At 29.5% G+C, this 115,343-nt stretch carries 115 protein-coding genes, 2 riboswitches and 1 other annotated feature (2 of these 118 only partly in view); of the genes, 65 read left to right on the top strand and 50 right to left on the bottom strand.

What is annotated here, in order from left to right; all coding sequences use genetic code 11:
• A protein-coding gene (locus B3086_RS07935; RefSeq protein ID WP_346848094.1) for a PLP-dependent aminotransferase family protein crosses the window boundary here: on the bottom strand, positions 1 to 936 show its 5' portion. The gene continues 258 nt to the left of window position 1, outside the view; only the first 936 of its 1,194 coding nucleotides appear in the window; the start codon lies at positions 934 to 936; the stop codon falls past the left edge of the window.
• A gap of 389 nt (positions 937 to 1,325) precedes the next feature.
• On the opposite strand from B3086_RS07935, the gene B3086_RS07930 reads away from it, so the two are divergent.
• The 6 genes from B3086_RS07930 (at position 1,326) to B3086_RS07905 (ending at position 7,351) form a co-directional block, all read left to right on the top strand.
• Positions 1,326 to 2,621 (top strand): uracil-xanthine permease family protein, encoded by a 1,296-nt coding sequence (locus B3086_RS07930; protein ID WP_346848095.1) that lies wholly within the window; start codon positions 1,326 to 1,328, stop codon positions 2,619 to 2,621.
• A 105-nt stretch (positions 2,622 to 2,726) separates the two neighbouring features.
• Positions 2,727 to 3,746, top strand: a complete 1,020-nt coding sequence (locus B3086_RS07925) for a molybdopterin-binding protein (protein ID WP_346848096.1) — start codon at positions 2,727 to 2,729, stop codon at positions 3,744 to 3,746.
• A 13-nt stretch (positions 3,747 to 3,759) separates the two neighbouring features.
• Positions 3,760 to 4,557 carry an XdhC family protein gene (locus B3086_RS07920; RefSeq protein WP_346848097.1) on the top strand — a complete coding sequence of 266 codons (798 nt, stop codon included), beginning with the start codon at positions 3,760 to 3,762 and terminating at the stop codon, positions 4,555 to 4,557.
• Positions 4,558 to 4,722: 165 nt separating this feature from the next.
• The gene (locus B3086_RS07915) at positions 4,723 to 5,562 is read left to right on the top strand and encodes a DUF975 family protein (RefSeq protein WP_346848098.1); all 840 of its coding nucleotides are present in this window, start codon (positions 4,723 to 4,725) and stop codon (positions 5,560 to 5,562) included.
• Between the two features lie 379 nt (positions 5,563 to 5,941).
• Positions 5,942 to 6,976 carry a pyruvate kinase gene (locus tag B3086_RS07910; protein ID WP_346848099.1) on the top strand — a complete coding sequence of 345 codons (1,035 nt, stop codon included), beginning with the start codon at positions 5,942 to 5,944 and terminating at the stop codon, positions 6,974 to 6,976.
• Between the two features lie 183 nt (positions 6,977 to 7,159).
• Positions 7,160 to 7,351: a hypothetical protein gene (locus B3086_RS07905; protein ID WP_150844223.1), complete on the top strand. Its 192-nt coding sequence runs from the start codon at positions 7,160 to 7,162 to the stop codon at positions 7,349 to 7,351.
• A gap of 94 nt (positions 7,352 to 7,445) precedes the next feature.
• Here the strand turns inward: B3086_RS07905 and carB are convergent, their stop codons facing one another.
• Positions 7,446 to 10,652 carry a carbamoyl-phosphate synthase large subunit gene (carB, locus tag B3086_RS07900; RefSeq protein WP_346876185.1) on the bottom strand — a complete coding sequence of 1,069 codons (3,207 nt, stop codon included), beginning with the start codon at positions 10,650 to 10,652 and terminating at the stop codon, positions 7,446 to 7,448.
• A 46-nt stretch (positions 10,653 to 10,698) separates the two neighbouring features.
• Complete coding sequence (locus B3086_RS07895; RefSeq protein ID WP_346848220.1) at positions 10,699 to 11,748, bottom strand: carbamoyl phosphate synthase small subunit; 1,050 nt, start codon at positions 11,746 to 11,748, stop codon at positions 10,699 to 10,701.
• 337 nt (positions 11,749 to 12,085) lie between these two features.
• Between B3086_RS07895 and B3086_RS07890 the strand changes: the two genes are divergently transcribed.
• From B3086_RS07890 to argS, 5 genes are all read left to right on the top strand, one after another.
• Positions 12,086 to 12,259 carry a hypothetical protein gene (locus B3086_RS07890; RefSeq protein ID WP_346848101.1) on the top strand — a complete coding sequence of 58 codons (174 nt, stop codon included), beginning with the start codon at positions 12,086 to 12,088 and terminating at the stop codon, positions 12,257 to 12,259.
• A 133-nt stretch (positions 12,260 to 12,392) separates the two neighbouring features.
• On the top strand, positions 12,393 to 12,755 hold the full coding sequence (locus B3086_RS07885; protein ID WP_346848102.1) for a YccF domain-containing protein: 363 nt from the start codon (positions 12,393 to 12,395) through the stop codon (positions 12,753 to 12,755).
• 64 nt (positions 12,756 to 12,819) lie between these two features.
• Positions 12,820 to 13,071 (top strand): DUF1653 domain-containing protein, encoded by a 252-nt coding sequence (locus B3086_RS07880; RefSeq protein WP_035132998.1) that lies wholly within the window; start codon positions 12,820 to 12,822, stop codon positions 13,069 to 13,071.
• A gap of 120 nt (positions 13,072 to 13,191) precedes the next feature.
• On the top strand, positions 13,192 to 14,772 hold the full coding sequence (locus B3086_RS07875; protein ID WP_346876246.1) for an ABC-F family ATP-binding cassette domain-containing protein: 1,581 nt from the start codon (positions 13,192 to 13,194) through the stop codon (positions 14,770 to 14,772).
• A gap of 143 nt (positions 14,773 to 14,915) precedes the next feature.
• Positions 14,916 to 15,174: a binding site (T-box leader), on the top strand.
• Between the two features lie 80 nt (positions 15,175 to 15,254).
• Positions 15,255 to 16,949 (top strand): arginine--tRNA ligase, encoded by a 1,695-nt coding sequence (gene argS, locus B3086_RS07870; protein ID WP_346848103.1) that lies wholly within the window; start codon positions 15,255 to 15,257, stop codon positions 16,947 to 16,949.
• A gap of 56 nt (positions 16,950 to 17,005) precedes the next feature.
• On the opposite strand, the gene B3086_RS07865 is transcribed toward argS, so the two are convergent.
• Genes B3086_RS07865 through B3086_RS07855 form a run of 3 tightly spaced genes read right to left on the bottom strand, consistent with a single transcriptional unit; the run spans position 17,006 to position 19,196 of the window.
• A complete protein-coding gene (locus tag B3086_RS07865; protein ID WP_346880268.1) occupies positions 17,006 to 17,173 on the bottom strand; it encodes a FeoB-associated Cys-rich membrane protein in 168 nt (55 codons plus the stop codon).
• 15 nt (positions 17,174 to 17,188) lie between these two features.
• Complete coding sequence (feoB, locus tag B3086_RS07860; RefSeq protein ID WP_346848105.1) at positions 17,189 to 18,967, bottom strand: ferrous iron transport protein B; 1,779 nt, start codon at positions 18,965 to 18,967, stop codon at positions 17,189 to 17,191.
• Between the two features lies 1 nt (position 18,968).
• A complete protein-coding gene (locus B3086_RS07855; RefSeq protein WP_035133006.1) occupies positions 18,969 to 19,196 on the bottom strand; it encodes a FeoA family protein in 228 nt (75 codons plus the stop codon).
• Positions 19,197 to 19,414: 218 nt separating this feature from the next.
• Here B3086_RS07855 and B3086_RS07850 point away from each other — a divergent pair, with 218 nt between their 5' ends.
• The 3 genes from B3086_RS07850 to B3086_RS07840 all read left to right on the top strand — a co-directional run bounded on the left by B3086_RS07850 (position 19,415) and on the right by B3086_RS07840 (position 22,642).
• A complete protein-coding gene (locus tag B3086_RS07850; RefSeq protein ID WP_150845565.1) occupies positions 19,415 to 20,080 on the top strand; it encodes a ribonuclease H-like domain-containing protein in 666 nt (221 codons plus the stop codon).
• 202 nt (positions 20,081 to 20,282) lie between these two features.
• Positions 20,283 to 21,980, top strand: a complete 1,698-nt coding sequence (gene ade, locus B3086_RS07845) for an adenine deaminase (RefSeq protein WP_346848106.1) — start codon at positions 20,283 to 20,285, stop codon at positions 21,978 to 21,980.
• Between the two features lie 89 nt (positions 21,981 to 22,069).
• Complete coding sequence (locus B3086_RS07840; protein ID WP_346848107.1) at positions 22,070 to 22,642, top strand: FUSC family protein; 573 nt, start codon at positions 22,070 to 22,072, stop codon at positions 22,640 to 22,642.
• A 74-nt stretch (positions 22,643 to 22,716) separates the two neighbouring features.
• Here the strand turns inward: B3086_RS07840 and trhA are convergent, their stop codons facing one another.
• Positions 22,717 to 23,373 (bottom strand): PAQR family membrane homeostasis protein TrhA, encoded by a 657-nt coding sequence (gene trhA / locus B3086_RS07835; protein WP_346848108.1) that lies wholly within the window; start codon positions 23,371 to 23,373, stop codon positions 22,717 to 22,719.
• A gap of 242 nt (positions 23,374 to 23,615) precedes the next feature.
• Between trhA and B3086_RS07830 the strand changes: the two genes are divergently transcribed.
• The 3 genes from B3086_RS07830 to B3086_RS07820 all read left to right on the top strand — a co-directional run bounded on the left by B3086_RS07830 (position 23,616) and on the right by B3086_RS07820 (position 27,034).
• The gene (locus B3086_RS07830; protein WP_035135888.1) at positions 23,616 to 24,206 is read left to right on the top strand and encodes a DUF1836 domain-containing protein; all 591 of its coding nucleotides are present in this window, start codon (positions 23,616 to 23,618) and stop codon (positions 24,204 to 24,206) included.
• A gap of 203 nt (positions 24,207 to 24,409) precedes the next feature.
• Positions 24,410 to 24,763: an ArsR/SmtB family transcription factor gene (locus B3086_RS07825; protein ID WP_035135755.1), complete on the top strand. Its 354-nt coding sequence runs from the start codon at positions 24,410 to 24,412 to the stop codon at positions 24,761 to 24,763.
• A 24-nt stretch (positions 24,764 to 24,787) separates the two neighbouring features.
• Positions 24,788 to 27,034: a heavy metal translocating P-type ATPase gene (locus tag B3086_RS07820; protein ID WP_346848109.1), complete on the top strand. Its 2,247-nt coding sequence runs from the start codon at positions 24,788 to 24,790 to the stop codon at positions 27,032 to 27,034.
• A 101-nt stretch (positions 27,035 to 27,135) separates the two neighbouring features.
• On the opposite strand, the gene B3086_RS07815 is transcribed toward B3086_RS07820, so the two are convergent.
• Positions 27,136 to 27,591, bottom strand: a complete 456-nt coding sequence (locus B3086_RS07815; protein ID WP_035135753.1) for a CBS domain-containing protein — start codon at positions 27,589 to 27,591, stop codon at positions 27,136 to 27,138.
• A 121-nt stretch (positions 27,592 to 27,712) separates the two neighbouring features.
• Positions 27,713 to 28,954, bottom strand: coding sequence for a patatin-like phospholipase family protein (locus B3086_RS07810; RefSeq protein ID WP_346848110.1), 1,242 nt, complete (start codon positions 28,952 to 28,954; stop codon positions 27,713 to 27,715).
• A gap of 271 nt (positions 28,955 to 29,225) precedes the next feature.
• On the opposite strand from B3086_RS07810, the gene B3086_RS07805 reads away from it, so the two are divergent.
• The gene (locus B3086_RS07805) at positions 29,226 to 29,684 is read left to right on the top strand and encodes a hypothetical protein (protein ID WP_035132239.1); all 459 of its coding nucleotides are present in this window, start codon (positions 29,226 to 29,228) and stop codon (positions 29,682 to 29,684) included.
• A gap of 100 nt (positions 29,685 to 29,784) precedes the next feature.
• Here B3086_RS07805 and B3086_RS07800 read toward each other — a convergent pair whose 3' ends face one another.
• The 4 genes from B3086_RS07800 to hemA form a co-directional block, all read right to left on the bottom strand.
• On the bottom strand, positions 29,785 to 30,228 hold the full coding sequence (locus B3086_RS07800; protein WP_346848111.1) for a ferritin-like domain-containing protein: 444 nt from the start codon (positions 30,226 to 30,228) through the stop codon (positions 29,785 to 29,787).
• Between the two features lie 124 nt (positions 30,229 to 30,352).
• Complete coding sequence (gene nhaC / locus B3086_RS07795) at positions 30,353 to 31,798, bottom strand: Na+/H+ antiporter NhaC (protein WP_346848112.1); 1,446 nt, start codon at positions 31,796 to 31,798, stop codon at positions 30,353 to 30,355.
• 268 nt (positions 31,799 to 32,066) lie between these two features.
• The gene (gene hemL, locus B3086_RS07790; RefSeq protein WP_346848113.1) at positions 32,067 to 33,341 is read right to left on the bottom strand and encodes a glutamate-1-semialdehyde 2,1-aminomutase; all 1,275 of its coding nucleotides are present in this window, start codon (positions 33,339 to 33,341) and stop codon (positions 32,067 to 32,069) included.
• A gap of 13 nt (positions 33,342 to 33,354) precedes the next feature.
• Entirely contained in the window at positions 33,355 to 34,596 is a 1,242-nt protein-coding gene (gene hemA / locus B3086_RS07785) for a glutamyl-tRNA reductase (RefSeq protein ID WP_346848114.1), read from the bottom strand.
• Positions 34,597 to 34,795: 199 nt separating this feature from the next.
• Between hemA and B3086_RS07780 the strand changes: the two genes are divergently transcribed.
• Entirely contained in the window at positions 34,796 to 35,443 is a 648-nt protein-coding gene (locus B3086_RS07780; protein WP_346848115.1) for a TIGR01906 family membrane protein, read from the top strand.
• Positions 35,444 to 35,467: 24 nt separating this feature from the next.
• On the opposite strand, the gene B3086_RS07775 is transcribed toward B3086_RS07780, so the two are convergent.
• From B3086_RS07775 to B3086_RS07765, 3 genes are read right to left on the bottom strand one after another with little or no spacing between them, the layout of a single operon-like run.
• Positions 35,468 to 36,643 (bottom strand): SpoIIE family protein phosphatase, encoded by a 1,176-nt coding sequence (locus B3086_RS07775; protein ID WP_346848116.1) that lies wholly within the window; start codon positions 36,641 to 36,643, stop codon positions 35,468 to 35,470.
• 1 nt (position 36,644) lies between these two features.
• The gene (locus tag B3086_RS07770) at positions 36,645 to 38,351 is read right to left on the bottom strand and encodes a [Fe-Fe] hydrogenase large subunit C-terminal domain-containing protein (protein WP_346876188.1); all 1,707 of its coding nucleotides are present in this window, start codon (positions 38,349 to 38,351) and stop codon (positions 36,645 to 36,647) included.
• Positions 38,342 to 38,593 carry an NAD(P)H-dependent oxidoreductase subunit E gene (locus tag B3086_RS07765; protein ID WP_346848118.1) on the bottom strand — a complete coding sequence of 84 codons (252 nt, stop codon included), beginning with the start codon at positions 38,591 to 38,593 and terminating at the stop codon, positions 38,342 to 38,344. Before B3086_RS07765 ends, B3086_RS07770 begins: the two co-directional genes overlap by 10 nt.
• A gap of 150 nt (positions 38,594 to 38,743) precedes the next feature.
• Here B3086_RS07765 and yfcE point away from each other — a divergent pair, with 150 nt between their 5' ends.
• Positions 38,744 to 39,289, top strand: coding sequence for a phosphodiesterase (gene yfcE, locus B3086_RS07760; protein WP_346876189.1), 546 nt, complete (start codon positions 38,744 to 38,746; stop codon positions 39,287 to 39,289).
• Between the two features lie 36 nt (positions 39,290 to 39,325).
• Here the strand turns inward: yfcE and B3086_RS07755 are convergent, their stop codons facing one another.
• Positions 39,326 to 39,508, bottom strand: a complete 183-nt coding sequence (locus B3086_RS07755; protein ID WP_150845548.1) for a hypothetical protein — start codon at positions 39,506 to 39,508, stop codon at positions 39,326 to 39,328.
• Between the two features lie 379 nt (positions 39,509 to 39,887).
• On the opposite strand from B3086_RS07755, the gene glyA reads away from it, so the two are divergent.
• The 12 genes from glyA (at position 39,888) to B3086_RS07695 (ending at position 53,786) form a co-directional block, all read left to right on the top strand.
• Positions 39,888 to 41,120 (top strand): serine hydroxymethyltransferase, encoded by a 1,233-nt coding sequence (gene glyA / locus B3086_RS07750; protein ID WP_346848120.1) that lies wholly within the window; start codon positions 39,888 to 39,890, stop codon positions 41,118 to 41,120.
• Between the two features lie 135 nt (positions 41,121 to 41,255).
• Positions 41,256 to 41,428, top strand: a riboswitch (cobalamin riboswitch).
• Positions 41,429 to 41,688: 260 nt separating this feature from the next.
• Positions 41,689 to 43,185 (top strand): cobyric acid synthase, encoded by a 1,497-nt coding sequence (locus B3086_RS07745; RefSeq protein ID WP_346848121.1) that lies wholly within the window; start codon positions 41,689 to 41,691, stop codon positions 43,183 to 43,185.
• Between the two features lie 14 nt (positions 43,186 to 43,199).
• On the top strand, positions 43,200 to 44,165 hold the full coding sequence (cbiB, locus tag B3086_RS07740; protein WP_414632278.1) for an adenosylcobinamide-phosphate synthase CbiB: 966 nt from the start codon (positions 43,200 to 43,202) through the stop codon (positions 44,163 to 44,165).
• Positions 44,166 to 44,203: 38 nt separating this feature from the next.
• Positions 44,204 to 45,328, top strand: a complete 1,125-nt coding sequence (locus tag B3086_RS07735; protein ID WP_414632277.1) for a pyridoxal phosphate-dependent aminotransferase — start codon at positions 44,204 to 44,206, stop codon at positions 45,326 to 45,328.
• A 30-nt stretch (positions 45,329 to 45,358) separates the two neighbouring features.
• On the top strand, positions 45,359 to 45,997 hold the full coding sequence (locus B3086_RS07730; RefSeq protein ID WP_346876191.1) for an NAD(P)-dependent oxidoreductase: 639 nt from the start codon (positions 45,359 to 45,361) through the stop codon (positions 45,995 to 45,997).
• A 32-nt stretch (positions 45,998 to 46,029) separates the two neighbouring features.
• Positions 46,030 to 46,902: a hydroxymethylbilane synthase gene (gene hemC / locus B3086_RS07725; protein ID WP_035132259.1), complete on the top strand. Its 873-nt coding sequence runs from the start codon at positions 46,030 to 46,032 to the stop codon at positions 46,900 to 46,902.
• Between the two features lie 19 nt (positions 46,903 to 46,921).
• Positions 46,922 to 48,376 carry a uroporphyrinogen-III C-methyltransferase gene (gene cobA / locus B3086_RS07720; protein WP_346876192.1) on the top strand — a complete coding sequence of 485 codons (1,455 nt, stop codon included), beginning with the start codon at positions 46,922 to 46,924 and terminating at the stop codon, positions 48,374 to 48,376.
• A 61-nt stretch (positions 48,377 to 48,437) separates the two neighbouring features.
• Entirely contained in the window at positions 48,438 to 49,403 is a 966-nt protein-coding gene (gene hemB, locus B3086_RS07715; RefSeq protein ID WP_346876193.1) for a porphobilinogen synthase, read from the top strand.
• A 202-nt stretch (positions 49,404 to 49,605) separates the two neighbouring features.
• A complete protein-coding gene (locus B3086_RS07710; protein WP_346848127.1) occupies positions 49,606 to 51,384 on the top strand; it encodes an aminopeptidase P family protein in 1,779 nt (592 codons plus the stop codon).
• 366 nt (positions 51,385 to 51,750) lie between these two features.
• Positions 51,751 to 52,182, top strand: coding sequence for an NfeD family protein (locus B3086_RS07705; RefSeq protein WP_346876195.1), 432 nt, complete (start codon positions 51,751 to 51,753; stop codon positions 52,180 to 52,182).
• The gene (locus B3086_RS07700; RefSeq protein ID WP_035132267.1) at positions 52,183 to 53,124 is read left to right on the top strand and encodes an SPFH domain-containing protein; all 942 of its coding nucleotides are present in this window, start codon (positions 52,183 to 52,185) and stop codon (positions 53,122 to 53,124) included.
• 188 nt (positions 53,125 to 53,312) lie between these two features.
• On the top strand, positions 53,313 to 53,786 hold the full coding sequence (locus B3086_RS07695) for a hypothetical protein (RefSeq protein ID WP_346848128.1): 474 nt from the start codon (positions 53,313 to 53,315) through the stop codon (positions 53,784 to 53,786).
• Positions 53,787 to 53,843: 57 nt separating this feature from the next.
• Here B3086_RS07695 and asnB read toward each other — a convergent pair whose 3' ends face one another.
• Entirely contained in the window at positions 53,844 to 55,709 is a 1,866-nt protein-coding gene (asnB, locus tag B3086_RS07690; protein WP_035132270.1) for an asparagine synthase (glutamine-hydrolyzing), read from the bottom strand.
• 310 nt (positions 55,710 to 56,019) lie between these two features.
• On the opposite strand from asnB, the gene B3086_RS07685 reads away from it, so the two are divergent.
• The 14 genes from B3086_RS07685 to B3086_RS07620 all read left to right on the top strand — a co-directional run bounded on the left by B3086_RS07685 (position 56,020) and on the right by B3086_RS07620 (position 61,958).
• Positions 56,020 to 56,586 carry an MEDS domain-containing protein gene (locus B3086_RS07685; protein WP_035132272.1) on the top strand — a complete coding sequence of 189 codons (567 nt, stop codon included), beginning with the start codon at positions 56,020 to 56,022 and terminating at the stop codon, positions 56,584 to 56,586.
• A 195-nt stretch (positions 56,587 to 56,781) separates the two neighbouring features.
• Complete coding sequence (locus B3086_RS07680) at positions 56,782 to 57,111, top strand: HesB-like protein (protein ID WP_035132274.1); 330 nt, start codon at positions 56,782 to 56,784, stop codon at positions 57,109 to 57,111.
• A 717-nt stretch (positions 57,112 to 57,828) separates the two neighbouring features.
• Positions 57,829 to 57,999 (top strand): hypothetical protein, encoded by a 171-nt coding sequence (locus B3086_RS07675; RefSeq protein WP_167403110.1) that lies wholly within the window; start codon positions 57,829 to 57,831, stop codon positions 57,997 to 57,999.
• 101 nt (positions 58,000 to 58,100) lie between these two features.
• Positions 58,101 to 58,361: a hypothetical protein gene (locus B3086_RS07670; protein WP_346893168.1), complete on the top strand. Its 261-nt coding sequence runs from the start codon at positions 58,101 to 58,103 to the stop codon at positions 58,359 to 58,361.
• A gap of 72 nt (positions 58,362 to 58,433) precedes the next feature.
• Positions 58,434 to 58,835 (top strand): hypothetical protein, encoded by a 402-nt coding sequence (locus tag B3086_RS07665; RefSeq protein WP_346893166.1) that lies wholly within the window; start codon positions 58,434 to 58,436, stop codon positions 58,833 to 58,835.
• 53 nt (positions 58,836 to 58,888) lie between these two features.
• Positions 58,889 to 59,011: a hypothetical protein gene (locus B3086_RS07660; RefSeq protein ID WP_346848130.1), complete on the top strand. Its 123-nt coding sequence runs from the start codon at positions 58,889 to 58,891 to the stop codon at positions 59,009 to 59,011.
• A 165-nt stretch (positions 59,012 to 59,176) separates the two neighbouring features.
• A complete protein-coding gene (locus B3086_RS07655) occupies positions 59,177 to 59,299 on the top strand; it encodes a hypothetical protein (RefSeq protein ID WP_346880278.1) in 123 nt (40 codons plus the stop codon).
• A 150-nt stretch (positions 59,300 to 59,449) separates the two neighbouring features.
• Positions 59,450 to 59,926 (top strand): hypothetical protein, encoded by a 477-nt coding sequence (locus tag B3086_RS07650; protein WP_346880279.1) that lies wholly within the window; start codon positions 59,450 to 59,452, stop codon positions 59,924 to 59,926.
• 191 nt (positions 59,927 to 60,117) lie between these two features.
• Positions 60,118 to 60,657, top strand: coding sequence for a hypothetical protein (locus B3086_RS07645; RefSeq protein ID WP_346848133.1), 540 nt, complete (start codon positions 60,118 to 60,120; stop codon positions 60,655 to 60,657).
• 72 nt (positions 60,658 to 60,729) lie between these two features.
• Positions 60,730 to 60,933 (top strand): BhlA/UviB family holin-like peptide, encoded by a 204-nt coding sequence (locus B3086_RS07640; protein WP_346848134.1) that lies wholly within the window; start codon positions 60,730 to 60,732, stop codon positions 60,931 to 60,933.
• 9 nt (positions 60,934 to 60,942) lie between these two features.
• The gene (locus B3086_RS07635; RefSeq protein WP_346848135.1) at positions 60,943 to 61,140 is read left to right on the top strand and encodes a hypothetical protein; all 198 of its coding nucleotides are present in this window, start codon (positions 60,943 to 60,945) and stop codon (positions 61,138 to 61,140) included.
• A 39-nt stretch (positions 61,141 to 61,179) separates the two neighbouring features.
• Entirely contained in the window at positions 61,180 to 61,329 is a 150-nt protein-coding gene (locus B3086_RS07630) for a hypothetical protein (protein ID WP_346848136.1), read from the top strand.
• 11 nt (positions 61,330 to 61,340) lie between these two features.
• Positions 61,341 to 61,712, top strand: a complete 372-nt coding sequence (locus tag B3086_RS07625; protein ID WP_346848137.1) for a hypothetical protein — start codon at positions 61,341 to 61,343, stop codon at positions 61,710 to 61,712.
• A gap of 72 nt (positions 61,713 to 61,784) precedes the next feature.
• Positions 61,785 to 61,958 carry a hypothetical protein gene (locus B3086_RS07620; protein ID WP_346848138.1) on the top strand — a complete coding sequence of 58 codons (174 nt, stop codon included), beginning with the start codon at positions 61,785 to 61,787 and terminating at the stop codon, positions 61,956 to 61,958.
• 720 nt (positions 61,959 to 62,678) lie between these two features.
• On the opposite strand, the gene B3086_RS07615 is transcribed toward B3086_RS07620, so the two are convergent.
• The gene (locus B3086_RS07615; RefSeq protein WP_346848139.1) at positions 62,679 to 62,978 is read right to left on the bottom strand and encodes a hypothetical protein; all 300 of its coding nucleotides are present in this window, start codon (positions 62,976 to 62,978) and stop codon (positions 62,679 to 62,681) included.
• A gap of 149 nt (positions 62,979 to 63,127) precedes the next feature.
• On the opposite strand from B3086_RS07615, the gene B3086_RS07610 reads away from it, so the two are divergent.
• The 7 genes from B3086_RS07610 (at position 63,128) to B3086_RS07580 (ending at position 73,060) form a co-directional block, all read left to right on the top strand.
• On the top strand, positions 63,128 to 64,054 hold the full coding sequence (locus B3086_RS07610; RefSeq protein WP_346848140.1) for a C39 family peptidase: 927 nt from the start codon (positions 63,128 to 63,130) through the stop codon (positions 64,052 to 64,054).
• 269 nt (positions 64,055 to 64,323) lie between these two features.
• On the top strand, positions 64,324 to 64,446 hold the full coding sequence (locus tag B3086_RS07605; protein WP_346848141.1) for a hypothetical protein: 123 nt from the start codon (positions 64,324 to 64,326) through the stop codon (positions 64,444 to 64,446).
• 339 nt (positions 64,447 to 64,785) lie between these two features.
• Positions 64,786 to 66,141 (top strand): tRNA (N6-isopentenyl adenosine(37)-C2)-methylthiotransferase MiaB, encoded by a 1,356-nt coding sequence (gene miaB / locus B3086_RS07600; RefSeq protein WP_346848142.1) that lies wholly within the window; start codon positions 64,786 to 64,788, stop codon positions 66,139 to 66,141.
• 47 nt (positions 66,142 to 66,188) lie between these two features.
• Positions 66,189 to 68,813 (top strand): DNA mismatch repair protein MutS, encoded by a 2,625-nt coding sequence (gene mutS, locus B3086_RS07595; RefSeq protein ID WP_346893164.1) that lies wholly within the window; start codon positions 66,189 to 66,191, stop codon positions 68,811 to 68,813.
• Positions 68,814 to 68,842: 29 nt separating this feature from the next.
• On the top strand, positions 68,843 to 70,696 hold the full coding sequence (mutL, locus tag B3086_RS07590; RefSeq protein ID WP_346848144.1) for a DNA mismatch repair endonuclease MutL: 1,854 nt from the start codon (positions 68,843 to 68,845) through the stop codon (positions 70,694 to 70,696).
• Positions 70,697 to 70,714: 18 nt separating this feature from the next.
• Positions 70,715 to 71,656: a tRNA (adenosine(37)-N6)-dimethylallyltransferase MiaA gene (gene miaA / locus B3086_RS07585; protein WP_346848145.1), complete on the top strand. Its 942-nt coding sequence runs from the start codon at positions 70,715 to 70,717 to the stop codon at positions 71,654 to 71,656.
• Between the two features lie 120 nt (positions 71,657 to 71,776).
• Entirely contained in the window at positions 71,777 to 73,060 is a 1,284-nt protein-coding gene (locus tag B3086_RS07580) for a methionine gamma-lyase family protein (RefSeq protein WP_346893162.1), read from the top strand.
• 75 nt (positions 73,061 to 73,135) lie between these two features.
• Here B3086_RS07580 and lexA read toward each other — a convergent pair whose 3' ends face one another.
• Positions 73,136 to 73,744 (bottom strand): transcriptional repressor LexA, encoded by a 609-nt coding sequence (lexA, locus tag B3086_RS07575; protein ID WP_035132284.1) that lies wholly within the window; start codon positions 73,742 to 73,744, stop codon positions 73,136 to 73,138.
• A gap of 114 nt (positions 73,745 to 73,858) precedes the next feature.
• On the opposite strand from lexA, the gene B3086_RS07570 reads away from it, so the two are divergent.
• The 4 genes from B3086_RS07570 (at position 73,859) to B3086_RS07555 (ending at position 77,925) form a co-directional block, all read left to right on the top strand.
• Positions 73,859 to 75,115 (top strand): DEAD/DEAH box helicase, encoded by a 1,257-nt coding sequence (locus B3086_RS07570; protein ID WP_346893160.1) that lies wholly within the window; start codon positions 73,859 to 73,861, stop codon positions 75,113 to 75,115.
• A 66-nt stretch (positions 75,116 to 75,181) separates the two neighbouring features.
• On the top strand, positions 75,182 to 75,784 hold the full coding sequence (locus B3086_RS07565; RefSeq protein ID WP_035132286.1) for a protein kinase: 603 nt from the start codon (positions 75,182 to 75,184) through the stop codon (positions 75,782 to 75,784).
• Positions 75,785 to 75,921: 137 nt separating this feature from the next.
• On the top strand, positions 75,922 to 76,608 hold the full coding sequence (locus B3086_RS07560; protein WP_346893158.1) for a peptidylprolyl isomerase: 687 nt from the start codon (positions 75,922 to 75,924) through the stop codon (positions 76,606 to 76,608).
• Positions 76,609 to 77,061: 453 nt separating this feature from the next.
• On the top strand, positions 77,062 to 77,925 hold the full coding sequence (locus B3086_RS07555) for a hypothetical protein (protein WP_346893156.1): 864 nt from the start codon (positions 77,062 to 77,064) through the stop codon (positions 77,923 to 77,925).
• Between the two features lie 65 nt (positions 77,926 to 77,990).
• On the opposite strand, the gene B3086_RS07550 is transcribed toward B3086_RS07555, so the two are convergent.
• From B3086_RS07550 to B3086_RS07540, 3 genes are all read right to left on the bottom strand, one after another.
• Positions 77,991 to 78,434, bottom strand: coding sequence for a MarR family winged helix-turn-helix transcriptional regulator (locus tag B3086_RS07550; RefSeq protein ID WP_035135877.1), 444 nt, complete (start codon positions 78,432 to 78,434; stop codon positions 77,991 to 77,993).
• 184 nt (positions 78,435 to 78,618) lie between these two features.
• Positions 78,619 to 78,867 carry an AbrB/MazE/SpoVT family DNA-binding domain-containing protein gene (locus B3086_RS07545; protein ID WP_035135880.1) on the bottom strand — a complete coding sequence of 83 codons (249 nt, stop codon included), beginning with the start codon at positions 78,865 to 78,867 and terminating at the stop codon, positions 78,619 to 78,621.
• Between the two features lie 217 nt (positions 78,868 to 79,084).
• A complete protein-coding gene (locus B3086_RS07540; protein ID WP_346893154.1) occupies positions 79,085 to 79,576 on the bottom strand; it encodes a YajQ family cyclic di-GMP-binding protein in 492 nt (163 codons plus the stop codon).
• Positions 79,577 to 79,756: 180 nt separating this feature from the next.
• On the opposite strand from B3086_RS07540, the gene B3086_RS07535 reads away from it, so the two are divergent.
• Together B3086_RS07535 and B3086_RS07530 are read left to right on the top strand one after the other, a co-directional pair.
• Positions 79,757 to 80,176 (top strand): hypothetical protein, encoded by a 420-nt coding sequence (locus tag B3086_RS07535; protein WP_346893152.1) that lies wholly within the window; start codon positions 79,757 to 79,759, stop codon positions 80,174 to 80,176.
• Positions 80,177 to 80,593: 417 nt separating this feature from the next.
• Entirely contained in the window at positions 80,594 to 82,195 is a 1,602-nt protein-coding gene (locus tag B3086_RS07530) for an ABC-F family ATP-binding cassette domain-containing protein (RefSeq protein WP_346893150.1), read from the top strand.
• 49 nt (positions 82,196 to 82,244) lie between these two features.
• On the opposite strand, the gene B3086_RS07525 is transcribed toward B3086_RS07530, so the two are convergent.
• The 3 genes from B3086_RS07525 to thiW form a co-directional block, all read right to left on the bottom strand.
• On the bottom strand, positions 82,245 to 83,243 hold the full coding sequence (locus B3086_RS07525) for a tyrosine recombinase XerC (protein WP_346867246.1): 999 nt from the start codon (positions 83,241 to 83,243) through the stop codon (positions 82,245 to 82,247).
• Between the two features lie 96 nt (positions 83,244 to 83,339).
• Positions 83,340 to 84,167, bottom strand: coding sequence for a hydroxyethylthiazole kinase (gene thiM, locus B3086_RS07520; RefSeq protein WP_346893148.1), 828 nt, complete (start codon positions 84,165 to 84,167; stop codon positions 83,340 to 83,342).
• Between the two features lie 49 nt (positions 84,168 to 84,216).
• The gene (thiW, locus tag B3086_RS07515) at positions 84,217 to 84,720 is read right to left on the bottom strand and encodes an energy coupling factor transporter S component ThiW (RefSeq protein WP_346893146.1); all 504 of its coding nucleotides are present in this window, start codon (positions 84,718 to 84,720) and stop codon (positions 84,217 to 84,219) included.
• Between the two features lie 94 nt (positions 84,721 to 84,814).
• Positions 84,815 to 84,916, bottom strand: a riboswitch (TPP riboswitch).
• 141 nt (positions 84,917 to 85,057) lie between these two features.
• On the opposite strand from thiW, the gene B3086_RS07510 reads away from it, so the two are divergent.
• Complete coding sequence (locus B3086_RS07510; RefSeq protein WP_346893144.1) at positions 85,058 to 85,744, top strand: type II CAAX endopeptidase family protein; 687 nt, start codon at positions 85,058 to 85,060, stop codon at positions 85,742 to 85,744.
• 30 nt (positions 85,745 to 85,774) lie between these two features.
• Here B3086_RS07510 and purB read toward each other — a convergent pair whose 3' ends face one another.
• Positions 85,775 to 87,205 carry an adenylosuccinate lyase gene (gene purB / locus B3086_RS07505; RefSeq protein ID WP_346893142.1) on the bottom strand — a complete coding sequence of 477 codons (1,431 nt, stop codon included), beginning with the start codon at positions 87,203 to 87,205 and terminating at the stop codon, positions 85,775 to 85,777.
• 212 nt (positions 87,206 to 87,417) lie between these two features.
• Between purB and B3086_RS07500 the strand changes: the two genes are divergently transcribed.
• The gene (locus B3086_RS07500; RefSeq protein WP_035135773.1) at positions 87,418 to 87,624 is read left to right on the top strand and encodes a DUF378 domain-containing protein; all 207 of its coding nucleotides are present in this window, start codon (positions 87,418 to 87,420) and stop codon (positions 87,622 to 87,624) included.
• A gap of 240 nt (positions 87,625 to 87,864) precedes the next feature.
• Entirely contained in the window at positions 87,865 to 88,359 is a 495-nt protein-coding gene (locus B3086_RS07495; protein WP_346893140.1) for a metallophosphoesterase, read from the top strand.
• Between the two features lie 48 nt (positions 88,360 to 88,407).
• On the opposite strand, the gene B3086_RS07490 is transcribed toward B3086_RS07495, so the two are convergent.
• Genes B3086_RS07490 through B3086_RS07480 form a run of 3 tightly spaced genes read right to left on the bottom strand, consistent with a single transcriptional unit; the run spans position 88,408 to position 91,630 of the window.
• Entirely contained in the window at positions 88,408 to 88,923 is a 516-nt protein-coding gene (locus B3086_RS07490; RefSeq protein WP_346893138.1) for a GNAT family N-acetyltransferase, read from the bottom strand.
• Positions 88,924 to 88,967: 44 nt separating this feature from the next.
• The gene (locus B3086_RS07485; protein ID WP_346893136.1) at positions 88,968 to 90,320 is read right to left on the bottom strand and encodes an aminoglycoside adenylyltransferase domain-containing protein; all 1,353 of its coding nucleotides are present in this window, start codon (positions 90,318 to 90,320) and stop codon (positions 88,968 to 88,970) included.
• 17 nt (positions 90,321 to 90,337) lie between these two features.
• A complete protein-coding gene (locus B3086_RS07480) occupies positions 90,338 to 91,630 on the bottom strand; it encodes a GNAT family N-acetyltransferase (protein ID WP_346893134.1) in 1,293 nt (430 codons plus the stop codon).
• Between the two features lie 421 nt (positions 91,631 to 92,051).
• Between B3086_RS07480 and B3086_RS07475 the strand changes: the two genes are divergently transcribed.
• The gene (locus B3086_RS07475; RefSeq protein WP_346893132.1) at positions 92,052 to 92,495 is read left to right on the top strand and encodes a bis(5'-nucleosyl)-tetraphosphatase; all 444 of its coding nucleotides are present in this window, start codon (positions 92,052 to 92,054) and stop codon (positions 92,493 to 92,495) included.
• A 50-nt stretch (positions 92,496 to 92,545) separates the two neighbouring features.
• Here B3086_RS07475 and B3086_RS07470 read toward each other — a convergent pair whose 3' ends face one another.
• The 13 genes from B3086_RS07470 to B3086_RS07410 form a co-directional block, all read right to left on the bottom strand.
• On the bottom strand, positions 92,546 to 93,205 hold the full coding sequence (locus tag B3086_RS07470) for a V-type ATP synthase subunit D (protein WP_346893130.1): 660 nt from the start codon (positions 93,203 to 93,205) through the stop codon (positions 92,546 to 92,548).
• 3 nt (positions 93,206 to 93,208) lie between these two features.
• Positions 93,209 to 94,591: a V-type ATP synthase subunit B gene (locus tag B3086_RS07465; protein WP_035131359.1), complete on the bottom strand. Its 1,383-nt coding sequence runs from the start codon at positions 94,589 to 94,591 to the stop codon at positions 93,209 to 93,211.
• On the bottom strand, positions 94,584 to 96,359 hold the full coding sequence (locus B3086_RS07460; protein WP_346893128.1) for a V-type ATP synthase subunit A: 1,776 nt from the start codon (positions 96,357 to 96,359) through the stop codon (positions 94,584 to 94,586). The genes B3086_RS07465 and B3086_RS07460 overlap by 8 nt, the downstream gene beginning before the upstream one ends.
• A gap of 17 nt (positions 96,360 to 96,376) precedes the next feature.
• Positions 96,377 to 96,685, bottom strand: a complete 309-nt coding sequence (locus B3086_RS07455) for a V-type ATP synthase subunit F (protein ID WP_035131363.1) — start codon at positions 96,683 to 96,685, stop codon at positions 96,377 to 96,379.
• Positions 96,678 to 97,679 (bottom strand): V-type ATP synthase subunit C, encoded by a 1,002-nt coding sequence (locus B3086_RS07450; protein WP_346848167.1) that lies wholly within the window; start codon positions 97,677 to 97,679, stop codon positions 96,678 to 96,680. Before B3086_RS07450 ends, B3086_RS07455 begins: the two co-directional genes overlap by 8 nt.
• A 15-nt stretch (positions 97,680 to 97,694) precedes the next feature.
• Positions 97,695 to 98,297: a V-type ATP synthase subunit E gene (locus B3086_RS07445; protein ID WP_346880288.1), complete on the bottom strand. Its 603-nt coding sequence runs from the start codon at positions 98,295 to 98,297 to the stop codon at positions 97,695 to 97,697.
• A gap of 17 nt (positions 98,298 to 98,314) precedes the next feature.
• Positions 98,315 to 98,788, bottom strand: coding sequence for a V-type ATP synthase subunit K (locus B3086_RS07440; RefSeq protein ID WP_156964299.1), 474 nt, complete (start codon positions 98,786 to 98,788; stop codon positions 98,315 to 98,317).
• A gap of 23 nt (positions 98,789 to 98,811) precedes the next feature.
• Positions 98,812 to 100,773 carry a V-type ATP synthase subunit I gene (locus B3086_RS07435; protein WP_346848169.1) on the bottom strand — a complete coding sequence of 654 codons (1,962 nt, stop codon included), beginning with the start codon at positions 100,771 to 100,773 and terminating at the stop codon, positions 98,812 to 98,814.
• Entirely contained in the window at positions 100,760 to 101,086 is a 327-nt protein-coding gene (locus tag B3086_RS07430; RefSeq protein WP_346848170.1) for an ATPase, read from the bottom strand. Before B3086_RS07430 ends, B3086_RS07435 begins: the two co-directional genes overlap by 14 nt.
• A gap of 238 nt (positions 101,087 to 101,324) precedes the next feature.
• The gene (locus B3086_RS07425) at positions 101,325 to 103,043 is read right to left on the bottom strand and encodes a B12-binding domain-containing radical SAM protein (RefSeq protein WP_346848171.1); all 1,719 of its coding nucleotides are present in this window, start codon (positions 103,041 to 103,043) and stop codon (positions 101,325 to 101,327) included.
• Positions 103,044 to 103,048: 5 nt separating this feature from the next.
• Positions 103,049 to 103,552: a hypothetical protein gene (locus B3086_RS07420; RefSeq protein ID WP_150845503.1), complete on the bottom strand. Its 504-nt coding sequence runs from the start codon at positions 103,550 to 103,552 to the stop codon at positions 103,049 to 103,051.
• Between the two features lie 173 nt (positions 103,553 to 103,725).
• A complete protein-coding gene (locus tag B3086_RS07415) occupies positions 103,726 to 104,442 on the bottom strand; it encodes a zinc dependent phospholipase C family protein (RefSeq protein WP_346848172.1) in 717 nt (238 codons plus the stop codon).
• A gap of 134 nt (positions 104,443 to 104,576) precedes the next feature.
• Positions 104,577 to 105,761 (bottom strand): hypothetical protein, encoded by a 1,185-nt coding sequence (locus tag B3086_RS07410; protein WP_346876224.1) that lies wholly within the window; start codon positions 105,759 to 105,761, stop codon positions 104,577 to 104,579.
• 287 nt (positions 105,762 to 106,048) lie between these two features.
• On the opposite strand from B3086_RS07410, the gene spoVB reads away from it, so the two are divergent.
• The gene (gene spoVB / locus B3086_RS07405) at positions 106,049 to 107,551 is read left to right on the top strand and encodes a stage V sporulation protein B (RefSeq protein ID WP_346867233.1); all 1,503 of its coding nucleotides are present in this window, start codon (positions 106,049 to 106,051) and stop codon (positions 107,549 to 107,551) included.
• A 69-nt stretch (positions 107,552 to 107,620) separates the two neighbouring features.
• Here spoVB and B3086_RS07400 read toward each other — a convergent pair whose 3' ends face one another.
• The 7 genes from B3086_RS07400 to B3086_RS07370 all read right to left on the bottom strand — a co-directional run bounded on the left by B3086_RS07400 (position 107,621) and on the right by B3086_RS07370 (position 114,364).
• The gene (locus B3086_RS07400; RefSeq protein ID WP_346848175.1) at positions 107,621 to 109,246 is read right to left on the bottom strand and encodes a polysaccharide biosynthesis protein; all 1,626 of its coding nucleotides are present in this window, start codon (positions 109,244 to 109,246) and stop codon (positions 107,621 to 107,623) included.
• 12 nt (positions 109,247 to 109,258) lie between these two features.
• Entirely contained in the window at positions 109,259 to 110,215 is a 957-nt protein-coding gene (locus B3086_RS07395) for an RluA family pseudouridine synthase (RefSeq protein WP_346848176.1), read from the bottom strand.
• Positions 110,216 to 110,237: 22 nt separating this feature from the next.
• Positions 110,238 to 111,422, bottom strand: a complete 1,185-nt coding sequence (locus B3086_RS07390) for a M20 family metallopeptidase (protein ID WP_346880289.1) — start codon at positions 111,420 to 111,422, stop codon at positions 110,238 to 110,240.
• A gap of 380 nt (positions 111,423 to 111,802) precedes the next feature.
• Positions 111,803 to 112,312, bottom strand: coding sequence for a signal peptidase I (gene lepB / locus B3086_RS07385; RefSeq protein WP_346848178.1), 510 nt, complete (start codon positions 112,310 to 112,312; stop codon positions 111,803 to 111,805).
• Positions 112,313 to 112,439: 127 nt separating this feature from the next.
• The gene (locus B3086_RS07380) at positions 112,440 to 112,901 is read right to left on the bottom strand and encodes a GNAT family N-acetyltransferase (RefSeq protein ID WP_346848179.1); all 462 of its coding nucleotides are present in this window, start codon (positions 112,899 to 112,901) and stop codon (positions 112,440 to 112,442) included.
• Between the two features lie 158 nt (positions 112,902 to 113,059).
• Complete coding sequence (locus tag B3086_RS07375; RefSeq protein WP_346848180.1) at positions 113,060 to 113,509, bottom strand: hypothetical protein; 450 nt, start codon at positions 113,507 to 113,509, stop codon at positions 113,060 to 113,062.
• A gap of 432 nt (positions 113,510 to 113,941) precedes the next feature.
• Complete coding sequence (locus tag B3086_RS07370) at positions 113,942 to 114,364, bottom strand: VOC family protein (RefSeq protein ID WP_346848181.1); 423 nt, start codon at positions 114,362 to 114,364, stop codon at positions 113,942 to 113,944.
• Between the two features lie 725 nt (positions 114,365 to 115,089).
• Here B3086_RS07370 and B3086_RS07365 point away from each other — a divergent pair.
• Positions 115,090 to 115,343: the 5' end (the start) of a hypothetical protein gene (locus B3086_RS07365; protein ID WP_346848182.1), read on the top strand. It continues 289 nt past the right edge of the window; the window shows 254 of its 543 coding nt (coding positions 1-254); it begins with the start codon at positions 115,090 to 115,092; its stop codon lies beyond the right edge, outside the window.

Genomic DNA, 115,343 nt, shown 5'->3' with positions numbered 1-115,343 from the left:
ATATTTTTTCATGCTATCTATCATTAAGTCACGTCTAACTCTATAAACTTCAATTATGCTCTTTATATGATCATCTAAACTGTAAATTTTCATGTATTCTCCTGCGATAACTTGAGCAAAAGTATTACATTGTAAGTCTGCGCCTTGCTTAATTAAAATATACTTTTTAATTATTTCTTCTTCTGCTAATATCCATCCAAGTCTTAGTCCAGGACAGAAAGTTTTAGAGAAAGTACCTAGATTAATTACATAACCAGCTTTATCAAAGGATTTAATTGAAGGAAGACTTTCTCCATCAAATCTTAAATCTCCATAGGGACTATCTTCAATTAAAGGTATTTCATACTTAGCAGCTAGTTCAGATAAGCGTTTTCTTCTTTCGATATTCATTGTAATTCCACTTGGATTTTGAAAATCTGGAATAGTATAAATCATTTTTATATTGTGGTTTTCGTTTTCTAATGCTTTTTCTAATTCCTCTACAATCATACCATTTTCATCCATTGGTATTTCTAAGAATTTAGGACCATAAGCCATAAATGCATTTAAAGCGCCAAGATAGCTTGGACTTTCACATGCAATAGTGTCTCCTTCATTTATGAAAAGCTTTGCAGAAAACTCTAAACCTTGCTGAGAACCATTAGTTAGCATAACATTTGAAGTATCGCATTTTACTCCTGTAGGCGCTATTCTTTCTTTTACAATTATTTCTCTCAAAGGCATGTAACCATCAGTAGAAGCATATTGTAGAGCTATTTGGCCTTTTTCTTTTATAACCTTTGATGCTACTTCGTTTAGTTTATCTAAAGGAAATAATTCAGGTGCTGGTAATCCACCTGCAAAAGAAATGATTTCTGGCTTTTCAGTCAATTTCAAAAGTTCTCTTATTTCAGACGCTTTTAAATTTGAAGTCCTATTCGCATAACGTATATTCATATATACACCCCCCCATAATTATGTTTTAAAATTAATTATACTATTCATCTTATGTACCATGATTTTATTATAACTTATTTGCATGTTTTTTCAAGATATTTTAATATAGTGGAAAGAGTAATAAAATAAATCTTAAAAATACTTGTTATTTGAGTGAAGAAGTAGTATAATGACTTAAAGAATAAATTAAATAATTAAATATTTCTTTAAATCAGTCCAGAGAGGCTGGCAAGAAGGTAGATATAATTACAGGACACACTATATTTATGTATATAACTTCTTGCGAAAGTAAGAAGTTTTTTTATTTATATACCTTTTAATCAGTACTGAGATACTGAAAGGGGAGAAAGAAATTTCTCCTAATATTAAAAATATTAAGGAGGCTTTATATGTCAGAAATAACATTAAAAAAAGAAGCAGAAGAAACATTGGCAAAGAGATCTATTAAGGAAGAGACTAAAAGAATGGTACTTGCTATGCAGCATTTAATTGCTATGTTTGGTGCAACGGTTCTAGTACCTGTACTTACAGGACTTGACCCTTCAGTTGCTCTTGTTGCCGCAGGATGTGGTACTTTGATATTTCACCTTTGTACGAAAGGAAAAGTTCCAGTATTCCTTGGTTCTTCCTTCGCATTTATACCGGTAATAATAGCTGCGGGAGAATTAAATGGCGGAGATTTAGCATATGCACAAGGCGGATTGTTAGTTGCAGGTTTTATTTATGTAATAATTTCATTTCTTGTTAAGAAAATTGGTGTAACCACTATAAAAAGACTCCTTCCAGCCCAAGTGGTAGGACCTATGATAATAACTATAGGATTAAACCTTGTACCTACAGCTATAGGAATGGCTAGTGAAAATTTTATTATAGCAGGGATAACTTTAGCTATAGCATTATCCATTAACTTATTTGGGAAAGGTTTTTCAAAACAGTTAGCTATACTTATTGCAGTATCATCAGGGTATATACTTTCATTAATTTTTAATATAGTAGATACTAGCATAATATCTAAATCAGCATATATAGCGGTACCTAGCTTCACACTGCCTAAATTTGATATGGCATCTATACTCGTAATTGCACCAGTGGTGTTAGCAGTACTAATGGAGCATGTTGGTGATATTACTACAAATGGGCAAGTAGTTGGTAAAAACTTCATTGAAGATCCCGGTCTTAATAGAACTTTATTAGGAGATGGACTTGCAACTATGTTTTCTGCATTTATTGGAGGGCCAGCCAATACAACTTATGGAGAGAATACTGGAGTTTTAGCATTAACAAAGAACTATGATCCATCAATAATAAGAATTACAGCAATATTTGCTATAGTCCTAGGTTTTGTAGCTAAATTAGGAGGATTACTATTATCTATACCTAGTGCTGTTATGGGTGGTATTAGTATCATGTTATTTGGAATGATTTCATTAATAGGATTTAAAACTATTAAAAATGGAGATGTAACTTTTGATTGGAAAAACATTGTAGTAATAGCTACTATAATAATAATTGGTCTTGGTACTACTAATTTAGAAAAATACACTGGTATATCAATTGGAATTCCAGTTGGTGCATCTGTTAAAATAACAGGCGTAAGCTTAGCAGCTCTTGTAGGGGTTATATTAAATATGATTTTAAATTTTAAAAGTGAAAAAGAAGAAAATAGAAATGAATATGTAGCTTAACTATGCATTCATTGAAATACCACTTAATACAAAGATTATGTATTAGGTGGTATTTTTTTACATCTGATGATATAATATAATAAAATATAACATGGGGGTGTGACAATGAAAAAAGTTAAAGTTGAAGATGCTATTGGGATGGTGGTGGCCCACGATTTAACTAAGATCGTACCGGGGGAATTCAAGGGTGCTGCTTTTAAAAAAGGACATATAATAGAAGTAAAAGATATAGAAGAGTTGAAGTTTATAGGGAAAAATCACGTTTATATTATTGAAATGAATTCAGAAATGCTTCATGAAGACCAAGCAGCTTTAGAGTTAGGACAAGCAATTGGAGGAGAAAATACCTACATTAAATCACCTAGTGAGGGAAAAGTAAATATTTTAGCTGCTCGGGATGGGCTTTTGAAAATTAACACTAGTTTGTTATATGAAATTAATTATATTAAAGACATTGTAGTAAGTACATTACACAATAATACTGTTGTAGAAAAGGATACAATTGTTTCTGCTACAAAAGTAACACCGTTAGTTGTAGAAAAAAGATATATCAATCAAGTTAAGGATATATTAAGAAATGTATCAGGGATTATAGACATAATACCTTTTAAAGTTCAGAAGGTAGGAATCGTTATTACTGGTACGGAAATTTATGAAGGCATCATTACTGATAAATTTGCTCCAATACTTAAGGAAAAGGTTAGTAATTACAAAGCTATTGTTGAAGATGTCATATTTGTTCCAGATGACTTAGAAAAAACAACTAATGCTATAGAGATATTTAAGTCTAGAGGATGCAGTTTAATAATATGCAGTGGGGGAATGTCAGTAGATGCAGATGATTTAACACCTGTAGCTATTGAAAAAGTAGCTTCAGAGATAATTACCTATGGATCTCCAGTAATACCAGGAGCTATGTTTATGTTAGCATATAGTGATGATATAACTTATGTGGGGATTCCAGCTTGTGGAATGTTCTCTAAAATAACTGTATTTGATGTTTTACTTCCTAGGATAATGGCAAAGGATAAAATTAGTAAAAGAGAAATAAATGAGTTATCTCACGGAGGGCTTTGCTTAAAATGTAATATATGTCATTATCCAATTTGTCCATTTGGGAAATAGGGAGGTATTTTATATGAGTATTACTTTACTTGAAGAAGTGAATGAGCAAGTGAAGAATGGGAATTTTGTAGCTCTTTCTATAATTACTAAGGCTTGTGGATCTTCACCTAGGGGAGAAGGTACCATAATGGGAGTTCTAAGAGATGGTACTGTAATTGGTACTATAGGTGGAGGTGCAGTTGAAGATGAAATTATAAAATCTAGTATAGAGGCTATAGAAACACAAAGGAGTGGTAGATATGAATATAGTTTGAATGAAGCTAATAAAGAGCTTAATATGGTTTGTGGAGGAAACATTGAAGTATATATAAAAGTATTAATGCCTAAGCGTAAACTTCTTATAGTTGGTGGGGGACATATTGCATTGCCACTACATTTTATAGCTAATGTATTAGGATATGATATTGTAGTTTTTGAGGATAGGGAAGAATATTGTAATTGGGAAAGATTTAAATTAGCTGATGAGCTTTTACTAGGAGATATTAAAGAAAATTTAAAAAAATATCCTATAAATAATCAATGCAGTATAGTAATTATAACTAGGGGACATTTCCATGACTATGAAGCTTTAAAAACTATTATAGATACTGAAGCAAATTATATTGGTATGATAGGAAGTAAAGTTAAGATAAAAAAAACTATATATAAATTATTAGATGAAGGATTTAACAAAGATTTGTTGAATAAAGTATATGCACCTATTGGTATAGATTTAGGTGGTGAAAGACCAGAAGATATAGCATTATCTATAATGGCAGAAATTTCATTAGTTGTAAATAATGGAAAACTAGCCCATAAAAAATTACAATAATATATAGAGAGATAAAAATTTATCTTGAATTATTGTAATATAATCAATATATTCATAATATTTTAATTATATAAGGGTTAATTTTCTTTCTAAAAAGTAAAGTATGATAGATAATATTGTATTTTATTAATATATAAATAAAAGGGAGTTCTAAGGGGGAAAAGAATGGTAAATCGAAAAGCTTTAAAAAGTAAATCTAAAGATCAATTAAGGGGGCAGTGGAAGATACCGGTCTTAATAACACTAATAATCTTTGTAATTCAAGGAAGTATAAGTCTTGGTTCTGAGACTTTTAAAGATACTATAGGACCATCACTTCTGATAACAGTTATAAGCATAATAGTAAGCTTAAGTATAGCAATTATGAGTAATTCATTTTATCTTAAAATTTCTAGGGATAAGAAAGTTAAATTTTCTGATATACTTATCTCAGGTAAGACTTGGGGAAAAGGTATGGGTATACAGCTTTTAATAGTATTAATGTACATACCAATAATAATTATTATTGGTATAGTTGTAGGGTTTATAGCAATTCATTATAGTAACCAGATATTTATGGGTTCTTTATCAGGTAATTCTATTCCATCTTTTGAAGGCATGACAACAATGATTGTTCTGGTTACGTTAGTTTTATGTATACCAATAATTATTTTGGGTTTATATTTGTTCCCAGCAGTGATTTTAGTATGTGAAGATAATAGTAAGGGTGTAATTCAGTGTATAAAAGAAAGTTTTAAATTAATGAAAGGGAATGTATGGAGTTTATTTGTACTATACCTTAGCTTTTTAGGTTGGGTGATTTTATGTATTGTACCAGGTGTAGTTGTAGCTATAATTGCAGTTTTTTCATTTAATGAAATACTCATTACTATATTACCGTTAATTATAGGAATTAGCTTTCTATGGTTAACCCCATATATGAATACAACATTTTTGAATTTCTTTAATGAAATATCTGGATACAATAATAAACCTATATATAATGAAATTAATCCATTAAATTAACAATATGTGTTATATATCTATATAAGTTGTCTATGAATGAGATTACTTATATAATAACTTAGTATTTAGCGTAAATTAAATTTTAACTAGGTTTATATATAAATGTTTATATCATAATTAAAGAAGATGTATATCAACTTAAATCCAAAGGAATTCTTTGGATTTTTATTATTAAGTCTAATTGGAAATTAATAAACTAAAGCCTAAATTAAAAAAATATTACTTCAAGATTTAAGATTGTATATAAATGCTATTGTTTGTTATGAATAAAGATGATAGATTTATAATAGATTACATTAAAGATAAAATATATTAATTAGCTATGTATTGGATAAATATAAATATAAATATAAATATAAATAAATGATTAGGTGATGAAATGAAGATAGTATGTTCAATAGGTCCTAATGTTAAGACCTTAAATGATTTAGATAAGTTTGTAAATGCAGGAATGAATTCAATGAGATTGAATTTTTCTCATATAGAAAATGATACAGCTAAAAAACAAATTAAGTATATGAAGGAGAATTATCCTGATATTTCTATTATTCAAGATTTACAAGGCAATAAAATTAGAGTATCTAATTTGTTTAATGGCCAATTAAGGGTTAACTTTGGAGAAACCGTATATTTTTGTAGTGAAGAATTTTTTAAAGAAAATCTTAGACATAGTGGAAAGAATACATTAATTCCAATTTCTTTTCAAGGACAATTTACATGGCTTTCTAAATGCAAAAAAATTCTTATGAAGGATGGAACAATGGAATTTAATGTTGTAGGAAAGCTTAAGGATAAAGAGGCAATAAAGGCAGAAGTCGTTTTAGGTGGCATGGTTAGAGGTGAGAAGGGGTTAAATGCTCCGGGAATGGATAGGTTGGGTATGACGTTAACCATAAAGGATAAGAAGGATATTGAATTTGGCCTATTAAGTGGTGTGGATATAATATGTCTTTCCTATGTTACGAGAGAATCTGATATTCTAGAATTAAAGGAATATATAAAAAAAGTAAAGAAATATAATCCTCAAATTATTATGCCTAAAATTTGGGCAAAAATAGAGTGTAAAGAAGGAATTCTTAATTTTGATTCTATTTTAAAATCTGTTGATGGAATTATGCTAGGTAGGGGAGATTTATTCTCGGAATTGGACATAATGGAAATTCCTTTTGTACAGGATGAAATAATAGGAAAGATGAAATCTGAAAAAAAGGAGCTTATAATCGCAACCTATGTGTTAGATTCTATGAGAAGTGCCCGAAAACCTAAAATTCCTGAATTAGATGATTTATATAATTTTATAAAAAATAAGGTTGATGGAATTATGCTAGCTGGAGAAGTTGGGATAGGTAAAAATCCTCTCCATGTTATAAGATTTACTAAAGAATTTATAGATAAATATAGTTATCTTAGTTAAGAAAAAAATGAAGATGGATATAAAATTTATATCCATCTTCATTTTAGAATTAATTAACTATTTAGTCTAGTTTAGTTATATTTTAGGAATAAATTCTATATATTTACATCGGGTTCAATGATATAATTAAATATAGATAGTGTAAAAACTCTACACTAACCTAAGCATATAGGGGGGATTATTATGAATAAAGATTTACAGAAGGAAAAGATACAAGAAATATATAATGAAATTACTAGATTAACAGAAGAATTATCAAAAATTCAATGTACTCATAATGAATGTGAAGAATGTCCTTTTAGAGAATTGACAACAACTGATTCTAATCAAACACTTGATTGTGGTGGATTTATTGATTTATTCATGTATAATTAATAAGTCCTTATAATTATTTAAAATGTAGAGCAAAAGCAATAGACTTAATTTTGTCTATTGCTTTTAAACATATATTAATGAAAATGTATATAAACTATTTTCCTAAGTTAAATATATCTAAATCTTTAACTTTCAATCCTCGTTTCATTACTGTTACCATGGCTCTTAAGGTGTCGAGAGAAGTCATTAATGAAACTCCTGATTCTACAGCTGTTCTTCTAAGTTTAAAGCCATCGCGCTGAGAGTCATTTCCTCTAGTTGGTGTATTAACTATCATATTTATAGATTTATTTCTGATAGAATCTACTATATCAGGTTTTCCTTCACCAATTTTATTAACTATTTTTGCATCTATACCTTCAATTTGAAGCATTTTTGCAGTTCCTTCTGTGGCTACTATCTTACAGCCAAGTAAGTTCATTTCTTTAGCTAGTATTAAGAATTCATCTTTGTCACTATTATTTATGGTTGCAAGTAATTTGTCTCCAGACTTTAAAATTGGTCTTTTGGCAGCCAAGAAACCCTTCATCATAGCTTCATCAAAGGTATGTCCTACACCAAGAACTTCTCCAGTGGATCTCATTTCAGGTCCAAGACTTACTTCAACCTTTGGAAGCTTTTCAGTAGAGAATATAGGTACTTTTACAGTTACAAAGTCAGGTTCAGCACATATTTGTTCCTTATATCCCATATCTTCTAGAGATTCTCCAAGCATGGCGCGAGTAGCTAATTCAACTATAGGTACATTAGTAACCTTGCTTATATATGGAACAGTACGAGAAGCTCTAGGGTTAACCTCTATGATAAAAATTTCTCCTTCAAACTCAATGAACTGAATATTTATCATGCCAAGAACTTTAAGCTCTAAAGCAATCTTCTTTGTATATTCAAAGATAGTATTCTTAGATTTGTCAGATATATTTTGAGAAGGATATATGCTTATAGAATCTCCAGAGTGGACTCCGGCTTTTTCAAGGTGTTCCATAATTCCTGGAATTAAAATACTTTTACCATCACAGATAGCATCCACTTCAATCTCTCTACCAACTAAGTATCTATCAATCAAAACAGGATTTTTATGATCTCTTTTAAACGAATTCTCCAAATACTTTTTAAGCTCCTTTTCTCTATAGGTGATTTCCATACCTTGACCACCTAACACATAAGAAGGTCTAACAAGTACAGGATATCCAAGGTTCTCAGCACCAACAATTCCTTCATCAAGGTTCCATACTGCAATTCCTTTAGGTCTATTAATATCAAGATCTTCAAGCATAGCATCAAATCTTTCTCTATCTTCGGCCCTATCTATACCATCAGCATCAGTACCTAAAATCTTAATTCCATTTTCTCTTAGAAACTTAGATAGTTTTATAGCAGTTTGACCACCAAATTGAAGAATTACACCTTCAGGTTTTTCCTTGTTGATTATGTTGAGTACATCTTCTTCAGTTAGAGGTTCAAAGTAAAGTTTATCTGATATATCAAAGTCTGTTGATACAGTTTCTGGGTTATTATTTACAATTATAGTTTCGATGCCTTTTTTCTTAAGAGCTCCAACAGCATGAACAGAGCAGTAATCAAACTCAATCCCTTGTCCGATTCTAATAGGACCTGAACCTATAACCATTACTTTTCTTTTATCAGATACAACTACTTCGTCAAATTCTTCATAGGTTGAATAGTAGTATGGTGATATGGCATCAAACTCTCCAGCGCAAGTATCTACCATCTTATAGGTTGGCATAATGTTATACAGCTTTCTAAGAGTATACAACTCTATAGGGCTAATATCCATTAAGTCTGCAATACCTTTGTCTGAAAAACCCTTTTTCTTTAATAGATTTAAATATTCTTTATTTAAATCTTCTAACTTAGCAGTTTTTAAGAATTCTTCTTGTTCTACTATCCATTTTATTTTATTTATAAAGAAGGTATCTATTCCTGTAACCTCTGATAATTTCTCAACTAGATATTTTCTTCTAAGCATTTCAGCTAGATCAAAGACTCTTTCATCATCTGGCACCATTACGCTACTCTTTAACTGAGACAAAGTTTTTTCCTGAGATGGCTTATGATCTAACACATATTTTCCTATTTCTAAGGAGCGAATTCCTTTTAGGAAGGCAGCCTCAAAATTTGATCCAATAGCCATGATTTCTCCTGTTGCCATCATTTTAGTTCCTAAGGATTTATTGGCATTTTTAAATTTATCAAAAGGCCATTTTGGTATTTTCACAACTACATAATCAAGAGCTGGCTCAAAGGAGGCCATTGTTTTACCAGTAACGGAGTTTACAATTTCATCTAGGGTATATCCAAGGCCAATTTTTGCAGCTACCTTTGCTATGGGATATCCTGTAGCTTTTGATGCAAGGGCAGAAGAACGAGAAACTCTAGGGTTTATCTCAATTACAGCATACTCAAAACTATTAGGATTTAAAGCAAACTGGACATTACATCCTCCAATAATTCCTACTTCATCTATGATTCTCAAGGCTGAAGTTCTAAGCATTTGATATTCTTTATCAGAAAGGGTTTGAGAAGGAGCTACAACTATGGAATCTCCTGTATGAACACCAACAGGGTCTATGTTTTCCATATTACACACGGTTATGCAATTTCCTTTAGAGTCACGCATAACTTCATATTCAACTTCTTTCCATCCTTTAATACTTTTTTCTAAAAGAACTTGATTTACAGGGCTAAGATAAAGACCATTTTCTAATATGGTAATTAGCTCTTCTTCAGTATCTGCAATACCACCGCCAGTACCACCAAGGGTGTAGGCAGGTCTTACAATTACAGGGTAACCAATCTTTTTAGCAAAGTTAACTCCAGAATCTACATCATTTACTATATCTGACTCAATAACAGGTTCGTTGATTCTTTCCATTAATGCCTTAAATAAATCTCTGTCTTCACCCTTTTTTATAGACTCTACCGAAGTTCCTATGATTTTAACTCCATATTTATCTAATATACCTTTTTCAGCGAGTTCTATAGTTAGGTTTAAACCTGTTTGTCCACCCATCCCTGATAAAATGCTGTCTGGTTTTTCTTTTACTATAATTTTCTCAATAAACTCAGTAGTTAATGGCTCTATATATATTTTATCTGCCACTTCCTTGTCAGTCATTATGGTTGCAGGGTTAGAGTTTATTAGTATGGTTTCTATCCCTTCTTCCATAAGTGCTCTACAAGCTTGAGTTCCAGAATAGTCGAACTCAGCAGATTGTCCTATTACTATTGGACCAGATCCTATTATTAATACTTTTTTTATGTCATTTCTCTTACTCATTGATTATTCCTCCTACATGAAAGCTCACTGTCTTTCTTAATGTAATTTATTTTATTAAGCTTAAAAAACTATCAAATATAACGTTATTTTCTTTAGGTCCTGGTGATGCTTCTGGATGATATTGTACACTTGCTATTGGCAATTTTTTATGCATCATACCTTCTAAGGTGCCGTCATTTACACTGACATGAGTGATGTCCATATCAACAGGTAACTTAGAAACATAGTAGCCATGATTTTGACTAGTTATGTATACCTTACTTGATATAATATCTTTCACTGGGTGATTAGATCCTCTATGACCAAACTTTAGTTTACTAGTTTCTCCACCAAAGGCCCAAGCTAAAAGTTGATGTCCAAGGCAAATTCCGCAAGTAGGTTTTGAAGTTGCTAATTTTACTACTTCTTTAACTATATTATCTAATTTCATAGGGTCTCCAGGACCATTAGATAGAAATATTAAATCTGGGTTTGTAGAAAGAATTTCTTCAGCCTTTGAGGTAGCTGGAAACACAGTTAGTCTACAATTTCTTTCTTTGAAACTTTTCAAGATATTTGATTTAACTCCAAAATCCATAACGGCAACATGTGGTCCACTGCCTGGTATTTCATATATTTCATCAGTAGATACTTTATACACAGCATCATCATTTTGGAATTTTTCCAACTTATCCTTTATATCTTCTAAGGATAAGTTTTTAGTTGTTATATAACCCTTCATTGATCCATGGTCTCTAAGAATTTTCGTAAGGGCCCTTGTATCAATACCTTCTAGTCCAAAAATCTTGTTTTCTATAAGATATCCATCTAACTCCATCTCACATCTGAAGTTTGAAGGATTATTAGATTTTTCTCTTACAATAAACCCCTTAACTTTTGGAGAAGAAGATTCTAAATCCTCTAAATTAATTCCATAATTTCCAATTAAGGGATAGGTCATAGTTACAATTTGACCATAATAAGATGGATCAGTAAGAGTTTCCTGATACCCAGTCATAGATGTATTAAATACTACTTCTCCAACGGTATCATCAATGTATCCAAAGGCTTTACCTTTGAATTCCATTCCGTTTTCTAATATAAGTTTTGCTTCAATATTTTTTGTTTTCAAGAAAAACCCTCCAATCAAAATAATTAATGTACAACAAAAAGGACAACAAACAAAGCAAATTATTAGATGCTCTATTTATTATCCTATGGGTTTCTCTTTAAAATAATTATAATTCTAGCCATTATTCCTGTCTCCCTTCTTGGCCTCTCTGGACCAACTTAAAAGTAGATTTATCTTTTTGATTTTATAAAAAATTTTTTCAAATGTCAATAATAAAATAAATATATTATTATAAAATATAATTTTTAATGAAGTATATAGCAAATATTTGTTGAATAAATCTAATAAAATTACTAACAATAAATTCAGGAGGTGATAACAAATGAGTGAAAACAATAATTTTAAAAATAATGGTTTGAAAAATGATAATAATCTCCAAGGATTAAATTCAAAGGCTATTGGTAATTATACTAAAGGGGCCGTAGAAAATTTTGAAAATAAAATTGTTAGTGAAACAAATTATTTAGAGAAAGTAAATGAAAATTTAGATAAATAAAAATATTTATAAATAAGCTTAGGTAAATTTAATTTTATCTAAGCTTATTTTTGTTAATTTTTATTAAATTCCATTGCAAATATAAATTAATTATATATTATATTAATTATTAGAAGTATTTAAGGAGTATATTATGAGTTGTTTAGGAAATATTATTTGGTTTGTATTTGGAGGATTAGTTGCAGGGTTGCAATGGTTTTTAACAGGTCTTTTATGGTGTATAACTATTGTGGGAATACCAGTTGGTATTCAGTGTTTTAAGTTAGCTAAACTACAATTTGCACCTTTCGGAAAAGAAGTTATTACAACAAATGATAGTAGTATGGGATTTTTTCTGAATATATTATGGGTAATATTTGGAGGTTTGCTCCTTGCAATAACCAATATAATAAGTGCATTTTTACTGTCTATAACTATAATAGGGATACCTTTTGCTGCTCAATCATTAAAAATGGCAAAATTATCTTTAGCACCATTTGGAAAAGATGTAATATAAGAATTGATTTAATAGGTTATATTTATGATTATTGTAGTATTAAAGTAATTATATAGGAGGAGTTATGAGAGATATATCAGAATTAAAGGGGAAGATTTTTAGACACTTCAAAGGGGATTTATATTTACTTGAGGATTTTGTAATAAATTCAGAAACGCAAGAAAAGATGGTGCTATATAGAGCATTATATGGGGAGTGTGGATTGTTTGTAAGACCATATAAGATGTTTATAGAAGAAGTACCTAAAAATAAGGTTAATCCAACAGGACAAAGGTATAGATTTCAAGAGATAATAGTAGAAAGTAAAAATATTTGAAGTAAAGAATAGTATAAAATATAAATCTATGTTATAATAGTAATCGTATGTTTTAAAGAAAAGTTCAAGAGGTTTTACCCAATGGGTAAGACTTTTTTAATGATAATTGGAGGTAACGTTATGATTAGTACTACAGGAGTTAGTTTAAGATACGGAGGACGTAAACTTTTTGAGGATGTTAATATTAAGTTCACAGAAGGTAATTGTTATGGATTAATAGGAGCAAATGGTGCAGGGAAGTCTACATTTCTTAAAATATTATCCGGAGATATAGAACCTAATACAGGCGAAGTTAATATAACACCAGGACAAAGATTAGCAGTTTTAAAGCAAGATCACTTTGCTTATGATGAAGAAGAAGTACTAAGAACTGTAATTATGGGTCATCCTAGATTAATTGAAATTATGAATGAAAAGGATGCTCTTTATGCTAAAGAAGATTTTAGTGATGAAGATGGTATAAGAGCCTCTGAGCTTGAAGGTGAGTTTGCAGATCTTAATGGTTGGGAAGCTGAAAGTGAAGCAGCTACATTACTTCAAGGACTTGGGATAACAGAAGATTTACATTACAAGTTAATGAAGGATTTAAATGGTTCAGAGAAGGTTAAAGTCTTACTTGCACAAGCCTTATTTGGTCATCCAGATATTCTTTTACTTGACGAGCCTACCAACCACTTAGATATTAAATCTATAGCTTGGCTTGAAAATTTCTTAATGGATTTTGAGGGAACTGTTATTGTGGTATCCCACGATAGACACTTCCTAAATAAAGTATGTACTAATATGGCTGATGTAGACTTTGGAAAAATTCAAATGTATGTTGGTAACTATGATTTCTGGTATGAATCAAGTCAATTAGCATTACAAATGTCTAAGGATCAGAATAAAAAGAAAGAAGAAAAAATTAAAGAGCTTCAAAACTTTATAGCTCGTTTTAGTTCTAATGCATCAAAAGCTAAGCAAGCAACTAGTAGAAAGAAGCAATTAGATAAATTAACTCTTGATGATATTAAGCCATCTTCAAGAAGATATCCATTTGTAGGATTTAAAGCGGATAGAGAAGCTGGTAATGATTTGTTAGTTGTTGAGAATCTATGTAAGACTATTGATGGTGTTAAAGTTTTAGATAATGTAAGTTTTATGATATATAAGAATGATAAGGTAGCATTTTTAGGAGATGGTATTGCTAAAACCACTTTATTTAAAATATTGATGGGTGAAATGGAACCAGATAGTGGAAGCTATAAATGGGGGATAACTACATCTCAATCGTATTTCCCATCTGATAACTCTGAGTTCTTTGAGAGTTGCGATCTAAATCTTGTGGATTGGTTAAGACAATTTTCAGAAGAAAAGGCGGAAAGTTTTATAAGAGGATTCCTTGGAAGAATGTTATTCTCAGGAGAAGAAGCATTAAAGCAAGCATCTGTGCTATCTGGAGGGGAAAAAGTTCGTTGTATGCTATCAAAGATGATGTTAAGTGGAGCTAACGTATTAATCTTAGATGAGCCTACAAACCACCTAGATCTTGAATCCATAACAGCAGTTAATAATGGATTAATTAACTTTGCTGGAACTATATTATTTACATCCCATGACCATCAGTTTATTAATACTGTTGCAAATAGAATAATAGAAATTATTCCTGGTGGTGTAATTGATAAGAATATGACTTATGATGAGTATTTAGAATTAAAATAGAGCTTAGGTTGATATAAAAATTACTTTTGTAGTAGATAGGCATTAAATGAATAAATTAACATTTAACTTGTATAAATATTAATTTATTTAGTTGACAATTTACCATTATTTATTTATAATACAAATAATATAAAATTTAATATGGAAATTCTATGAAAAGGACAGTACTTTCTTTATTAATTCTTAAAGCGAGTGAAGGTTGGTGTGAGCTTCACAAGAATAAAAGAATCTTAACAAGTAATTGTAGGGAAATTTATTTATAATAAATTAGGAAGAGAACCTTGGAGAAGCTGCCCCAAAGGATTACTTAGTAGGGTTAGTCGTGAAAAGCGTTAAAATTATGAGTGGACTTTTTAAAAAAGTCAATTAGAGTGGTACCACGGGTATATAACCGTCTCTTTCCAATGGAAAGAGACGGTTTTTTATATGCATTTTGAAATTTTAATAAATAAAAGAGTTAGAAATAAAAAGGAGGATTTATTATGGAGTATAAAAATATAATAGCAGAAAATTTATGTAAGCATATAGATATGGAAAAGGAAACAATAGAAAGACTTGTTGAAAACCCACCAAAACCAGAAATGGGGGACTTTGCATTCCCGTGTTTTCAGTTAGCAAAATCTATGAAGAAAGCACCAAATATGATAGCTCAAGATCTAAAAGGATTACTTGGTAATTTAGATGGATTTGAAAAAATAGAAGCTTTTGGTCCTTATATAAACTTTTTTGTAGCTAAAAATGATTTTATGAAAGAAATTATTGAAAAAGTATTAAATGAGAAAGAGAATTATGGAAGTACAAAAGAAGGAGTAGGCAAAAATGTAATTGTTGAATATTGTTCAGCTAATATTGCAAAGCCATTTCACGTAGGACATTTATATACTACTATGATTGGTAATTCTCTTTATAAAATATTTAATTCTCAGGGATATAACGCTATAGGGATAAACCACTTAGGAGACTGGGGAACACAATTTGGTAAACTTATATATGCATATAATCATTGGGGTGATGAGAAAGCTTTAGAGGAAGAACCGATTAAAGAAATGTTAAGGGTTTATGTAAAATTTCATGATGAAGCAGAAAAAAATCCTGCTCTTGATGATGAAGGAAGAAAGCATTTTAAACTTCTAGAGGATGGTAATGAAGAAGAAGTTAAGCTGTGGACTAAATTTAAAGACTTAAGCTTAAAGGAATTTGATAAATTATTTAATATGTTAAATGTGAAATTCGATTCTTTTGCTGGTGAAAGCTTCTATCAAGATAAAATGGATGCTGTCATTGATGAAATAGAATCTAAAGGGTTATTAACGGAAAGTAATGGTGCTAAGGTTGTTATGTTAGAGGAGCTTAATATTCCACCTTGTATAATAAAGAAGGCAGATGGAGCTACAATATATGCCACTCGTGATTTAGCAGCTATGTTCTATAGAAAGAAAACCTATGATTTTTATAAGAATATATATGTAGTTGCAAAGGATCAATCCCTTCACTTTAAACAAGTATTTAGCACAGTTAAAAAGATGGGCTATGATTGGGCTGATGATTGTATACATGTACCATTTGGCTTAGTTCGTTTCCCAGATAAGAAGCTTTCTACAAGAAAAGGCGATGTAGTATTCCTTGAGGATTTGTTAAACGAAGCTGTAGTTAAAACAGAAGAAATAATAAATGAGAAAAATCCTACATTAGAAAATAAAAAAGAAGTAGCTAAGAAGGTAGGAATTGGAGCAGTTGTCTTTGCTTATCTTAAAAACTCAAGAGAGAGAGACATAATCTTTGATTGGGATGAAATGCTTAGCTTTGAAGGAGAAACTGGACCATATGTTCAATACACTTATGCTAGAGGAAAGAGTATTTTAAGAAAATTAGGAGAAGGTACTGGAGAAGTTGATTATGGTAAGCTTATTTCAGAGGAAGAGTTTGAACTAGTTAAAACTTTATCTGGGTTTAATAATTCTATTAAGCAGGCTTTGGATAAACTACAACCAAGTATAGTTACAAGATTTACTATAGATGTAGCTAAAGCTTTTAATAAATTCTATAATTCTATAAATATATCTAATTCAGAGGACGAAGTAACAAAGAATACCAGATTAGCTTTAGTTAAAGCTACTCTTCAAGTAATAGAAAGTGGATTACATCTTATAGGTCTTGAAACAGTAGATGAAATGTAATAAAAGATTAATATAAAGAAAATCCCTTGGACAATTTATCATCCAAGGGATTTTCTTTACTTATTATGTTGTTTATCATCCTCATATTTTTTTATTGTATTAACGTAATTAGGACACTTAGAGGTACAACTACCACAATTACATCCTTTAGATTTTTTCTTTAAATTTTTAAATAGAATAAAGATCGCTAATATAGCAATAATTATAGTTATAAGTATTTCCATAGTATTATCACCTCTTTAAAATATCAGTGAAGCTATATGATATATTCCAAATGAAAAAATCCATGCCACAATAAATTGATATACAACTGAGAATACAGCAAGTTTTCCGCTGAATTCTTTTTTAAAGGTAGCTACAACAGAAACACATGGTGTGTATAACAAAGTAAATACTAAGAAAGAAAGACCACTAGCTATTGTAAATGTCGTAGCTATGCTATTAGCTAAATCACCTGTATAAAGTACCCCTAGAGTTCCTATAACTACTTCTTTAGCCATAAGTCCAGTTAAAAGTGCCACAGAGTTTTCCCATGTACCAAAGCCTAATGGAACAAAAATCGGGGATATGAAGTTACCTATAGATGCAAGGAAACTTTCGTTAATTTCAGACATTCCACTCATATTAAAGTTTGATAAGAACCATACTAGAACAGATATAGAGAATATCAAAGTTCCAGCCTTTTTTAAAAATCCTTTACCTTTTTCCCAAGTATGAAGTATTAAACTTTTAAACTCAGGAAGTTTGTATTCAGGTAATTCTATTATAAAGGGTTCTTCGTCTTTTTTAAATAAAGTATTTTTAAATATAAACGCCATTATAAAGGCTACTATAAGTCCTAAGAAATATAATCCGAAAATGACTAATGATTCATAACCTGCAAAGAGTGCACCAGCAAATAGGGCATATACAGGTAATCTGGCATTACAAGACATAAAAGGAATAATCAGAGCTGTTAACTTTCTATCTTTTTCACTTTCTAAAGTTCTTGCAGACATTATTCCTGGTACTGAACATCCAAAGCCCATTATTAAAGGTATAAAAGCCTTTCCTGAAAGTCCTAATTTTCTCATTAACTTGTCCATAATAAATGCTGTTCTAGCCATATAACCGCTATCTTCAAGGAAGCTAATCCCTACAAATAGAGTTAATATAATTGGAAGAAACACAATTACTGAACCAACACCACCAATGATACCATCAATTATTAATGATTTAAACCAAGGGTATGTATTAGCTAGAGGTATTTCTATTAAAGATACAAAGTCTTCATTGACTAGTTTATCAGCTAATTCTTGCAGTGGCCCACCAACCCAATCAAAGGTAAATTTAAATATAATAAACATAATTCCTAAAAATATAGGGTAAGCCAAAAACTTATTAAGCACAATAGAATCTAATTTTTCAGTAATAGTATTAATGTTTGTTTTTTTTCCTTCTACACATCTGTTCAGAATGTTTTCTATATATCCATAGGTTTCTTTTTCGTTCATTTTATTAAACTCATGTTTAGAATTAATAGTTTTATCTATAGAGTTAAAGGAAGAGTTATTAATAAGAAAGTCTTTAACCTCTTTTACACCTTCACCTTTTGAAGCAGATATAGCCATAATATTAACACCTAATTCTTTAGATAAATCGGAATAATTAATGTGAATTCCATTACTTTCTGCTACATCTATCATATTTACCACTAATAAAATAGGCTTATTAAATTCGGTTAATTGAGAGGTTAAGTAAAGGTTTCTCTCAAGATTAGAACCGTCTATTATATTTACAATTAAATCTACTTCATCAGTATACAAAAAGTTTTTAGACACTTTTTCTTCATTAGAAAAGGTATCCATTGCATATATACCTGGTAGGTCAACAATTTTTATTTCCTTTGACAAATATCCTTCTTTTTTATCTACAGTTACACCTGCCCAGTTACCTACATATTGGTTAGAACCTGTTAGTGCATTAAATAAAGTTGTTTTTCCTACATTAGGATTACCAATAAGGGCAATGGTTTTCATATTACACTGCCTCCTTAATAAAAATTAATTCAGCATCTTTTTTTCTGATTGCAAGGTCTGTCCCTCTTAAGTTTATAATAATTGGATCCCCTAAAGGAGCGGTTTTCTTAACTAAAACCTCTGTTCCTTCAACAAACCCTAAAGCTAATAATCTTTTAGCTAATCTATCATCACATGCAAGTTCTTTAATTAAACCTTTATCACCAGGTTTTAAATTAAAAACATTCATGAATATCACTCCTTTATGAAAATAATTATCAATATCTATGGTAATATTATATTCTAAATGATAACCAATGTCAACTTAAAATATGTATTAATAAAATGCATAAAACGGATGTATAATATAGATAAAAGGGATTTATTTATGGTATAATATAATTATATATTTTTATAGTACATATAATTATATATAGGTTTATTTGAAGTACAATACCTATTAAAGAAATGAGTGGTAAGGTGATAGTTAAAGAAAGTACTATAGACATTGAAAAAGATAAATTTAAACAAAGTCTAAATATTAGCGGAGATAATGAACTTTATAAAAAATCAGTTTTCTTTGACTTAGAACATTATGTTTATAAGAAACCTATATGCATAGGGGTCTTTGGAGCAGGATATTATGACGAAGAAAATAATAAGTTGGTAATTACTCAGTATATGATTGAAAATAAGCATGAACTTGAGAAAATTCTTGCCTTGGCTAAAGAGTATTTTGAAAATATGAGAAATACATTAAAAAAAGAATATGTTGTTACTTTTTCAGGTAATAATGATTATCTAGTAATTGATTATCTGTTTAAAAAATATAAGTTAAATTATACTGTAGAAGAATATTTTAAAAGTATAGATTTGCAAAAAAAATATGAACAAGTTAAACAGAAGTCAATAGGACTTAAAGCACTAGAGAGTGAATGTGACATTGTTAGGGAAAGTGAAGTCATAAGTGGCTCAACATTAGCTAAAACCTTTGGTAAGATAATGAAAGATGATATGTATTTTTCAAGAATGCCTATGGAAAAGAAAGAGAAAATTCTTTTGTATAATATGCAGGATGTAGTTAGTTTATTTCATATATATACTCAATGGAATAAGTATATTAGACCAGAGTAATTAAAAACTATCTCATAGAAGAATATAAATTTGTATTTTTCTATGAGATAATTTTATATATATTGTATTTGGTATTCACAAATTTAGAATGTGGGAAATAATAGTTAAATTGTATAGAATGAATTAATATATTAAACATGATACCACATAAATTCATAATAACATACAAAATACATATAATTCTAAAAATTTAGGGGGTATTATGGAAATATTAATAAAAGGAAAAGGCGCTACTATAGGGAATGATAAGTGTGATTTAGTACTTAAAAATAGTAAATTTATTAATGTATTTACTGAAGAAATAGAAGAGGGAGATATAGGAATTATTGATGACACAATTATAGGAATAGGTTCATATGAAGGGCTTAAGGAAATTGATTGTAGTTCTAAAGTTATATGTCCAGGGTTTATGGATGGACACATTCATGTGGAATCTTCCATGACAACTCCAGAATCTTATGGAAATGTAGCTTTAGCCAATGGGGTTACTACAGTAGTAGCTGATCCGCACGAAATTGCCAATGTACTTGGAATTGATGGAATATCTTTCATGCTAGATAGTGCACAAAGAAGCCCTTTGGATATATATTTTATGATGCCTTCCTGTGTACCAGCAGTATCCTTCGAAGAGAACGGTGCTATTTTAAGTGCAGAAGATTTATCTAAGTTTATTGATAAACCAGAAGTAATAGGGCTTGGTGAGGTAATGGATATACCTTCTGTAATAGAGCAAGCACCGTCCATGATGAATAAGTTGAATGTATTTAGAGATAAAATTATAGATGGGCATGCACCTCAAATTTCTTATAAACATCTTAATCAATACATTTTATCAGGTGTAAGAACTGACCACGAATGTTCTTCAAAAGAAGAAGCTTTAGAAAAAGTAAAATTAGGTATGTATATTCTTATAAGGGAAGGTTCTGCTGCTAAAAATTTAAAGGATTTGATTTCTGCAGTTAATAATAAGAATTTTCGAAGGTTTTTATTTTGTACTGATGATAGACATCTAGAGGATTTGGTGGAAGAGGGATCTATAAATAATGCTATTAAACTCAGTATACAAAGTGGTATTGATCCTATAAAAGCATATATAATGGGGAGTTATAATGGGTACACATGTTATGGCATAAAAGATAAAGGAGCTATAGCACCAGGATATAAGGCTGATCTGGTTATTTTAAATGATTTAAATGAGGTAGATATTTATAAAGTAATTAAGTCAGGTCGAGAAATAGATGACTATAATAAATTATCTTACATTGTTAAAAGTGAAAACACTATGAAAATAGAAAAGCTGAAAGAGGAGGACTTTAGAATACTATCTAATGGAAACAAAGTAAATGTAATTGGTGTAACTCCAGGATCTCTTGAAACTAAGTTGTTAGTGAAATCTAGTAAAACTATAGATGGATATTTAGATATGAGTGAATATGAAGATGTTTTAAAAATAGGAGTTTTCGAAAGACATAAAAATACAAATCATTATTCCTTAGGATATTTATCGGGATTAGGTATTAAAAACTGTGCTATAGCTCAAAGTATAGCACATGATTCTCATAATATTATAGTTATAGGAGATAATGATAAGGATATGTGTAAGGCGGTAAATAAGCTAATTGACATAGGTGGAGGAATTACTATAGTCAGTGAAGGTGTACTAATTGATAGTCTACCCTTAGAAATAGGAGGATTGATGACTAATTCACCTATAGATTATGTATATAATAAGTTGAAAAATTTAAATAGATTAGTAAAGAACTATGGATTAAAACCTGATATGGATGCGTTTATAACCTTATCTTTTATGAGTCTACCTGTTATTCCAAAGGTGAAGCTTACAAGTAAAGGATTATTTTCCTATGATTTATTTAAATTTATTGAACTTTCTTTTAATTAATTACAACACAATATTACAAGTTATATAATATTAATAATACTTTTTATATAATTAAAAAATGAACAACATTAATTAAGGAGATTGTAATCTTGAAGAACTTAAACTCTATATATAAATTTAAGAAATATATCGGTATGAGAAATATAAAAACTGCTCTAGCCGCAGTAATAAGTGTAATTGTAGCTGAATTGTTTCATCTTCAATCACCATTTTTTGTGGTTACAGGTGCCTTGATTTCTATGGAAACCACAGTGAAGAAGGGAATTAATGCTGGAATTGCAAGGGTGCTTGGTACTATAATGGGAGGAATAATAGGCATTATAACTGTTCTAATAGATCCAGGTAACATATTTCTGCTCTTTTTAGGAATGGTGCTTTTGATTACATTACTTAATATATTAAAATGGCAAGACTCTATATCTATGGCTTGTGTTGTATTTTGTGTAATTATGATTACTATGACTAGTGAAAATATAGTTCTATACGCTTTTCAAAGAACCGTTGATACTATTGTTGGAATTGTAATATCGATAATAATTAATTACATTATATCTCCACCCTCAGATTCTAAATTTGCTAAGGGTAAATCGGAGCATGAGGATGATGAAGATATAGAAAATTTTATTATGAAAGTTCCTGAAAAAATAGATATAAAAGAGTAAAAATAGTAAAAACTACTGATTAATTTATCAATTAATCAGTAGTTTTTATTTTCGAAAATTTTATTAATTAAATGTTATAGATTAAATACATACCTATAAATGAAGTAATAATGAGTAAAACTTCCAAGTAGAACAAAAATATGAAATATTTCATGAGCACCAAAAGTTCTGTGTTTACCTTTTCTTTCTAAGCAATATATAATTCCACCGATGGTGTATAATACTCCGCCTATCACTAGTATTGAAAGACCTCTACTAGATACAACTTTTGAAAGTGGATTAAAAATGAATATAGCCATCCATCCCATAGCAATATAAATAGAGGAAGATAACCAGGAAGGACAATTAATCCAATACAATTTAAAAAGAATTCCAATTATAGCTACAGTCCATATTATAGCAAGCATATAGTACCTAATTGGTGTCTCTAATAGAACTAAGCATATAGGTGTATAAGTTCCAGCAATTAATACAAATATCATAGCATGATCAATCTTTCTAAGGATATTAATCATGGAATCTTTAGCTACGGTAAGGTGATATACACTGCTAGCTGTATACAGTAGAATTAAACTTATTCCAAATATAACAGTTGATATTAAAGTGTATATGTTGTAATTGTTACTATGAAGTTGAGCAAATAATAAGAAACATAAACCAAGTAAAGAAATTATAGCTCCCACCATATGGGAAAATCCACTAAAGGGCTCTCTAAATTTTGAATTAGTCATAATATACCTCCTAAGATTTATTGTAACATATAGTTATCAATACTATGTATTATTATATGTATATTATATCACATTGATTATATAAATATATATAATAATTATTAAAAATGTGTTAATTATAATTATTAATTAAGTTTAAGTTTCTATAAAATAATTTTAATATGTATATTTATATCTAATATTATTTACTACTATTAATAATAATATTATAATAAAAGAAAATATACATAAGAGGTGATTATGTGAACTTTAATATAGAAAATTTAGAAGAGCTTTTAATTAATATGAACTTAGATGATAGGATTAATATTAATAAAATACCAGATATTGATTTATATATGGATCAAGTAATTCAATTATTTGAAAATAACTTAGAGCATATAAAAAGAAACCCTACGGACAAGATTTTAACCAAAACTATGATAAATAACTACTCTAAAGACAAATTGCTTTTTCAAAATAAAAATAAAAAATATTCTAAAGATCATATTCTTTTAATGATTTTAATTTATGATTTAAAGCAAACTTTGTCTATAGCTGATATAAAAAAATTATTTACCCCTATGGTAAAAATATTATCAGAAGAAAAATCAAATTTTGATTTAAGTAATATATATAATGAATATCTTTCATTAAAGAAAAATCAAATTGATAAAGAAAAAGAATTCTTAACTTCAATTGTCAATGATACAACTAATTTATGTGAAAAAGAAACTACTAAAAATTATGAGGATTATAAAAAAATATTATTGATTATATTAACACTTTTAAATTCAGCGTCCTTAAATAAAAGAATTGCAGAAAAGATGATAGATACTTATTTTAATGAATAAATTTAAAATCAATGAATAAATAAAATGACTGCCTTAATAGATAGTCATTTTATTTTTAGGTGTAAATTTATAATTAATGCTTATATTATAAATTATATGAAATATTTAATTAAATATATTGTTTGAAAAGTATTGACAAAAAAAAGAAATGAGCATAGTATAAACGTATGAACAAGTGTTCACATGAAAGGGGTATGTAATATATGTATAAAGAAGAGGTTTGTATGCAAGTTTGCATACATGATGAAATTACTGAGAAATTAAAAGATAAAACTTTAAATGATACTACAGTAGAGGAACTGTCAAATTTATTTAAGTCCATGGCAGATCCTACTAGGGTTAAAATATTAAATATTTTGTTAAATACAGAAGCTTGTGTTTGCGACATAGCAGCTTTAACTAATATGACACAATCTGCAATATCTCATCAATTAAGAGTACTAAAGCTAGCTAGGATTGTAAAATCAAGAAAAGATGGAAAAGTTGTATATTATTCTTTAGATGATGATCATGTTAAAGATATTTTCTATAAAGGACTTAGCCACGTTAATGAATAAACTAGTTATAGGGGGAGTAAAATAATGGGACAAACAAAAAGGCTTTATGAAATTCAAGGATTGCATTGCGCAAATTGTGCTTTGAAAATCGAACGTGAACTAAATCAATTATCTTACGTACAAAGTGCTGTAGTCAACTCTGTGACATCAAAAGCTATTTTAGAGGTTGATGAGAACACTAATAGAGAAATAATATTTGATGATGTGGAAAGCATATCTACTAGAATTGAACATGGAGTTAGAGTTAAAGAAATTGAAAAAAATATTATAAATAAAAAAAATGTTAAGGTTCAGGGAAATATAAAAAGTATTAATTCTAATTCAAATGATAATAAAGTTAAGGAAGAAAAGGTTACCTACAAGGATTCTCATAGTGATGATCATGTTCATAACCATAGCCATGATCATGGAGAAGGGTTTAAAAAGAAACAAATAATAAAATTTATTATAGGAATTTCTTTGGCAGTTGCTGGAGTATTAACTAAGGATAGGATAAGTTTATGTTTATTTATAGCTTCTTATCTAGTAATTGGTGGAGATATTCTGCTTATTGCCGGCAAAAATATAATAAAAGGTCAAGTTTTTGATGAGAACTTCTTAATGAGTATAGCTACAATTGGTGCATTTTTAATTGGTGAATATCCAGAAGCTATTGGAGTAATGCTATTTTATCAAGTAGGAGAGTTTTTTCAAGAATTGGCAGTTAATAAATCTAGAAATTCTATATCAGAGTTAATGGATATTCGTCCAGACCATGCAAATTTAAAATTAAGTAACGGGGATATATCTTCTGTCTCTCCAGAAGAGGTAGGTATTGGTGATATAATAGTTGTTAAGCCAGGTGAAAAAATTCCTTTAGATGGAGTTGTAGTAAGGGGAGATTCTCAAATAGATACTTCTGCTTTAACAGGAGAATCTGTTCCAAGAGTAGTTAAGGAAAGAGCTGAAGTTTTAGCTGGATCGATAAATAAAACTTCTCTTATTGAAGTTAAAATAACTAAGGAATTTAGTGAATCTACAGTATCAAAGATTCTTGAATTAGTAGAAAATGCTTCAAATAAAAAAGCACCAACAGAAAAGTTTATAACAAAGTTTGCTAGATACTATACTCCTATTGTGGTTATATTAGCTATTCTACTAGCTTTCTTACCACCGTTAGCTATGGGTGAAGATTTATATACCTGGTTATATAGAGGACTATCATTTTTAGTTGTATCTTGTCCTTGTGCCCTTGTGATATCAATACCTTTAAGCTTCTTTGGTGGGATTGGAGGAGCATCTAGAAGTGGGGTGCTTGTCAAAGGAGGAAACTATCTTGAAGCATTGAGCAAAGCAGAAGTGGTAATTTTTGATAAAACAGGTACATTAACAGAAGGAAGCTTTGAAGTTACAAAAATTACTCCTTATGGATTCATTACTGAGGACATGTTAATGGAATATGCGGCATATGCTGAAATATATTCTAATCATCCTATTGCAAAATCTATTGTAGAATCCTATAAAAAAATTAGTACGAAGGCTATTATTGATAAAAGTAGAATAAAGAGTTATGAAGAGATTCCAGGTAAAGGTGTAAAAATATACTTTGGTGATAGATATATATATGCAGGAAATTATAAACTGATGGAAGAACTTGAAATTAGGTATGTAAAATCAAATGAAGTGGGTACTATTATATATGTTGCAGTAAATAATAATTTTGTAGGAAGTTTAGTGATTTCTGATAGAATAAAAAATACTTCACCTATGGCTATTGCAAAGTTAAAAGAACTAGGGATTAAGAAAACTGTTATGCTTACTGGAGATAATAAAACAATTGCTGAATATGTTGCAAAGGTTATTTCTATTGATGAGGTTAGGGCCGAATTAATGCCACATGAAAAAGTAAGTGAAGTAGAAAAAATATATAATGGCCTTTCTAAGAAGGGAAGATTAATATTTGTTGGAGATGGAATAAATGATGCTCCCGTATTAGCTAGAGCAGATATAGGGATAGCAATGGGGGGAATAGGCTCAGATGCAGCTATAGAAGCTTCTGATGTTGTTATTATGACTGACGATCCTGAAAAAATATCTACATCTATAAAAATAGCTAGGAAGACACAAAAAATTGTAGTTCAAAATATTGCATTTTCCTTATTGATAAAAGCTATAGTCTTAGTATTAACAGCTCTAGGGATTACCAATATGTGGATGGCGGTATTTGCAGATGTAGGAGTTACAATAATAGCTGTATTAAATGCTATGAGAGCTATGAAGATGGAAGAATAAATAAAAGTTTAACTTAAAAATACTAAAATACAGAATTAAAATATATTAAAACCCTTTAATGTTTTTAGCATTAAAGGGTTTTTAAACTTAAGTGATAATTATTAACTTATTTTTGACATAGTTTTAAATTCGCTAAACTCATCACTATTATCTACCTCAAATAATTTCTTATAACAATATGATATTATATCTCCTCTTTTTATAATTCCAATGAATATATTTGAGTCATCAACTACTGGAACGAAATTTTGTGATTTAGCAACAAGTATTAAACTTTCAATATCAGAATTAATTGATACGGGTTTATCTTTAAAATGTCTTGGTATATCCTTTATTAAAACATTTTCTGTATCCTTTAAGCTTAATTCGGAAGAATTTTTTAATTTCCAAAGAAGATCACCTTCTGTTAAAGTACCTACATATTTTCCTTTATCATCCACTAAAGGTATAGAAGTATATCTATGATATTCCATTCTCTCCATTGCTCTTCGCATAGTAGAACTAACCTTTTCAAAAATTACTTCGCTTTTAGGAGTTAGAAAAAAGGCAATGTTCATATTTTATCATCCTCCAATAAATCAATATTCAATAAGTATACTAAAAAGCTATACTTTAATTATAACATAGTTTTTAGACTAAAAGAGAGTAAAGTTTTTAATAATTTAAGAACATGTAATGCTATAAATTGATTCTATAATTAATTAAACACAAAAACATATGAGCAATAAACTCTTTAGGAAATGTAATTGCTAAAGTGTTTCTAAAGGCTATTGTGGATTTAGATGTATCTAGAAGATTGCAATTTTTAAAAATTAAATAATCTTTTAGTGAAAGTTCCTTACAATTTATATTTTTTTTATATACATTTACTTTTTGTAAAATTTTATTTAAAAGTTCATCATATCTATATACAATATTTCTTTCAATTTCTAAAATTTCTGCAGTGATTTCCATAGCCATGATAATATTAACACGGCTTTTTGTTATTATGCCTGAAAAGTTATCAATTTTTTTTATAGTTCTTAATAGTTTTAAATGATTGTATAGGGAATTATTAAAATTTAAGGAATCAGTTATAAGTTTAAACTCAATGGCATTAATATTTACTAATAATCCCTTAGGGAACTCATCTTTGAAAAAATAATAGTTTTGTCCTGTTAATTGCTTAAAGGTTTTTAATGTATCTAAATATCCTATACTTATATTTCTTTTAATTCTTTCACTATCAAAACTAATAATTGGACCAAGATTTTCACTACATTTTATTTCTATTATAGGTATATCATTTATATTATTAATTTTTTGACTGAATCCAGGTCCATCTATATCCACTTGGATTATAGCAGAACAAGGGCTATTTAAAAGCATGCTGGTTGGAATATTATTATACATACCTCCATCAACAAAACTGACACCATCAATAACCATATGCTTTAGGCCAGGCAGAGAGCAACTTGCCATTATATAGTCAATAATTTTTCCGTAAGGAATATCAGTCTTAAATATTTCTATAGGTTTTAGGGGATACATAGTAAGGGTAACAATACCAAAATCTATAGGTGAATTCCTTATTATATCTTCATTTAAATAGCGTTGTAGTAATCTTTTTAAAGGTGTATGATCTAACCCTCTATTAGATATAATATTTTTCATGAATTTAGGAAGATTTTTAAATGATAGATTTTCATCTATAGAAAAATTATCATCAATATTGAAGCAAGTTGAAAAATCTATTGATAGCCATAACTCTTCTAAGTCATTATAATTATTGCTACATATAAAAGCGCTATTAATAGCTCCAATAGAAGTTCCAACTACCGAAGATATATCTATATTTAATTCTATTAAAGCTTTCCACACTCCAACTTCATAAGCACCCCTAGAACCACCACCACCTAATACTAATCCATAACTATTCAAGCGTTATAACACCCCTTCGGTAAGTAAAATTAACTTAAATATAATTCTACTTAATATTATATTATACTAAATGAGTTAAATTTGATAATTATTATAATGATTATATTATATATACTAATAATTACTATTTATACGTTGAACTTTTATGTAAAAAACTATATAATTAGTATATACTAACAATAGAATTATAGTATAGTAAACTATTTTAAATGATATAATTTAAAAATGTCGGAAGATTTCAATAATAACCAAGATGAGAAGGAGATTAGTTATGGAAATAAGTTTAAATTTAATAGAAGAAGCAGTTAAATCCAATAGTATTGAGGAAGTAAGAAAAGCATTAATTGAATACATAAGAGTTGAACCAGAAAATTCAGAAAAAATTATAAATGCATTAAATTATGCTAAAGAAAACATTAAGGGATTATTTGAAATTCATGATGGAGCAAAACTAGAAGAGGATAATAAGTGGACTAAAGAATATTTTTTGAAAACTCTTCAAGATTTATCGAATAACTTTTCAGAAGAAAGATTTAATCATTTGTGCTTAGTAGGAGCTTTTATATATCCAAATGAAGATATTATAGAACAGGATACAGTTATAATTAACAATGTGAAACCTATTTCAGATGCTGAAATTAAATTTGAAAAAGTAAAGTCTGCTCTTGCATTAGGAACTGGACTTTTAATAGGATACATCATTGGTAAAAAGATTAATAAAAAAAGATAATATATATTAAAATGCCCTATTAGTATTTTATTGAATTAATACTAATAGGGCATTTTAATGTTTTTAGGAATTATAATGTATTGAAATTATTTTACAATTTTTATTGAAAACTACCACTATATAATTCATATCTTTCAATATGATTAATATGTTTTTGATAATCTTTATTCATTAAATTTATAGTAGTATAGCTTTCACGATTAATAAAATTAGGATCTGATATTAATTTACAACCTAAATTTAATACATTATTTGCAGCTTCACAAGTTTTTTTTAAAAGCTCTTTGTCAATAACTGTAGCATCAATATTAATATATGAATTTATATCAACACAATTATCAATTTCTATAGGATTACCACCTAAATCAGTTATTATATTACATATTCTATATGCATGTTTTTGGTAGTCATTTCGAACTTTAGATATTTGAGAAATAACATCTTCATTTTTAGAGTGCTTTATATAATCTTCAAAAAGGTTTATATCAATATATATGCCCTGTAATAATTCATTTAAACTATTAACTATATATTTTTTATCCAAGAAAATCAACTCCTTGCAATAATATTCATTATATTATTGCCTAAGTGGTATTGACATTATTCATATTAGAAAATATTATAAAAGGATAAAAAGGCCATTTAATATATGATCTTTTCAAAGCATACTAGGATTTGATAACTGGTTTGTCTAGTTTTTCTGGGTCTTCTAGTTTTTCCATTGAGAATCCTGTGTATCCATAAACTATTGATATTATAGGATTTATATAGTTCAAGAAGCAGAATGGTGCATATAAGAAACAAGAAACACCAAGAGTAGTAGACATAAATGCTCCACAGGTGTTCCATGGAATAAATGGTGATGTTAATGTTCCAGAATCTTCTAGAGCTCTAGATAAATTCTTAGGTGCTAAGCCACGTTTAGCATACTCATCTTTATACATTCTACCTGGAATAACTATAGATAAATATTGATCTCCAGCAAGTATATTAACAACAATGCAAGAAATTATAGTAATTAGTACAAGAGAACCTGTATTAACGGCAAGTCTAAGTAATTTTTCAGCAAGTACATTTAAGAATCCAGCTTTCTCCATTATACCACCAAAGGTCATCGCACATATAATTAAAGAAACGGTATACATCATACCTTGAAGGCCGCCTCGAGTTAATAGTTCATCTACAATTTCAACTCCAGTTTCACTTACATATCCATCATTTAAAATGTTAACTATATCACCATAATTAGAACCTTGTACTAAAATAGCTAAAAGAACTCCCGTAGCAACACCTATTAGTAGTCCTGGAATTGCAGGCATTTTTTTTATAACAAGTATTATTACTATTATTGGAGGTAGCAATAGAATTGGGTTAATTACACCGGAGGCTTTTAGTCCATCAAATATTATATTCAACTTTGATACATCCAATTCTTGGCCTGCATATTTCATCCCAAGTATAGCGAATAGTATAAGAGATATTATTAAACTTGGCGTTGTAGTATAAAACATATGCTTAATGTGATCAAATAAAGTAGAACCAGCCATAGCAGGAGCTAAGTTAGTTGTATCAGAAAGCGGTGACATTTTATCTCCAAAATATGCACCAGATATTATAGCACCAGCTATCATTGGAGTAGGGATTCCTAAACCAATACCTACGCCTATAAGTGCAATACCTACAGTACCAGCAGTTGTCCACGAACTTCCAGTAGCTAATGAAACTATAGCGCAGATTATACATGTAGCAACTAAGAATATACCAGGAGATAAAATTTTAAGTCCGTAATAAATCATTGTTGGTACAGTACCACTTAATATCCAAGCACCAATTAAAACTCCAATTATCATAAGTATTATAATTGCTTGCATTGACATTTGAATAGTATCGATAAATCCTTTTTCGAGATCTTCCCATTTAAATCCAATACATAAAGCTGTAATAGTTGCAGCTGCAGCTGCAATTATTAAAGGAATATGTGGACTTGATTCATAGAATATAATTGCAATAGATAGAGAAATAATGAGAACTAAAATAGGTATAAGAGCTTGCCAAACTTTTGGCTTTCTAGGGGGGGAAGCTATCTTACTAGATTTTTGTTTTTTTTCTTTCATTAACAACACACTCCTATATTAAATTCCAATTTAAGTAATTAAATAAATTATATATCAGTATAATTATAATTGCAATACTATTCAGAAAATTTATGAATTAAAAAGCCGTATTTAATATTATGCATTTTTATGAAAAATAATTGATATAAACAGCTATTATAATTAGTTTATGAAACTTGATAAATTATTATATTCATTTTATTGTAATAAAAAAAGAGTACAAAAAAACTTTGTACCCCAAGTTATTATAAATGTTATAATTATACACTTATATATTAAATGATTTATAGGCTGTAAGAAATTTATTTATATCATCTTCGCTATGAGAAATTGATAGGAACATTGCTTCAAATTGTGACGGTGGTAAATTAATTCCTTTGTCTAACATATGCATAAAATATTTTCTAAATATGTTTGTATTACAACTTTTAGCATCTTCGTAATTATTAATTTCATTTAAGTCTGTAAAAAATACAGTCATCATACCACAAACTCTATTAATTACTACATTTATATTTTTTTCTTTTGAAATTTCTTTAATACCATTTTCTAATCTTGTTCCTATGGTTTCTATATGGGTATATATATCTTGTTTTTCATGTAATTCTTTAACTGTTGCTATTCCAGCAGCCATAACAAGAGGATTACCTGACATGGTTCCTGCCTGATACACAGGGCCTAATGGAGCAAGTAGTTCCATGATTTCACGTCTTCCGCCATAAGCCCCACAAGGTAAGCCGCCTCCAATAATTTTACCATAGGTAATAAGATCAGGTTTAACATTTGGGAATAGCTCTCTTGCGCCTTTATATGCAATTCTGAAACCACACATTACTTCATCAAATATTAATAAAGTACCATTATCTTTACAAAGTTTATCTAAGTTCTCCATGAACTCCATAGAAGGTTTAACAACTCCCATGTTTCCAGCAATAGGTTCAATAATAACACAGGCTATATCATTACTATAAGCAGTAAATATTTCTTTTAAATTATCTATATCGTTATAATTAGCAACAATTGTATGCTCTATGTGTTCTTTAGGTATACCAGCGCTGCCAGGTATTCCACAAGTCATAACACCAGAACCTGCACTTACTAAAAATCCATCATAATGGCCGTGATAACAACCAGCAAATTTAACAATTTTATTTCTCTTAGTATAGCCTCTGGCTAATTTAATTGCACTCATAGTAGCTTCAGTGCCAGAGTTAACCATTCTAATCATATCAATTGAGGCAGTTTCACATAAAAGTTTTGCTAAGTCTAATTCTAATTTTGTTGGTGCACCAAAGGCTATAGCAGTTTCTGAAGTATTTTTTATAGCATCAACAACTCTGGAGTTACAATGCCCTAAAATCATAGGTCCCCAAGCTCCAACAAAATCTATGTATTCTTTATTTTCTTCGTCATATATTTTAGAACCCATACCAGATTTTATAATAGGAGGGGTGATACCCATATCCTTAAGTGCTCTTACTGGACTATTAACTCCTCCGGGAATATACTTTTTGCTTTCTTCAAATATAGTTTTATTGTTCATTAAGCTCTTCCTCCTAATTAAATTTATTTAGAAAAATACGTTCAATTAACTCATAGGCGTCCTTATTATTTCCTTTTAAAGTTTCTTCTTTTAAAACTTCAATGGCACGATTTATATATGTGTTAGCACTACTTTTTAAAAGGGTAGCTACAAGCTTGTCATTATCTTTAGTGTACTTTTTATTTTTAAAAGTTTTAAGATTATTTTCCACAAGTAATTTACCTTCTTCTTTTACATCTTTAATTATACCACTTAAGGACATTAACTTTAAAAAATTATTATATTCACCATAGTATTTCTTTATTATATATTTATTTGAATTCATAATATTTCTTCGCTGAATCTTATTTTCTTTATCTACATTTTGAAGATTATCTAAATTAAATAAACATATATTTTTTAATTCACTACAAGAATCTTCAACATTAATTGGTAAGGAAAGATCAAAAATTAAAATTGGTTGTGAAGGGAGATCTTTCTTTAGTACAATTGGAGTAGGGGAAGAAGTACAGCATATTAAAGCATCTATATATTTATAAGTATCTACCATATTATCAATGGGTATAATTTCAATCTTTTTATTTTCCATTAATTTTATATTTTTTATTATAGTACTATGATTAATAACCTTATCTGTATTTCTTACTACAATATATATTTTATCTAAGATATCTTGTTTTCCTATAAGATAATTTAAAGTTAATTGAGCCATTTTACCAAAACCTAATATTAATATATTTTTACAACCTTGGTCTATAGCTTTTTTAGCAGCAATAGATGAATAGGACACAGGTGTCTTATATAGTTTACTTTCGGTTTTAAACTCTTTACCACAACTAATAGCCATTGTAAATAGCTTATCAAAAGAAGCTTTTATAACTTTTAACTCTTTACTTTTTAAGTAGGCATCCTTTACTTGACCTAAGATTTGATCTTCACCTAAAATTTTTGAATGAAACCCACAACTAACTTCCAGTAAGTGAGTTATAGCCTTGCTATCATTAGAGTAAAATATATATTTAATAAACTCTTCATCCCAATTAAGTGTATTGAATACTTCTTGTATTATGATATTTTGAGATAGGGAAGATTTTAAGTATATTTCTGTTCTATTACAGGTATTAATTATAACAACTTCTTCGCATAGAGTTTCTTTCATTTTTAGTAATATTCCATCTATATTATCTTGGGATATTGCTAGTTTAGCTCTTAAAATTAAGTCAAGTTCTTTCTTTATTCCAATTAAATGAATCATCTTTACCCCCAAATCTATGAAACTACTAAATTTTATTTAATCAAATTTAAAACCCACTACAAGTGGGCACATTATAACTCATATATTGTAACATGAAAATTATACTATATGAAAATTTTTTTGACAATGATAAAATAGGATAATAAAATTGTATTGTATAGATTACTAATTTCTAACAAATAAAAGGTGAGGTAATACTATGAAAAAGTTTATTCTAAATGTCCTTATTTCTATTACAGGTTTTGTTTTAATTATTCTTATTTCTACTTTAATAGTAACAAGCATTAAACCTATTTATACTTACAGTATTAATAAATTTAATATGGAAGAGAGAACAAGCTTATCTATTGCGGAGATGAAAAAAAATTATTCTTATGTAATAGACTATTTGTTATATAATAACAACGACAAATTTGAACTACCATCTTTAGAATCATCAGAGGCTGGTGCTTTTCATTTTAAAGAAGTAAAGGAATTATTTAAACTAGCTAAGATTACTATATTAAGTTTAATAATTACGTTAGCAATATTGTCTGTACTGTATACTAGCAGTTATAAGAGCTATATTTATATAAAATATATTTCCATTATATCAATTATTACTCCAGTTATATTCTCAATAGTTGTAAGTATTAACTTTAATTTTTTCTTTACAATATTCCATAAAATTTTTTTTAATAATGATAAATGGATTTTTGATCCCAACACAGATCCTATTATAAACATATTACCTGAAGAGTTTTTTGCATTATGTACTGGTACTATTGGAATTCTTTGCATAGTCATTGGAATAGTACTATATGTGGTGTATTACAATTATAATAAAAAGAATTTAAAAAGATATTAGAAAAAATCTAATATCTTTTTGAAATTAAAGATAATTTACATTGACTTTTTTACCTAATGCAGTTAGTAATCTGGCTATGTCTTTAACAATTTTAATTTTTAAATTAAATTCATCTGGAAAAGATGGATTTTGATGAGCTGGATTAACTGCTTGCCCTATATATATATCTATGGATGTACCTTCATTAATTAACATATTAGTAATTCTAGAGGCTCCATCAGAGCCATTTATAGCACAGGGTATAGCATTCTTTTTAATGGAATTTAGATAATTTTTTAATAATTCTTTTACTTTATTTAAAGTTAGTATACCTTCTGTAACCAAGTCTATCCCTTTCATAAATCCCATAGGCGGGACTTCCGAAGTATAATGCTTTAAGTCTATCTCTATCGGGGTGTGTAATGTATTAGATATTATATTAGCAGTAGTGCCACCACATACAATTTTTTTACCTGTAGCATTTTTCACAAGATTTATAAGAATATCATCGTCATCCTTATTTTTAGGTGGCCCTGTAAAGAGAGAGATGTTTTGTTCCTTTCTTATCTTAATAGTTACTACTGTTGTATCATCCCCAGGTTTATTATCATATAAGTCTTTACAAACCTCTAATAGTTGTCTACATATGTTTTGAGCAATCACCTCTTTATGGAGTACATTAGTTAGATATCTATTTATATGAGGCCATTCCCAACCTAAATTTAAGAGTCCACCTACACCAGCATGTACAACTCCGTCACTTATAATAACTAGAGCATCAGATTCATTCATATAAAATCTACTTTCAAAAATAACTTTACCATTCACTATACGTCGATTCTTCTTGATGTCACAACTACGATTATTTCTAAAAAGAAAAACAGGTGGATTATCGTACTCTACCATATATACCTCGCCACTGTTTTTAATTTTCACAATTGTAAAAGTGGAGTAGGCTAACTTTCTAACTTGACATTCAGGCAATGTATTAATTATAGTATCTATAGTCTCATCTATAGTAGCTCCTTCTTTTAACATAGTAACTGCAATCTTAGATGTTAAAGTTCCTAGTATATTAGCTTTAACACCACTGCCAAGACCATCTGACATCACTACGATAATTCCATCTTCTGTATTAGCAATTTCAACGTTGTCACCACAAAGTTCTTCACCGTGTTTATTCATACTCATATTAGCTACATCTAAGTAATATTTTCTCATATTAGTCTTCCTCTTCTAATACTTTTTTTAACTCTAGGATAGCAACTTTAGTTTCTGCAGTAGTTTCACCAAGTAAGCTAGCAATTTCTTGAGCAACCATCATTTGCTTGTTTATAATTGTTTGGGTAACATCAATAGATTTACGCTTCAATTCAGTCAATTCTAATTTCCTATTTTCTTCCTCAGTTATGTCTGTAAATGTTATCAATAAAGATGAGTGATTTTTAATATAAATTACACTTTTATACCCATGAAAATCTAACTTACTGTAGAATACTTTTTTACCTAAAATATTCTTTTTTGTGTCGGCTACTTTTTTAAAGTCTAAGTCGTGTATAATTTCTGTTATAGGAACTCCTATTATACTTTCTTTTTCACAATTTAAAAACATTCTTCTTCCAGAGGGATTAATGTCCTTAATTAATAAGTTATCATCAATTATAATTAAAGCATTAGGTGAATTTTTAAATATTTCACTATTCATATTTTCTGCTAATGATCTCATATAAGGTACACACATCTCAACCTCAGACATTCCATTGTAAACAGCAATTGCCTTTTCAACACAAGTGTTGTATCCACAAGCGCCACAGTTTAATTCATCTTCTTTAGTGTATTTTCCCATTTGTTTAAGAAGAACTTTAATTTCATCGTCTTTAGGTGTTAGCATATGGATTTTTTTATTTTCAAAGTTTCTTGTAAGATTAAGATTATCCTTATTTATATTAATAACTTTTGAATTATTATTTTTTGTTTTTAAGTAATCTTGAATTCTTTGTAGTCTAGTGTATACAGATTCATTATCAGATAATGTGCCTGGACCGCCAAGACAACTTTCATTACAGGCACTTAATTCTATACACACATTCTTTAAAGTGTTATTTTTAAGTTCCTCTAAAATAACTTTACAATTTTCCAGACCATGAACCCTAATTACATTTAAATCTTTTTTATCAATAGTAGGTCTTATGGCATTTAATATTCCACCAACTACAGGATAGCGATCACCTCTTGTAGTACCGCTAAAATCTACTTCTCCATCTTCTAGTTCAGAATATTCAATACCATTTTCTTTTATATAGTCGATGATTTCGTCAAAGGTTAACACAGAATCAACAAATCCTAAATTAGATTCAGATAAAGCTTCATATTTTTTAGATACACATGGACCTATAAAAACAGTATAAGATTCCTCATATCTATTTTTTATGCTTTTTCCATGGGCGACCATAGGAGAGGATACTGGTAAAACTAATGGAATTAATTCAGGATAATATTTTTCTATTAACATTACTATGGAAGGACAGCAACTTGTGATAAATTCACTACTTGAACTACAATCAATCCTACATTCATATTCTTGAGTTACTAGTTCTGCACCTATGGAAACCTCTTCAATATAAGAAAAACCTAATCTTCTTAGAGCAGTTATCAATTTAGAAGGATGAGAGAATACTCCTCTAAAAGCAGGTGCTAATTGAGCAACAACTGTTTTATTGCTATTTAATGCTGCTTTGACATCATCAATATCTGAAAGCACATGACGAGCGTTTTGAGGACATACGACTAAACAATGACCACAAAAAATACATCTATCTTCTTGGATTTTAGCTTGATCATTTAAGACTTCTATAGCTTTAACTGTACAAGTACGTACACATTTGTAGCAATTTTTACAGTTAGCGGAGGAAAAATTCATTACTTGCATAGATTCACCTTCTTAACTATATATTCTTCAAAGAATTTATCTACTTCATCTTCATTTACAGTATAAATGTTATCATCGACAGTAACACATACCGAATCAGTACAATGACCAAGACAAAATGAAGCTTTTAATTCTATTTTATCTGTTAAATTATTTAATTCTATTAAGCTCTTAATTCGGTTTATAACATTGTGAGAACCTCTTACATAACAAGCACTTCCAACACAAACTTTAACAATCAAAATAAAACCCCTCCTTAATCTGTATATATGTTATATAATAAATTATAGAACTTTGGTAAAACACCGTCAATCACATGTTGTTATACATTTGACAATGTTATAAAAGTAATGTAAATAATAAGTATAAAATTTATTATGGGAGGATATAAAATGAGATTAGTAGTTATTTCTGATATTCATGGTTCTTCAAAATACACAAAAAAAGCTATAGAAGTATTTAATAGAGAACAGGGTGATTATTTATTAATTCTTGGAGATATACTTTATCACGGGCCAAGAAATCCATTACCGGAAGAGTATGATCCTAAAGAGGTAGCAAAGATACTAAATGAATATAGATATAAGATAATTGCAGTACGTGGAAACTGTGATTCGGAAGTTGATCAAATGTTATTGGATTTTCCATGCATGGGAGATTATTCTGTAGTTTTATATAATAACAAAAGATTTTTTTTAACTCATGGACACAAATATAATGAGAATAATATGCCTAATATATCTACAGAAGATATAATGCTACATGGTCATACACATATATTAGGTATTAATAAAAAAGATGGCATTTCTATAATTAATCCAGGTTCTATTTCTTATCCAAAGGAAAATAATCCTCATAGCTATGGAGTTGTAGATGGAGATGTATTCTATATAAAAACATTAGAGGGAACTATAATTCAAGAAATAGTATTGAACTAAATAATGTTCTATATTAAAAAGTAGAGGGTATTTCCTCTACTTTTTAATTATTTTATCAATTATATTAGATTCAATTAATTCACTTTTACTAAATCCGTTTCTAAAGTATCTCACTTGCTTATACTTAACTCCACCCATTTCAAAATCAAGGATATCAATTCTATCTCCCTTAAAAATTTCAGCTTCTTTCTTGCCTTTTAGAAATATATGAATTTCCATATCATTCCTCCTTGTAGTTATTAATTAAATAGATTATATAACAACGTAGATGATTTATTCAATAATATAGCTAAAGGAATTATTAAATTATGTTAAATAGTATTTTAAAAAATTAAATATATAGAAACTATTTAAGGGTGTTTTTGTACACATAAAGTCATATAATTAAAAAATTTCAAGAATAATTAAAAAATTGAGTATGTTAACATGAAAATAAATGTTATAATAATATGTAAAGGTTCTGGTGGTTATATTGTTGCTATCTGTGCTGCAAAACTAAGTACTAAAGCTTTACTAACGCAAAAGAAAAAAACTTGTTAAAAAGCTATTCACATGGTTCCACCAAAAACAACTAATTTTAATTGCAGGAGGAGTATGTATGAACTTAGAACATGTTAAAAACATTGATACGGAAATTTATGAAGCAATTTGTCTTGAGACTGCTAGACAGGAAAGTAAAATCGAACTTATCGCTTCAGAAAACTTTACAAGTGAGGCCGTGAGAGAGGCTATGGGATCCACTCTTACAAATAAATATGCAGAAGGATATCCAGGAAAAAGATATTATGGTGGTTGCGAATGCGTAGATGTTGCTGAAAATATTGCTAGAGATAGAATGTGTAAACTATTTGGAGCAGACCATGCCAATGTTCAACCTCATTCAGGTTCTCAAGCTAACATGGCAGTTTATATGAGTGTATTAGAACCAGGAGATAAAGTATTAGGAATGAATTTATCTGATGGTGGACACTTAACCCATGGAAGTCCAGTTAATTTTTCTGGAAAGTTATATAAATTTATATCTTATGGAGTAGGTGAAGATGGATTTATAGATTATGATGCATTAAGAACTGTAGCTTTAGAGGAAAGGCCTAAAATGATAGTTGCGGGGGCTAGTGCTTACCCAAGAATAATAGAATTTGATAAAATAAGATCAATATGTGATGAGATAGGTGCATATATGATGGTAGATATGGCTCATATAGCTGGACTTATTGCCGCAGGTGTACATCCTAGTCCAGCTCCATATGCAGACTTTATTACAACAACAACTCATAAAACTTTAAGAGGACCAAGGGGTGGGGCAATACTTTGTAAAGAAAAGTATGCAAAACTAGTAGATAAAACTATATTCCCTGGAATACAGGGTGGTCCATTAATGCATACTATTGCAGCTAAAGCTATCTGCTTTAAAGAAGCTCTAGACCCATCTTTTAAAGAGTATCAGCAAAAAGTTTTAGAAAATGCTAAATCTCTTGCAAGTGCATTAAAAGAAAAAGGATTTAAATTAGTGTCTGATGGTACCGATAATCATTTAATTCTTGTGGATTTAAGAAATAAAGATATTACAGGAAAAGCAGCGGAGCATCTATTAGACGAAGTTGGAATCACTGTAAATAAAAATACAATACCTTTTGAATCCCAAAGCCCATTTGTAACTAGTGGTATTAGAATAGGTACTCCTGCTACTACTACTAGAGGTTTTGGAAAAGAAGAAATGATTGAAATTGCTGATATAATGAATTGGGCAATTGATAACAGAGATGCTGATTTATCACCTGCTAAGGAAAGAGTTAAAGCTCTTTGCAATAAAATTCCATTATATAAGTAAAGTATTTTTAATAACTAAGGACCTAGCATTTTCACTGCTAGGTCTTTACATTTTTTATAGAATATAAGAATGAATGCAAAGTAAAATTCACATTATATTGACTTATGTGTTTAAACCTCTTATAATTATGGGTGAAAATTAAATAGTATTTTAGGTGCTTTTTAAAAGTGAAAAGGGAATATGGTTAAAATCCATAGCAGCCCCCGCTACTGTAAATGATGACGACCCTCAAATACCACTCTTAATAGGGGAAGGTGAGGTTAGAATGATTCATAAGCCAGGAGACCTGCCTAAATATGAGCTTTCGGAGGGAAATGAGCTATTTTAGTGACTAAGTTAATATGTATAAGTAAAATTAAAGATTTTGGTAAGTTTATCTTACTTAGATTTAAACTTATATTTTTTATTTTACTAAGATGGAAATTTTAATTATTTGGCAAGGGAGCTTTTCTTCCTTGCTTTTTTATTTTATTTAAATTGAAACTCGACTCACTGCGTTCGCTGAGTAAGTGATTCACCCCAAATCAAAGATTTGGGTTCTCTACTTAATAGAAAGAAGGTATTATAAATGGCTAAAATAATGATTCAAGGTACAGCTTCTTCTGTAGGAAAAAGTATACTAGTTACTGCATTATGTAGAATATTTAAACAAGATGGATATTTGGTATGTCCATATAAGTCACAAAATATGTCTCTTAATTCATATATAACTTTGGATGGAAAAGAGATGGGGCGTGCTCAAGTTTTGCAAGCTTATGCTGCAGGGCTTGAACCTGAGGTATATATGAATCCTATTCTACTAAAACCTACTACAGATAAAAATTGTCAAATAATTTTTAATGGAGAAGTATATGGTTACTCCAATGCAAAGGAATACCACAATTTAAAAGTTAAATTTAAGGATGATTTAAAGTCTGCTTTTGAAAAATTAGAAAATCAATTTGATATTATTGTTATGGAAGGGGCAGGAAGTCCAGCAGAAATAAACTTAAGAGACAACGATATTGTTAACATGGGGATGGCTGAACTAATAGATGCACCTGTTTTACTTGTAGGTGATATCGATAAGGGCGGCGTATTTGCTTCTTTATTAGGTACTATTATGCTCCTTAGTGATAGTGAAAAGGACAGAGTTAAAGGAACTATTATAAATAAGTTTAGAGGAGATATATCCTTACTTAAACCTGGAGTAGATAGTTTAGAGGAGTTAACTCATAGGGATTGCTTAGGGGTTGTTCCATATTTTAAATTAGACTTAGAGGATGAAGATGGAGCTGTTGACCTTAATAAAAATATCACAGATAAAATTGATATAGCCATTATAAGGTTACCGCATATATCAAACTTTACTGATTTTGATGCGTTATCTATAGAACCAGATGTTTCTGTAAGATATGTTGAAACTGTAACTGAATTTAAAACTCCTGATTTAGTTATAATTCCTGGAACTAAAAATACCTTAGGGGATTTAGAATATTTAAAAAAATCAGGCTTATATAACAAAATTAGAGAATATGAAGTTAATGGGAAAATCATAGGTATTTGTGGAGGATATCAAATGCTAGGGAAGATATTAGAGGATCCTTATGGAGTTGAAACTACACTAGAGTCTATGGAAGGATTAGATATTTTACCTATAAAAACAGTTTTTGAAGAGAAAAAGATTACTACTAGAGTTAATGGTATCATAGCAAAGGATTTAATAAACAATGATACACCTTTAAGTATTTATGGATATGAAATACACATGGGAAAAACTACGATTTTAGATGAAGGTAAAAGCCTTATTAACATAAATAAGAGCAATAATGAAGAAGCTAATCATTTAGATGGAGTAGTAAATAATAAAGGAAATGTTATGGGAACGTATATTCATGGTATTTTTGATGGGGTTGAGTTTAGACAACACATTATTAATGAATTAAGAAGAGACAAGGGAATTGAAGAGAAGGTTTCTATGGCTTATGAGCACTTAAGAGAAAAGGAATTAGATAAACTAGCTGACCTTGTAAGAGCCTCTATAGATATGAATAAAATATATAAAATAATGGGCTTAAATAGATAGTGGGAGAAGTTATCATGATTAATTTTCATATATCCTTAAATATACTTTGTGTATCTTTAGCAGTTATTTTAGACTTTATTTTAGGTGATCCTAATTGGCTACCACATCCGATTATATATATAGGAAAACTTATTGGAGCTATAGAAAAGTGGCTAAGAAAACATTTCCCTAATAATATTAAATTGAAGTGGGCTTCTTTATTTATGGTGTTTATGGTTTGTATAATTACATACACTATTCCATATTTATTACTTAAGCTATCTATAATAAATAATATTGTTTTTATAGTAGTTAATACTTTAATAATATGGACAACGCTTGCTGCTAAGAGTCTTCATACAGCCGGAATTCAGGTCTATAATGCTCTTGTTCAGGATGATATAAAAGAAGCTAGAGTTAAGCTTTCATATATTGTAGGTCGAGATACAACTTCTTTAAGTAAGGATGAAATAATTCGAGGTGATGTAGAAACTATAGCTGAAAATACTTCTGATGGTATAATTGCACCTATAATTTATGCCATCATAGGAGGGGCACCACTTGCTATGATGTATAAAGGAATTAACACTATGGATTCTATGGTAGGGTACTTAAATGAAAAATATAAGAATATAGGTTTTTTTCCAGCAAATGTTGATGATATATTTAATTTTATTCCTGCTAGACTAACTGGAGTATTAATGTGTCTTACAGCATGGGTAGTTAAGGGAAGGATAATTGAATCCTTTAAGATTATGATTAGAGACAGAAAGAATCATAAAAGTCCTAATTGTGCCTATCCTGAGGGAGCTACTGCTGGAGCCTTATCTATTCAATTAGGTGGTGCTAATACCTACTTTGGAGAAATAGTAGAAAAACCAACTATTGGAGATGCTACAGAAGCTTTAAGTCATCAACACATTAAGAAATCTATAATACTAATGTATAGTAGTGAAATTTTACTAATAATATTAAGTTTAACATCTATAATTATACTTTAGTTAAAGGTGAGTGTTTTTATATACTTGCACATATTAAGATGAAAGGTGGTATATATATTTTGAAACATGGAGGAGATATATATACTGAAGGTACTTTAATTGGAAGAAAACTTTTAGACTTTAGCTCAAATGTAAATCCTATATCCATATCTAAGGATTTTAAGGGAAATATAGGAGAAGCTTTAGAAAAGGTACCTCTGTATCCAGATATAAAATATAGAGAATTAAAAAATAACCTATTAAATTATTTATTTAAAAGTAATGAGTATTTTAATGGAAATGCCTATGGTAAAGAGTATTTTAATAGCATAGGTATTGAAAATATTATAGTAGGAAATGGAGCAGCTGAAATTTTAGATTTAGTTATAAGCTACTTGAATTCTATAACCATAGTTGTTCCTTCCTTTGTAGAATACGAAGATTTTAGTAAAAAACATAAATTGGATATCAATTATTCTTTTTTAAATGAGTTTATGGAATATGATTATGAAGATATTTTTACACAGATACAAAATACTGAGGGGTTAATAATGGCTAATCCTAATAATCCAAATGGTTGTATTATTGATCATTGTAAATTTAAAAACATATTAGATTATTGTGAAGCCCATAATAAATTAGTGATTATTGATGAAGCGTTTATAGAGTTTGTATTAGATAATAATAAGAGTATAATTAATTATATACATAATTATAGTTGTATTGTAATTGTTAGAGCTATAACAAAATTTTTCTCCATGGCAGGAGTTCGTTTGGGCTATGCCATAAGTAGAAATAATAAATTACTAGATTTCATTATTTGTAATCAAAATCCTTGGACAGTGAATTGTTTTGCAGAAGTTGCTGCTAAGTATGCATTATTTGATGAAAAGTTTATAGATGAAAGTAAAAATTGGTTGATATCCGAAAGAGCATTTATGAAAAAATCTTTGAATGATATAAAGATTATACAAAAGGTGTATGAAAGCAAGGCTAATTATTTTCTTTGTAAGATAAAAGGAATTACAAGCTCAGAACTTTTAAAACAGCTTATGGAAAAGGGTATTTTAATTAGAAATTGTAATAACTATACTGGTCTTAATGATAGTTTTGTAAGGTTAGCTATAAAAACTAGAGATATGAATGAAACTATTATAAAAGCTTTAAGTGAAGTTAGTAGCTAAATAAATATTAAAATAAAGGATAGGATTCTCATGGATAGTTTTAATGATTCCGTATTTATTTCATTGAATGGTATGAATACTAAAGTTTTAATATTAGGAGGAGGAAAAAGTGCTTTAATAAAAGCTAAAACTCTTTTAAATAGTAGGTTTGTGGTTCATTGCATCTCAGAACAGTTTACAGATGAATTTAAGTTGTTAGATGGTGCTTATGATAATTTGAAACTTCTAGATAAAACTTTTACTAATGAGTTATTGGAGGATTATCATTTAATTGTAATTTGTACAAATGATTCTAAATTCAACGAAAATATTAGGAATATATGTAACAGTAAAAATAAAATTTTTATTGATACTACCCTTCCGGAGAATTCTAAAGCTATTCTTTGTGCTACAGGAAGAAGTGAAAATATTGCTTTGGGGCTTCGAATTAAAGGAAAAAATCCTAAAGCATCGGTATTTTTATGCAATAAGGCAAAGGAGTATCTTCAGAACTTTGACAATTATATAGAATTTATAACTCATATTAGAAATAATGTAACAACTTTAAATAATAAAAGTGAAATTCTAAATTTTATATGTTCTGAAGATTTTCTTTTCTTCTTTAACAATGGATACCATATTGAGATTTTGCAATTATTTTATTCGGATTTAATAAATGAATGGGTATAGATTTAAATTATACAATGAATGGAGGAGTAGAATTGAATTTAAAATTAGCTACACGAAAAAGTAAGCTTGCTCAAGTTCAAACTGATTATGTAATGGATTTGGTTGAAGAGCTACATAATATAAAATGTGAAAAGGTTCTTACAGATACTTTAGGAGATAAAAGACTTGATGTAACGTTAGATAAAATAGGTGGAAAGGGAGTCTTTATAAAAGAGTTAGAAAAATTAATGATTGATGGAAAAGCACATGGAGGAGTCCATAGTATGAAGGATGTGCCATATGAGCTACCAGATGGTTTCTCTATTGCTGCTACGCCAATAAGGGAAGATGTAAGGGATGCCTTTGTTTCTATGAATGGTGTTTCATTTTTTAATTTACCTAAGGGGGCTAGAGTTGGTACTAGTAGTAAAAGAAGAAGTGAGCAAATTCTCCTTTTAAGACCAGACATTGAAATAGTTCCTGTAAGAGGTAATGTTCAAACAAGAATTGATAAGATTGAAAATGAAAACTTAGACGGAATAGTATTAGCAGCTGCTGGATTAAAGAGATTGGGATTAGAAGGAATTATTACCAATTATTTTGAAACAAATGAAATAATTCCTGCTATTGCACAAGGAGCTTTAGGTATAGAAATTCATGAGAGTTGTGAGTATGCAGATGAATTAAGGGCTCTAGATAATGAGGAAGTTAGAATTTGCGTAGAAGCTGAAAGAAGTTTTATGAGAGAGTTAAAGGGTGATTGTCATTCTACTATTGGTGCATATGCTTCTATAGAAGATGATGTAATGACTATTATGGGTATATATGAAGTCAATGGTAATTTAGTAAAAGACACTATAATAGGAAATAAAGAAGAATATTTAAACTTAGGAAAAAAATTATCACAAGTTATCTTAAATAAGTAGATATTTAATAGGAGGATTTATGGGAAAGGTTTATTTAATTGGAGGTGGTCCAGGATCACCAGACTTAATAACATTAAGAGCTATAAAGGTTTTAAGAGAATGTACAGCTATACTTTATGACAGATTATCTGGTTCTGAAATATTAAAATATGTAAATAGAGATGCAAAACTTTATTATTGTGGAAAAGAGCCAGGATGTCACTATAAAACTCAGGAAGAGATTAATGATACCTTAGTTAAATTAGCAAAAGAAGGACATATTGTTGGAAGAATTAAAGGTGGAGATCCATACATATTTGGTCGTGGTGGTGAAGAAGCTTTAGCTCTAATAGATGAAAATATTGATTTTGAAGTAGTGCCAGGTATAACTTCACCTATTGCAGCACTCAATTATGGTGGCATACCTGTAACCCATAGGAAAATTGCCCAAAGTTTTCATGTCTTTACTGCTAAAAGTGCAGCTGGTTTAAACTTAGATTTTGAAACTATAGCTAAATTAAAGGGTACTTTAATTTTTATGATGGGTTATGAACAATTAGGAGGCATTTGCAACGGTCTTATTACTGCTGGATTAGGAGAAGAAACTCCAGTAGCTCTTGTAATGAGTGGAACTACCTCTAATCAAAAGAAAGCAGTAGGAACTTTAAAAGATATAACTGAAATAGCAAAGGAAAAGGGCATATCAAATCCATCTATCATTGTAGTGGGAGAAGTAGTCAAATTCAATGATAAGTTGAATTGGTTTGAGAAGTTACCTCTATTCGGAAGAAATATTTGCATAACTAGGAGTAAAGCACAAAGCAGGGAAATTGGCGATGAATTATCTAAATTAGGAGCTTCAGTTACAGAAATAAATTCTATTGCAATAGAACCTAATCCTGAAAGTATTAAAGCTATTGAAAATAAATTAGAAGACTATAAGTATATATTATTAACTAGTATTAATGGAGTTGAAATGCTATTTAATGCATTATACCATAACAGTATAGATATAAGAAAAATTAAAGGTGAGTTTGTTTCTATAGGAGATGCTACTACTAAAGCTTTAAAAGCTAAGGGAATAATTCCAACTTTAACAGCAGAGGAATTTACAGGTGAAGGTTTATTTAAAGCTATAGAACTAAAGGTTTCATCAGGAGATAAAATATTAATTCCACGCTCAAAAAAGGGGAGAAACTATATTGTAAATGAACTTCGAAATATTGGAGCTGAGGTAGATGATATACCAGTATATGACACAGTTATTGGTGAAAATCCTAATATAGTTTCTTTTGATAATTGTGATACAGTTGTATTTACTAGTCCTAGCACCGTAGAAAATATGATTACTTTAGTTGGAATAGATAAGATAAAAGAAAAATCAATTATATCAATAGGGCCTATTACTTCAAAGGCTTTAAATATTCATCAATTATCCTATACACAATGTGATAAAATTGGAACTCAAGGTATTATAGATACCTTAATAAAATAAATTTTTTTAAAGACTGAAAGGTAGGTGTATCATGGCCTTGCATTAATAGGCCATGTTTATTATGTTCAAAAGATATAGAAGATTAAGAGAAACTAGTGCAATAAGAGATATGGTACGTGAAACTATTTTAAATAGTAATGATTTTATATACCCAATTTTTGTGGTTGAAGGAGAAAATATTAAAGAAGAGATTCCATCTCTGGTAGGGAATTACCACTGGTCTTTAGATAGATTACCAGAAGTTATAGATGAAGTTATTGCTGCAGGAGTAAAAGGTATAATCTTATTTGGACTTCCGGATGAGAAGGATGAAATTGCTTCTTCAGCTTTCTGTGAAGAGGGTATAGTTCAAAGAGCAATAAGAAAAGTCAAAGAAATCTCTAAGGAATTATTTGTTATTACCGATGTATGCATGTGTCAATACACTTCTCACGGTCATTGTGGAGTTATTAAAAATGAGAGAGTAGATAATGATGAAAGCTTAAAGTACTTAGCTAAGATTGCACTTTCTCATGCTAAAGCTGGAGCTGACATGATTGCACCTTCAGATATGATGGATGGTAGAGTTAAAGCCATAAGAGATATCTTAGATGAAAACGGATTTAAGCATATATCTATAATGAGTTATAGTGCAAAATATAGTTCTGCTATGTATGGTCCTTTTAGAGCAGCTGCAAATTCAGCTCCTCAATTTGGAGATAGAAGCAGCTATCAAATGGATCCTGCTAATGGTAAGGAAGCTATGAGAGAAATCGCAGCTGATATTGAAGAAGGTGCTGATATAGTAATGGTTAAACCAGCTATATTATATTTAGACATAATAAAAGAGGCCAGTATGACTTTTAATATGCCTATAGCTGCCTACAATGTCAGTGGAGAATATGCTATGATAAAAAATGCAGGAGAAAATGGATTAATTGATGAAAAAAGAGCTGCTCTTGAAATGTTAATTTCAATAAAAAGAGCTGGTGCTAAATTAATTATCACTTACTATGCATTAGAAGCAAGTAAATGGATTAAAGAATAAATAGATTTAACATAAAAACTCATTGTAATAAAGCAATGAGTTTTTTTATACCATAATAATTAGAAATCAGAATTTAGATATTTGGTATAATGAATAATTTTAAAACGAAATTCATATTTATAAATTATATCATTGATTGTATAAAATTTTAGCAGTATAATAGGTTTAGATGTTTATTAGTAGAAAATAGGGGTGAATATGGATGAATGTTAAAGAAAAAATTGAAAGCCTAAGAAGGGCTATGAAGGAAAATCAATTATCAGCTTACATTATTCCTAGTTTTGATTCTCATCAAAGTGAATATGTAGCTGAATACTTCAAAGCTAGAGCATGGATTTCTGGCTTTACAGGTTCAGCAGGAACTGTAGTGGTAACTCTTAATAGAGCAATACTATGGGCAGATGGTCGTTATTATATTCAAGCTGAAAAGCAACTATCTGGTACGGGAATAGAGCTTTTTAAAATGGGACAACCTAAGGTTCCTACCTTCACAGAATTTCTAAAAAAAGAGCTTAATCCAGGAGATATAGTTGGTTTTGATGGTTCTGTAATGCCTATTGGAATATATAAAACTATGACAGAAACATTTAAAAGCAGAAAAATAAAAATAAATCCAGAAAAGGATTTAATATCTCCAATTTGGAGTGATAGACCAGCTATGCCTAATACAAAGGTGTTTCTTCATGATGTTAAATTTGCAGGTAAATCAGCATCAGAAAAACTTGCTATTATTCGTGAAAAGATGAAGGAAATAGGGGCTGAATATTACGTATTAAGTTCCTTAGATGATATCGCTTGGACATTAAATATTAGGGGAAATGATGTAGAAAGCAGTCCTGTAACAATATCTTATTTATTAATTAGCATGGATTATGTTAAGTTTTTCATAGATAATAATAAATTAACTGATGAAGTTATAACCAATCTAAAGGCTTCTTCTGTTGATATATTAAAGTATAATGAGATATTCAATAACTTAAAAGAACTTAAAGATACATCTATATTATTTGATCCAAATAAAACTAATGTGAAAATTCTTACCTCATTAAATGAATCTATTTCTAAAATCGAAAAAAGAAATATAACTACAGATTTAAAAGCAATAAAGAATGAAGTTGAAAGAAGTAACTTTAGAAACTGTACTATAAAAGATGGAGTTGCTATGGTTAAGTTCATAAAGTACTTAAAAGAAAATGTAGATAAAGAAGAAATATCTGAGATGTCAGCCACAGATACTCTAATTAAATTAAGAAGTGAACAAGAGTATTTTGTTGAACCAAGTTTTTCAACCATAGCTGCATATAAAGAGCATGCTGCCATGATGCATTATTCTGCTACGCCAGAAAGTAATTATATTTTAAAGCCAGAAGGATTATTCTTAGTGGATTCAGGTGGGCAATATTATGATGGAACTACAGATATAACAAGAACCATAGTTCTAGGTGAATTGACCGAAGAAGAAAGAAGAGACTTTACTCTTGTAGTTAAGAGTAATTTAGCTTTAACTATGGCTAAGTTCTTATATGGAGCTACTGGATCTAATTTAGATGTTATTGCAAGAACACCACTTTGGGAAGCAGGAATTGACTATAAATGTGGAACTGGTCATGGAGTTGGATTTTTCCTTAATGTTCATGAAGGACCACAAAACTTCTCACAAGTTCCTAATACAGTAGTATTTGAAGAAGGAATGAATGTTACAAATGAACCTGGTGTATATAAAGAAGGTAAGCATGGTATTAGAATAGAGAATTTACTATTTGTTACTAAAGACAATGAAACAGAATATGGGGGACAATTTATGAAGTTTGATGTAGCTACCTATTGTCCTATAGATTTAGATGGTATAAAAATAGATATGCTTACAGAAAAGGAAAAATTATTCTTAAATAATTATCATAAAGAAGTATATAAATTGTTATCACCTTATCTAAATACAGAAGAAAAAGAATTTTTGAAGAAAGAAACTAGAGAAGTTTAACCTTATATTACAAATTATTGTTTCATAACAAAACAAAAATCATCTCTACATAATAGGGATGATTTTTATTATAGCATTTTAATATTATAGCATTTTAAATATTCCGGATATTATAATTAGTAACATACCTATAAACAAATAACTGAACATATTAGAATCACGGTTCATGGCAATACCTCCAAACTTACTGGTGTTTATATGTACACTTATAATATATACGCTATATAGGTGGAAAAAATACCTGATTAAATAATATAAAAAAATATAATATTTTACTATAATGTGATATAATTATACTTAATACACAAGCATATAATAATTTATATATGCTTGTTAATATTATTTAAATTTGAGAGGTGATATTTAATGGATTTAAACTGGATTTGGTTTGGATTACTTATTTTTGTAATAATTGTAGATATAACTACAAGTAGTTTTACCTTTTCATGGTTAGGGTTAGGATTTATTCCTGCTTTTATTGCAGGATATTTTGTAGACTTTACTACACAAATATGGATTGCTTTAATACTAGGAACTATTGCAATTATATTTGGATTAAAGGTGTCTAAAAAATATATTAACGTAAATCTACCAACTGAAAAACCATTGGTTGGCAAGTATGAAGATAGAGAGTTTGTATCTGAAGTTAAATTAGAAAGTAATAGGGAATGTAGAATAAAAGTTAACGAAGTTTATTGGACAGCTAGAAATATAGGTGAAGATATAAATATTGGTGATACTTTTAAGGTGTTAAAAATTGAAAATAATAAATTGATAATTAAAAAAGGAGTGATTTAAATGGAATTAGTAATTGGTGTTTTAGTCATACTATTTGTAGTTCTAGTCATCATAATTTCATCAGTTAAAGTAGTTAACACTGGTTCTAACTATGTTATGGAGAGGTTTGGTCAATTTTATAAGGTATTAGAACCTGGCTGGCACTTAACAATACCTTTTGTGGACTTTATTAGAAAGAAGGTATCTGTTAAACAACAAATACTTGATATACCACCACAAAACGTAATAACTAAAGATAATGTTAATATTTCTGTAGATAACGTTATATTTTATCAAGTTTTAAGTGCAAAGGATGCAGTTTATAACATAGAAAACTATGTTCAAGGTATAATGTATTCCACTATAACTAATATGAGAAATATTTTAGGTGATATGACTCTAGATGAAGTATTAGCAGGAAGGGACCTTATAAACTCAAAATTATTACAAATCGTTGATAATGTTACTGATGCTTATGGAATTAAGTTATTGTCTGTAGAAATTAAAAATATTGTACCTCCATCAGAAATTCAGCAGGCTATGGAAAAACAAATGAGAGCTGAAAGAGATAAGAGGGCCATGATTCTTCAAGCAGAAGGATCAAGACAATCAGAAATTGAAAAAGCTGAAGGCGAAAAGAGAAGTAAAATACTTGCTGCTGAAGCGGAAAAAGAAGCAAATATTAGAAGAGCAGAAGGATTAAAAGAATCTCAATTACTAGAGGCAGAAGGTAAAGCAAAAGCTATTGAAAAAATTTCAGAAGCAGAAGCAGAAGCGATAAGAAGAGTAAATGAAGCTATAATTCAATCAGGAACTAATGAAACTGTTATAGCTTTAAAACAAGTTGAAGCTCTTAAAGAAATGGCTAATAATCCTGCTAACAAGCTTATATTACCAAATGAAACACTATCTTCCCTTGGAAGTATAGCAGCTATTGGTGAAATGCTAAAAAATAATAAATAGTAATAAAACAAAGCATTAGGACACAACCTAATGCTTTATTTTATACATAAATAATTACAATATCTATATTAAAATGTTGAATTTATTAAATAAATATTGTAAAAAATTCTATATTAGCATATACTCTTAATACAGTGAAATGAGAAAGTTTATATAAATATATAATTTAAAAGGTAGGTGAAAATTTTATGAATAATTTAAACATTGATTTAGACTTAATGTTAGAGCTTAGCTTATCAGAAACAAGAGGTGAAGGGGAATGTTATTTAAACTTAAATGATGGTGAATTTTCTTACATTCCTCAAAGTATTATAGAAGCATTAAAGGATGAATCCAAATTTGATAAACTTGAAAGTTGGGAAAAGGAATTAGCTACGGAAGCAGAAGATGTTACTATGAACTATAGTGATAATTATCTTTATATTCCACTAATAGATGAAAGTATATTAGTGAATTCCATGAAAAGCTACTTAGATACTTTAAATCCTAATGACAAAAATGAAATTTATAGTAAGGTTGATTGGTCAAATCCTCTATTAACTTTTAATAGAGTTTTAATTAATAAAGACAAATTAGATGAATTTTATACCTTTAGAGATGAATTTTTAATTAATCATTTAATTGATTGGTTAAAAGAGAACAACATAAGTGTAGTTAAATAGTTTTATAATACAAATAAAAAGACGTAGAATTCTTATTAGAGTTCTACGTCTTTAATCTTAATCTAGAAAAGGAGTTTCTCTTTCTATATATACTTTATGCCAAATTAAGAATATAAGTATTGTCCAAATCTTTCTACTTAAGTCAAATGGACCCTTTCTATGATCTTCTACTAATTTAATAGCAGCAGCTTTATTTACAAATTCATCAGCATTACTATTTTTTATTATGTCCATAGCCCATTGATAAAGTTCATCCTTAAGCCATAATCTTATTGGAACTGGGTATCCCAGTTTTTTTCTATCTAGAGCAGTTAAGAATGGTAATTCTGATTTAAAAGACTCTCTTAATAAGTATTTTGTTACATGACCATTGATTTTTTCATCTGCAGTGAGCTTTGAAGCAACTTTAAACACTTCTTTATCTAGGAAAGGTACCCTAAGCTCTAAAGAATGAGCCATAGTCATTCTATCAGCTTTAACAAGGATATCTCCAGTAAGCCATGTATTAAAATCTACAAACTGCATTTGAGTAATAGGGTCATACTGAGCAGCTCTATCATAGATATCATTCATAGATCGCTTAATTGTATATTTTGACTCATACTTATTAAGTATTCCTTCTTTTTCATCATCTAAGAAGATTTTTGCATTACCAACATAACGCTCTCTCATAGGAGTACAGCCTCTATCAATAAAGCTTTTTCCTCTTGTTCCTTCTGGTATAAGGGATGCACCAGATTTTAAGGCTTTCTTTAAGAAGCCAGGTACATAATCAAACATTTTTAACGAATTAGGTTCATGGTAAATAGTATATCCACCAAATACCTCGTCAGCGCCTTCTCCAGATAAAATAACTGTAACATGCTTAGCTGCTTCTTTTGCTATAAAATAAAGTGGTATAGCTGCAGGGTCTGCTACGGGTTCATCCATATGCCAAATTATTTTAGGTAATTCATTGGCAAATTCTTCATAAGAAACTATTTTACTTATGTTTTCTAGCCCTAGTTTATCAGCTGATTCTCTAGCTAAATCAATTTCACTATATCCATTTCGGTCAAAACCTATGGTAAAGGTCTTTAGGTCCGGCATGTGTTTTTTTGCTAAAGCAGTTACTACAGTAGAATCAATCCCACCTGATAAGAAAGATGCAACAGGAACCTCAGATTGCATATGCAGTTCAACGGAATCTTCTATGGCCTTACGAATTTCTTCCATCTTTTCATCTTTAGGTCCTGGAGTAGGGTTAAACTTGATCGAATAATAGCAACTTATTTCATGAGCTTTACCTAATTCTTTCTTTATAATATGACCTGGTTTTAAAACCTTTATATCCTTTAGTAGAGTTTTAGGTTCAGGTACAAATTGGAATGTAAGATAGTCATGAAGTGCTCCATTATCAATATCAACACAGTCGCTATCTGGATTAGCATGAAAACTCTTAAGCTCAGAAGCTACATAAAGTCCAGTTTCATTTTCTGTATAATAAAATGGCTTTATTCCAAATGGATCTCTTCCACCTAAGAATACTTTTTTCTTTCTATCCCAAATAATAAATGAGAACATTCCTCTAAGTTTCTCAACAAACTTATCTCCTAAATGAGTATATAATGTAGCTATTACTTCTACCTCTGAGTTAGTAGTAAAACTATAGCCTTCTTTTATTAATTCATCTCTTAAAGATATATAATTATATATTTCTCCATTAAAAACTATTTCTAATTCATCCTTATAAGAGTAGGGTTGAATTCCGTTTGCCAAATCAAGAATACTTAGTCTTTTAAAACCTAAATAAACATTTTCGTCCATATACTCTCCATCTTGAGTTGGGCCTCTATGTTTAATAACTTCTCTCATATCACGAAGAGTTTCTTTCTTTTCTTCTAGTATTTTAGAATTGCTAAAAAACGTTACAAATCCGCACATCGATAATCCTCCTTAGTGTTTATACACATAAAAATATTTTACAATATATATCTATCTTAATCAATATATTCATTATTATATAATTAGTAGTACATAACTATTATTTCTATCACATAGTATACCATATTTCTACATGAAAAGTTATATAAGTTGGATAACTTTTCAACCAGGATAAGAACTTTAAAATGGTTGTAATAAAATGTAAAAATAATCAGATAATTATTTTATGGAAAAAAAAGGTAATTAAACATTGTAATAGAATAATAATAATAATAGAATCAATATGGTATTAATTAAGGGGAGAGAGATTATGAGTAATTGTTGCGGTAAAAATATCTGTTTTTATTATTATGGAGAGGATCATTTGGTGATTAATCTATATAAATACATAAAACAGCAAATAGAAAATAATAACTATGTTTATCTTTATGTAGATGAAGATATATATAAATTACTTACTAATAATTTAGATTCAAATGAAAGATTAATGATAGAAAATATTAAGATGAGTAGTATATTAATGTCATCCTATAATGAAAATATAAACTCTACGATGATTTCAAAGTTTTTTAGAGATCTTAAAGCCAAAGCCTCAAATTCAGGATTTTGGGGAGGTTGCTTTATAATAGATGGTGCTAAGATATTAAATAATACATGCAATACAATATTTCAAGAATTTATTAAAGCTTTATCTAATATATGCGAAGAGGAACGTATAGATATATTGACATCCTATGACTTTTTAGATTATGTAAATAGAGGAAAAACTATTACTGAAGACATTATGAGAGGCTCCTATAAATACCATGATTATAGGATGTTTGGAAATGAAATTTTACCAATAGAATCCTTTCAAGTAGAGAGTAATATAGTATAGAAAAATTTGGCTATTACATTCTCTTATAGGTAATAAAGTTCTATAGAAAAGAGTGATAAATAAGTCTATTGACACACATAACGGCTATGATATTATATAAATATAAATGACATTGAAATTATTTATATTTAATGTCATAAAGATTTAATTATATCGAGATAATAGTTAGTATATATAGAAAAGAGGAAGAAAAATATGTCAATAGTTAATATAAGTGATAAAGCTACTACTGAATTCTTACAATTTTTAAAGGATAATGAAGTTACCACAGATACAGTAAGAATTCATTTTGCAGGTATGGGTTGTGGTGGTGCTGTATTTAATCTAGTTTTAGATGAGAAAAAAGATACTGATAACATAGAAGTAGTAGAAGGACTTACATTTTTAGTAGATAAGGGAGTTACTGAGCAATTTGGTGAATTAACAATTCTTTCTGCAGACGAAAATGGTAGAGGTGGGTTCTCAATAGAACCAGAAAAAAAACCAGAAGGTGGCGGTTGTGCTGGTTGCACAAGTTGCGGTTAAATTTAATAAATAATAATTATATTACTGAAAGTGCAGTGTTAAACTTGTTTAATATTGCACTTTTTTTAGTATGTATATTTATTTCAAATAAAATCTATTAATAAATCCAATGATAAATACAATTGACATTCATAGTAATATTTATTAGTGTAATAAATATGTAGATTCATTGACACAATAGTAATGTATCTATAAAACTGAAAAGGAAAAGAGGTAAAGATTATGTCAACAGTTAAAATAAGTGATAAAGCTACCGTTGAATTCTTACAATTTTTAAAAGATAATGAAGTTACAGCAGATACAGTAAGAATTCATTTTGCAGGTATGGGATGAGGCGGCCCATCATTTAATCTAGTTTTAGATGAAAAAAAAGATACTGATAACACAGAAGTAGTAGACGGACTTACATTCTTAGTAGATAAGTCTGTTACTGAGCAATTTGGAGCTCTTACTATTCTTTCAGGCGAAGAGAATGGTAGAGGTGGATTTTCTATAGAGCCTGAAAAGCAAGCTGAAGGTGGCGGATGCTCAAGTTGTAGTAGCTGCGGCTAATGAATAAGTAAAATCTTATATTAAAATAAAAGTGCAATGTTAATTTTATTTAGCATTGTACTTTTATTTTAATATACTTATTTCCATCTATAGAAAACATAATTGAGTATAAAACTTTTCATATTGTTTAAACTAATGGTGACAAATAAGTAGGAGGGAAATATTATGGCAAAAGCAGGAATGAGAAGACCAGATCCAAAAGATTCACATGGTACAGAAAGTAATAAACATAATCACTTTCCTAAAAATGAAGTTCATCCAGTACCAGAACTTCAAGGAAGGGCTAAAACTTCAGATAAAAAATCTAAGCCAATTAGCTATGATGGAAAATGGTAAAATAATGTGAGAATAAAAATAAAGTACACATTATGGTAGCAATTTAAACTAAAAGAAGTAATAAGCAGCACTTACTTAAATAAAGAGTAGGTGCTTTTATTATGATTAGATTACATGGTTTAAAGGATCAATACCTTATATGCGATAAATATAGTAATAGTCGTGTAAGTTGGCCTTTAGCCCCACTTAATACTGTTTGTACATCCAGTAGTAGTGACGGTCAAATAGGTTTTAACTTTTTAATTGGCACCTATACAATAGCAACATGGAAAGACGAGTTACAGGCTAATCCAATCACAGTTTATCACCAGTTAGTAACACCAGTAGAAGAACCTATAGATGTTACTCAATACATGAAGTAATTCAAGGACGGACATTTCTTAACTGAGGGTAGTCTAATTAATCCAACTGTAGATTTAACTTACTCTACAAGCTTGGCAAGTGCATTGTCTACAATGAAGGAAGTTACAGAAAGTAATACTATATCCTTAAACATTCAACAAGGTCAAATATCTACTTTAATAAGCAATACGACAATAGTTAAAGATGGGCAGACCATACAACTTAAAGATTCTTATAACTCCACAGTAGACTCTATCAATAGTGTAATTAGTAGCCACACTAGTACTATAGATGCTTTGACAGGTCAAATAACTGGTGTGGATACAAGAGTTAATGATGTTAAAAGGACATTAGATGGTACAGTAGCAACTATTAGTAATCATACTATACAGATTAGTGGACTTAATTCTACAGTTAGTACACAAAGTAGCAGTATTACACAGTTGCAAAATCAGATAACATTAAAGGTTAGTCAGACTGAATTAACACTATAAGTGTATCATTTGAAGAGAATTTTCAAGACCAAATAATCATTACTAATAGTAAAGTGTCTACAATAGAAACTAGCTTAACAGGAATCACCAGCAGAGTTGGAACTGTAGAACAGATTACTACAACTATAGATGGCAAAGTAACTTCTTTTAGCACAAGAATGAATACCGCAGAGTAGAAAATTACTGATACTGCAATTGTATCTACAGTTCGAAGTTCAACTTCCTATATAAACGACTTAGGAGCAAAGGTTTCAACTAATGCTATTATTTCTAGTATTAATCAAACTGCTGAATCCATAAAAATAAGTGCCAGTAAAATAAATCTTACTGGATATGTTACAATGACTAACCTAAGCACAGCTGGGCAAACGACTATTGACGGAGGAAACATCAAAACAAGTACAATATCCTTAGAACGTTTAAAATCTGCAACTAACAATCCTATTATAAAAATGTTTGGATAGTGCAGTATAGATGCAACTGCAAATAACGAATTAGGCGTAGGCTCAGCAGTAAGACTTAAGTGGAATGAAAACACTTATATTCGTATAGCTGCAGATGTAACAGACATATATCTAAATGGTATTGCTAGGTTTAGATTTTATCCTAATTACTTGGATTGCAAACCGCCAACCATTTACTTTGCAGACCAATGTAAAATAAATGCTAGTGCTGGTACGTTTAGATTTTATATATCAAAGTCGGTTGATACAGGAATAAGAATATCTCCGGATGGTACTATTAGTTTTATGGTTGCCGGAACACCTAGACATGTATTTAACACAAACGGAACGAAAGCTGGAGGAACTATAGTTGTAGATGGTGCTACACTTGGAATGTCTCCAATAGATAGTCCAAAGGTATTACTAGAAGATGTGTTGTTCGATGTAGATATACAAGAGGAAGGAACTACAGTACTTTTAGATAGTACATTTCTTAAGACTATATCTACTTATGCAGTATTCTGTAGTAATCCAGGGGTAATTATAGTTTCTAAGGATAGAACTAGATTTACAGTAAGAGGATATAATGGAAAAGTTTATTTTAGAGTGATAGGCTACAGAATAGGATACGAAGAACAATATTATTAAGTTGTTGGTTAAGCGATTAGAGAAATCTAGTCTCTTTTATTATGTAAAAAGGAAGGTGTAATATGGATAAAATATTAAACTACATTAAAGTAATAGTATTGCGATAAAAATTGATTATTTTGGAATGTATTATGTGGTATAATTTAACATAAGTTATATTGTTATAAGATAATCTAGGGGGGGAATTAAGAGTGAAGCAATTTCTTAAAAAGTATATTCGATTAGTTATAGTGATAGTATTATTATTTATTATTTATATGGGATATCTCACTTCCAAACAATCAGTTAATGTAGATGAAAAACTAGATAAGGCAATATCAGATTATATTATAGAACATAATAAATCTGGTTATGAGGAGTCTAGTTATAAGGCATTTGAAGCACATAAAATCTATGGAGTTGAAGATAAGGATGATCTAATTAATGTTTATATGTATTCATTACAAGAAGTATACTCATTCGTTGATAAAAAATTTAAGCTACAAGGGAGTTGGTCAGAACCAGCATTTATGGCTTTTAAAAATTATAATGGCAAATATAGTGTTATTGAGTATAAAGAAGCTGAGGTAGGTTCGAAAGATTTAGAATCTATGATGGAAATATTCCCAAGAGAGTATGCTAAAAAAGCTATATACGACGATGCTCAATCTACTGGATTATATTTTGATATAAGAAAACAAGCTAAGAAGTGGTTAAAGGAAGAAGGAAAAGGTGACTTTTCTCTGGAATAAACTATATTTATATATACCGTACTATTCAGAAATGAATATGCGGTATTTTATTATGCAAAAGGAAGGTGTAGAATGGAGAATGAAATAGTTAAAATGGTTACTAGTCAAGGAGTGTTTGCAGTGTTTTTTGCATACCTCCTTTTTTATGTGCTTAAAGAAAACTCTAGGAGAGAAGGGAAGTACCAGGAGATAATATCAGATTTAACACAAAGATTTAATATTTTAGATGATGTTAAAAAAAGTGTAGATAAGATAGAGGAAAAGTTAGAAAGGTAGGTTTTAACTATGGAATTACTAAAAGGTTTATTACAGATTAAAAAGCTTATAGCATTACTATTAACTATAATATTTGCGATATTAAGCCTAAGAGGTTTTATAAGTTCTTCAGAGTTTCTAACCATATTTAGCATGGTAATTGCTTTTTATTTTGGACAGTCTAGTGCAAGACAGACCATTAAAGAAAATAAGATCGATTTAGAGTAAGGGAAACCTTACTCTTTTATATTTAAGGAGGAATGTTTTATGAAAATAGGATTAAGATATGGACACTCTATTAATTGTAGAGGTGCTAGAGGAAAAATCGACGAAGTAGATAGTTGTAGGATTCTTTATGGTAAGATTAAAGATTTACTAGAAGCACAAGGCCATACAGTACAGGTTAACATGATTTAAATGCCAGTAGTATGGAATCTATAATAGTAGAAAGTTTATTCTGTGATAGTAGTCAAGATGCCGAATTATTTAATAAGAAAACTGATGAATTAGCAAGAGCTATTGCCAATGGAATTGATAGTAGAGTGAGTTTAAATATATCTAAGCCACAAAAGCCAATTAATAAGGAGGAATATGATATGAAAAAAATAGTAACTTATTTAGGAGATGCAGATCTATTTGCTGCAGTAATGGTGGCTCAAAAATTATCTTGCCCATTAATGCGAGTTAATGATTTTAAAGCTAGTGGATTAAAGGCAGAGCAAGTAATTCAGATAGGTGGAAATGCTAATGATACTAATAGATTTTCAACAATGAAAAATGCAGCTAATAAGTATCTATAGGAGATAATATATTGAATTTACTTATAATCTAATCCATAATATCAGTATAAGATTTTATAAGGGGGATTAGATATGATAGGTTTACTATTAGCAATTGGTGCTGTTTGTATAATAGTTTTTTTCAACAATTTTGTATCTATATTAAAAAAGATACGAATAGATGGACATACAAGTGAAAATACATCTTGGTGTATAATTTCAATAATAGTATTATGGGGAATTTCAATATTTCTCTGTTCTATTTGAAGATATATTAGGCTAATAGAAGGGGTAGTGAGATAAAACTCGCTACCATTATTTTTTTAGTTTGCCATGCATGGGGATAATCTAACGGGTGAAAGTCCCTAATGCAGCTTAGTAGTAGCAAGCATACAGCTGAACACCAATGGTGTCAACCGTGAGGTAGAATATGAAGGAAGATGTAGGTAAATCTCTGGTCTGACGGACAGAAATCACATATAAGGCATGTTGCACTGGGTAAGATTGCTAAACAAACTGAAGCCCTATACTACTCGAAAGTGTAACGTGTAAATGTGGCAGATATATGGAGTGAAGGATTATACTCTTAACTGGGGAGGTCTGAATGGTAAGCTATGCATGAAAATGAACTTTTTTACTTAGTAAGCTATACCGAGAGGTATAGCTGAACGTTCAGAAGTCAGTTCAAGTCATAGTACTGAATGAACCTTTCGAAAGTTGAGGTTAGGGAAGGACTTGACAATAATTAGTTGAGAGTCGTGAGAATGGCAATTCATGTTTGAAAGCAGACAACCGTTGTACAGACTATCTAATTGAAGATAGAGTAGAACTCGAAAACAAATGTTAGAAGTGCTTAGTGGAGCATACGCTCAATGCATGAACAAGATTCACTTAATTAATTGCTGAACCACCGTGTACCGAACGGTACGCACGGCGGTTAGTCACCGCCTCCTACTCGATTTTTTATAATTTATATTCTAAAATAAATTAATAAGGATCAGGCACTGTTCCATTTCCCTGTATAAACCATAGTCCTAATTTTGATTTATACAGGGAAATTGGTCCAATATTTTTATCTCCATATGAGAAATAAATTGCTACATTATTAGGGTTAGGCGAATATTTTTGCTCAGTCACAGTTCCCTTTATTGCAAAATTAAAATGTGCCTTAAAAAAAACATAAGCCCTTGCATTTCTTAGTTCATCCGTTTTTATGAATATAAATGTTGGCAAAAACAAAAATATAATAATAAACAAACAAACAAATTTTACTTTTGGCTTTTTCATAATCAAAATCCTTTCGTATTTACATACTGTAATACATATATTTATAGCATGTATTACCAATATGTGCAAATAAATTGTTTGCTTATTTACAATACAGTTATTTATTGTTAAACTGTATGAGGAATTAAAAAAAAGGGGGGGGATACATAATGAAGAAAAAAGTCATATCATTTTTATTGGTACTTTTAGTACTTTTATCGAATTTTCTAATTGCTTTTGGAGACGAAGTAACAACATCTTCAAAAGCAGATGAGGTCGTATCTACAGATAATTTAATTATACCTACTGAAGGTGAGAATTTAGAAAATGGAATAGTAGATATGAACGATGTAACTGATGATTTTGAAAAAACTAACAAAAAGTTTCAAAATGCAGAGGAATATGTCCAAGATAAGCTTGAGAATCTTGGAATTGATATGAACGATGTTGTTTCTAAAAATGCTAGTGATGAGCTTAGTTCTAACAGTTTGAATGATAATAGAATTATGGCTAGGTCAATTGGAGCCGGTAACTCAAAAATATTAAGATATGATGGTTCAATGTCTCCAGAAGTTCAAAGATGGGGCTGGTGGTGTGGACCTGCAGCAGCTTTGAATGCTATAGACTGCCATTCTTATCATACTACAGGGAAGAATACTCGATTCAATCAAGGCAACATGGCAACAGCTCTTGCAACTACTTCACACACAGGTTTAAGTGTAAGGTGGACAGCAACATTAAATGATTATATGCCAGGAAATAGATATAGTTTAGCATTTGGGAGAAATTATGGATCTGAATGGACAAAAAAGTTACTGGGAGGTATAGTATGTGATATCGACAACAACTTTCCAGTAATTGTAGATGTGAAACAAAATCCATCCCTTGGATTTTTAACAACAAATTATCGTAATAGATATAATTCAAATGGAAATAAAGATATTTATCACTATATTACGATTATCGGATATATGTTTAAATCCGATGGTTCTTGTTATATAAGATACATGGATTCATGTTCTTATAATCATGGTGTTTACACTGTTCCTTTATCTACATTAGCTAACATAAGCAAGGAACTAGGTATGGTGTTTTAAAAAAATTTTTTGATAATATTTTATGTAAAAGAGTGTTTTTATATAATCTTGAATATCAAACACAAGTGAAGCTAATGTTTGAACCAACTAATTTATTGCACATACTTGGAGCTTAACATATATCGGGATAAAAGTATAAAGCTACAAAATTTAATAACGATTTATCAAGATTGGGATTTACCAATTAATAATGGACTGGGGAAACTAGTCTTTTTTACTTGAAGGAAATTTATGGTATATGTAGAATAGTATATTGTAGGGGTGGTGTTATGGTTAAGAAAGGATATGAAAGAATAGATGTAACTTTTTCTAAGACTTCTGATATAGAAATGCAATTGTATAAATATGATGTAGCATTTCACAAAATTTATAGTATTTTTGATACAACATAATATCACAATGAAAAAGTAAGTGAGAATAGCCATTTAATGTCTAATTTACTTACTTTTTTGATGTATTTTTATATTGAATATAAGTCTACATACACTATATAATTTGGGTAGATAGAACAAAACTTTGACATAAAAATAAGTGTAAGATCTACATATCTGTATTGGGGGATTAAGAGATGACGGATAATGAAAAAGAGTTTTACAATTTATTATCAGAACTTATTTTAAAAGAAGAGAAAAAGGCCAAGGGTAATCCTTAGCCTTTCTTTTCGTGTATTGTATATGCTATAATACTATAGAAATTTAATAAATATATTGGATATTGGAGGAACATCAACAATGAGTAATAATGTAAAAAATATAAATAAATTAAACGAACCTAAAACCTTCTGGATTTGTACATGGGGTTGTCAAATGAATGAAGAGGACTCCGAAAAATTATCTGGTGGATTAAAACCATTAGGATATGTAAGAACTGACTCTAAAGAAGAAGCGGATATAATAATCTTTAATACATGTTGTGTTAGGGAAAATGCTGAGCAAAAGGTAGATGGAAACTTAGGGGCTTTAAAAAAACTAAAAAAAGAGAACCCTAATAAGGTTATTGCTGTTACAGGTTGCATGATGCAACAAGAGGGAATGGCAGACAAAATAATAGGTAAGTTTCCTTTTGTAGACATAATTATAGGAACTCATAATGCTTATAAGTTTACAGAATATCTTGGAAGAGCTTTAGGTGGCGAAAGACCTATAGTAGAAATTTGGGATAAAGAAGCAGATATAATAGAAGGAGCTCCTATTGATAGAGCAAGTACTATAAAAGGCTTTGTTACAATAATGTATGGTTGTAACAACTTCTGTACTTATTGTATAGTTCCCCATGTAAGAGGACGTGAAAGAAGTAGAAACTCTGCTGAAATAATAAAAGAGATAGAGAATATGGTTAAAGAGGGATATAAAGAAATCACCCTTCTTGGACAAAATGTTAACTCCTATGGTAAGGGATTAGACGAAAATATTAACTTTGCGGAACTTTTAAGAAGAATAAATAAAGTAGATGGTATTGAGAGAGTGAAATTTATGACTTCTCATCCAAAGGACTTAAGTGATGAAGTAATTGATGTAATTGCAGCTGGAGATAAGTTATGTGAATCTATTCATCTTCCAGTACAATCTGGATCATCAAGAATATTAAAAAAGATGAATAGACACTATACTAGAGAGCAGTATTTAGAATCAATTAGAAAAATTAAAGAAAGAATTCCTAATGTAGCATTAACTACGGATATAATTGTAGGATTCCCAGGAGAAACTGAAGAGGATTTTGAAGATACTTTAAGTCTAGTTAAAGAAGTTGAGTATGATTCTGCCTTTACCTTCTTATATTCTAGAAGGGGTGGTACTCCTGCAGACTTAATGTTTGACCAAGTAGATGAAAAAGTTAAAAAAGAGAGATTTAATAGATTAGTTGAAGTCGTTAATGAAATTTCTGCTAAGAAAAATAAGCTTTATGATGGAAAAATTGTTGAAGTTCTTGTAGAAGGTGAAAGTAAAAGTGATGATACAAAATTAACCGGAAGGACAAGAACAAGTAAACTAGTTAATTTTACTGGTAATAAAGAAAATATAGGTAAGTTAGTTAATGTTAGAATCACTAAAGCAAATTCTTTTTCATTAATAGGAGAAGAAGTATAAAAGCGACTTTGTCGCTTTTTTAAAATAATTATGAAGGAGAGATATATATGGCATTAACTCCAATGATGCAACAATATTTTCAAATTAAAGATAAATATAAAGAATGTATCTTATTTTTCAGACTAGGCGATTTCTATGAAATGTTCTTTGATGATGCTAAGGTTGCATCAAAGGAGTTAGAGTTAACACTAACGGGAAGAGATTGCGGTCTTGAAGAAAGAGCTCCTATGTGTGGGATTCCTTTCCATGCAGCTAAGAATTATATTGGAGCCTTAATATCAAAAGGGTTTAAGGTAGCTATTTGTGAGCAGGTAGAAGATCCAGCAGTGGCTAAGGGAATTGTAAAGCGGGATGTAGTAAAAATTTATACCCCAGGAACTTACACAGAAGCTTCCTATTTAGATGAGAGTAAAAATAGCTATACAGCTAGTTTATATGTGAAAGAAAATTACATTGCATTGGCCTTTTGTGATGTGTCTACAGGGGATTTCTATACTACTGAATTTAAATATAATATTAATGTACTTATAGATGAGCTGTGTAAATTTAATCCTCGAGAGATAATTATTACAGAAAACTTTAACCAAGAGATTATGGATGAAATTATAAGTAGAACATCCTTTTATATATCCCACTTCCAAGACGATAATTTTAATATGGAAGAAGAAGATCTTAAAGAACAGTTCTTGAACATAGAAATAGATAAATTGTCAGAAATAGTAACTAAAACTTGTAATGGATTAATTAGATATATAAAAGAAACTCAAAAGGTTTCCTTGACTCATATAAACCATATAGAGATATATGATATCTGCACCTATATGACCATAGATGTTAACTCAAGAAGAAACCTTGAACTGGTAGAGAATATCAGAGATAAAGGAAAAACAGGAACTCTTTTATGGGTTATAGATAAAACAAATACATCTATGGGTGGAAGAAGAATTAGAAAGTGGTTAGAAGAGCCTCTAATTATTAAGGAAGATATTTTAAATAGACAAGATGCCATTGAAGAGTTTACTAAGGATATAATCTTAATGGAAGATTTAAAGGAAGCTTTAAATAGCATTTATGATATTGAGAGATTGGTTGGTAAAATAAGCTCTACTGCAATAAATGCAAAGGAACTTATATCATTAAAGCATTCCATTGCTAAAGTTCCAAGGATTAAAGAACTTATTTCTAATCTTACAAGTCCTTTAATGAAGGATGTTTATTCTAACTTAGATGAGCTAAGAGATATTTGGACTTTTCTCGAAAGCTCTATTATGGATGAACCTTCTTTGTCTGTTAAGGAAGGTAATATTATTAAAACTGGTTATAATTCATTAGTAGATGAATTAAGAGAAAGTAAAACTAATGGAAAGCTTTGGCTTGCAAATTTAGAAAATGAAGAGAGAATAGCTACAGGTATAAAATCCCTTAAGATTTCTTATAATAAGGTTTTTGGATATTATATAGAAGTTACAAAATCTAATCTTTCCTCAGTGCCAGAAGGAAGATATATTAGAAAACAAACTTTGTCTAATGCTGAAAGATATATAACTCCTGAGCTTAAGGAGATGGAAGATAAAATCTTAGGAGCAGAAGAGAAATTAATTGCTCTTGAATATTCTATATTTACAGAGATTAGAGAGAAATTAGAAGAAAATATAGAGAGAATGAAAAATACAGCTAAGCTTATATCTGAAATTGACTGTATATGGGCTTTGGCTATGGTTGCTAGAGAACATAATTATGTGAAACCTGTAATTAATACTGAGGGAATCATAGAAATTCAAGAGGGCAGACACCCAGTTGTAGAAGTTATTACAAAGGCAAATAGCTTTATATCTAATGATACTACCTTAGACCTTGAAGACAATAGACTTATGTTAATTACTGGTCCTAATATGGCTGGTAAGTCTACATATATGAGACAGGTAGCTTTAATTACATTATTAGCTCAAATGGGAAGTTTTGTTCCTGCCAAAGAAGCAAATGTTTCTATTTGTGATAAAATATTTACTAGAATAGGAGCTTCTGATGACTTAGCTGGTGGTAAGAGTACCTTCATGGTAGAAATGTGGGAAGTATCAAATATTCTTAATAATGCTACCAATAAGAGTTTGGTTCTTCTTGATGAAGTTGGTAGAGGTACTAGTACCTACGATGGACTTAGTATTGCATGGGCAGTTATAGAGTATATATGTAAAAATTTAAATATTAAATGCAAAACCCTATTTGCCACACATTATCATGAATTAACTAAGCTAGAAGGAGAAATTCCAGGAGTGAAAAATTACTCTATTTCAGCAAAAAAAGTAGATAATAATATTATATTCTTACGTAAAATTATAAAGGGTGGAGCAGATGAATCTTATGGTATAGAGGTTGCTAAACTTGCTGGATTACCTTCAGCAGTAATTTCTAGAGCAAGAGAAATTTTAGAAACTTTAGAAGATGGCACTTCAAAAGATATAATCAAAGAAGAAGCGAAAACTGTAATTCCATCTACAGAGAAATTAGAAAAAATAGAAAAAGAAATTTGTTTAACTCAGCAAATAGCTTTTGAAGATGTAGCTATGCAAAACTTAATTGACGAAATTAAATCTATAGATGTACTTAATCTTACACCTATGGATGGATTTAATAAATTATACGATATTATAAAAAAAGCTAAGAATATATAGATAAAATAATTATTTAAGGTGGGTGTATTATGAGAAGAATCAATTTATTATCTGAAAACACTGCCAATAAAATTGCAGCAGGAGAGGTTGTTGAAAGAGCTAGTTCTGTTGTTAAGGAATTAGTGGAAAACAGCCTTGATGCTGATAGTAAAAACATAACTATTGAAATAGAAGATAGTGGCAATAAGCTTATAAGAATCACAGATGATGGACGTGGTATTCATCCTGAAGATATAAAAATAGCTTTTTTGCCTCATGGTACAAGTAAGATAAGTTCCGTGGAGGATATTTACGATATTCAATCCTTTGGATTTCGTGGAGAAGCTCTTGCTAGTATAGCTGCTGTTTCAAAGGTAAGACTGAAATCAAGGATGGAAGCTTTTGATTATGGTAGAGAGATCTATATTGAAGGTGGAAAAGTAATCTATGAGAAAGATGTAGGTTGTAATTTAGGAACGGAAATTGAAGTTAAAGATTTATTCTTCAATACTCCAGGGAGACAAAAGTTTCTAAAATCACCTCAAAGAGAAAAATCTATAATAAATGACTTGGTATTAAAGCTAGCTCTAGGAAATTATAAGACTTCTATAACCTTAATTAATGATGGAAAACAAACCCTTAGAACCTTTAGTGAAGATGAACTAGATAAAACCCTTAGAATTTTATATGGAAAAGAAGTATATGAAAATGTAATACCAATAGAAAACCATAGCGATATTTTATCTGTATATGGATATATTGGAAAAGAGAGTATTAGTAGAGGTAGTAGAAATAGACAAAGCATTTTTGTAAATAAGAGACTTATAAAAAGTTCTTTAATAACTGCTGCGGTAGAGAATGCATTTAAATCCTTTATTATGGTAAATAAATTTCCCTTCTTTGTTATACACATTGATATATTTCCAGAATTTATAGATCCCAATGTACATCCAACTAAAAATGAAGTTAAGTTTTTAGAGGAAAGAGTTTTATTTAAAACTATATTTGATGGAGTTCATAGTGCATTAAAAGAAAGCTTAAAGAAGAGTTTTATTATACCAGAAGAAATAGAGGATTTAGCTATAGTTCAAGAGGATAAACTACATAAAAGCTATACTTCTTCAGAACCTAGTCAAATTGGATATTTAAATGATAATCACTATACTAGTGAGGATAATAATTTAGGTTATAATAAGGATTTGGGATTTAATAAAGAAGTAAATTATAATGACAAACCTTCTTATATAAGAGAAATTCCTATTGAAAATCAAGTTGAACCTAAAGGAGATAATATATATTCTAATAAGGAAATATCAAGGATTCCTAAAATTCCACCAATTAAACTTATTGGACAGTGTTTTAATAGTTATATAATTGGTGAATATTTAGATGAATTGTATTTAATCGATCAGCATGCTGCTCATGAGAAGATATTATTTGAAAAGTATAGAAAAAATATAGGTAATTTCAATGTGGTAAGTCAGATTTTAGCTGTACCTACAATCATTCCATTAACCTTTGATGAATATGCAATTTATAAAGATAATGAAGAAATTTTCTTAAATGCAGGATTTGTGGTTGAAAGTTTTGGTGAAAATGACGTATTAGTTAGAGAAGTTCCAGTGTTTTTGGGGAAACCTCATATAAACAATTTATTTCATGATATGATAGAAAATATAAAATCCATGGGCAGTGGTTTAACCATAGATATAAAATATGATAAAATAGCTTCTCTTGCTTGTAAGGCAGCTGTAAAAGCTAATGATAAATTATCAGATGTAGAGATTTTATCCCTTCTTGAAGAGTTAAGGTATATAGATGAACCATTTACATGTCCACATGGTAGACCTACTATAATTAAATATTCATTAAAGGAAATAGAAAAAAGTTTTAAAAGAATTTAGTATGAAGGGATTAAAGCAATGAAAGATTTATTTATATTAGCAGGACCTACTGGTATTGGTAAAACAAAGATTTCAATTCATATTGCCAAAGAACTTAATGGGGAAATAATATCTGCTGATTCTATGCAGATATATAAGAAGATGGATATTGGATCTGCTAAGATATCCAAAGAAGAGATGAATGGTGTGAAGCATCATCTCATTGATTTTTTAGATCCTAGTGAAAACTTCAGTGTGGCAGAGTTTAGTTCTTTGGCAAAGGAAACCATTGAAGAAATAAGCATTGAAAATAAGCTTCCCATGCTGGTAGGTGGCACTGGGCTTTATATTAATTCTCTTATTTATAATTATAGTTTTGCTGAAACTAATAAAGATGAAGCTTATCGCAAAGAACTAGAACAGTTAGCCTTAGAAAATGGAGTAGAATATGTTCATGAGCTGTTAAAAGCCGTTGATGAAGTGAGTTATAACAAGTTATATCCCAATGATCTTAAAAGGGTAATTAGAGCTTTAGAGGTTTATAAGGTAACAGGAATTCCTATATCTGAAGCAGCTAAAAATGATGAGATTTTTGATATACCTTACAAAGTTTATTATTATGTATTAAATATGAATAGAGATAAGCTTTATGAAAGAATTAATCATCGTGTTGACTTAATGTTAGACGCTGGTCTTCTAGAAGAAGTAATAAGGTTAGAAAAAGAAGGATATACCACAGATATGCAATCTATGAAGGGAATAGGTTATAAAGAACTATTACAACATCTTCATGGTGAAGTTTCTAAAGAGAAGGCTATAGAAAATATAAAGCAATTTAGTAGAAATTATGCAAAACGTCAGCTTACTTGGTTTAGAAAAGATCCAAGGGTTAAGTGGATAGACAAGGATGATTTTTCTAATGATGAGGATGTAGCAAAATTTATTATTAATGATTATAAAGAGAAAAAATATAAAGACTAAGTTAATTTTAAATATTGTATAAGATATATAGATAGCTATAAATATTAAGGAATTATTTGCTTAATATTTATAGCTATGTTAGTATTAGAATGTTATTTTATGTTTAAGGAGCGATTTTTTATGATAGAAAAAACTAAAGAGTTTTTAATAAATAACTTTAAAATAAATGAAGAAGTTTTTAATGTATCAGAAGAAGCTTTAAAGGATATTCAAGAGCAATTTTCTATGATGGATGATATTCGAGAATATAATCAATTAAAAGTTCTTAGTGCCTTGCAAGCTGAAAGAGTTAGTGATATGCATTTTACTAATTCTAGTGGATATGGTTATGGTGATGTTGGTAGAGATACTTTAGATAAGGTTTTCGCTAGAGTATTTAATACAGAAGCAGCCCTAGTTAGGCCACACTTTGTAAATGGAACTCATGCTATTGGATGTGCTTTATTTGGCAACCTACGACCAGGAGATACAATGCTGAGTATATGTGGTTCACCTTATGATACCTTACATAACATTATAGGAATAACTAAGGATGTAAATATAGGCTCTTTAAAGGAATATGGGGTAAACTATAAGCAATTAGAGTTGACAAGTGCAGGTAAAGTTAATATTGAAGAGGTTGAAAAGACTTTAAAAGAAGACCATAGCATAAAACTTGTACATATTCAAAGATCTACAGGATATGGGTGGAGAAATGCACTGTTAGTAGAGGAAATCGGTAAAATAATAAAGTCAATTAAAGGGATCAAGCCAGAAGTAATTTGCTTTGTTGATAACTGTTATGGCGAATTTATAGATACTATAGAGCCAACAGATGTAGGAGCTGATCTTATAGCTGGTTCCTTAATAAAAAATATTGGTGGAGGAATTGCTCCAACAGGAGGGTACATAGCAGGTAAAGAAGCCTATGTAACTCAAGCAGCATATAGATTGACCATTCCAGGTATAGGTGGAGAGTGTGGTTCTACCTTTGGTGTAATGAGAAGTTTATATCAAGGATTATTTTTAGCTCCTCACGTGGCTATGGAAGCTGTAAAGACAGCTATATTCTGTTCAAGGGTAATGGAACTTTTAGGTTTTGAGGTACTCCCAAAATATGATACTAAGAGAAGTGATATCATACAAGCTGTTAAATTTAATGATAAAGATAAATTAATTCAGTTTTGCAAGGGTATTCAAGCGGGTTCTCCAATAGATTCATTTGTAGAATGTGAACCTTGGGCTATGCCTGGTTATGAAGATGAAGTAATTATGGCTGCGGGTGCATTTATACAAGGTTCTTCCATTGAACTTTCTGCTGACGCTCCAATAAGAGAGCCATATATAGCATATCTTCAAGGTGGATTGACCTTTGATCATGGAAAAGTTGGAGTTTTAATGGCTATATCTAGAATATTATCTTAATTAGGAGTTAAATTAATAGATATATAATAAATTTATTTTATTATATAAAAAATATTAAGAAGCTATAATAGCTTCTTAATATTTTCTATAGATTCCTGATAGTTTACCTAAGATTTTGCAATCGTCAACAATTATTGGCTCCATGGTGGAGTTTTCTGGTTGTAGTCTAATATGCCCATCTTCTTTAAAAAAAGTTTTTATAGTGGCTTCATTTTCTATTAGAGCAACTACAATATCTCCGTTAGATGCAATAGAAGTTTTTTCTATTATAGCTAAGTCTTTATCATGGATTCCAGCTTCTATCATACTGTCACCTTGAACTTTAAGTATAAATAATTCATTTGTACTGTTTACAAAGTCAAGGGGGATAGTTAGATAATCTTCTATACTTTCTTGGGCAAGTATAGGAATTCCAGCTGTAACTTTACCTATAATAGGAATATTAATCATTTCTTTTTTATTATGAGGTTCTTGCAGTAATTCTATTGCCCTTGGTTTAGTTGGGTCACGTCTTATTAAGCCTTTTTTCTCAAGTCTAGTAAGATGACCATGAACTGTAGATGTTGAACTTAAATTTACAGCTTCACAAATTTCTCTTACTGAAGGGGGATACCCTTTAGTATTAACTTGATTTTTAATAAACTCATAAATTTCTGATTGTTTACCACTTTTAATTTCAATCATGAAAACACCTCTCAATCTAGATAATTATACCATAAGAAATAAAGAATATCAAACCTTTGTTCTCATATAGGAAAATTATTGTAGTAAATTTAAATAAAAACTGGAGATGAAAAAATGGAAAATTTTTTAGAATTAAATATAAATGCGGAAATAATAAAGGTATTGGAGAAATTAAAAATAACAAAGCCAACTCTAATACAAGAATTATCAATTCCTAAAATATCAGAAAATATGGATGTGATAATGCAAAGTGAAACAGGCAGTGGTAAAACCTTGGCTTATTTGCTACCACTAATTGAGAGAATAGATTATGAAAAAAGAGAAAATCAATTTATAGTCTTAGTTCCTACCCATGAATTAGCCCTTCAAGTAAATGAAGTTTTAAGTACTTTGGGAGATAAATCTTCTTTGAATATAAAGTCTACGGTTATCATGGGGGATGTAAATATAAAAAGACAGGTTGAAAAACTAAAGGAAAAACCTCAATTTGTAATAGGTTCTCCAGGAAGAATACTAGAGCTAATAAAAATGAAAAAAATAAGTGCTCATACAGTTAAAACTATAGTAATTGATGAGTGTGATAAACTTTTAGACAAAAATAATTTAAATATAGTTAAGGATGTTATAAAAACTACACTTAGAGATAGACAATTAGTAATGACTTCTGCCACTTTAACAGAGGAAGCTTTAAGTATTGGGGAAAGCTTAATGAAATCCCCTAAAATCATAAAGTGTAATGATGATTCAACTATAAACCCTAACATAAACAATTTATATATAGTTTGTGATAGGAGGGATAAGATACTTATTCTTAGAAAATTAATGGCAAGTATAAATCCTAGAAAAGCTATTGCCTTTATTAATAAAAGTGATGAAATAGAAATATTAACTACTAAGCTAAAATACCATGGACTAAAGGTGGATGGAATACATGGTAGTTTTGTTAAAAATCAAAGACAAAAAACCATGTTAGACTTTAAATCGGAGCGTATAAACCTTTTGGTATCTTCAGACTTATCTGCAAGGGGATTGGATATAGAGGACGTTACTCATATATTCAATGTAGACTTACCAGAAGATATAAATACTTATGTGCATAGAAGTGGTAGAACAGCTCGTGGAGATAAAAGTGGTACTGTTATATCTATTATTTCACCTAAGGAGATAGCGCAATTAAAAGCTTATAGTAAAAAACTGAATTTTAATCTTACTGAGAAGACTATATCTCACGGAAATATTGAAGATGTAGCTGTTGTGGTTAAAAACTATAAGAAGAGTAATGCACCTTCAGATAAAAGGTCAAAACCATCTGAGAAATCATCAAAACCTAGGAAGAATACTGCTAAAAAGGACAAAAGAGATAAAAGATAGGTATAAGGATAATATAAAGTATATCTTATGCATATAATCTAATAGAGTTCTATCTAGGGAGGAATTATGTCTAGACATTTTACAAATGCAATTTACTTAAGTGATGAAGTGGAGAACATTATAAGGAGTTCTAAATTTCTAGGAAAGGGTAATAATGGAGTGGTATATAGAATTGATAATGAGAGAATTATAAAAATATTTAATGATAAAAAAGTTTGCGAAACAGAGTATGTAATTCTTAAATCATCTATGCATCATCCATCCTTTCCTAAGGTTTTTGACTATGGAGATTTTTTTATTGTAAGAGAGTTTGTAGATGGGATAAGACTTGATAAGTATCTAAATCATAACCCTCTAAATCAGAAACTAGTAAGAAGCCTAGTAGATTTAATAAATGATTTTAAAGAACTTGGTTATAAAAAGTTAGATATACGTTGCAAGGATCTTTATGTACAAGAGGACTTTTCTATTAAAGTTATAGATCCAAAGGATAACTTTGATAGGGAGATGCCTTTTCCACGGCATCTGATGAGAGGTATACTAAAGAGAGATAGTATAGGTGAATTTTTCTATTATCTACAAAGAATAGATAGGAATCTATACGAATCTTGGAGAGGTCAATTTAAAGAATATCTAAAAAGATTAGCTGAGAAAGATAAAAAGCTCTAAGAATGACAGTCTTAGAGCTTTTGTGTTTAATTGGATAATTTTAATCAAAAATTAACTAATTATAGGTTTTATTTTAAAAGATACAATGGTAAACTTATCTAGTAAAACATATAAACCTATGAAAGGAGACGTTTTAAATGAAAAAAAGTACATTAGGAACTTTGATTATTACAGCAATACTTTCCCTTGCATTAATAGGATGCAGTACCTCTAATAAGACTAGTAAAGAGGAAACTAATACTGGAAGTAATGATAATAAAGAAATATATCTTTCAAAGGAAACGGAGAAGAAGGAGGGGGATAAAAATCCAGTAGCTACCATAGAAATGGAAGACGGAAAAATTATAAAGCTGGAGCTTTATCCCGAAATAGCACCAAATACCGTTAGAAACTTTATAAGTCTTGCTAATAGTAAATTTTATGATGGTCTAATATTTCACAGAGTAATTTCAGGCTTTATGATTCAAGGTGGAGATCCTGAAGGAACTGGAATGGGTGGACCTGACTACTCCATATATGGTGAATTTACAAATAATCAGTTTGAAAATACTCTTTTACATACTAAGGGTGTTATATCTATGGCTAGATCAAATGATAAGAATTCTGCTGGATCTCAATTTTTTATTATGAGCAAAGACGCCACTCATTTAGATGGAGACTATGCAGCCTTTGGTAAGGTTATAGAAGGTATGGATGTAGTAGACTCTATAGAACAAGTAGAAACTGGCAATGATGATAGACCTAAGAAGGATATAAAAATTAAATCCATTTCAGTAGATACCTTTGGAGTTACTTATAATGAACCTGTAAAATATACAAAATAATTTTAAATAAACCTAGCTGTGTTATGGCTAGGTTTATTTTTTTATAAACTGAGTTCTTTGCTTCAGAGAGATTTTCGAACTGAAGCTTACTAACAGACTTCTTAGTATCAGTATTTTTAATACTAAGAAGTCGTTGTCTTTTAGGAGAAAACGTAGCTGCTCGTTGTTCTCATCGGATAAATACACTGCTACCTCTTTTTGAAGTGTTTAAATTTCCTACGTATACACATTTTTCATCTACTTCCTCTTTTATTACTACTTAATTATTTCAATATAACTACCATTCAATATAATGTTAGTTATATTGAATGGTTGCTATAATAATTTATAATAAAAATATGTTTACATAATGTATACGTAGTGTAAACATGGATAAAGTGCTTGTTTACAAGGATGAAATAATGTATACTTAAATCAAGGTGTAATTTTATAAATTTTAAGGATGTGTAATTAATGGATTCAATTTTAAGTGTAAGGATAAGTGAGGAACTAAAAGAGAAATTTCAAAGTTTAGCTGAGGTAGAGGGGATAAATAATAAGGAATTCATGGATCTTATAATAAGGAACTACGAATTAAACAAAGCTTCAACGAGTACAGACTTTATTAAAAGCGATGTAGAAGAGTTACAGAGCATAACAAAAAGAATTTTAGATATATACATAAATATGATAGAAAAGAGCAAGGTTAAGAACTCTGAAGTTATTAATAGTTTTAAAGGAACTTTAGAGGAAGAGACTAATAGAAGTGAAAAATTAAAGGGGAATATAGAAAGTTTAAAAAAAGAACTAGAAGATTTAAAGTCTCATAATAAAGAACTGAAGGATTCGTTAAAGGAATATAAAGAACTTTTAGAAAAAGAGAGAGAAGATATCAAGGGATATAAAGAGTTAAACCTCATGTTAAAGGATAAGGTAAATGAGTTAAATGCCTATAAAAATGAAGCAGAAAGTTTAAGAGCAATAAACCGAAACATTGAAGAAAACTTAAAAAACCTAGAGAGAGAAAAGGAAAGCCTTACTAATAAATTAAATGAAGAATTAAATCATAGTATTGCATTAGAAGATGAAATTCAGGATATGAAGAGTTCTTATGAAAATAAGATTAAGCAGATCTCAGAGGAGTTTAGCAGAGAATTAAGATTAAAAGATGATGAAATAAGGATTTCTATGCAAAAAGAAGTGTTGCAAAAAGAGGAAGAGTACAGAAAAGAAATTTGGTCTATGAAATCTCATTATGATGATAAAATCTCTAAATTGATGGACGATAAAGAACAATTACTACTGAAAATAAGAGATGATATAAACAACAATAAATAATATAAAAAATAGTATAAAAAATGCTGAAGTATTTCTAATTTTTAAATTAGGCTCCAGCATTTTTGTTATTTACCTTCTGTATAAGCATGTTCTAGTATATCTAAATATTCAGTAAAACTATCCTTGTCTTCTTTAGAAACGTTTTCTAAGGAATAATCGAGAAATTTACATCTTTCCATAATTACTGCTTCTAATATGTTATGTCCCTTTTCTAAACCTTCTATTCTAACTATTCGTCTATCTTTTGAATCTCTAACTCTCTTAACAAGATCCTTGCTTTCCATCCTATCAACTAAATCAGTGATGGTGCTAGGGGCTTGATACAGTTTATTGCTAAGTTCACTAATGGTTACTTCTTTATGATTTACTATAATTTGTAAAGCTTCAAATTGTGCAGGAGTAATATCATAATCTTCTAATATAGTTCTTCCTTTTTTCTTTATATAAAAGCATACTCTTCTTAATAGTTTCTCTATCTTTTCTATTTGTGGATCTTCATAAATTTTCAAAAAATCACTCCTAAATTATATTATAAAAAACATTAAAGTTTATTATACTTCTGTATTATTATACACTTTTTTTCGAATATAGTCAATTAATTACAATTCAATGATAAAATTCAATAAAAAACAGCATCTTGAATTAAAATCAAAATGCTGTTTTTGTATTTTAAATTAATTATGTAAGAATTTATTATTCTTGCATTTTAGCAATACTATCAAGACATTCTTCACAAATATTTTTACCTTTGTAGTTTTTAACGTCTCTAGCATTACCACAGAATAAACATGCTGGCTCATATTTTTTTAATATGATTTGATCTCTATCTACATAAATTTCTAAAGCATCTTTTATCTCGATGTCTAAAGTTCTTCTTAACTCTATTGGAATTACTATTCTTCCTAATTCGTCTACTTTTCTTACTATACCTGTTGATTTCATAATATTTTCCTCCTAAATGTTTGTTATTTATTTTTTCATAAGTATAAGTGGGATTATATATAACTATTATATATAATTATTGTAATTTGTATACATTATTAAATTATCCAATTCCCATTAAATTATACATTAATAGTTAATATATATCTATTATAACTTATTCTTTTAAATTTTAACAGAGATTTTTTGCATTTGTCATATTTTACAAATGTAAACCTTACCTATAGTTAGTGAATTGTACATCTATACCATAGTCTTTAGATTTTAATAGCTGCATTGTTTCTTGTAAATCATCCTTATTCTTTCCAGATATCCTTAACTGATCATCCATTATTTGAGGCTGAACTTTTATTTTACTAGCCTTAATATCTGCCACCATAGCTTTAGCTTTCTCAGTAGAGATACCTTTTATTAATTTACAAGTAACTTTAGCTGTACCTAGAGAACCTGAATCAATTTTACCAACTTCAAGAGCTTTGGAAGAGACACCTCTTTTAATAAGTTTCCCCTTGAGTATGTCGATTACAGTATCTAACTTAAACTCATCATCAGATATGAGCTTAACTTCATCTTTTAGTAAAGTTATTTCTGTCTTAGTACCTTTAAAGTCATATCTTTGTTTAATTTCCTTTAGGGCTTGATTAATAGCATTATCAACTTCTTGCATATTAATTTCAGAAACCACATCAAAGGAATATGAACTTGCCATACTTAGAACCTCCTTAAAATAATCTATATGTAAAAAACATATAAATATATAATAATTTATATATTTAAAAATGTCTATATAAATTTTAAAAAATTTAGATTTATTTTTAGTTGATGTTTTTTAATAGTTTTGTTAAAATAGTCTAATGATTTAATAAAGATAAAACAGGAAGTGATGATAATGAAATACTGTATTTTTGATGAAAAAAAAGTATGTAATGATTGTGGAGAGTGCAATGTATGTGAATACAATAGAGATAAGATCTGTGATAACTGTGGTAAATGTCTAGAGATTGAAGGATATGATGTTAAGGCTGTAAAAATAGATGAGGTATTTGAAAAGAATAAAGAAGAAGAAATTAAAATCGATTTGGAAGACTTTAGTGATTTTGATACAATTGAAGAAGAGGATAGCTTTCAAGAAGATGTAGTACCATTAGAAGAAGATGAAATACCATATATAGATGCTCTCGATGATGAATCTAATTGGGATTATATATCTGATGTAGAAGGAATGGATGAACTTATGGAAGAAACGGGTACAGATGGACTGCTACATGAAGAATATCCAGGTTTATATGTAGTAAATAATAAAAGATAGCTACATAAAACTATTATATATGATATAATAGTTTTATAATATTTTACTACGGAGGTACAGAAGAATGAGCATTACTATTCTTAATTAATTTTATAAGCATAACAAAATAAATATTTATTACAATTTAAATATAGTTTTATGTTTTTTGTTGTGCAATTAATTAGGCAGTGGTAATCTATTCTTTTAATTCTAATCATATAATAATGTTTTGATAGGTGAAGGTATGTAACTATAGTTTACTATAATTAATTTATTTTAATAGTTTCTATTTACCATTAACCAGTTTATATTATATGAATTAATAATAGAGTTGTAAGTTTGGTTTTAATTGCTTATTGTGATTAAAACCTTTTTGTTTCTTAAAATTGAAGTACCACCATTGCCTTTTGATAGACTTTATTAAAAGGAGTGTTATAAATGGGTAAGATAATTATAAAAAATATTTCTAAATCCTTTCAAAATCGCACAATTTTAAATAATATAAGTTTTGAAATAGGAGATAATTTTAAGATAGGTCTGGTAGGAGAAAATGGCGTAGGTAAAAGTACCTTAAAACAAATAATAACTAAGGAGATTTCCTACGATGAAGGAAGTATCAATTATATTCCTTCAAATATTCTTATCGGAATTATAGATGAAAACTTATATAATAATAATACTTTTTTAAGTGGTGGTGAAGCTACTAAAAAAGAAATTCTTAATATATTTCATAGTAACTATGATTTGTTTATACTAGATGAGCCTACAAATCATTTAGATTTAAGTGGTGTTCAATGGTTAGAAAGGATTATAAACTCTATAAACAAACCTATGATTATAATAAGTCATGATAGGTTTTTCTTGGATGAAGTTACAAATAAGACCTTCGTTTTAAGCAATAACGGAATAAAAACCTATGAAGGTAATTATTCTTCCTATGAAAAACAGTTATTTATGGAAAAGATAACTAATGAAAATTTATATAACAAACAACAACAGGAAATAAGGGCTTTGAAAGAAAATATCAGTCAAAGAAAACAATGGTTTAACAAAGCACACAAAATGGCGGGTACTAATGATCACTTAAGGGCATTAAGTAAAAAGCATGTTTCTATAATGAGATCAAAAGAAAAAAAGTTAGAAAAATTAAAAGAAAATGGAGTTGAAAGAATAAAGGATAATTCTTCAATTAAACTTATACTTAATAATAATAATAGTTTTAAAACAGCCATAAGAGTTGAAAATCTTAGTAAATCCTTCGATAAGAAATTATTATTTAAAGATGGGAATTTTACTATAAACGGTGGAGATAAAGTCGGCATCATTGGCAATAATGGTAGTGGGAAGACTACATTACTAAATATTCTTCTAGGTGAAGATAAGAATTACATTGGTGATGTTTATTTAAACCCAAATATGAAAATTAGCAGTTTATCTCAATATCTAGAAGTAGTAAATGAAGAAATAACTATATTAGACTATTTATTAACCACCAATGAAACTGAAAATATAATTCGGTTATATTTAGGAAGTGTATTTATAAAAGGGGATAGAGTAAATACATTAATTAAAAACTTAAGTATGGGCGAAAAATGCAGAGTAATATTTACTAAAATAATCATTGAAAATCCTGATTTAATAATTCTTGATGAGCCAACTAATTATATGGATATCTTATCTAAAGAAAGTGTAAGTTTGCTTTTAAAAAGTTATTCTGGAACAGCTTTGGTAGTTTCTCATGATAGACATTTAATTTCTACAGTATGTAATAGAATTCTAAAAATAGAAAATAACAAAATTATTAATTTTACAGGAAATAATACTGAGATAATTGAGTTTTTCACTTGTAATAAGACTAGTAATAGTAAATTAAAGGTTAATAAAGATGAAATATTAATGCTTCAGTGTCGACTTTCTCAGCTAAGTGGTTTACTAGATGATCCTTCATTAGAAAAGGATGCTAAGTTAAATTATGAAAAAGAATTTTTGAATACGAGCAGGCGTATATCTGAATTGAGAGATATAAAATATAAAAAGTAATAAAAAGAAGGATAGCAGCCATAGATTTCATAGCTGCTATCCTTCTTTATTATTCATCCCCTAAGGGGTGAGTGTTAATAGCCTCTCTTAGGGTTTCATCATCAACATGAACATATATTTGAGTAGTACTTACATTTTCATGACCTAATATCTCTTGGAGAGTTTTAACATCTACACCACCATGTTTATGAAGTAATGTTGCAGAGGTATGCCTTAATTTATGAGGTGTGTATTTATCAGTATCAAGACCTGCTGCACCTACATATTTTTTTATTATTCTTTCTACAGTGCGTTTATTAATTCTTCTATACTTTCCACTTATGAATAGAGCCTCTCTATCCTCACTATGAACTTTATCTGCAATATCATTTCTTACAACAAGATACTTATTTATAGCCTTAATTGATGCTTTATTAAGATAAATAGTCCTTTCTTTATTTCCTTTACCAATGACAGTAAGGGTATCACCTTTAATATTGGCAATATTGATGCTGCAAAGCTCTGATAGTCTCACACCACAGTTTAAAAATAGGGTAATTATACATAAATCCCTAGGTGAATTTTTATCTCTATTATTAGCTACAGCTAATAAGTCTCTACTTTCATCTAAAGTTAAGTAAATGGGGGAGCGCTTTCCTATTTTAGGACTTTCTAAGTCTAAAGTAGGATCTGTAGGTATAATTTTAGCTTTAGAACATAAATAGTGAAAAAAGGACTTTAGAGAGGCAACTTTTCTTGCCTTTGCATAGGTTCCATTTTCTCTCATATTCTCTAAAAAGGATAGATAGGTGTAAAAATCAACCAATTCTAAATTTTTAAGATAATCAGAAGAGATGTTATCAATAGGAATATTTTCAAAAATTACATCCTGTGATAAAGTTACTTCATTATTATGTACTTTAAGAAATTTAAAGAATAAAGTTAGATCATAAGCGTAGGCAACTAAAGTATTGCTAGAAACACCTTTAACAGAAGAAAGATAACTTAAATAATCCTTTAGTATTTTGGGTAGAGAATTATCTTGCATATAATTTAATTTCGAATCCATAAAATCCATTCCCCTTTAATTTTTATAGCATAATGTCGCGAAACTTACATTTCACGACATTAATTATTCTATGAAGAGAGGTAAAAATCCTTTAATTTAAAAAAACTTTTCTATTTTAATTTTTTCTTCTAAAATTTTATAATCCATATTACTCACATAATCGATCAAATGTATTTTTAAAGATCCACTTCCCTGAAACTTTTCTACTATTTTATTATAAGCAAGTTCACCATATACTCCCATAATACAGAAAGCAGTTACCGTTGCATCAAAGATTCTATGAGGATTAGCACCAACTAAAACTCCTATAATTGATGAAAGCATACATCCTGTTCCGGTGACATTTCTCATAGATGGATGCCCATTTCTAATAATATATACTAAATCTTTATCTGCAACTACATCTATAGCCCCTGTAATGGCTATAATTGCCCCTAGATCCTTAGAAAGCTCCGTAGCTAGAGTAAGTGCACCTTCTATATTATCTTCCGTTATAGACTCAATTTCACTGGCATCTACACCCTTACATATAGTTTTTTTCTTTCCTATAGTTTTTATTTCAGATATATTACCTTTTATAACTTGAAAATCTACAGTGTTTAAAAGTTCCTTTGCAGCCTGTTGTCTAAAGGATGATGCACCAATACCCACAGGATCCAATATTACAGGATGCTTTAATTTATTAGCTCTCCTACCTGCCTTAATCATGGCTTCTAACTTTCTTGGATTTAAAGTACCTAAATTCATTACTAAAGCATTACATAAGGTGGTTATCTCCTCTACTTCCTCTGGATCATCTGACATAATAGGAGAACCACCACAAGCTAAGGTTATATTAGCACAATCATTAGCTGCTACATAATTAGTTATATTGTGCACAAGAGGGTTGGTTTTTCTTGCTGAATCTAAAATATCTTTAATCATTTTATATCCTCTCCCTAAGATCTATTTTAAAATACTAAGATGTTAAGCTCTAATTACCTTTATTAGAAACTTTATCTAATACTCCTGTTTTTTTAAGAGCTATTAAAAATAGTATAGCAATTAGTGTGCCACCAATAGAGCTTATGCTAAATGGCACCACAAAGCCCCATAGAGCCGCTTCCTTTGATAGGATGAACTTTGCTACCGGATAGGCTATTAAAGCTCCTATTACCCCTGTGCCGAAGATTTCTCCTATGGATGCCATAGTTATTTTTTTATTATATTTATATAGGATTCCAGCTAAAAGAGCTCCACACATACTTCCAGGAAAAGCTAGGAAGGTACCTGTACCAATAAGCACTCTAATTGTGGAAGTAAGGAAAGCTATAGCTACTCCATAAAAAGGACCTAAAATAACAGCTGATAAAACATTTATCAAATGCTGAACTGGAGCACATTTTGCAATTCCTACTGGTATAACTATAACTGTAGATAAAATAACTCCCATGGCAATGAAAATTCCAGCTAAAGTTAGTTTTTTTGTTTTTAACATTACATATCATCCCCTCAAAATCAATATTTTTAAATTACTTACCCTCCCCTATATGAAGAAAAATAAAAGGCATACCAACTAAGTGGTATACCTATAATTATATAAATCTACTTCCTACGTTGGCATTATCCAAATCAGGTACGGTCGAAGTTTACACTCCCTCTCAGCCTGTACACAAGCTCCCGAATATTAAGTTAACTAAATATTATCATAATGAATTACTATAGTCAATTAAGGATATACTTGTTATTTTAGAAAAATAATATGCTATAATTATTTTAAAGCCTTGAGTCATTATTTAAAGCTATATACATAAAATTTTCAAGGAGGATGATCTATGGAAAATAAACAAGCCACTCTATCTATTATTTTAGTAGTAGTATTAGGTTGTATTATTATGGCCTTAGTGGAAATTTTAATTGTACCTAATTATTTTACAAAGTCTTTAATAAAAATATGTATCTTTTTACTATTGCCCTTAATTGTATGTATAAAAGAGAGAGCTATTTCCTTTAAAGCACTTTTTAAAGGAAGTAAAAAAAGCATATTTTTTGCACTTATATTTGGTATAGTTGTATATGTATTTATACTAGGAGCTTATTTTATTCTAGGTCCATTTTTTGATTTTTCTATGATCACTACTAATTTAGAGAATAATTTAGGAGTAACTAAAGAAAACTTTTTATTTGTAGCACTATATATTACATTAGTTAATTCCCTTTTGGAAGAGTTTTTCTTCCGTGGTTTTTCCTTCTTATCTTTAAAACAGGTAAGTTCAAGAAAAGCTGCTTATATTTTTAGTGCTTTAGCCTTTGCAATTTATCATGTGGCTATTATGAATAATTGGTTTACTCCCCCACTGTTCATTTTGCTTATAGTTTCACTATTTATAGCTGGACTTCTTTTTAATTACCTTAATGAAAGATTTAATAATATTTATGTCTCTTGGATAGTTCATATGTCTGCTAATTTAGCTATAAACACTGTGGGATTTATCCTCTTTGGCATCATAAAAATAAGCTGAAATGCATTATTAGCATTCCAGCTTATTTTATTATACGTTTATTTCTACTTCTTCACCTAATTCATTTTTATGAGCTTCTAATATAGGGTTTATATATTCCTCTATAAAATCAACTACCTGACCACTAGATCTTCCAGTGAACTTACTTGGATCTATTATAGATAGAATTTCTTCTTTTGATAATCCAAAGGATTCATCAGCTAATATTCTTTCTATTAAATCATTCTTTTCTCCAAATTCTTTTACTTGTCTTGCAGCAGCTAAAGAATGTACTCTTATTTTTTCATGAAGTTCTTGTCTATCCCCTCCACGCTTAACAGCTTCCATCATAATATTTTCTGTAGCCATAAATGGTAACTCACTATTAACATGGGCAGCTATTACCTTTTCATATACCACCATATTAGAAGTTATGTTTATATATAGGTTAAGCACTCCATCAAGAGCTAAGAAAGCTTCTGCAACGGATATACGTTTATTAGCAGAATCATCTAGTGTTCTTTCAAACCATTGAGTTGCAGCAGTAATTGCTGGGTTAAGAGAGTTTACAATTATATATCTTGAAAGTGCACTAATTCTTTCACTTCTCATAGGATTTCTCTTATATGCCATAGCTGAAGATCCTATCTGATGATTTTCAAAAGGTTCTTCCATTTCCTTCATGTTTTGAAGAAGTCTCATATCATTACTAAATTTGTATGCACTTTGTGCTACTTCAGATAATGTATTTAATATTATAGAATCTAATTTTCTAGAGTAAGTTTGGCCAGTAACAGGATATGCTTTTTCAAAGCCCATTTTTTTACATACAATTTTATCAAGTTCTTTAACTTTTTCTTCATCATTGTTAAATAAAGACATAAAGCTAGCTTGAGTTCCTGTTGTTCCCTTAACTCCTCTAAATTTCATTTTATCAATTGCAAAATCAAGGTTTTCTAAATCCATTAATAACTCTTGCATCCAAAGAGTAGCTCTCTTTCCTACAGTTGTAAGCTGAGCTGGTTGAAGATGAGTAAATCCAAGAGCTGGAACGTCTTTATATTTTAAAGCAAACTTGCTTAGTTGATCTAACACATTTATTACTTTTTTTCTAATTAATATAAGAGCATCTCTCATAATGAGTAGGTCCGTATTGTCACCTACATAACAGCTAGTAGCTCCTAGATGTATTATTCCTTTAGCTGATGGAGCTACAACCCCATAAGCATATACATGACTCATTACATCATGTCTAACTTCTTTTTCTCTAGCAGCAGCTAATTCATAGTCAATATTTTCAATATTGTCTCTAAGCTCTTTGATTTGTTCATCAGTAATATTTAATCCTAATTCTTGTTCTCCCTCAGCTAATGCAACCCAAAGTTTTCTCCAAGTTTTAAATTTCATTTCCTCAGAAAAAATATAGCTCATTTCCTTAGATGCATATCTAGAATTTAATGGTGAATTATATGTATCTCTCATAGTAACCTCCGTACAAAAATGTTTTTTTATCTAATATCATTCACTATTATAACATATTATATAAATATAAGTCCAATTAAAATTCGTGTTATTTGTAATAATAGGTTATTCTCATTGTTCTATTTTATCCAAATATATCATATATATTAAACATAAAATATATTAATGGATTTAAACATATCATAATATAATTAAAATGGGGGGAAGTTTTTATGTGCAAAATTAATTTATTAGACAAAATATCATTTGTACTTGTTATTATAGGCGCAATTAATTGGGGAATATTTGGACTCTTCAATTTTGATCTTGTTCATTTCATCTTTAGCTTTTCAGATATGCTAGTTAGAGCAATATATATATTAGTAGGACTAGCAGGTATAAATATGATTAGATTTTTATATTGTCTCAATAAAAAATAGTAGCTCTAATATTAAGAAATAGTTCTATATGTAAATATTTATATATGGAACTATTTCTATTTTTCTGTAGGAAACTATTAAACTATGAAAAAATAGAAATAGTTAAATAGTTGTACTGTTCGTGGGGATTTCAGAGGATATGTTATTGGAACATTAGAATAAAATAGACTCATTTATCCTCTATACCAAAGAATAATGGTATAATATTTTACGGAAATATATACTTATTGGAGGGATAACATGAAAATTGCTTTTGTTGGTGATACTCATCATAATGAAAGAGCTTTAAAAGTAGCTTCAAAATATATAAATGATTTAAAATCTGATATAGTTATTCATTTGGGAGATTGCATAGAAGACGTAAAACTCTTAGAAAAAACTTTCAAAGGTGAAATATTTGCAGTGGCTGGAAACTGTGATTTTTCTAATACATATCCTAAAGAAAATACTATTACTATTAATGGAGTAAAAATTTTCTTTACCCATGGAGATTTATATAAGGTGAAAAGTACCATGAATAGTATAGCTATAAAAGCAGAGAGCATTGGTGCAGATGTGGTACTCTTTGGTCATACCCATATACCTTTTAAAGAAGAATATAGAAATATTATATTTATGAATCCTGGCAGTATCCCTAAGCCTTCTCCATGGGCTAAAGGAAAATATATAGGCTTTATAGAAATTGATGATGATGGAGTTATAGTTACTGCTGAATTAAAGGCTGTAGAATTATAAAATAAAAGCCATCTTTTCGAAGATGGTTTTTATTTGTATATGAACTTTTTACTTAAATTCTATCCAATATTTTTGAGTTATTTCATTTTCATTAATAACTTCATTTTCTAGAATTCCACCATTATTAATAATGGTTTTAGCTGAACCTACATTACTTTTGTCACAAGTAATTAATGCCTTATTTATGCCTAATTCTTTAGCTATGGGTAGCGCTAAAGATAACATTTGAGAAGCATAACCTTTTCTCCTCTGAGAAGGTCTTATTCCATATCCAATATGTCCTCCATATCGTAATAAGTAATCATTTAGCTCATGCCTAATATCTATAGCTCCATAAATTTTTTTGTCTTCATCCATTAAAAAATATATGGAAGAAGGTACTAATCCTTTCTCATACATATTTTCTGATTCATATTCTTCCCACTTATTTACTAACTCTTTGAAACTCATGCTATCTCGTTTAGCTGCATTTGGAACAATCTTCTCTTCAGTAGCTTCCCATTCAGTAACATAGTCTATATATTCTTTCTCCATAGATAATGTGGGTTTAACTAATTTAAACAACTATCTCACTCCTTCTCATATTATATATTTATTAAAGCTTTAATCTATATTTTAATGCCCTTCTCTTTTAAATAATTTAATATACGTTCTTTATCTTTTAATCCTTTGAATAATATTGCCTCATAAATGTAATATCCACTGGTAAATGGAGTTCTTCCTTCTTCATTTATAATGGAGTTTTTTACATTTAAGATTAAGCTCCTGTTTTCTTCATTTAAATTTTTAATTACTTTAGAGATATAGTTTTTATTAAATTCAAAACTTTCTTTATCTACAATCCACAAATCCATTTTCCAAGTTTTATCGGTGATCTTACTTTCATATTGGATTCCCCAATAAAATCCCTTTGGAAGTCCTTTCTTAGGGTAATTAACAAAGTCTTGAAATTTCATTAGTTTAATGTTCTTTATCTTTGCAAGTTCACTCCCCATTTTAAAGAAATTATCTAAAGAAAATTCTTCTCCATTCATTACCATGTTCATATCAATATCTTCCCAGGCCATTAAATTAAATCTATAACTACCAGTATAATTAACTTGTCCATATTTCTTTAGAATAGAGTCAATACCTTCTTTATAAATTATATCTTCAGCTTCTTTGTGTAATTCTATAGCATGACTTAAATAATTCATTATTTCACTATTTAAATAATTATCTATATTGTTCATAATAAAATCTGCAAAGTTAACTAGATCTTTTTCGTTAAAATTACCTTTTTCTCCTTTTTCATAACAGTTTAAAGCTTTTTCCACAGTCTTTATATACTCCTTCGGAAGATTAGAGTATGCCCATTGTCCACCCTCTTTTTTTGAACAAATAACGTCTTCTTTAAGATAATATAGAACTCTACAAAGATTAAGAATAGTATACATAGGCAACTTTATAATTTCTTCTCTAGAATTTGCTATGTCAAAATAAATTGATTTTAAATAGTCTTTTCTTGGTACAGGTGAAAATATATCTTCTATGGAGCTACCATATATACAAATCCCTCTAGCTCTTGTTATTGTAATATGAGCAGCTAAATCTGGATCTTCTCCATCTTCACATAAATAGCTATGATTAGCTTCATAAGTTATTTTATATGCATTAGAATAGTGAAGTATATATGGAGTTGGATGCTTAAAGTTCTTAACATCCTTTTCTAAAAGCACACTCATTTCCAAACCTTTTCCTGGTCCATCTTTAGATAGTTCTAATAAAATATCTACAAGCTTTCTTTTATCATTGGCATTTAGGTTTTCTTTTACTACTACTAAAAAATCTATATCACTTATATCAGGGTTAAAACAATCCATAGCTAAAGAACCATGAATATAGATTCCTATTAGGTTATCCTTTAATATGGTCTTATAGCTTTCTACTATACTATCTAATATGGTTTTTATATTTTGCATTTTATACAATTCCTTTCCTATAACTTATACTTTTCATTACAGATATCTATAATAAATTTGATGAAGTCTTTAACTGAGTGTTCTCTTTCAAATGTTGATCTGTAAAAGGATGAATCAGAATTTCGCTTCCTAAGTCTTAAACATTCTTTTATAATTAAACTATACTCCTTAGGTATAGTAGTTATTGCATATTCTAAAGCTTTGTCTTTAGAAGTTATAGCTTTATTTTCTAAGGTATATAGTATTCTACATAGGGTTGCAACTGCGAATTCAATCCATTCATCCTGGAGAAATATATAATTTTCACTTAATTTATCCTTCCAATAATTATTTAAATTGAAGTTCATATTTTCTATAATACTACACCAATCTACTTCTATAGATAAACTGTTAACATCAGAGCAATTTATAGGTATGCCAAAATACTTTAGTGTCCACCAAGTAATATAATTAATATCGTAATAGCCATAGTAATGAAGAATATTATCACAAAAGTATATATAAGGGCTTATTTCTGAATTAAGCTTACCTACTTTATCCTTAGTTATATACATGCCTTCCATCCTATTACCATATTCAAAAGTTTTACTTATTTTCCTATGAACTTTTTCTACGGTACCAATATCTTCATTTTCAAATTCCTCATTTAATATTGTTATAAAATCTATATCGCTTGTTTTCTCACTAAAACAACCTAGTGCTACTGAATTATAAATATATATACCAAATATCTTATTAGGAAAGTTATCTCTTAGGGATTTATCATATTCATTTAACATAGAAATTAAAATCTCTGGAATGGGCGTGTTTTTTACCTTCTTCTCATAGCAATAAAAGTGAACTTCTCTATTAGGAAAATATAATTTACCTACTCTTTTATATCCATGATTCTCATATAATTTAAGTGCTTTTCTATTTTCGCTATAAGCATCCAATCTTATAGATGTGTATTTATTTTCATCAGCAAACTCTTCAATGAATTTTAATATTTTCTTTGCAATTCCCATACCTTGATATTCAGGAAGTACAGCTAACCTATGAATAACCAATACTTTTTCACCTTGAGTAATCCAATTTATGTTATTGTACTCTGAGGGTTGCTCTTCATCTATGGCGAAATATGCTATAGATAGTCCGTTGTCTTTTAACAAATAGCAATTACCACTAATAATATCAGTTTCTATAATATCTAAGCTAGGATAAAATTCATTCCATTGATAGATGTTATGGCTTTCCATATGAGTTTTACACTTAGAAATTATATCAAAAATACTTGATAGATCTTGTTTTTGGCATTTAATAATATTCATAACCTATTTCCTTTTTAATCATATTTTTTATTGAATATATTTTAAAATAGTAGTTATATTATACCATTTATATAAATATAATTCATAAATTTATAATAATAATATTGAAGTTAGTGTATAATATTCATATATTTTCAAATTAATTATTTTCATAGAGGTTGTGATTTTTTGAAAAGCCTTTAGGTATATTATTTGACTTAGGAGATACTGTACTAGAGTATTATTATAATAACCCTATAGAAGGAACTAAAAAGATATTAGAAAACTCAATAAATCCTTATAATACAACAGCAGAAGAAATTCAGGAGCTAGCAGTAAGGTTAACCCAAGAAAACTTTGGAAAAAGATAAGTGACAGATATAGAGCTTATAGAAGTTGGCTATACATATGAAATAGAAAAGTTAATTAAGGAGATAAAATAATGGATATTTTAATTAATAATGTGGATGAGAATATGAGCTATGAAAAATCATGTGGAGCAGTAGTATATAAAACCTCAAATAAAGGAATTCAATATTTACTTTTAAAAAGTATTGGCCTTGATAGTTATTGGGGATTCCCTAAAGGTCATATGGAATATTCAGAAACAGAAGAAGAAACAGCTTTAAGAGAAGTTTTTGAGGAATGTGGACTGAAAGTTAACTTAATAGATGGATTTCGAGCTACAGATAAATATAATATTGATAATTTTATTGAAAAAGAAGTGGTATTGTTTTTAGGAGAAGCTGATAATAGTTTAATTAAAATTCAAGTAGAAGAAATTGAGGATTATAGATGGTGTAATTATGAGGAAGCTAAGAGCTTATTAACCTATGAAAGTGGGCGAAGAATCCTTAGTGAGACTAACCAATTTTTATGTGAGTGAATTTAAGTAAACAGAAATTAAAATAAGAGGTAACCCGGAGGTTACCTCTTTTACATCTGCTCAGCTGCAGCCTGTGCTTTTTCCATCATATCTTTTACCTTCATTAGACGGCTTAAAGCACCTCTTTCATTTTCATCCAGCTTCATTTTAATATACTTAATTGTTTCTTGAAGCTGAGGAATTGTCATATATTCTAGAGCGTTTACCCTTCTTCTTGTCTTCTCAATCTCATCGGCCATAAGCTGACAAGACTTTTCTACTTCTGCAAGTTCTAGAAGCTTAGGAAGAATTAAATAAAGCTGTTCTATAGAATTATCAAGTTCTGAGGAAGTACTGTAAAATCCATAAGGATATATACTACCTGAATCTCCTTCTAGCTTACGTACAAAGTTCATAACAGGTACATTTACACTCATTATGTTTTTTTCTGCTAGCTCTAAAGATATGCTTTCCTTAGGATAAGAAATAGCTTCTTCCAAGAACTCAGGTGATATAGCTGCTGACGCCATAAGAAAATCCTTAAAGGCACCTTGAAGTTTCTCTTCAACTTCACCACGTAGCTTATTGTTGTATTTTATTAGATCTATGAACCTTCTCATTAATTCATCTTGTTTATCTTTAAGAAGTTTATGCCCTCTAGTTGCAGTAGCTAGTCTTTTCTTTAATTTGGATAGCTCCATTCTAGTAGGATTGACATTTAATCTTGCCATATGCTATGCCTCATCTCCCTTAGGCATATACTTTTCAAGGTATTCATCTCTAATTCTCTTAAGCTCTGTAGTAGGAAGTATGGTTAGAAGCTTCCATCCAAGAGATAAAGTTTCTTCTATGCTTCTATTTGTATTAAATCCTTGAGAAACATATTCATTTTCAAAAGCCTCAGCAAACTTAGCATATTTTTTATCTGCATCTGAAAGAGCAGATTCACCTAGAATTGCTGATAATTCTTTTGCTTGCTTACCTTGTGCATATGCTGAAAATAATTGGTTCATAGTATCTGCATGGTCTTCTCTAGTTTTACCCTTACCTATTCCTTTATCTTTAAGTCTTGATAGTGAAGGTAATACATCTATTGGAGGCATTATACCCTTTTGATATAATTCTCTAGATAGAATAATTTGTCCTTCTGTTATATATCCAGTTAAGTCTGGAATTGGGTGAGTTTTATCATCCTCTGGCATTGTAAGAATCGGAATTTGAGTGATAGATCCTTCTATACCTTTTAATCTTCCAGCTCTTTCATAAAGAGTAGATAGGTCCGTATAAAGATATCCTGGATATCCACGTCTACCTGGAACTTCCTTTCTAGCAGCGGATACTTCTCTTAAAGCTTCTGCATAGTTTGTTATATCAGTCAATATAACAAGTACGTGCATTCCTTTTTCATAAGCTAAATACTCAGCTGTAGTAAGAGCCATTCTTGGGGTAGCTATTCTTTCGATAGCTGGGTCAGAAGCTAAGTTCATGAATAGTACTGATTTATCTATAGCACCAGTCTTTTTAAACTCATCTACGAAGAATTGAGCTTCTTCAAAAGTTATACCTATAGCTCCAAATACAACGGCAAACTTAGAATCTGAGTTAAGAACTTGAGCTTGACGTGCTATTTGAGCAGCCAATTGTGCATGTGGAAGTCCTGAACCTGAAAATACAGGTAGTTTTTGACCTCTAACTAATGTATTAAGCCCATCTATAGCAGAAATTCCAGTTTGAATAAATTCAGATGGATAATCCCTTGATACTGGGTTAATTGGCTCACCGTTTATATCTACTCTTTTTTCAGCTATAATACTAGGACCATCATCGTTTGGATTTCCCATACCATCAAATATTCTTCCTAACATATCCTCAGATACACCAAGTTCTAGAGGTCTTCCTAGAAATTTAGCTTTAGTACCTTTTAAGTTTATTCCAGATGAACCTTCGAAAAGTTGAACCATTGCTTTAGAACCATTAACTTCTAGAACTTTACCTCTTCTCTTTTCTCCAGTTTGTAATTCTATTTCAACTAATTCGTCATATTTAACGCCTTCAACACCTTCAACAACCATCAAAGGTCCTACAACTTCTGTAACAGTTCTGTATTCTTTAAGCATCTAGAACCCCTCCTTCGCTAATTAATCTATTAATTTCTACTACTAATTCCTCAGCGATGTTATTGATAGTGTCAATATTATCTTCGGCAATATATTTACTTCTTGCAATTTTATCTCTCATAGGTAAATTTAATATATTGTTTAGATAAACTCCAGCTTCTAAAGCACGTTCAGCTTCTTTTCTAAATAATAGAATTAATTTTAGCATTTTATGTTGTTTGCCAAGTGAAGCATAAGTGTCTATTTCATGGAAAGCATTTTGTTGTAAATAGTCTTCTCTAAGAGACTTTGCAACTTCTAATTTTAATCTATCTTTTTCAGATAGTGCATCTATACCTACTAATCTAACAATTTCATCAAGGCTAGCTTCTTCTTGTAGTAGTGTCATAGCTTCAATTCTTAATTGAGACCAATCTGATGCTACTTCATCATCCATCCATTGACCTATACTATCTAAGTATAATGAGTATGAACTTAACCAGTTTATTGAAGGGAAGTGACGCTTATAAGATAATTGAGCATCTAGTCCCCAGAAAACCTTAACTATTCTTAAAGTAGATTGAGTAACTGGTTCAGATAAGTCTCCACCTGGAGGAGATACGGCTCCAATAGCAGTAACTGCTCCTTGTCTACCATCTTTTCCTAAACATACAACCTTACCAGCTCTTTCATAATAATCTGCAAGTCTTGATCCTAGGTAAGCTGGATATCCTTCATCACCAGGCATCTCTTCAAGTCTACCGGACATTTCTCTTAGAGCCTCAGCCCATCTTGAAGTAGAGTCTGCCATTATAGAAACTGAGTATCCCATATCTCTAAAGTATTCTGCTATAGTTATACCAGTGTAGATACAAGCTTCACGGGCTGCAACTGGCATATTTGAAGTATTAGCAATAAGTACTGTTCTCTTCATTAAGCTTTCACCAGTTTTTGGGTCTTTAAGTTCTGGGAATTCATTAAGAACGTCTGTCATTTCATTACCACGTTCACCACATCCAACATAAACAACAATTTCAGTATCTCCCCATTTAGCTATCTGGTGTTGAACTACTGTTTTACCAGCTCCGAAAGGTCCTGGTACCGCTGCAGCTCCACCTTTAGCTACTGGGAAAAATGTATCTATAACTCTTTGTCCTGTAATCATTGGCTCAATAGGTTTTAACTTGCTAGCATAAGGTCTTCCTTTTCTAGCTGGCCATTTTTGCATTAGGGTTAACTCTTTATCACCCTTTTCGGTTTCTACGATACAAACAGTTTCAACTATAGTAAAGTTACCTGATTTTATTTCTTTAATCTTTCCTTTTACTCCATAAGGAACCATTATCTTGTGAAGAACTACGGCAGTTTCTTGAACTGTTCCAATAATATCTCCAGCTTCTACCTCATCTCCAACCTTTGCTGTAGCATTAAATTCCCAAACTCTTGTTCTGTCTAGAGATTTAACTGCAACACCTTTTTTAAGGAAATGAGAATTTGCAGCTTCTTGCAAAGCATTAAGTGGTCTTTGAATACCATCAAACATAGCTTCGATTAATCCTGGTCCAAGTTCTATACTTAGTGGCTCTCCTGTTGTAATTACTGGGTCTCCAGGTCCTATACCAGAGGTTTCCTCATAAACCTGAATGGAAGCTTTATCGCCTCTCATTTCAATGATTTCACCAATAAGTCCCTTTTCACCAACTTTTACAACGTCAAATATATTAGCATTATCCATGTCCTTAGCAACTACTAATGGACCTGAAACTTTAACAATAGTACCATTCTTCAAGTTTTTTACCTACCTTTCTATAAGATATTTACTCCAACAGCTTTTTCTACATAATCGCTGATTTTTTGTTTACCAATATTTAGTGTGCCTTGATTGCTTGGTATAAGTATAATTGCAGGTATAAGCTTCTTATTATACCTTTCAATAGTTTCTTCTAAATGCTGAGCTAATTGCTCAGTTAAAAATATTACAGCATAATTTTCAAAAGCCATTTTATCTACAATTTTTCTTGCTTCTTCAGCTTCAACTGCTGGATAAACATCAATTCCTAAGGCCTTAAATGCTAGTATTGAATCTTTATCTCCAACTACACCTATCTTATACATATAGTTCACGCAACCTTTCTCTGATAACTTCAGTAGCAACCTTATTAATCTTTCCTACCATAATAATTCTAATTATTTTAATTTCAGTTTCTTTAGCAATTATATATGCAATGATAGGCTCTGGTCCGAAGTTAACTCTCTTAGCTTCCTTTGCATGATCCATAATATAATTATCATAGAGTACATCTAAGGATGAAATGCTACCTGTAGCCATGTATTCTTCTAAGATGGTATGTAGTACCTTTGAGTAAGGGGTTCTAGATATTTTACTAGTAAAGATTTCTAGGGATTCATTTATTCCTTCTATAAAAAAGTTATGCTTTATAGTTCCACCAGGTATTAATACACCTTCAAGGAATCTACCATCTTTATTTTGCTTTTTAACTCTAAGCATAGTCTTTATATTAGTAATATCTATAGACTCATTTACATATCTAGTTATATACTGAACATCTATATTCCTTGCTTTTTCTATCATACCTTCAAACATGTATTTATCTAAAAGAGTGTCTATTACTTGAGGATCTGAATTAACCTCAAACTCTTTTTCTACCTTAATGATAACTTTTTGAATTTGCTTATCTAAGGATTTTAGCTCATCAGATAAAATACAGTTTTTAAGAGTATCTAAAGGAATTGTTCCTATTGGTATTAGAATATTAGATAAATCCTTGCCCAAGGCTTTTGCCTTTAATAAAACTTTAATATTATGATAATCATATCTTAAACTCATAATATCTATAATTTCTTTTACAGGAGATATTTTATATAAAGTGCTGTAAAGATTCACTAGCTCTTCCTTAAGGATTTTTTCATAATCATAAACTGAATCTATATTATTAATAAGTTCACCATAAGTAGTTTCTTGTAATATCTTTAAAACTTCCTGTGGTCCATCACTATCCAATAATCTTTCAATTTTATTTTTATCAAGGAGTCTTTTTTCCATTACCCTTAATCGAGCTACAGCATGGGTAAAATCCATTCTGTCCATTTAAATACCTCCTCACTATTCTGTAAACAATATTTTCCCAACTTCATACTCTAATTCATATTTAAGTGAGTTCACAAGTTCATCAAAGGAATTATTTATCTCAATTCCATTTTTACTAAGGATAAACCCACCATCAATTTCATGAGTTTTAACGTTGAATTTTAAATTTCCTAATTTGCCCTTAGATATTAAGGCCTTATTTACCTCGGCTAAGAACTTTTCAGGAAGCTTATCTCTATCTACTGGGTTTATAATTATTTCTTCATCTCCATGGATGTCTAAAGCCATAATAGAGTTCTTTATAAATTTAGTGAATTCTTCTGCATTCATAGCTTTTAGTTTTTCCTTAGCTGCTTCAAACACTTTCTCAATAACTTGTTGCTTTGCTAATAATTTTTTATTTCTTATTTCTAAATCAGTTTTTGAGATAATTCTTTCTTTTATAGTTTTACTTTCCATTTCAGCTTTTTGTAAAATAGAAGAAGCTTTTTTATTGGCATCTTCTGTTTTCTTTTTAATTATTTCATCAGTTTTAACGGTAGCTTCATTTAAAATTTCAATTTTTTTTACTTCTGCATCCTTTATAATTTTAGAAGTAAGATTATCCAAATTAGACATATTATTCACTTCCTTAATTAAAAGTTACCACTCATTACTAGTAGAAGAGACATTACAAATCCTAAAAGTGCATAAGTTTCAACCATAACAGTTAATATAATACCTTTTGTGTTGTGCTCTGGTCTCTTAGCTAAAATTTGAACTGCTGAAGCTGCTGTTTTCGCTTGAGATATAGCTGATTTCCATCCTGCTATAGCTATTGGAAGACAAGCTGCAAATAGATAAAACCCTTGACCAAAAGACATATCTGGTGATAATTGTAAAGATACTAAAAGTGCTATAACAAATCCATATAATCCTTGAGTACCTGGAAGTAATTCAAGAATTAAGGCTTTACCAAACTTCTCTGGTTCTTCTGCTAAAAGTCCACTTGCTGCTTCACCAACTATACCAACACCCTTTGCTGATCCTATCCCTGGTAATGCTGCTGCAAGAGCAACTCCTATAGCTGCTATAATTATTCCACCGTTTCCCATTAAAAAATCCATCATAATATTTTTTCCTCCTAATTTATCTATTTTGATATTTTAAAATATTTAGAATTATATTTTAAAGGCTCAAAGGATGTACCTCCACCTTCATAAAATTTTCCGAAATATTCAAGGTATTGTAATCTACAGGTGTGAACATAGGCACCTAATGCGTTGATAAATAAGTTAAATACATGGCCCACTACGAATATTGCTATACCAAATATAATTGTAGCCCATGAAGTTGATACCATACTTACCATAATATTAAATGCATAAGCGATAAATCCTGTTGCAAGTCCTAAAGCTGCAAGTCTAGTATAAGAAACCAAATCACCTACATAGGATGTTATTCCATATAGAGCATAGAATCCTTGGCCTAACTTACCACCTATAGAACTTTCTTGGCGTCCGTTAGTAAGTACAATTCCTACCATTCCAGCAATAGTACCATATTTTGCTATAGCAATTATTACAGCTGGAACTCCAAGAGAAGCTAAATCTACAAAAGCACTTAATGCCCAAATAATAGCACCAGTTAAGGTAATATACCATAATCCAACGTCTGCAAAGGCTCCAAAGTAATCTTTATCTCTTATTTGCATGTATGCTTTAATTCCAAGACCTACATAAATTTGAATTAGTCCCATTACTACAGAGACAATCATTAGTAATCCTACATTACTATCCGGTTTCATCCATAGAGGAGCTATCTTGATAAAATCCCCAAAATAACTACCATACATGATGCCCCAGAATATAGTAGAAATACTTAATAAGAAAAACATCTTTATAGATTTTCTCGTGTCCTCATCTAAATTAAAAGTAGTAAGTGCAATTAAAGTACCTACAAACATCACAAGGCCATATCCAGCATCTGATAGCATCATTCCAAAGAAGAATATGTAAAAAGGTGCTAACAGTGGTGTTGGATCAATCTCCTTATACTTAGGTACACTGTACATAGAAGTAATATTTTCAAAGGATTCAAAGACTTTATTGTTTTTTAATTTAACAGGTACATCGTCACCTTCTGCGGATTCTGATTCTAAATAATAATCATCACCTAAAATACTTTTCAATGTGCTTTGAAAGTCATTATGCAATTCGGAAGGATAGTATCCTTCTATAGCCACAATGTTTTTACTCTTCAGGAAATTTTCGGTAGATTTTAATCTTAATAATAAAGAACTGTAGTATTCGTAAACTACTTTATATTCTTCTAGTTTATTAACATGTTCTTTCATACCTTCTTGAATAAAATTATTTTCTGTATTTATTGATTCAATGGTTTTTTTGTACTCTTTTATAACTTCTTTAGGTACCCCATCACATTGAATATCAATCTTACTGAAACTTGAAGATTTGAGCAGTTGTTCTATATCAGCTAAGTCATCATTGTGAGCTATCACCATTATGTAGCTGTTTCTACCTATGCTGCTAATAACTTCAAAGTAGTAGTTTTTAGTTGTTTCCTCTAACTTAAGCCTTAAAGAATCTACATTCCCTTGTGGAATTTCCCCTAGTATAGCCTTAGATTTTTTTAGTACATTTATGCTTTCTACTGAGGTGTCTAAAGATTCCCATGGTTTTAGCTCTTCTATATTGGCCTTTAATTTAGTTATATAATTATGATTCATGTTTATTTTATTATCTTTTTGTTTTAGGTCACTATATACCTCATGCCAATGAGAGGTACTTGTAATCTGCTCTAACACATCATAGCTATAGCTCTTTTTTCCTTCCTTTAGGTCTTTTAGTAGTTTAGGCTTTTCACTAAATGTGCTCAAAAGCTCAATGATAAATTTTACTTTTGATAATTCACCTTCTACTTCAGAAATTTCACTGCTTGCACTATCACTTTTTAATTGATTCAATTCACTACTTTCATTTTTACTTAAATCTAGGAATTGTACATTTTGGAAGGATTGCAGTTTCTCAAGCAAAGATTTTTTTTGATTTTCAAAGGCTAAGAGCATAAATTTATTCATTTTAACTATTGCCATTGAACTTCACTATCCTCTCAATTACTAAATTAATAGCTAAATCAATCTTTTCCTTAGAAGTATTAATTATATTTTTAACTTCTTCATCCCCTTTAGCTAAGGTTGGTTGTGACTCCTCATTTCCTTTATTAAGAGCATCTTCTTTCATTTTTTTTGCTTTTTCTGTAGCATCTTCAATGATAGCATGGTACTCTTCATTGCCTTTAACTTGAGCATCACTAATTATTTGTTTGCTATTTTCTACTGCTTTATCTAATATATTCTTTGCAGTAGATTCGGCTTGTTGAATTTTACTAATTGCTTCTAGCGCCAAAATATCACCACCTTTTAAGTATTAATTATATATATAACCACTTATATTAAGTCTGCTTTCTGTACTTATGTAAACATAATAATTAAGTGGTATTGGATAACTTATAACATGGATTAGCTCAACTCTTTAAAAGATATATTAAAATCTATTATATCAGTTTTCTTAAAAAGTACAATATATCAATACAAAAAATTAATATATTGTACTTTTTAAAATAACAAAGATTTTACTTGACATTTTATTGAACTTTTAATTCACTTTCCTGTATAAATATTCTTTCCTTAACGTGATTATTTATAAAGGCAACATAATTTAGGGTTTTCTTTATTTCTCCACATTCAATAAAACTTTGTATATTATGATTGAATTTAAACACACTTATTTTATTTATATTATCTATAGAATTTTTATTCATAATGTATTCTTTTATATTTCTCTCTTCAGCTTTACTCATTTCTATTCTTAGAAAGTCAGGTATCCACTTTGTGTTATTATATGAGAAATACTCATATCTTATTATGTCTAATAATAATTCTTTCTCACCAGCTTTGATAAAGTCATTAAATTCAACAAAGAGAGAGTAATAATCTACAGATGCTATGCTGCGTCTAAAGTATCCCTTGACATCATAAAATTTAGATAGTTCATAGTAGAATTCGAATATATCTTTGAATTTATTACTTTTTTTAAAGAAATTTAATATAGTATAAAACTTACCACTATTTAAATACTTATCGACCATATGCTCAATTTTCTTTAGTATAATTAATTCATCATAACTTATATTTTTTGTTTTTAGAATTTCATAAGGTGGATAAGGTGAATAAACCATCCCCCATTTTTCACTTTCTTCCCTCATTTGAGAACCTTTTAAAAGCTTTAAAAATCCTAATTGTAACTCTTCTGGACTAATCTCATATACTTCATTAAAGGATTTTCTGAAGGAGTTAAAATCTTCACCAGGTAACCCTGCAATTAAATCTAGATGTTGCTTAATATTCTTTAGTTTATTTAGCTCTAATACTTTTTCTTTAATAGTTGAAAATTCTATAGTTCTATTAATATTTCTTAATATTTCATTATTGGTGGTTTGAACACCTACCTCAAATTGAAACATGCCACTAGGTGCTTTACTAAGTATATCTATTGATTCACTACTAAATAGATCTGCAGATACTTCAAAGTGGAAACAGGTATTCTCTCCATTTTCAATTAGATAACTCCATATAGCATTTGCAAAAGCTTTATTACAATTAAAGGTTCTATCAACAAATTTAACTAATTTAACTTTTTTATCTATAAAATATTGTAGTTCTTTTAACACTCTATCTATGTTTAAGAATCTTACTCCATGGGTAGTTGAAGATAAACAGTACTTACAATTAAAAGGACATCCTCTAGAAGCTTCATAATATACAATTTTATTTTTTAAGTCGTCATCAGTCTCATAAGGAAATACTATATTGTTCATATCCATTAATGGTCTATTACCTCCATATATAATGCCTTCCTTACTTTTGTAGTATAATCCCTTAATATTTTCACAATTATTATTATCTCCATTAACTTCAATATTTATTTTAAAATTAATTAATTCTCTATAGGTTTCTTCACCTTCTCCTTCAATTAAATATTCACCTACATTTTCTGTTAAAAACTCAATAGGATTATAAGAAGTTTCTGGGCCTCCATATATAATTTCAATATTACTGTCTATAAGCTTTATTAAAGTTGATACCTTTTTAACAAACTCAATATTCCAAATATAACAGGAAAATCCTATTATATTTGGTTTTTCATATAGTATTTCTTCAACTATTCTTTCTTCTCTATCATTTATAGAAAACTCCATAGTGTGACAATTATAATCTAAATCCTTTGTATATGCTTTTAAATATCTTACTGCTAAATTGCTGTGTATATACTTTGAATTTACTGCAACTAAAACTACTTTCATTTTTATTAACATCCTTTCTTTCTGCCCACAATCCTAAAGGTACCATTGGAAGATACTGCTTCTACAATATCAAAATAATTCTTTAGTCCGTCTATAATTTTTGATGAAGTATTATCAGTAAATAGGTTAAGTAAGTTTATTTGAAAATTCTTCATACTTTTATCAGGTAATGATACCCTTATATTTTTTTGTAATGTCTTTAATGGCTCCTTTTCCACATCCCAAATATAAACATATCCATTATTTTTCATTAATCTATATATATTATCAAAAAGCTTTAGCTTTTGTCTATGGGTTTTAATTTTATTTAAGGTAAAAAATACTATACAGCTATCATAATACCCTTCATTATCACAGGATTTAGAAGGTGCATTCTCCAAATAATTAACATCTATAAAATTATCATAATATTTATTAGCCTTATATATTATACCCTGGTTTCCATAAGTAATATCCAATACGTTACCTCTAAAAACCTCTTTTTCTAAACTTACAAATAAGCTCTCCATTTCACACCTCCATATTTTTATATTATTGATAATATTCTTTTTAATTTTGTAAATTCCTTTATTTTTACTATTGCATAAGAAAAAATAAGATTATGTTGAAAATTACAGTTATAGTACCCAAAAAAAAGAACTACCAATATATTTTCGTGGTAGTTCTTACATTATATATAGCTCTAATCTTCACTTTTAGATTCTATAATCTTTAAGGTGTTATAAAAATCAATGAGTAATCCTGCTGTTGTTGTGCAAGCTCTAAGTAATATCACATCTGCAATTTCATTAAACCGATTTTCTTTGATTCTTATACTTTCAAAGGACTTAGCGGTTTTAACAGCAAACTTTGTGTTTTCAATAACATATTTTTCAGGACTTCCATAAGTGATTATAGGATCTTTTAAAGGAATTTTATATCCATTAATAACTTTATCTATTATGAAACTTTCCAGAGGTTTATGTTTTTTCAAGTTTTTCATAGCATGAGCTGGCACTGTGGAGTCTTGTACTAAATGACAAGCAGCACCTAATAAAAATAGAGCTTTATTCATATCAGAATTTGCACCGTAAAACACAGATGCCTTATAATACTTTACACATTCTACTTTAGCATTTGAAAATCCATATAGACCGATTCCCTTCTCATGATGATAGAAATGATTAGTACTTTTCAAATCTGCATCAGCCCATTTTACACCTTTATTCAAATCTAACAAATGTTTAACAAAAAAATGATATTCATCAATATAGCCCTCCTGCTTTAATAAACGTAGAGCTTCTTTATTTATAAATTTATGGACTATACATTCAGTCTTTTTTATTCTCTTTTTTATAGGATTTGCAACTTTTATAAAGGCTGTCATAGTTCTATTATAAGTTCTTTCCATTTTCTTCATGTAATACACCTACGATTCTTTAAGAATAATAAAATAATCATTGAGATATATATTATTATACTCCAATTTAACCATATTATTTTATTATCTATTAAATTTAACGTAGTATTTATATGGAAATTATATATAGTAGCCTATTTTCTAATAGCTAAGGTAAATATAAATCCATGGTTACCATCTAATATATATAGCTCATCTTTTAAAACCTTCATATTAGATACCGTGCAATTTTCCTTTAAAGTTATTAATTTATTTGGAACACCATTTACAGCGCTACACATTATATTATTTTTATTACAATCATAAAAATATAGTTGCAAGGTATTTTGTCCATTAATTTTCCCTGTATCATCTATTGCAATCCATTTTAAACTATTTAAATCATTATGTTGATAAGCAGGTGCTGGTGGTGACATAGGATGTTTTTTTAACAATGGAGGATTTTTTATATTAGATTCACCTTGAAATCTTGGTGAATCTAGAGGATCCCCTCCAGAAAAATCTGGGAATCCATACCAATAACCTTTTTTTAGTTCATAGATATAATCACTGTCATTTTCTACTGGTCTTAATCCTCTGTTTTCATAGCCTCCTATGGTAGCAAAGATTCTACCATCAAGAGTTATATCTAGTCCCTCAATATTTCTTATTCCCCATGCATAGGTTTCAATAGCTTTGGTGTTAATATTATAAATTAGCAGAGATGAATTGCCTATGGACTCACCCTTTATAACCTCGTTGTCTTCATTAGAAGCTCCCTGTGGTACAAAGGCTCCTTTTTCATTTTTATTTAATACTATATTAAAAGGTGATATATCATAACCAGTTGGATTTTTATCTATCCATTGGTTATCACTTCCAACTACAGCTGAATTAGTTGCAGCTCCAATTGAAATAAATAAATAGTCCTTATATCCTCTTATTAAAACATTGCTATAATCTCCTTTATTAGGTATGTTTGATAAGCATTGTTCTAACTTCCCATTGTTTATATCCAAGCTGAGTATTTCATTATTAGTAAGGAAGTATAGTTTATCTCCATTACATTCAAGGGTGGTAATGTTATAGTTTTTGTCTTCAATTAAAGTATAGGGCTCTCCAGTTGATGGAATAGCCATTATTTTATTTTCAAAGGCAACATATAATCCTTTATCATTACTAGTAAAATCTATGGCATTCTTTAATCCCTTATATCTAATTTTCATCTCAACTTCTGAGTCTTTAACCCCTATATTATATATATTATTTTTATCTTTTACTATTAATAAAGAACTAATAGCTAATATTATAAGCAGAATCCATCCAATTATTTTTTTCATAGTTCCTCCATTTAAATATTATTTACACTAATATATATTTAAATATTCTTAATTAAATTACATTAAATGAAATATAAGATAAAAATATATGGTTAGAGAATAATCTTTAATCTACCTTCATAAGTATTATTATATTAAGGCATCTTCAAAAAATAANNTATACTGCGTCAACAGAACCCTTAGATAGTGCTACTATCTGCGGAACCTGTTTCCTTGTCTAACTCAAAATATACTTCTCATCTTTGATTTGTTATTTATTTTCAGATGCCTAATTGGAGGTAATAAAGATGAGTAAAGATACTTTTTATAGAGATACCTTTGTGTTAACTCTTTCTAATTTAGCCATGGGTGTATTGAGATTTATGTTTTCTATTATACTATCAAGACAGTTAGGACCAGAGGGAGTTGGACTTTATGGTTTGATAATGCCTATATATGATTTATTTTGTTGTTTAGTATGTGGAGGAATAATTGCTGCAATTTCACGAGAAACTTCTGCTTACCTGGGTACTAGTAGATTTGAAGATTTACATAAAACTGTTAATGCTTCCCTAGTTTTTATAGTACTTTGGTCAATTTTTATAGCAGGTATTATGTTTATACTTAGTCCGATAATCTGTAATTATATTATTAAAGACCCTAGAGCCATACGTTCCTTATGGATAGCTTCTCCTGCTATTGTTTTTATTGCTATATCCTGCGTATATAAAGGTTATTTCTATGGAGTAAGTCAAGTAATAACCCCTTCAGTTATAGATATATTAGAAAAAGCTGTTAGAATGGTGATATTAGTAGGAGTAATCTACTATTTATCTCTTAAAACCATCGAAAATACAGTAGCGGCAACCTATCTTTCATTTACTATTGGTGAAATAATAAGTTTCGTATTTCTATATATTTTCTATAAAAGAAGTATTAAAAAGATTCCTTATACCAATAGTGTAAGACCAGATAACAGCTTTCAATTGTTATTTAACATACTAATTATTGCTGTCCCTTTAGCTATAAATGGTTTTTTAACTACAGCGCTTCAAAGTGTATCTACACTTTTAGTACCCATAAGGTTAGTCGCTGCGGGTTTTGATCACATAGGTGCCCTTGAGATAATAGGTAAATTTAATGGTATGGCTCTTGCTATCGTGTACTTCCCATTAGTTATAGTTGTATCTTTGTCTACAGTAATAATTCCAGATATATCTAAAAAGATAAGTCAAAAGGATTTTTCTAATATAAATTCTAGAGTAAATGAAGTAATTAAAATTTGTTTTATGTTAGGGGTTTCTACAGTAATTATTTGCTATGTATGTCCTAATTTATTAGGTGAAGTATTCTTTGATAGAAGTGACTTAGGTAGCTTTATAAAGATAGCTTCCCTTGCAGCTCCATTTATGTATTGTCACTACTGTACCTATAGTATTTTAAATGGTATAGGGAAACAAAAAGTTATCCTTTTAAGCTCCATTGCTACAGCTTTGATTGAGTTAGTTCTAATATTTATACTTATAGGTATTCCTAGCATAAATATCTATGGATATGGAATTTCCTTAATTGTAACCTCTATTATAGGCCTTTTAATAAATCTGTATTATATTGGACAAGTGATAGAGCTATCTTTTCCTATTTGGGAAATATTAATCCTAGTGTTACTAACTGTTTTAGTATATTTAGTAACAACCATCATAAGTTCTATAATTCCTAATACCTTTATCATTCCTAAAATCATAACTATCATTGTAGTTGCTTTCTCCTTATTCTTTGTATCAAGTTTTTTAATACGCAAAAGTTCATAAAATAGAACCTAGGACTTAGTTTTTTAGATACTAAGTTCTAGGTTCTATTTTAAAATAAATTAATAATATTTACTTTAACTTTTTATATATTCTTCTAGGTATAAGTTTTGTAATTTTATTTGGCAGTGAATTTAAATCAGACTTTTTAACACCACCTATAGTTACTAGCACTAATCCGTAGGCTCCAGCAGATAATGCTATACTTATTAATGATGCAAATAAGTTTAATATGTAACCACTGAAAATTAATCCTAGAACTCCATTAAATATCTTATATGAGAAAAATGTTACTATCCCCATAGCTAATCCAGCTATTAAAGGTTTTATATAACAAGGAATCAAGTGTATCCTTCCATCAATAGAGTCATTTATTTGCCACTGGAATAATATAAGCATTACTAAATAACAGGCTGCATTACCCCAAATAGCTCCAAGGATTCCAAAGGAAGGCATTGCTATCAGTATATAATTCACAACAACTTTAGCCAAAATTCCAACTACAGAAAATATAGTTACTACGTTTACCTTACCCATTCCCTGTAAAATAGAAGTTTGAACTAATGTGATAGCATATAAGATTAAAACCCAAGCTCCCCATACTAATAAGGGTGATACTTCTTTATCATAGCCTAGGATTCTTAAAATAGGCATAGATAGAACTCCTAATCCCACAGCACAAGGTATAGCTATCATAAAAGTAACCCTATAGGAAGATTTAATATTAAATCTAAGACCTTTTTTATTATCTAGGGCATGGATTCTAGATATGGCAGGAACAAGAGCAATAGCTAAAGCTCCAATAATTGCCATAGGAATTGACATAAGAGTGTTGTAAAGACCTAAATATCCCCATTGAATATCAACAGTTTTCTGACTTAATCCTGTAGATAAAAGTCTAGACTTTACAATTTTTAAGTCTACTATAGTTCCTGAGTTTTGCAGTGCAGAAGCTATAGTTATTGGAAATGCATATTTTAATATGGATTTAATAATAGTTTTATTACTTAGTCTACTTACCCCTACTTTGTTCTTTTTTGGGGCGTGATTAGATCCATACATTTTATATGCTAATATAAAGTATAAAGATGCTCCAATAGCTCCAACCACTGTACCTATAGTTCCTCCAGCAGCTCCATAGGATACACCTTTTCCCATGAGTAGATAAGCAAATAATAAACTAAATATTATATTTAGAATTTGTTCGCCTACTTGGGATACTGCAGTGGTAGTCATATTTCCAATACCCTGAAAATAACCTTTGTATGCACCCATTATTGAAGTAAATAATAATGCCGGTGCAAGCCATCTAGTAGCTAATATTGATTCAGGACTATTAAAAGCCATACTTAAGGGTTTTGCCCATATAAACATAAATACGGATAGGATTAACCCTAAGATTATAAGTAAAGTCCTAGATGCTCTAAAGGTTTTTATTGCATCTTTGTAGTTTCCCTTTGCTTCAAGTTCCGATACTAACTTTGCAATGGCTACAGGTATACCCGCATTAGCTATAATGTATATATAAGAAAAAATTGTATATGTAGAATAGTATACTGACCAACCCGTTGATCCTAAAATCTGCCTAAGTAAAGGTGTATAAACTACAGATAACACCTTTACTGACATCATAGATATGGTGAGTACCATAAAGCCTTTAGCTACAGAGTGCTGAGCCCCCTCAGTTCTGTCATTCATATTACCCCTCCATTAAAACTTAAACACATCATTCTTTATCTTCTTTAATACTGGTGGTAAAGATTCTGCTATAGTTTTATTTTTCATATATTCAAGCTCCTCTGAGTTTGATTTAAATATTACTTTATATGCATATAGGAATTGAAAATCTAAACCATATCTATTTACAAAGAAGCTATTAAGCTTTTTATCTCCATATTTAGAATCTCCAACTATAGGATTTCCTAGCTCTGATAAGTGAGCTCTTAATTGATGACTTCTTCCAGTAAGTAAGTTAATTTCTATTAGGGAAAAAGTACCACAACTTTGAATAGTTTTAACCTCCATAGCAATTTCTTTACTGTTTGGAACTTCAGTCCTATATACCTTAGAAATATTTGCATCTTCATTTTTTAAGATATATCCTGTATAGGTTCCGTCCTTTATTCTTCCTTGTACTAGAGCCATATAGTATTTTTCAATACTTCTTTCTCTTATAGCTTCATTAAGAGCCTTTAGATATTTGAAATTTTTTCCGAATATAACTACCCCAGAGGTATTTCTATCCAACCTATTACATGGAGCAGGAGTAAAAGTTACTTCTTTTTCGGGTTCATAATCACCCTTATCATAGAGATAAGATAAGGCATAGTCTGTTAAAGTCGGTTCTCCATTTTTTGTATCACTATGAACTAATAAATTAGGCCATTTTTCTACCATAAGTATATTTTCATCTTCATAGGTAATTTTAAGATTATTTTCTATTCTTTCAAATTTCTTTTTTTCACCACTAGTTTTTATATATCTTATTTCTATGGTGTCTTCCTCTTCTAAAACATATTGTTCTTTTATTTTTTTACCATTTACTCTAATGTCACCTTTTCTAAATGCCTTATATATAGCGCTTAATGGTACATCCTTCAGTAACTTTCTAAGGAATTTATCGCATCTTTGACCGGCTTCATTTGAACCTATTTGTATATTATTCATATTGTCCTCCAATATTTCTTTCTTATAGTTTGTTAAGATAGTTTACAGCCATATTACAATGAACTGCTACTCCTATTTGTAGACATTCCTCATCTATATCAAATTTACTACTATGCAGAGGATATATTATTCCTTTTTCAAGGTTTCCACATCCTAATTGATAAAACATAGCTGGAACCTTAAGGGAAAAGTATGCAAAACTTTCTACACCCATAGTAGGTTCTCTTAATATTTTAACCTTATCTTTTCCTAATAGAGTTACACTATTATCATAAAATATATTATACATAGCGTCGTCATTATATAAACATGGATAACTCTCATCAATATTAATTTCACAGGTACCTCTTAAACTTTCTACCTGCATGGTTACCAATTCTTTTAATCTTTTTTTCATGTATTCCCTATCTTCTAGGTTCATAGTTCTAATTATACCAGTTATAGTAACCTTATCTGGTATAATATTGGCTGCTGTACCTCCATTTATAGTTCCTATAGTTATTACCCCTGGTGATACTGGACTAGTCTCTCTACTTACTAACAATTGTAAAGCATTTATAACCTGAGCTGCAATTACTATAGGGTCTATCCCTTTATGAGGACTTGCACCATGAGAACTTTTACCACAAATAGTAATGGTAAAAGGATTAGAAGCAGCATAAGCTACCCCTTGCTTAAGTCCAATAGTTCCAACCTCAAGACTTTCATCTACGTGACACCCAATTATTGCATCCACATGAGGAGCTTCTAATGCTCCTTCTTCTATCATAATCTTAGCTCCACCAGTAGTTTCTTCAGCGGGTTCAAAAATAAACTTTACATTTCCTTTTAACTCTTTTCTATGGTTATTTAAGAGTTTAGCTGCTCCAAGTACCATTGTCATATGAGCATCATGGCCACAGGCATGCATTTTTCCATCCATCTTAGAAATATAGCAGTGACTATTTTTTTCATGGAGAGGTAGTGCATCCATATCACACCTTATAGCTATAGTTTTTCCATTACTATTACCTGCTTCCCCATATATAGTAGCTACAACACCTGTACCTGCGCAAGAATAAAATTCTATATTCTCATTCCTCAAGAAATTTTTTATTCTATCAGAAGTTTTATATAAATCAAAATCTAACTCTGGATTTTCATGGAATTCTCTTCTTATATAAATTAATTCTTCACTTATTTGTTTAGCTTCATGGATAAAGTTCATCTGAAACCTCCTTACTGATAATTATATATTATATACAAATATACAAAAAAATAATAGACTTGAAGTCTATTTAAGAGAAGTCTTAACTATATTGTACTTCAAACCATTATATAACAGAAAAGCTTTCCTTTCAATATTATAGTCAAATATGTTTCAGCTGTGTAAAACCTCCTAGGTGATTCTTCACAATATTTGTAATCTTTCTTATAGTCTATAACTATGAATATATGTAACATTTTATATATATGTCTATAGATAATTTTCACTAGGAAACTAGTTAAATATATATCTATACTAATATTAAACTATAGAACTATTTAACTAGTTAACTAGTTGTACTCATAGTGAGGCTTTGGGGTGCATTAAGTATTTAATAAGGTTTAATTTAAGTCATTAAATATCATTTTCTTTAAATTAAATCTATAAACACTCTTACCCATAATATCATCTATTTTAATAGCTCCAATACTTCTGCTATCTAAACTATTTTCTCTATTGTCTCCCATGACAAATATAGAATCACTAGGTATTTTAATAGTCATATCAGGATATGTTTTTACACTATCATCTAAATAAGGTTCTTCAAGTAGTTCACCATTTATATATACATCACTATTCTTAATCTCGATTGATTCATTAGGCAATCCGATTACTCTCTTAATAATATTTCTGTCCTCCATTTTTATAACTACAATATCACCTCTGTCATAATCATCAGTAAATTGTTTGTATTTTTCTAATATAACCTTATCATGGTATTCATTTAATGTTGGGTACATTGATATTCCTTCTACTGTTATTACATCAATGACAAAGACTCTTATCATAATTACTAAAACAAATACAAGAAATATCTTTAGGTAATCCTTATAATCTTTTTTCATATACATATAATATATCACTCCTTATATATTATATATATTTTACTATATAGAATATATATAATATGCAAAATACATAAAATTATACAATTAACACATTAAATTACAAATGGTGAAGCATTTAGAGTTGAAATAGTTATAGTTTTAATTCCATTCTTAAATCTGATTCTAGATACTTACTGTCTAGAAAAGGGGTTTCTATAAAACCAAATTTCTTATATAACCCTATGGCTGAAGTTAATTTGTGATTTGAAAAAAGAATTATTCTTTTAACATTTTTTTGTTTTGCAATATAAAGACATTTTTCCATTAATATTTTTCCTATATTTAATCCTTGATATTTTTCAGTAACAGCAAGTTTTGCCAATTCCAAAGTATTATCATCAACTCTTATTAAAGACATAGTTCCTACTATTTCTTCACCGTGTTTAGAAAAAAATATAAAACCACCTTTATCTAGTACGATTTCTTTAGGATTATTTAAAATCTTCTCATCTTCCGGCTCTAATAATTCATACTTTTCAAGCCATTCATAAGAGAGCCTCTTTAAATCATCATGGTATTTTTCTTCATATTCAACAATTATTATTTTCTCCATATTAAATTCCCTTCCCTTTCAAATTGAACTTACATTTTAAATTATACTATATTATATATATCTTGGAAAAAATATAAAAAATAGAAAAGTTTAAAACTATACTTTAACTTATAGACACTAGGGTACTCTTAAGAGTACCTTCTCTTTGACCTACACTTTTACAATAATCCATATACTTCAATAATATTTAGAATATCATCTGCAATTTTTGTGAAATCTACTTTCTTTTGTTCAACATTATAAAAATCATCAGCAATAAAGTAGAGGTCAGCTTTGGGAGCAATACCTATATTTCTTCCAACTGCAATAGAAGCCATTGCTACTCCATGCATTTCTGCTATGTCTTTTTCACTACTAAAAGCTTTATAAAATTTCAAGTTATCTTTTATTTCCACATGGTCAACAAGCAAGGTAGCATCTATCATAGCTATCCCAATACCCTCACTATCATATCCTTTATCATGCAAATTGCCCAATTCAAGCTTTTTCTTTTTACCTTCTTCAATAAGTTTCCATGGTTCAAAGTCTTTCGGTAAATCCTCTGACCACTCTGTTACGGTATCAAATTGAGTAACATTTGTTAAATCTCCTACAGATATTTTTTTCAACTGTTCACTATCTATTTTTGTACCTCTTAAATCTATAATACCGTCTTGGTTTTTTTCATATTTAACATCATCACTTCTATCATTTAGAATTGTTGAAGATATTGGAATTGGATGATTTTAAATATATCCTCTTTCCCATGTATCATTATTAGAGCATGATATTAAAAAACATGCTGCTATTATTAAGCTTAGATTAATGTTAATGATAGTAACTTTTTCATATGCCCCCCCTAATAAAAAAATAATAGTAATGAACAGACAATTAAAATTGTTCATAAAATCTAATTGATAATTGTATTTACATTATCACTGGAAATCATGTAGTTCACCTCGAATTGCTAAAGATCGCCCTAGTACAAAATTCCTATTTTCCTTTTAGTTTATATATAATAAAATTTCGCTCACTTAACTAATCTCCCAAATTATTGGAGTTTATTTAATCCTATTGAACATTGGATGATTTACATTAAACTCAACTAAATCCCACAAGTTACCGTATAAATCTTTAAATACTGCAACTGTTCCATACTCCTGTTCTTTAGGCTCTCTAACAAACTCTATACCTATATTTTTCATTTCTTTATAATCACGCCAGAAATCATCAGTTCCTAAGAAAAGAAAAACTCTTCCACCTGCTTGATTTCCTATGAAAGGCTCTTGTTCTACCTTAGATGCTCTTGCAAGTAATATTGTTGTTGAATTTGAACCAGATGGAGATAATACTACCCATCTTTTATCTTGCTCTGATTGATAAGTATCTTCTAATAATTCAAAATGAAGTTTATTTGTATAGAAATCAATTGCTTCATCATAATCTCTTACTACTAAAGCAATATGTACCACCGATTGAATCATAACGTTCATCCTTTCTGTATTAGGATTTATCTCCCCGACAATTTGGAATTTTATAATATCTAAAGATTTTTATTAATTCTAACATATTATTGTTTGCTTTGTAATTTATTTATTAGTGCAATTGGATCTATTATCGTACCAAGTTCATAGGTTCCATTTTCACCAACAAAGGCAATTTTTTCATTAGCTTTTATTTCGAAACGCTATGAAAGTAATACATATAAAATATTAATATATATCAACACTTAATAGGTATATATTAATATGAATATAATTTATTGTAAATATATTGTGTTATTTTTTTCTTATGCAAGGTGTTTGATATAACACCACTTTACAAGTAATCAAATTTAAATTACCCAAAAATACAACGAACCAAACGACCTAACCCTGTACAAACTAATCATAGCAATACAAACAATCTGAAAGGGTGTGTTTGGTTCTATGAATAGTATTAATAGTAAATCAATAATTAAAACATTAAATAGTTATCTTTATTCATATAAAGATATATTTTATGAAAGAGGTTTTAAAACTTCACTATGATAATCATGGCAATGCTTTCTATTCAAGAGGTTCGCTCAATTAAATTCCTCTACGAGAAATTTATAAAAAAGCATTTAGAGATAGCTAATATAATATGATATGATATGATATAAAGTGGATTAAGAAAGATTAATATATGAAATTTTATATGTTAACTATAATGTAGAGGGGGATTTCTTGTGAGTAGAGTGCCATTTCAAATAGTAGATGAAAACTTTTATGAATGCGTAGATACAAGTAAAGAAATTTTTTGGATGTATAATGATATAGCATCTAACTGGGGTATTGTACATAATATTGATTTTGAGCATGTTGATTATGATAAATATATTATGTGTGAGATTGTTGAAGAAAGACTCAAAAGCCCTGATTTGCAACGTATTGTAGATATAGTTAATCAAGGTTGCTTTACCGCATTAAGCTGTTATGTTCT

Source organism: Clostridium sp. UBA871, from assembly GCF_002295255.1.
Lineage (GTDB): Bacteria > Bacillota > Clostridia > Clostridiales > Clostridiaceae > Clostridium_J > Clostridium_J sulfidigenes.
The sequence above is the reverse complement of the archived record's forward strand: the minus strand, read 5'-3'. Positions and strand labels throughout refer to the sequence as shown.

Excerpts from the sequence above, each read along its gene's own strand:
- B3086_RS07930 (WP_346848095.1), top strand. The coding sequence starts at position 1,326 with ATGTCAGAAATAACATTAAAAAAAGAAGCAGAAGAAACATTGGCAAAG.
- B3086_RS07925 (WP_346848096.1), top strand. The coding sequence starts at position 2,727 with ATGAAAAAAGTTAAAGTTGAAGATGCTATTGGGATGGTGGTGGCCCAC.
- B3086_RS07920 (WP_346848097.1), top strand. The coding sequence starts at position 3,760 with ATGAGTATTACTTTACTTGAAGAAGTGAATGAGCAAGTGAAGAATGGG.
- B3086_RS07915 (WP_346848098.1), top strand. The coding sequence starts at position 4,723 with ATGGTAAATCGAAAAGCTTTAAAAAGTAAATCTAAAGATCAATTAAGG.
- B3086_RS07910 (WP_346848099.1), top strand. The coding sequence starts at position 5,942 with ATGAAGATAGTATGTTCAATAGGTCCTAATGTTAAGACCTTAAATGAT.
- B3086_RS07905 (WP_150844223.1), top strand. The coding sequence starts at position 7,160 with ATGAATAAAGATTTACAGAAGGAAAAGATACAAGAAATATATAATGAA.
- carB (WP_346876185.1), bottom strand. The coding sequence starts at position 10,652 with ATGAGTAAGAGAAATGACATAAAAAAAGTATTAATAATAGGATCTGGT.
- B3086_RS07890 (WP_346848101.1), top strand. The coding sequence starts at position 12,086 with ATGAGTGAAAACAATAATTTTAAAAATAATGGTTTGAAAAATGATAAT.
- B3086_RS07885 (WP_346848102.1), top strand. The coding sequence starts at position 12,393 with ATGAGTTGTTTAGGAAATATTATTTGGTTTGTATTTGGAGGATTAGTT.
- B3086_RS07880 (WP_035132998.1), top strand. The coding sequence starts at position 12,820 with ATGAGAGATATATCAGAATTAAAGGGGAAGATTTTTAGACACTTCAAA.
- B3086_RS07875 (WP_346876246.1), top strand. The coding sequence starts at position 13,192 with ATGATTAGTACTACAGGAGTTAGTTTAAGATACGGAGGACGTAAACTT.
- argS (WP_346848103.1), top strand. The coding sequence starts at position 15,255 with ATGGAGTATAAAAATATAATAGCAGAAAATTTATGTAAGCATATAGAT.
- B3086_RS07865 (WP_346880268.1), bottom strand. The coding sequence starts at position 17,173 with ATGGAAATACTTATAACTATAATTATTGCTATATTAGCGATCTTTATT.
- feoB (WP_346848105.1), bottom strand. The coding sequence starts at position 18,967 with ATGAAAACCATTGCCCTTATTGGTAATCCTAATGTAGGAAAAACAACT.
- B3086_RS07855 (WP_035133006.1), bottom strand. The coding sequence starts at position 19,196 with ATGAATGTTTTTAATTTAAAACCTGGTGATAAAGGTTTAATTAAAGAA.
- B3086_RS07850 (WP_150845565.1), top strand. The coding sequence starts at position 19,415 with ATGAGTGGTAAGGTGATAGTTAAAGAAAGTACTATAGACATTGAAAAA.
- ade (WP_346848106.1), top strand. The coding sequence starts at position 20,283 with ATGGAAATATTAATAAAAGGAAAAGGCGCTACTATAGGGAATGATAAG.
- trhA (WP_346848108.1), bottom strand. The coding sequence starts at position 23,373 with ATGACTAATTCAAAATTTAGAGAGCCCTTTAGTGGATTTTCCCATATG.
- B3086_RS07825 (WP_035135755.1), top strand. The coding sequence starts at position 24,410 with ATGTATAAAGAAGAGGTTTGTATGCAAGTTTGCATACATGATGAAATT.
- B3086_RS07820 (WP_346848109.1), top strand. The coding sequence starts at position 24,788 with ATGGGACAAACAAAAAGGCTTTATGAAATTCAAGGATTGCATTGCGCA.
- B3086_RS07815 (WP_035135753.1), bottom strand. The coding sequence starts at position 27,591 with ATGAACATTGCCTTTTTTCTAACTCCTAAAAGCGAAGTAATTTTTGAA.
- B3086_RS07805 (WP_035132239.1), top strand. The coding sequence starts at position 29,226 with ATGGAAATAAGTTTAAATTTAATAGAAGAAGCAGTTAAATCCAATAGT.
- nhaC (WP_346848112.1), bottom strand. The coding sequence starts at position 31,798 with ATGAAAGAAAAAAAACAAAAATCTAGTAAGATAGCTTCCCCCCCTAGA.
- hemL (WP_346848113.1), bottom strand. The coding sequence starts at position 33,341 with ATGAACAATAAAACTATATTTGAAGAAAGCAAAAAGTATATTCCCGGA.
- hemA (WP_346848114.1), bottom strand. The coding sequence starts at position 34,596 with ATGATTCATTTAATTGGAATAAAGAAAGAACTTGACTTAATTTTAAGA.
- B3086_RS07780 (WP_346848115.1), top strand. The coding sequence starts at position 34,796 with ATGAAAAAGTTTATTCTAAATGTCCTTATTTCTATTACAGGTTTTGTT.
- B3086_RS07775 (WP_346848116.1), bottom strand. The coding sequence starts at position 36,643 with ATGAGAAAATATTACTTAGATGTAGCTAATATGAGTATGAATAAACAC.
- B3086_RS07770 (WP_346876188.1), bottom strand. The coding sequence starts at position 38,351 with ATGCAAGTAATGAATTTTTCCTCCGCTAACTGTAAAAATTGCTACAAA.
- yfcE (WP_346876189.1), top strand. The coding sequence starts at position 38,744 with ATGAGATTAGTAGTTATTTCTGATATTCATGGTTCTTCAAAATACACA.
- B3086_RS07755 (WP_150845548.1), bottom strand. The coding sequence starts at position 39,508 with ATGGAAATTCATATATTTCTAAAAGGCAAGAAAGAAGCTGAAATTTTT.
- glyA (WP_346848120.1), top strand. The coding sequence starts at position 39,888 with ATGAACTTAGAACATGTTAAAAACATTGATACGGAAATTTATGAAGCA.
- B3086_RS07745 (WP_346848121.1), top strand. The coding sequence starts at position 41,689 with ATGGCTAAAATAATGATTCAAGGTACAGCTTCTTCTGTAGGAAAAAGT.
- cbiB (WP_414632278.1), top strand. The coding sequence starts at position 43,200 with ATGATTAATTTTCATATATCCTTAAATATACTTTGTGTATCTTTAGCA.
- B3086_RS07735 (WP_414632277.1), top strand. The coding sequence starts at position 44,204 with ATGAAAGGTGGTATATATATTTTGAAACATGGAGGAGATATATATACT.
- B3086_RS07730 (WP_346876191.1), top strand. The coding sequence starts at position 45,359 with ATGGATAGTTTTAATGATTCCGTATTTATTTCATTGAATGGTATGAAT.
- cobA (WP_346876192.1), top strand. The coding sequence starts at position 46,922 with ATGGGAAAGGTTTATTTAATTGGAGGTGGTCCAGGATCACCAGACTTA.
- hemB (WP_346876193.1), top strand. The coding sequence starts at position 48,438 with ATGTTCAAAAGATATAGAAGATTAAGAGAAACTAGTGCAATAAGAGAT.
- B3086_RS07710 (WP_346848127.1), top strand. The coding sequence starts at position 49,606 with ATGAATGTTAAAGAAAAAATTGAAAGCCTAAGAAGGGCTATGAAGGAA.
- B3086_RS07705 (WP_346876195.1), top strand. The coding sequence starts at position 51,751 with ATGGATTTAAACTGGATTTGGTTTGGATTACTTATTTTTGTAATAATT.
- B3086_RS07700 (WP_035132267.1), top strand. The coding sequence starts at position 52,183 with ATGGAATTAGTAATTGGTGTTTTAGTCATACTATTTGTAGTTCTAGTC.
- B3086_RS07695 (WP_346848128.1), top strand. The coding sequence starts at position 53,313 with ATGAATAATTTAAACATTGATTTAGACTTAATGTTAGAGCTTAGCTTA.
- asnB (WP_035132270.1), bottom strand. The coding sequence starts at position 55,709 with ATGTGCGGATTTGTAACGTTTTTTAGCAATTCTAAAATACTAGAAGAA.
- B3086_RS07685 (WP_035132272.1), top strand. The coding sequence starts at position 56,020 with ATGAGTAATTGTTGCGGTAAAAATATCTGTTTTTATTATTATGGAGAG.
- B3086_RS07680 (WP_035132274.1), top strand. The coding sequence starts at position 56,782 with ATGTCAATAGTTAATATAAGTGATAAAGCTACTACTGAATTCTTACAA.
- B3086_RS07675 (WP_167403110.1), top strand. The coding sequence starts at position 57,829 with ATGGCAAAAGCAGGAATGAGAAGACCAGATCCAAAAGATTCACATGGT.
- B3086_RS07670 (WP_346893168.1), top strand. The coding sequence starts at position 58,101 with ATGATTAGATTACATGGTTTAAAGGATCAATACCTTATATGCGATAAA.
- B3086_RS07655 (WP_346880278.1), top strand. The coding sequence starts at position 59,177 with ATGACTAACCTAAGCACAGCTGGGCAAACGACTATTGACGGAGGAAAC.
- B3086_RS07640 (WP_346848134.1), top strand. The coding sequence starts at position 60,730 with ATGGAGAATGAAATAGTTAAAATGGTTACTAGTCAAGGAGTGTTTGCA.
- B3086_RS07635 (WP_346848135.1), top strand. The coding sequence starts at position 60,943 with ATGGAATTACTAAAAGGTTTATTACAGATTAAAAAGCTTATAGCATTA.
- B3086_RS07630 (WP_346848136.1), top strand. The coding sequence starts at position 61,180 with ATGAAAATAGGATTAAGATATGGACACTCTATTAATTGTAGAGGTGCT.
- B3086_RS07625 (WP_346848137.1), top strand. The coding sequence starts at position 61,341 with ATGGAATCTATAATAGTAGAAAGTTTATTCTGTGATAGTAGTCAAGAT.
- B3086_RS07620 (WP_346848138.1), top strand. The coding sequence starts at position 61,785 with ATGATAGGTTTACTATTAGCAATTGGTGCTGTTTGTATAATAGTTTTT.
- B3086_RS07615 (WP_346848139.1), bottom strand. The coding sequence starts at position 62,978 with ATGAAAAAGCCAAAAGTAAAATTTGTTTGTTTGTTTATTATTATATTT.
- B3086_RS07610 (WP_346848140.1), top strand. The coding sequence starts at position 63,128 with ATGAAGAAAAAAGTCATATCATTTTTATTGGTACTTTTAGTACTTTTA.
- B3086_RS07605 (WP_346848141.1), top strand. The coding sequence starts at position 64,324 with ATGGTTAAGAAAGGATATGAAAGAATAGATGTAACTTTTTCTAAGACT.
- miaB (WP_346848142.1), top strand. The coding sequence starts at position 64,786 with ATGAGTAATAATGTAAAAAATATAAATAAATTAAACGAACCTAAAACC.
- mutS (WP_346893164.1), top strand. The coding sequence starts at position 66,189 with ATGGCATTAACTCCAATGATGCAACAATATTTTCAAATTAAAGATAAA.
- mutL (WP_346848144.1), top strand. The coding sequence starts at position 68,843 with ATGAGAAGAATCAATTTATTATCTGAAAACACTGCCAATAAAATTGCA.
- miaA (WP_346848145.1), top strand. The coding sequence starts at position 70,715 with ATGAAAGATTTATTTATATTAGCAGGACCTACTGGTATTGGTAAAACA.
- B3086_RS07580 (WP_346893162.1), top strand. The coding sequence starts at position 71,777 with ATGATAGAAAAAACTAAAGAGTTTTTAATAAATAACTTTAAAATAAAT.
- lexA (WP_035132284.1), bottom strand. The coding sequence starts at position 73,744 with ATGATTGAAATTAAAAGTGGTAAACAATCAGAAATTTATGAGTTTATT.
- B3086_RS07570 (WP_346893160.1), top strand. The coding sequence starts at position 73,859 with ATGGAAAATTTTTTAGAATTAAATATAAATGCGGAAATAATAAAGGTA.
- B3086_RS07565 (WP_035132286.1), top strand. The coding sequence starts at position 75,182 with ATGTCTAGACATTTTACAAATGCAATTTACTTAAGTGATGAAGTGGAG.
- B3086_RS07560 (WP_346893158.1), top strand. The coding sequence starts at position 75,922 with ATGAAAAAAAGTACATTAGGAACTTTGATTATTACAGCAATACTTTCC.
- B3086_RS07555 (WP_346893156.1), top strand. The coding sequence starts at position 77,062 with ATGGATTCAATTTTAAGTGTAAGGATAAGTGAGGAACTAAAAGAGAAA.
- B3086_RS07545 (WP_035135880.1), bottom strand. The coding sequence starts at position 78,867 with ATGAAATCAACAGGTATAGTAAGAAAAGTAGACGAATTAGGAAGAATA.
- B3086_RS07540 (WP_346893154.1), bottom strand. The coding sequence starts at position 79,576 with ATGGCAAGTTCATATTCCTTTGATGTGGTTTCTGAAATTAATATGCAA.
- B3086_RS07535 (WP_346893152.1), top strand. The coding sequence starts at position 79,757 with ATGAAATACTGTATTTTTGATGAAAAAAAAGTATGTAATGATTGTGGA.
- B3086_RS07530 (WP_346893150.1), top strand. The coding sequence starts at position 80,594 with ATGGGTAAGATAATTATAAAAAATATTTCTAAATCCTTTCAAAATCGC.
- B3086_RS07525 (WP_346867246.1), bottom strand. The coding sequence starts at position 83,243 with ATGGATTCGAAATTAAATTATATGCAAGATAATTCTCTACCCAAAATA.
- thiM (WP_346893148.1), bottom strand. The coding sequence starts at position 84,167 with ATGATTAAAGATATTTTAGATTCAGCAAGAAAAACCAACCCTCTTGTG.
- thiW (WP_346893146.1), bottom strand. The coding sequence starts at position 84,720 with ATGTTAAAAACAAAAAAACTAACTTTAGCTGGAATTTTCATTGCCATG.
- B3086_RS07510 (WP_346893144.1), top strand. The coding sequence starts at position 85,058 with ATGGAAAATAAACAAGCCACTCTATCTATTATTTTAGTAGTAGTATTA.
- purB (WP_346893142.1), bottom strand. The coding sequence starts at position 87,205 with ATGAGAGATACATATAATTCACCATTAAATTCTAGATATGCATCTAAG.
- B3086_RS07500 (WP_035135773.1), top strand. The coding sequence starts at position 87,418 with ATGTGCAAAATTAATTTATTAGACAAAATATCATTTGTACTTGTTATT.
- B3086_RS07495 (WP_346893140.1), top strand. The coding sequence starts at position 87,865 with ATGAAAATTGCTTTTGTTGGTGATACTCATCATAATGAAAGAGCTTTA.
- B3086_RS07485 (WP_346893136.1), bottom strand. The coding sequence starts at position 90,320 with ATGCAAAATATAAAAACCATATTAGATAGTATAGTAGAAAGCTATAAG.
- B3086_RS07480 (WP_346893134.1), bottom strand. The coding sequence starts at position 91,630 with ATGAATATTATTAAATGCCAAAAACAAGATCTATCAAGTATTTTTGAT.
- B3086_RS07475 (WP_346893132.1), top strand. The coding sequence starts at position 92,052 with ATGGATATTTTAATTAATAATGTGGATGAGAATATGAGCTATGAAAAA.
- B3086_RS07470 (WP_346893130.1), bottom strand. The coding sequence starts at position 93,205 with ATGGCAAGATTAAATGTCAATCCTACTAGAATGGAGCTATCCAAATTA.
- B3086_RS07465 (WP_035131359.1), bottom strand. The coding sequence starts at position 94,591 with ATGCTTAAAGAATACAGAACTGTTACAGAAGTTGTAGGACCTTTGATG.
- B3086_RS07455 (WP_035131363.1), bottom strand. The coding sequence starts at position 96,685 with ATGTATAAGATAGGTGTAGTTGGAGATAAAGATTCAATACTAGCATTT.
- B3086_RS07450 (WP_346848167.1), bottom strand. The coding sequence starts at position 97,679 with ATGGACAGAATGGATTTTACCCATGCTGTAGCTCGATTAAGGGTAATG.
- B3086_RS07445 (WP_346880288.1), bottom strand. The coding sequence starts at position 98,297 with ATGTCTAATTTGGATAATCTTACTTCTAAAATTATAAAGGATGCAGAA.
- B3086_RS07440 (WP_156964299.1), bottom strand. The coding sequence starts at position 98,788 with ATGATGGATTTTTTAATGGGAAACGGTGGAATAATTATAGCAGCTATA.
- B3086_RS07435 (WP_346848169.1), bottom strand. The coding sequence starts at position 100,773 with ATGGCAATAGTTAAAATGAATAAATTTATGCTCTTAGCCTTTGAAAAT.
- B3086_RS07425 (WP_346848171.1), bottom strand. The coding sequence starts at position 103,043 with ATGAAAGTAGTTTTAGTTGCAGTAAATTCAAAGTATATACACAGCAAT.
- B3086_RS07420 (WP_150845503.1), bottom strand. The coding sequence starts at position 103,552 with ATGGAGAGCTTATTTGTAAGTTTAGAAAAAGAGGTTTTTAGAGGTAAC.
- B3086_RS07415 (WP_346848172.1), bottom strand. The coding sequence starts at position 104,442 with ATGAAGAAAATGGAAAGAACTTATAATAGAACTATGACAGCCTTTATA.
- B3086_RS07410 (WP_346876224.1), bottom strand. The coding sequence starts at position 105,761 with ATGAAAAAAATAATTGGATGGATTCTGCTTATAATATTAGCTATTAGT.
- spoVB (WP_346867233.1), top strand. The coding sequence starts at position 106,049 with ATGAGTAAAGATACTTTTTATAGAGATACCTTTGTGTTAACTCTTTCT.
- B3086_RS07400 (WP_346848175.1), bottom strand. The coding sequence starts at position 109,246 with ATGAATGACAGAACTGAGGGGGCTCAGCACTCTGTAGCTAAAGGCTTT.
- B3086_RS07395 (WP_346848176.1), bottom strand. The coding sequence starts at position 110,215 with ATGAATAATATACAAATAGGTTCAAATGAAGCCGGTCAAAGATGCGAT.
- B3086_RS07390 (WP_346880289.1), bottom strand. The coding sequence starts at position 111,422 with ATGAACTTTATCCATGAAGCTAAACAAATAAGTGAAGAATTAATTTAT.
- lepB (WP_346848178.1), bottom strand. The coding sequence starts at position 112,312 with ATGTATATGAAAAAAGATTATAAGGATTACCTAAAGATATTTCTTGTA.
- B3086_RS07380 (WP_346848179.1), bottom strand. The coding sequence starts at position 112,901 with ATGGAGAAAATAATAATTGTTGAATATGAAGAAAAATACCATGATGAT.
- B3086_RS07370 (WP_346848181.1), bottom strand. The coding sequence starts at position 114,364 with ATGATTCAATCGGTGGTACATATTGCTTTAGTAGTAAGAGATTATGAT.